Below are 114,171 nucleotides of genomic sequence, written 5' to 3'. Positions count from 1 at the left end.
GAAGATGAGTCTTTTCTTGAATCCTACCGGACGGCTGTTTCTGAAATAGCTGAGTTTTTCAAACCGGACGTTATTTTGTCGCAAAACGGAGCTGACGCGCATTACTACGATCCTCTGACACACTTGTGCACGACGATGAAGATTTACGAAGAGATTCCAAAGCTCGCTCACGAACTTGCACACACCTATTGCAACGGAAGATGGATTGCTGTCGGGGGAGGAGGGTACGACATTTGGCGCGTCGTACCGAGGGCATGGGCAAGAATCTGGCTTGAAATGAAAGGGATGAAACCTGAGGATAAGATGCCTGAAAAATGGCTGAAAAAGTGGGGGAAGCAGGCATCTGTCCGGCTTCCTGCCAACTGGTCCGACCCGGCAGATTTGTATCCTTCGATCCCAAGAAAATCCGAAATAACGGAGAAAAACGCCCAAACCGTTGCCAAAGCTCTTTATCCGATTCGCTCTGCCAAGCGCGCCACTTAATACGAAAAATCCCGGCGTACAGAAAAGGCCTTGCTTTTATGCAAGACCTTGCTTTCTTCTCACTTATTTTTTTGCGATGACAATTTCGACGCGCCTGTTTTCCTTCATATGGCTCTCTGTGCGGTTGTCCTTGACCGGTTTTGTATCGGCATAACCGATGGCAAGAAAACGTGAAGAGTCGAGCTTTTCTTTCGACGTAAAGTAGCCGATCACAGTGCTCGCCCTTGCCGCAGAAAGCTCCCAATTGGATGGAAAACGGTAAGTCGAAATCGGGCGGCTGTCCGTATGCCCCTCCACACGGATCGGGTTGGACACTGATTTGAGAAGGACGGCGATTTTATGCAAAAGCGGGTGAGCCTGGTCTTTCAGATCCGCTTTTCCCGAATCAAACAAAACCGCTTCCTGAAGGACGAGGATGATGCCCCGTTCATCACGCTTGGCCGCTATCAAACTTGACAGTTCATTTTTTTCAATATAGTCGTTGATTTTCTTTAATAAATCTTCTTGGCTTTTAGCCGTTTTTTCAGCCTTCTGATCGTCCGCGTTTTCTTTTTTCAGCTCTGCGGCGGATTTGCCGTCGGCCCTGTCTTGAAATGAACCGACTGCTGCTTTAAATTTGTTTAAATCGATTTGCGACATCGAAAACAGTAAAATAAAGAACACGAGGATAAGCGTAATCAAATCCGAAAACGTGATGATCCAGTTTGACGATTTGCGACCCTGCTCGCGCTTTCTTCGTTCATGTCTAAGCTTCATGAGCCCTGTCCTTTTGTTTTATATGATCCGCCCGCTTTTTTGCCCATTCTTCTTTTGAACTGAAAACGACAAGCTGGCTTTCCAGATTTCGCGGATTTCTTCCCGACTGGATGCCGATGATGCCTTCGATCATGACCTGCTTCTTAAAGATTTCATTCTCAGTCTTTTCTTCAAGCTTTGCGGCGATCGGTATAAACAGCATGTTGGCTAAAAGGGATCCGTAAAGCGTCGTCAAAAGGGCGATCGCCATATTCGGACCGAGCGTTTCCGGCTTGTTCAGGTTTTTGAGCATCATGACGAGTCCGACAAGGGTTCCGATCATTCCCCATGCAGGGGCAAATTCCCCCGCTTTTTCAAAGATTCTTCTTCCCTTTCTGTGCCTTTCTTCCATCGCGGCGATTTCCGAGTTCATCACATTGCGGATCGTCTCCTCGTCCCATCCGTCGATGGCAAGAAGCAGACCTTTTTTCAAAAACGGGTCTTTCATTTCATTGATATTGGCGTCCAATGATAAAATTCCTTGTTTGCGCGCCTGTTCAGACAGGCTGACAAAGGTTTTGACCAAGTCGCGTACATCGTCTTCTTCCGAAATAAAGACCTGCTTCAGCACAGCCGGCGCTCTTTTTAAATCTTTCGGGGAAAAGCTGATGAAAACAGCTGCACACAATCCGCCCGTCACGATAAAGAAAGACGTCAAATCGATAAACGAATAAAAACCGGAAAGCCCCGCTCCAGAGACAACGCCGATTACTAAAATGAAAATACCCAAAATCAAACCGACCGGTGTCAGATAATCAAATCGTTTCATTTTTTCATAATCTCTCCAGCTCAAGGAAAAGAAAGCAAGCAATTCACGAAAAAAGCTGTGAACACTTGCTTTCTTTCTCGTTTATTTAATCATGATCATTTTGTTGATTGTCTGAGTTCAATGCGATGCGGCAGCTGGACAATATGCTCTTCGACTTCCTCTTTGTTCATCAGCTTTGTCAGAAGTCTCATCGCTACGGCACCGATATCATACGTCGGCTGGACGACAGTCGACAGCTGCGGTCGAACCATTAATGAAAGCCTTGTATTGTCAAAGCCGATCACTTCAAGGTCATCCGGAATAGCCAGTCCTTTATCCTGTGCTGCGTGAATAACGCCGAGTGCCATTTCGTCTGTCGCTGACAGGACGGCCGTCGGTTTTTCATCCAGCTTCATTAGCGCCTCCAGCGCTTCCATTCCTGAATCGTACGTATAATCGCCTTCTGCGACATACTCTTCTTTAAATGTCAGCCCCTTATCCTCAAGCGCTCTTTTAAAGCCTTGAAGTTTTTTCGCTTGATTGACCGGCTCAGTCATAGGTCCTGATACAAACGCAAGGCGCTTATGGCCTTTTTCAATCAGCATGGTAGCCGCATCATAAATCGCCTGTTCATAATCGATCGCAACCGACGGCGTTTCCCCTTTTTCTTCAACAGATGCCGCAAGCACGATCGGAACTGGTGACCGCTTAAACTCCTCCACATGCTCTTCAGTGACATTTCCGCTCATAAAGACGATACCGTCAACTTGTTTTCCCAGCATCGTATTCAAAAGATGAAGTTCTTTGTCCATATTCTGGTCGGAGTTGCTCAAAATAATATTGTACTTGTACATCGTTGCGATATCTTCGATTCCCCTCGCCAGCTCTGAATAAAAGATGCTGGAAATATCGGGAATGATCACGCCGACAGTCGTCGTCTTTTTGCTTGCAAGGCCCCTTGCCACGGCATTTGGACGATAGCCAAGACGCTCGATGGCTTCAAGCACCTTCTTTCTCGTCGTCGGCTTGACGTTCGGATTTCCGTTCACAACCCTGGAAACGGTTGCCATACTTACATTTGCTTCGCGTGCTACATCATATATTGTCACATTACTCATTTTTACCACTCCTTCAACTGGGTACACTTTTCTTTTCCTATAGCATAAACATTTTCATGTAGAGAAATGTCAAAATGTAAAACTTTATGTAAAATAAACAGAACTCAAGTTTACATTATTTTTCATAACCTGCCAAAACATAAAGGGGCTCTCTGAAATTATACACGGTTTTACCTAATATGAAAACGTTCCCTTTATTTTTATAATTAATTTAAATAAGAATAAACAGCTTTTTAATTAAAAATAAGACATTTTTTCGACAATTTTTGATGACAACTAAAAAAAGGACCGCTCGAAAGCGGTCCATAAACGAATCTTATGCTTTTACTTGAACGAGCGGCTTCAGTTCATTTAACCATTTTTCAAATGTCGGGATATCCATTTGCTGAGCAGAGTCGGAAAGCGCGACAGAAGGATCAGGGTGAACTTCGGCCATGACGCCGTCAGCTCCGATCGCAAGCGCTGCTTTTGCTGTCGGAAGCAGCAAGTCGCGGCGTCCGGTAGAATGAGTGACATCCACGAATACAGGAAGGTGAGTTTCCTGCTTCAGGATCGGCACAGCTGAGATATCAAGCGTATTTCTAGTCGCTGTCTCATACGTTCTGATTCCGCGTTCGCAAAGGATGATTTGATCATTGCCCTGTGACATGATGTACTCCGCTGCATTGATGAATTCCTTCAGCGTTGCGGCAAGTCCGCGCTTTAGCAGAACCGGCTTCTTCACTGAACCGGCGGCTTTTAAGAGCTCGAAGTTTTGCATGTTGCGGGCGCCGATTTGGATAACATCAATGTAATCAATGGCTTCTTCAATATGCTGCGGATTCACGATCTCACTGATGACGGCAAGATCATACTCATCAGCAACACGCTTTAAGATTTGCAGGCCTTCAACACCGAGGCCTTGGAAGTCGTACGGGCTTGTACGGGGTTTGAAGGCTCCGCCGCGAAGCAGTTTCAAGCCTTGCTTTTTAGCTGCGGCTGCAACTTCGGCTACTTGCTCATAGCTTTCAACTGCACACGGACCGACGATAAATCTTTGTTCTCCGTCGCCGATCTTTTCGCCTTTCAAATCAACGATCGTATTTTCAGGCTTTTTCTTGCGGGAAACGAGCAGTGCTTTGCTGTGATCGTCTTCCTGAAGCTCAAGTCCAGCTTTGAAAATCTCTTTGAAAATATGCTGGATCGTCGAGTTTTCAAACGGTCCGTCATTATTTTCAATAATTTCGTTCAGCATCGCTCTTTCTCTGACTGGATCGTAGCGGTTGATGCCTTGCGCTTCCTTCGCTTTTCCAATCTCCTGAACGATTCTTCCTCGCTCATTAATCAGCTTTAATATTTGCAAGTTTAATTCATTCGCCTGCTGCCTCAGCAAATCAAGTTCAGTGTTGCTCATGTTATCCATCCTTTCTTTTTAACTTCACCCTCTATGAGAATAAGAATGATTCAATTGATTAGGGTTTATTATAAACAATGTTTCTTAAAATGTCACGAAAAAATTCTTTATTACCAAAACGCTTTTAAGCGATAAAGCATTATATGCGGTTTATCCCTTGCTGTGCGGGTGTTTGTCGGAAGAATAAAAAAAAAGAATCCTGTTTGATTCTTTAACTTGATAACCTGTATATTCTCTGTATTGCGGTTTCGACGCTAAAAACCCTGTCATTCAAGGCAGCCGCCTTATCATCGGCATGTTCGACAATGTTCTCCGTAAATTGTCCGATGTTCTCGATGATCGTTTTCGGGAGCCTCTCCTGTCCTCTTTTCAGTTCATCTATATCTGTTTCAAGCCGATTCAGCCGCTTGTCCATTGCGTTTAAGCGGTTTTCTACTTTGTTTAAGCGCCCGTCTATTTCTTTGAAGCGCTTGTCGATTGCGTTAAAGCGCTTATCTACTTCAACGAAATGTGCGTCCACTTCATCGAAGCGCTTATCTACTTCAACGAAACGTGCGTCCACTTCATCGAAGCGCTTGTCGATCTCAACGAAGCGTGCGTCAACTTCATCGAAGCGCTTGTCGATCTCAGCGAAACGTGCGTCCACTTCATCGAAGCGCTTGTCGATCTCAGCGAAGCGTGCATCCACTTCATCGAAGCGCTTGTCGACCTCAACGAAGCGTGCGTCGATTTTGTCTAAGCGCTTGTCGATTCCATCAAGACGCTGATTGATCGGACTCAATTCTTCTTTTAGAACGGATTGAAGCATGTCCTTTAATTCAGTGTTCAACTCATCACCTCCTGTTTTATTAATTATAACGTACAACCATGGATCAAACGATACATTATCCTAAAAAGGCATTTCCATGAGGCAAAAGCATCATAACAACATAGAAAACGGCCAAAACGCTATACGTCTTGGCCGTTTTTACCTGCGGATTATCTGCTGTTTTCCGCAAGTGCTTGAGCTGTAATTTGCGAATGGGAGGCGTGCCATTTCACGTTCCCGTTTGTAAAAATGAAGGCTTGAGGACTTTCGTGTTTAATTCCGTACTGCTCAGCGATATAGTTTGACAGCGGTCGGCTTTCCTGCACTTTTAAATAATAAGCCGGTATGTCTTCATGCTGATTGGCGAATGATTCAAATTCTTCAAACGCGCGCCTGCTGATCGGGCATGTCACACTATGTTTCAAAAAGATAAATGTATCGTTGTTTTCTGCAAGCTTTTTAAATTCATCCTCTGTTTGAATGAGCTGTTTCGACACGGTGATCTCCCTTTCCTCCATTATTTCTGGACGGTATCCGCTGTTTCCCTTGCTTCATCTTCTATTTCATTTTTGGCTTCTTCAGCCTGTTCTTCGATTTTAGTCGATGCTTCTTCCTTTAGTTCATCAGCTTTTTCAGCACCTTTGTTTCGCAAGTCTTTGACTTTATCCATGATCTGTGAAGACTGGTCGGCAACAAGCTGTGAAATCGAAGATGTCTTCTCTTTGGCGATGCTGACGTACTCAGAACCTCTCTCCCTCGCTTCGCTTGTGAGCTTTCCGGTCTTATCTTTTAAAACGACAGCCTGATTTCCGAGGTCATCGCGAAGCTCTTTCCCTGACTTCGGTGCTAAAAATAAAGCTGCGGCTGCCCCGATGATTCCGCCTACAAATGTGCCGATTAAAAAATCTTTAGTATTCATTCCATCTTTACTCATAAATTATTCCTCCTTCATCTTCTTTTGTTTCCATCTATTCCAAATTTCCAAAGCTGCATTGCTCCAGCTGACAACTTGAGAAATTTTTTCACGGTTTTGCTCTGCGGCTGATGTGACGGACTCTGAAACCTGCTGAATGGAGCTGTTAAACTGCCTGACCGATGTGCCGACTTCCTGAACGGCATCCACGACCGTATTCAGCTTCAAAGATTTTTCCTGAATATCATCAGCGAGCCGGTTCGTCTTATTCAGGAGCTCCGTTGTTTCAGCTGTGATGCCTTTCATTTGTCCTTCAACACCTTCCAGCGTTGCGGCAACATGATTGAGTGTGACTTGAAGCGATTTTAATGTTTTTGATAAATAGATAACCAGAATAAGAAAGCTGACAGCAATGAGTGCGGCGCTTAAATATAGAATAATAATCATCTTATCCTCCTCGAGCTAAGGTCTTACAATTGATGTATACCCAATTGTTTAAATCGTAAACCTTTATATTTACTTTTTCTACACGCACAGGAGAATTCCTTTAACAGAAACTCCCGGCTCCATATGTACAAAAAAGCAGCGGATTGACTCACACTGCCTTTTTCTCATTATGCTAATACATTTTCATATGCTTTTAAATACTTTTGAATGTCACCTGCGCCCATGAAAATTAACACTGCATTTTCATGCTCCTTTAAAATCGATGTGTCATTTTCATCGATCAGCTTCGCCTGCGGGATTTTCTCCTGCAAATCGCCGATCGTCAGCTTTCCTGCATTTTCTCGGGCAGATCCGAATATATCGCAAAGATATACGTAATCGGCTTTCTTGAGGCTTTCGGCAAACTCATTCAGGAACGACTGCGTACGCGTAAATGTATGCGGTTGAAATACTGCGACAACGTCCCGTTCCGGATACTTCTGTCTGGCTGCTTCAATCGTCACCGTGATTTCAGTCGGATGATGGGCATAATCGTCAATCAACACTTGGCTGCCGGCATGTTTTTCGTTAAATCTGCGTTTAACGCCGCCAAAGGTTTGCAATCCTTCTTTAATGATATCGACATCGACCTGTTCATAATGGCAGAGTGCAATAACGGCCAAAGCGTTCAGAACGTTATGGCTGCCGTATGCCGGTATATAGAAGGTATCGTAGAATGTGTTCCTGACGAAAACATCGAACGTTGTGCCCTCGGTATTTTTGATGACATTTCTCGCCTGAAAATCGTTTTCCTCGGCAAAGCCGTAGTATACGACTGGAACGTTCGCATGGATTTTCATCAAATATTCGTCGTCGCCGCATGCGATAATTCCCTTGTTCACCTGTAATGCCATCGTTTGAAATGCGTCAAATACATCATCGATATTCGCGAAATAATCGGGATGATCAAAATCAATATTTGTCATGATCGCATAATCAGGCTGATAGCTCAGAAAATGCCTTCTGTATTCGCAGGCTTCAAGCACAAAGTACTCGCTGTTTTCGCAGCCTTTTCCAGTCCCGTCTCCAATCAGATAAGATGTCGGTTTTGCTTTCTGGATGACATGGGATAAAAGACCCGTCGTTGACGTTTTGCCATGTGCCCCTGTCACGGCAATACTCGTAAATTTCTTCAGATAGTCACCGAGGAATTTATGATACCGCACGACTTGCAGGCCTTCGGCTCGCGCTTTTTCAATTTCAGGATGGGTGTCGGGAAAAGCATTTCCGGCAATAACAGTCATTCCCGGCTTGATATTTTCCGGATCAAACGGATATATCGGGATATTTCTCTCCTCTAAAGCGGTTTGTGTAAAAATGTACTTTTCGATATCCGATCCTTGGACATTATATCCATTATCATGGAGAATTTGGGCAAGCGGACTCATACCTGTCCCTTTTATTCCGACAAAATGATAAACAGTCATAATTGTACCTCCAACAAACGTCTATCTGCTTCCCAGTATATGACGCTTATTTCAATTTGCAACCTAAGCTCGGCCGCATCGTTTTCTTCAAAGTCATCATTATATTCAGTATCAGACATTTTCAAGAGTGAATAAACCTCCTGCGTAAAGGATTTTTTTGAACCCTTTCACGGAAGTGCTCTTAAAAACGGATTAAAACGCCGCTGCCGGCGCTTTAATATGCGGCGCTCTAAAAAAAACACGCCCATCTGCTATCATACCATGTTTAGCCGAAAAGTGAACTACTTTCTATTAACTGTTCAAGCTCGGCCTTTGTAATCAGGACTTCTCTCGGCTTACTTCCTTTCGCCTCAGAAATCATGCCTTCCCTTTCCATCATATCGATTAATCTGGCAGCTCTGTTATAGCCGATGCGAAAGCGCCGCTGCAGGCTTGAAGTGCTGGCGCTGTTTTGTTCCACGGCAAATTCGCACGCTTCCAGAAACAGTTCATCCTGATCAAATCCGGCCGGATTTTGTCTGACCAATTGTTCTTGTTCAAATAAATAGTTCGGCTCCTGCTGCCGTCTGACATGTGAAACGACACGGTCAATCTCCCGGTCGGAAACAAAGTTGCCCTGCAGGCGGACCGGTTTGCCTGAACCGTTCTCCAGGAACAGCATATCCCCTTTTCCAAGCAGCTTTTCAGCTCCCGCCATATCGATAATCGTTCTTGAATCGACGGCGCTTGATACAGAAAACGCTATTCTTGTTGGTATATTGGCTTTAATCAAGCCGGTAATGACATCAACTGAAGGCCGCTGCGTCGCGATCAGAAGATGGATGCCGCACGCTCTTGCTTTTTGTGCGATTCGGCAGATGCTTTCTTCCACTTCATTCGGAGCGACCATCATTAAGTCGGCAAGTTCATCAATCACGACAACAAGATAAGGAAGTTTTTCACCCATGTTCTGTTCCCGGACTTTTTCATTAAATCGTTCAATTTCCCGAACACCGGAATGGGCAAATAATTCATAGCGCCGCTCCATTTCTTCGACAACCCATTTTAATGCAGCAGTTGCCGCTTTGGCATCTGTGATGACAGGACTGACGAGATGAGGAATTTTATTATACGGAGCAAGCTCCACCATCTTAGGATCGATAAGCAGAAGCTTGACATCCCTCGGCGCCGATTTGAATAGCAGACTGACTAAGATCGTGTTGATGCATACGCTTTTCCCTGATCCTGTAGCCCCGGCAATCAACCCGTGGGGCATTTTTTTCAGATCTGCCACGACGGGCTTTCCGGAAATGTCGAGTCCGAGGGCTGCGGTCAGAGGGGACGGATTCGTTCTGAATTCCGAACTTCTGATCATTTCGCGCAAATAAACCATTTTACTATGCAGATTCGGCACTTCAATTCCGATCGTATTTTTTCCCGGAATCGGCGCTTCGATCCGAATATCTTTCGCTGACAGGCTGAGTTTAATATCATCTGACAGATTTGTAATTTTGTTTACTTTCACTCCGGGTTCAGGATGCACCTCAAATCTTGTCACAGAAGGCCCCTGGGTGACATGAACGACATTTGCTTTGACATTGAAGTTCTCAAGCGTGACGTCCAACAGCTCGCGCTGCTCGTGTATCCAGGCCTGATCATCCGGCTTTTGCGCCGGAGGCACATCAAGCAAAGACATATTCGGGAACTGATATCCTTGAGGCGCTTTTTCTTTTTGTTTATCTGATGAAAGCATCATGACATTAAACGGAACAGAGCCTTTCTTCGATCCCGGAGCAGCTCCTGTTTCCCGTTTCCGCGGAGCCTCGGGCCGCCCCTCAACTGTCCCTGTACTCTCCCGGTCCTGTTCGCTGTTTTCGGGTTCACCCGCGCTTGACGCTGTCTCTTCCGGTTCCGGTGAAAATGATGCATGCTCATGTCTCCAGCCAGCCTGGCTGCTTCCGCTTGTTTCTTCACGAGCGTCAGCCGGCGTGTTGGAATCTGTCCGGTTTTTGTTATCGGAAGGACCATCGCTCTGGTCGGATACTTCAGAACTGCGGCCAGTGTACTGCTTTTCTGGAAAAGCTTCCGGGTCAGGCAGCATTTCGTCCGAGCCGTTAGTCTCCCCATGTTCTTCTACGATGGTTTCTGCATCCTCTGCAGTTTCCTTCTCTTCTCCGGTTTCCTCGATCTGATCCAAAAGCTTTTCGATTTGTTCCGGCGTTTGCTCGGCGGGAATTGCTTCTTCTTCCGTTATGTTCCATGATGCGGTGGCTGTCTCTTCTTCAGCTTCATACCGCAGCGCTTTCTCTTCGGCAAGCCCGCCGCCTTCTGTCATTCGCTCTTGGCGGATTTCCGTTTCTTCCGGAGTATGTGTTGAGACAGGGGTTTCCGTTCGTTCGGATTCATACCGCAGCGCTTTCTCTTCGGCGAGCCCAGAGTCTTCTGTCATTCGCTCTTGGCGGATTTCCGTTTCTTCCGGAGTACGTGTTGAGACAGGGGTTTCCGTTCGTTCGGATTCATGCCGCAGCACTTTTTCTTCAGCGGCTTCGCCACCTTCTGTGATTTGCTCTCGGCGGAAATCCGTTTCCTCCGACATATGCGGGACATCTTCAAATTCGGCTCGCCATGTCGGATTGCGACTCTCGCTTTTAGTCAGCGGACGGCCGTTCTTTTCAGTTTGCAAGGAAGGTTCTTCTCGTACCGGCTGCTTATTTCCGGCAACCTTCTGCTCTTTTTCAATTTCTTCGTTAAACAGCGTGACACGCGCTTCCATTTGTTTGTTTGCACGATATGTATAATTTTCCGGTTTGGCTCTTTTCTGTTCATGAAAGCCGTAAACCGGTGACGGGATGACGGACGGCCTAAAGGGTTTTTTCGCCGCTTTCTCTTCATGATGATAGGAATTTCCGGGTTTCGGCTGAGAAGCTGTGTGCCGGCCTGCCGGGCGGCGGGTCCTTTGTTCGCGGCTGTCATCCTTTTCCCGCGGCCGCGAGTTTTGATCAGGTATAACCGGGAAGCGGAATTTCCCTTTTGGATATTCATATACGACTTTTGCGTCGGAAATTTGCGGCATTTCTTCTTCTTTCTCTATAAATGAATCCGCCTCAAACTCTTCTATGTGCTTTTTTTGTTTTTCATTATCTTCATCATCGCCTAAAAACAGGCTGAACATTTTATTAAACCAGCTCATGAATCATCACTCTCTAACTCCCTTAAATTTTTCGGGGACGGTTTTAAGTATACCACTGCTTCCCCACCCAGAAAAGGACAAGTCCTTCTCATGTGTCCGCCCTCCGAATAAAAAAGCCGCCAAGTTTGTCTACCCAGCGGCTTCTTTTTTACATCTATTCGAAAGTTTTGTTCATTTTATGCCGTTAAAATGTAAAAGCTTCTCCTGCTTTACGGCTGTCATCAAGGACAAGAATGCCTTTTTCCTTCGGCGCGTCTGGGAGGTTCAGTTCCTTGGCAGAACAAATCATACCGCTTGACGCCACTCCGCGAAGTTCCGCATCTTTAATAATCATACCGCTCGGCATCACGGCTCCAACTTTGGCTACGACGACTTTTTGGCCGGCTTCAACATTAGGAGCTCCGCAGACGATTTGCAGCGTCTCGCTCCCTGCATTCACTTTGCAGACACTCAGTTTATCGGCATTCGGATGCTTTTCTTTTTCTTCGACATATCCGACTACAAACTTCGGAGAAAGATCGACGGTCAGCTCATCTTTCAAACCGTTGCGGACCAGAATTTCATTCACATCCTGGACAAAGGATTCGGAAAGCGCAACAGCTCCGCTTTCCTCAATGCTTAAATATGAGGAGACATTAAAAATGTTATAGCCTCCTGTTTCCTTTGTGTCTTTATGAAAAATTTTCACGACGTCTCCGCAGCGCTCAAAAGCGATCTCTTCGCGCGGAATATCGTTCAATGAGATGAGCAGCGTATCGCCTACGCCTTCTGGATTATAAAATGCGTTCATGAGAAAAATTCCTTTCTATCATTTCTTTTTAGGGCGGTTTTTAGCCAGAATAAAGATCGGTTCAAGCTTTCCATCCTCATAAAGGAAAGAAAGCGCAGTGATCGGCACTGTTCCGTTTGCAAAAAAGCTCATCGACATTTGCCCGAGAATATCGTATCCAGCATTGTTGCGGATGTCGGCAATAATCAGCACATCCTGGTGCGGGATTGACACCGCCAGTGTCCCTTCCGCGCTTTTCTCATACTCTGCGAGAATCGATTCGTTCAACACCCTGCTGGCGTCATAGCCGTCATTTGCTCTGAAAAAGTAGAAGTGATTGCCGGCGACTGCGTCTTCTTTGACAACGGTTTGGAGCGAGCGAAGGTTAAAGGAAGCCGTTTCCCGAATCCTTTCCTTTGTCCAGCCCTCTTTTTCCAGCATTTTTTCGTCGATCAGCCGGTATGTGTTTCCAAGGTCGAGCGCGTAGTATATTCGTGTTTCAGCCGTGTGGCCGTCAAAAATCAAGGGAACGCCTGCGCTGGATTTCTCGGGAAAGGAAGTCGAGCGGATGACGGGATAGATGAGACTTTCCCGCCCTTCCATTTCCTGCGACTGGCCTTTCATGGCATTGAGTGCTTCCTCAGTATAATAGACGACTTCGTCAATCGCATCATCTTTTTTCTGCTCCCATTTGGCGATGATCCCCGGGAGTTCGAGTGTAATGCCTTTTCCTGTATTTTTATCCTCGATTCTCAAGGTGTCTTTTTCCCTATCGAAATGAAAGGACCAGTTGTCATTTTGCAAACGTTTTTTTAATATATCGGAAAGTTTCCTTGACGTCATTTTCATAGAGGAACTCTCCTTTCGGCTACTTATTCAGGGAATCTGTCAAAAATTGCTCGATTTCCTCTTTCGTTTTTCGGTCTTTGCTGACAAAGCGGCTGATTTCGTTTCCTTCTTTAAATACGAGGAAGCTCGGGATTCCGAAAATGTCCCACTCCGCGCACGTATCAATAAATTTGTCACGGTCAACATAATAGAATGTAAATTCCGGATAGTTCGCCTCAAGCTCGGGCAAAAACGGTTCTACAAAACGGCAGTCCGGGCACCAGTCAGCCGAAAACATCAACAAGGATAAATCGTCTTTCACAACTTTTTGCAGTTCTTCATTCGTCTCGATCGTTTTCATCACTCAACGCCTCCAATATATGTTCTTATCATCCATTCGGATCATACCAGACAACCGGCTCCATATCCAGCCTTTTGCTGTCCACCTGCTTTTTTAAAAGATGAACGATTCTTTATGTATCTTACCCGTTTTAAAAAGGGAAAATCTTAACGATCCGATCCTCTTTCATATCATAAGCATAATTTTTTTGCTTTATCAAGCCATTCTCGTTTAACATGGTAAGTAATAGGGTAAAAATATCCGTTAAGGCGCCTTGCGCCGTGATCCCATGACAGTCAGGAGGAGTATGTATGGAATTTATCGTTTATCTTGCCGGAGAAATACATAGCAATTGGCGTGAAGAAGTGAAGGAAAAAGCAAAATCGCTCAAGCTGCCGATCACGTTTGTCGGACCGATGGAAAATCACGACCGCTCCGACAACATCGGTGAAGAAATTATGGGCAAGCAGGCTGATTCGATCGCGAAAGATGATGCAGCCTCGGATTTGAATAATTTTCGAACTTCCGTTTTAATGAACAAAGCGGATGTGGTCATCGCTCTTTTCGGGGAAAAATACAAGCAATGGAACACGGCGATGGATGCTTCATACGCGATTGCCAAAGGCAAGCCGCTGATCATCATCCGTCCTGAGTCACTCCATCATCCGTTAAAAGAACTGTCAAACAAAGCGAACATTACCGTAGAAACTGTCAATCAGGCGATTAAATCGTTGTCGTACGTATTTGAAAGCCGGTAGCTGTATCATCAAAAAGAGACCCTGTGCGTAAAGCGGCACAGGGTCTCTTTGTTCAATCATTTCGCAAAATCGATTGTACGGCAGAACTGTCGCAAGCTTTGACAAGCTTGAGCAGCAATTCTTTTGCAGCAAGGTAGTCATCAACGTGGATAATGGAAGCAGATGTATGGATATATCTTGAACAAATGCCGATCACGGCCGAAGGAACGCCTTCATTTGAGATGTGAACACGACCGGCATCGGTTCCTCCAGGGGAAACAAAATATTGATACGGGATGTCATGAGTCTCTGCCGTATCCAGCACAAAATTTCTCATTTCGCTGTGCGTCACCATCGTCCGGTCGAAAATCCTTAACAACACCCCTTTGCCGAGCTGGCCAAATTGATTTTTGTCGCCGCTCGCATCGTTTGCCGGACTTGCGTCAAGCGCGAAAAACAAGTCAGGCTGTATCATATTGGCCGCAGTTTGCGCACCTCTTGTGCCGAGCTCTTCCTGAACGGTCGCGCCTGAGTAAAGCGTGTTCGGAAGTTCTGCTCCTTGCAGTTCTTTCAGCAACTCAATGCTGAGTCCGCAGCCGTAGCGGTTATCCCATGCTTTCGCCATGATCTTCTTTTCATTTGCCATCGGGGTAAACGGACAGATCGGCACGATTTGCTGGCCTGGTTTGACACCGATGCGTTCGGCATCTTCCCTGTCATCCGCACCAATATCAATCATCATGTTTTTGATATCCATTGGACGTCTCCTCTGCTCATCTGTTAAAAGATGAGGAGGCGTGCTCGCGATGACGCCGGGGATCGGCCCGTTGTCCGTATGGATTTCCACCCGCTGAGCCAATAAAACCTGGCTCCACCAGCCGCCCAGTGTTTGAAACCGAAGCAGTCCGTTGTCAGTGATTGATGTCACCATAAATCCCACTTCATCCATATGGCCGGCCACCATAATTTTCGGACTGTCTTCAGGTCCATGTTTAACGCCGAACACGCTTCCCAGTCTGTCCTGGAGGATCTCATCAGCATATTTTTCAAGCTCTTTTTTCATGAAACGGCGGACTAGATGTTCATTTCCCGGGGCGCCGGGGAGCTCCGTCAACGTTTGAAAAAGCGTTCTCGTTTCCTGATTCATCTGTTTCCCTCTTTTCTTATGTATCTCTCTACATTTTACATAAGTGTGCGATGTGTTTCCAGAAGAGAGCCCATCCTTAACACGGACGGACATGTTCTGTATAATGAAAAAAACAAGCTTTGGAGGTGCTGAAAAGATGAAACTGCGCCATTTTCTTCTTGGGGCCGGCATCGGCATTGCCGCGGCCGTTGTTGTCAAACAATATGTCATGCAGCCTTACATTTCTTCTGAAAAAGCGCTGCGCATCGTCAAGTCCGCTTTTAAACAGAGAGGCCCGATCGACGGTTCATGGATATATACCGTTCCGGAAGCCTATACCGTAAACGGCGAAACCGTCATGGTGTACAAAACAGGCATTACACGTTCTGCTTTCGGAGAGCTTGAACAGTACGAAGTCATGGTTGATGCGAAGACAGGCATGATCGTAGATGTGATTGATACCGCAGCATAGCATCAAAAAAATGCGGCCTGAAATGGCCGCATTTTTTAAATGGCGCGAATCGGCCGGTAGACCGGATGCCACATCGCATCCTGTACAGCTTGAATCACATCGCCCGGCTCATTTTCTGCAACTCCGTCTTTTATGGCTGCTTTAATGACAGCCGTTGCCACTGTTGCGGAAACCGTGCGCAAATCCTCAACCTCCGGAAGGAGCGCTGCGCCGGGCCGTCCGATGTCAACCATACCCGCGATCGCAGCTGCGCTGGCGTAAAACATGTTGTCCGTAATCAGCCTTGCTTTTGATACGAGCGTTCCGAGACCGAGACCGGGGAATACAAAGGCATTGTTCGCCTGGCCGATCGCATAACGGGTGCCGTTGTAATCGACAGGCGCAAACGGGCTTCCTGTGGCGACGAGCGCCCGCCCTTCCGTCCATTTGATCAAATCTTCTGGTCTTGCTTCAGATAACGGCGTCGGATTGGACATCGGAAATATAGCCGGCCGTTTCACATGCTTTGCCATTTCTTTTACGATTTCTTCTGTAAATGCGCCCGATACAGTAGAGGTTCCAATCAAAATGGTAGGCTGCACTTGTTTTACCACCTCAAGCAGATCGATTGTATCCCCCGGGCCGTTCCGGCTAAAGTCTTTGACCTCGTCGGCAGGCCGTGCATACGGCTTTTGAATGTCCTGCAAGTCGTTCATATCATCTGTCAGCAAACCGTTCCGGTCAACACACCAAAAACGGCGGTATGATTCCTCTTCCGACACCCCCTCTTGAACAAGAGCGGCGCGAATTTGCTCTGCGTTGCCGATCCCGGCCGTCCCCGCTCCGAATATGACCACTTTATGATCTTTTAGGGGCATTTTCGATATTTTGACGGCCGCAAGCACCGCTGCAAGGGTGACTGCTCCTGTGCCTTGAATGTCGTCGTTAAAGGTGCAAATTTTGTCTTTGTATTTTTTTAAAATCTGACGTGCATTTTGCGTTCCGAAATCTTCCCAATGCAGCAAAACGCCCGGAAACGTCTCGGTTGCGATTTGAACGTATTGATCAATAAACGATTCATAACGCTCGCCTCTGATTCTTGAATGCTGATTCCCGACATAAAGCGGATCATTGAGAAGCCTTTCCTGGTTCGTCCCCGCATCAATGACAACGGGAAGGACCTTGTTAGGATCGATGCCCGCAGCCGCAGTATAAACGGCAAGCTTTCCGATCGAAATGGCGATGCCTCCGACTCCCCAATCCCCGATTCCGAGAATCCCTTCAGCATCAGTGGCCACAATCAAATCGATCCGGCTTTTTTTAGCGGCCAGATTTTCAAATGCCGTTTTCATGCCTTCAGGGTCATTAACCGACAAAAACAGCCCCCGCGGCTTTCTGTATTCATGGCTGTATTGCTGGATTGCCGTTCCGACAGTCGGGGTATAAACAATCGGCAGCATTTCTGTCATATGGTCGTTCAGAAGCCTGTAGAACAGCACTTCATTTCGGTCATGAAGCGCCGTTAAATAGACGTTTTTGCTCAAGTCATCAGGTTGTGATTGGAACTGTTTATACGCCCGTTTTGCCTGTTCTTCAAGCGTCAGCACCTTGGGAGGAAGCAATCCTGTCAAGCCGAGAGCTTCCCTTTCCTCCGGAGGGAAGGCAACCCCTTTGTTCAGCAGGGGCGTTGCAAGGACTTCAAATCCTCTTAATTGCGTCTCGATCACTTGTTCATTCAGATTATTGTGGCTCACCCGTCGTCTTCCTTTCAAAAGTTAGTTATCCTTAGGATGGATAACTACAAAGCAAACCATTCACCAAAATAGCTTAGCGCCTTTCTCTCTTTACTGACTCTGCAATTTCGCCGTTTTCATCCCATTTTAATGCCCTATAAATGGCGTCATGGTAAAAAATGTACCAGGCGTTTTTCTCGGCGGCTTTCGCCTGCCATGCTTGCTTCGCCGCAATCGATGTCATCGGATAATCGTCGTACGCCAACACCCAGAGAGGATTCTGATGGGCATGCGTCGGCATAATATCAGCCATATGAAGGGCCGTTTCGCCGGCATCCTCAAGAACGATCACGGAATGACCGTCGCTGTGGCCGCCTGTATGATGCATCGTAATTCCCGGCAAAACTTCGAGCTTCTCATCGAAGGTCCTCACTTGATGCTGAACTGCTTCCCAGTTTTCTTTCCAATATGTATTTTTCGAGCGGATATTCGGATTTCTCATCTCTTCCCATTCGATCGCAGACGTGTAAATCGCTGCATTCGGAAACACGGAAACAAGGCTTTCTCCCTCATAGCGCGTCAATCCGCATGCATGGTCAAAATGGAGATGTGTCATCAGAACGGCGTTGATATCTTCCGTTGAGAGCCCGAGTGCTTTTAACGAGTCAGCAATTGACGATTCTTCGGTGACCCCGTAATTTCGTTTCTGCTTATCCGTCAGTTTGCCGCGTCCGATACCGGAATCGATCAGCAAATTTGTGCCGTCTTTCTGAACAAGTATAGGGTCTGTTCTCAGTTCGATCTGATTTTTCTCATTGACGTCATACTTTTTAGACCAAAGCGGCTTGGGCACAACGCCGAACATGGCGCCTCCGTCCATGTGTGTGACGCCTCCGTTCAGCCATGTCAGCTTGATTCGTCCGATTGTTAAAGTTTCCATGATCATCCCTCCTTCTCCTATCGTAGCAAAAAACGCAACCCGAAGCTTCATTTGAAAGCAAAAAAACAGACCGCCGGAAGCAGTCTGTTTTTTTTATGTTCGCCATTCAGCTTCTACTCTGTAGATCGGCTGGCCTTTAGCGGCGAACTTTTCTTCGTATTCGGTCATCACGTTTCCTTGAAAATCGCTTTGATGCAGGTCAAGGCTGACGAACGTCAAAACGAGTCCGTATTCGGAAAAACTGGTAAGGGAGTACTCAAATAACCCGCGGTTATCGGTTTTGAAATGAATCGCTCCCTCGCCTCCGAGCACCTGCTCATACTTTTTCAAGAACGCTTGATTGGTCAGACGGCGCTTTGCATGGCGTTTTTTCGGCCACGGGTCGGAAAAATTCAAATAGACCCGGTCGACCTCCCCATCTGCAAAAACGTCTGAAAGCATATTGGCATTAATGTTCAAAAGCTTTACATTCGGCGCCTCTGTCTGCTTTACTTTATCAACAGCGGTTACGATGACGCTTTTAAATAATTCGATTCCGATATAGTTTACATCCGGATTTTGCAGGGCCATTCCTGAAATAAATTGCCCTTTTCCGGTTCCTACTTCGATGTGGATCGGGTTGTCATTTCCAAAAATGGAATGCCATTTCCCTTTACATTGAGACGGCTCGCTGATCACAATATGAGAGTTTTCAGCCAGGTAGTCATCCGCCCAAGGCTTGTGACGCATTCGCATGTACTTACACCTCTATTTGTTATATCGTCTTACAACATACCATGAAATCCCGGAATCCCGCAAGGCCTCTTCCAAAGCAAAAAAGACCGAAGATCGGCCTCCGGGTCTTTCGCGTATAAATTACAGCTTTCTGAACATTTTAATCCATATACTCCGAGAATGAAGGGAAGTGCCAATATTATGGGCTTAAATCAGCAAAATCAGATTCATCTATTAAAAGATATTCTCTCAGACCATCAGGCAGACTGCACCGGAACCGTCGCTGAGTGCGAACAGATGGAGCGGATTATCAAGTCTTTAATGGCAAATACGAATCTTGACGCCGGCCTGAAAGGCGTTCTCGAAGACATTTATTTGTACAGCCAGAGGGGAAAATCGTCCGCTTCAATCAACAGCCACATTCAGGAACACCAGGATCATCTCACACAATGGGTGGAAGATATCGGCTCATTTTCATGAAGCTCCGGCGAGACGCTTCATTAATGCGTGAAGCTGTTCCAGCCCTTGGTGAAAGCCTTCCTGATTGCCTTTCGCTTCTTGCCAGAGTGTTGTCATTGCTTTTTCCGCCAATACGTACCAGGCCATTCTCAGCCTGAGATTGTCCGTTAACGAAGAGCCGTAGCGTTCGAGCCAGCTTCCCCATTCCCGCTCTTCAACGTAATGATAAAGAAGCGGCCCCAGATCGATCGCGGGGTCTGCAATCATCGCTCCATCCCAATCGATTAAATAAAGCTGGTTCTGATCTGTAAGAAGCCAATTGTTATGATTCACATCGCAGTGACAGACGACCTTTTCTCCGGACTGTACATCATCGAGATGGTGCTCCAGATACAAAAGGGCTTGGTCAAGCTGCGGTATCGGATATTGCCGGGCCTGGATAAACTGCTTCAATTGAGTGATTACAGAGCTTGGCTGAAAAGGCTGCTTGCCGAGTCTCTTCAGCATGTCTAAAAGCTCTTTGGAGCTGTGAATTTTCCGAAGCATCTCAGCCACCGCCTGGCTGTTCATATCCTTCGGCTTCAGTTCTCTTCCCTTGAGCCAGTGCTGTGCTGTAATCACATCCCCGTTTTCCATTCGTTTTGTCCAAACGAGCTTAGGAACAATTCCTTCCGCGGACAGGACAGCCAAAAAAGGAGAGCTGTTGCGCTTTAAAAAAAGCTGCTGTCCATTATGTTCTGCATAATATGCGTCTCCTGTAGCTCCTCCTGCGGGGGAAATCTCCCATTCGCTACCTAGTAATTGTCCCAACCAGTTCATATCGATTTTCAACCCATCATTTCATTAAAAGATTTTAAAAAGCATCTGCTCCCTAGAGCGGGCAGCAAACCGCTTGTATTGTCGTCTCTTTATATTAAATAAAAAGACGGCTATTGAGAGTCATTTGTGCTAAACAATAGCCGTCTTTTAAATTTTAGCGCTAGACGCCAAACTTCGTCAAGCAAAACTAAAAAATCCCTTTTGGTTCGTATAGAACATAGGTTCCGATGCCGTTCAGCCGAAGCCTTTTTTCCGCTTGAACCTTCCCATTGAAGAACGTAAAAGGATCGCAGTGCAGCAAGTACTGTTTCTGGGCGGGCAGCTCAAGCGTTTCCTTTTTTGCAGACGGACAATGCACCACTATGATTTCGTTCCAGGGATCAAATGCTGCAATGTTCTTCAGCTTGTAGGCCGTCACTTCTCCTGTACCGCTCATAAAAGAAAGATGTTCCTTGACTTCCTCCTCTTTTTGCAGACGAAAAGCGGGATGGCTTCTCCGCAGCCTGATCAGCTGGCGCACATATTCGACGTCCTCGCAAAGCTCCGCCCGCTTTTCCCAATCGAGCCTGTTGATGCCATCTCCCGACCTGTAGCTGTTGCTGTCCCCATTCTTTGTTCGGCAAAATTCCTGCCCGGCATGAAGAAATGGAACGCCTTGCGAAAGCAGGACGATCGACAGCGCGAGCCTTTGTCTGAGCCGTTTTGTGCAGGCATCTTCTTCCGAACAGAAGGCCATCTTATCCCAAAACGTATGATTGTCATGGCACTCCGCATAATTGATTGACTGTGGCGGCAGCAAGAATCCCGGTGAGCCGGCAATTCCATGTTGAAGCTCAGCTTTTTTTCCAGTGTCCCCTAAAGCATATCCGCGGTCACCGAGCTCAAATGTACTCCCTTTGACTGCGTTTCTGAACCGATCATTAAAAAAACCGACCGCCGGAACTTTCCCGGCATTTTGCAATGTTGCTTTTTGCCCGCTTTCAAGCGGGGTATTTAAATCCCAGCCTTCTCCGAACAGGAGCGCGTCCGGCTTCACATTCTCGGCAAGCTTACTAATTTGGCGGACGGTTTCAATATCAAGAATGCCCATTAAATCAAAACGAATTCCGTCGACATCATATTCTTCAAGCCAATAGCGGACAGAATCGAGAATATATTTTCGCACCATCAGCCGCTCAGATGCAATGTCATTTCCGACGCCTGTTCCGTCGGCTGGAAAACCGTATTCATTATGTCTGAAAAAATACCCGGGAACCGTTTTTTCAAAAGGGGATGTTTCCCTCTTGTACACATGATTATATACGGCATCCATGATCACGGAGAAGCCGTGTTTGTGCAGCGTCTGAATCATCTTTTTCAGCTCGGTGATTCTGCTTTTGGGGTTCTGCGGATCGAGCGAATAGCTTCCTTCAGGCGCATTAAAATGAAGGGGGTTATAGCCCCAATTATAGGATTGGTCCGGAGACAGCTCGTCAACTCCGGCAAAATCGTGAAAGGGCAGAACCTCGATATGGGTAACGCCGAGCTCTTTCAAATAGGCAATTCCCGTTGAGAAGCCGCCGGACGTTTCAGTTCCGTCCTCTGTAAAAGCAAGATATTTGCCTTTATGGCGCATACCGCTGTCTTCATGAATCGAAAAATCGCGGATGTGAACCTCATATATAATCGCATCACAGGGACTGTGAAGGCTTGGCGCACGGTATTTTTTCACTTTGACTTCCTCAGGATCTATTACAACGCCCTTTTCCCCGTTTACCGTAACAGCTTTCGCATAAGGATCGACTGTAAATAACGGCGTCCCGTTTACATAAAGCTTATATAAATAGGACCAGCCGTTCAGATCGCCTTCGACCGTTACCTCAAAAACCCCCTTTTCTCTGCGCATCATTTGAAAAGTATTTGTTTGAAGCGAATCAGGGCTCTCCAGCTTGATCGCTGCCGTACTCGCGGTCGGCGCCCATACCTTAAATAAAGTACACTCTTTTGAATAAAAAGCACCGAGACGGCCGTCATAAAAAAAAGCCTTGTCAAACGCCGCACTTCGCGTAACAGAACCAATTTGCAGGTCTGTCCAGACGCTTTCTTCACAGCATACTTTATGAACTCTTCCGAATGGAACGGGGCGGCTGCTTTCGAGAACATACTTGAATTTCTCCTCAAGCTCCTCCGTCGCTTTTACCGAAAGCTCTATCTTCCCTCCTTGATCATCTTCAAGCAGAAAAGGGGGGCTGCAGCTTGACGCGCGGCTCTTCGGAACTAAAACAGTGATCGTTCTCATTTCATCGAGATAAGCTTCAAACGGGCGGCTGATACCCGGCATCTCAGTCTCTCCTTCATTCGAAAGATTTATGCTCTTAACCGAAGAGATTCGGTCCCTGTTTTGATGAAAACGGGCGCCCAGCCGATCACCTCTCCATCCGCTTGAAAGAGCACCCGCTCATTCGTATGAAAATAAATTTCTTTCGTCTTAAACGCCGTAACACCGTTTTTACCGATGTGTTTGCCGAATATCATTGCAAACAAGAGGCCGGCTTTTTTCAATAAGGAGCGGTCTTCAATAATGATCACGTCTAAAAACTCATCCCGCGGATTCGCGTTCGGTGCAATCTTCATGTCTCCGCCATAGTAGGGGTGATTTGAAACCGACGCAAACCAGATTTTTTTAAACGTACGCTTGTCATCCCCATTCTCATACGAAAGAACAAACGGTTTAAACGTAAACGCCGTAACAAAGAAAATCAGTGGCTGAATCAAATGATTCAGCCTGAGAGCAGCCGTCCATTTCGGCAAAGCAGTCATCTTTTTGACGGCGCAGGCATCAAATCCTAGGCTGAGATGATTGGCAAAATAAAGTTCGTTTTCACTGTCTTTCGTATGAAAGCTTCCGAGGGCATAGGTCCGGGTCAGCGATTGCCCTTTTCGCTTCATTTCTTTAATGACATTCGATTTTTTCACGGCAAAGCCGCGTTTAAAATCATTATTTAAGCCCGACGGGATGACGCTCAGCTGAATATCCCGCAAGCTGACTAAGCCGTTGAGCACTTCATGGACGGTTCCGTCCCCGCCGATCACCAGCAGACGCTTCAGCCTGTCATCCTGCATCGTTGATATTTGCCTTGCCAACACTTCAGCATGCCCGGGATGCTGGGTCATAAATGAGCGGTACGATATATTTGCCTTTTGAAGGTCTTTCTGCAATGATTTCCATACTCTGAAGGCCGTCGCATTTCCCGCCTTTGGATTTATGATGATATACCAATCGCTCATGATTCCATTCTCCATTTTATAGTATGAAAAAGCCGGGATAACGTTCTGGCGGTCAGCTCAGCCATTCCTGTCTCCGCATCGAGTCGGAGACGCCGTGCGACAACAGAATTTTCGCCGTTTTCAGCTGCTGGCTTTTAATCGGGGCGAAGTTCTTTTGCTGCTTCTCCAGCCACTCTTTCCAGTGTCTTTTGTCGCAAATGCCGATTCCGTAAGGAGGTTCCGGATAATCGATATACGATGTCCGGCTGACAACAACTTTGCGCACAGGCAGTTCAATTCCCGATCCCTTTAACAAGCCGGAAAGAACCGTGCCTGTCCTGAGAAGCTCAACAGCCGGATTTAACAGTGACCGTTCCCTTCCCCTTACCGTTTTTTCTTTCCAAAAACGATCTTTGGAACCGATAAATGCGCTGTCCTTCTCGCCTTCGAGAAATGATATACAGTAGATCTCAAGAGGTGTGAGAATCAAGACGCTGAGCTCTACCGCAGCCTGATTTACCTGCAGCACCGGCCGATACATGATGAAATATGAATCCGGCAGCTGCTGTGCCAAAATGTGCAGGATTTTATCGCTTTTTATTTCCCGGGAAAGCCTGGATATGTCAGAGATTGTCGAGCTTGCCCATTTCAGCTGAAACTCGTACACGTATTCTTTGAAAAACGACACGAGTTCCTCCCGTGCCGCAGGAATTCTTGCAATCAAGCTTTCATCCGTTTCTCCGTCCAGTCCGTTAAACCATTCATCGGCTTCTTTTCCTTTATTAATATCGGATGCTTCTTTTTTTCTCTTTAATGTAAATGTCTTCTTTCTTTTTCCGACCGTTTCATCATCGGCGGCTTCTTTATCGTAATGAAGGCTGTCTTTCTTTTTCTCAGCCATCTCTTTAATTGACTGCCAGCGCTGCTTTTTCAAGCGGATAAACTGGTTGATATAATGATAAGGATCCTGTTCATACCTTGAAATGCAATCCTGTATTTTAATAATCTGTGCCATCTGCGTTCATCTCCGAATCTTGCTTTTCTGCAGCCGGCCGTTCACCGAAATGGAAAACGGCTTGATGCTCATATTTGGGAAGCCTGTCTAAATGAGTTTGAAAGATGGTGAAATGCCCGGCCATAAAAGACACCGCGTCTTCAAGAGGCTCCAGGCGGCCGTTAAAAGAAGCCGATCCATTCCACTTTCTAGCAACCGTCATATGTGGATGAAAAGGCCGTTTTTCAATTTCAAATCCCGCCGCATCTGCAGCATGCTTCACCCGTTCCCTCACGTGAAAGAGAGCGTCTGAGTATTCCGGTTCCGCATGAAGAATTCTCGGCTCCGACGGCTTGCCGAAGGTTCCGAAACGTTTCAAGGCAATCTGAAACGGAGCCGTCTCAGCGGAGATCAGCTTGAGGCTGTCAGCAAGCATAGCCAGCTGCTCTTCTTCAGCGGAGCCGAGGAACACGAGGGTGATGTGATAGTCCAAAGGATGCACCCATCTATGAAAAGAAAATTCCGGACGGCTGCTGACTGTTCGATAAAGCGGCTCACTAAGCTCCGCCGGAATTGGAATTCCAATAAAGTAATGCGGTTTGACTGACATATGTATGGCTTCCTCCTCATTCGTCTTCTCTATATTTTAACAAAAAATATAAGGACTTATAACCTCTCTATTTTCCACTTTCCGAGGCCTTATGATAGGATAATGACAGAATCATGTTTTTTGGAAAGGGTGCACAGCCGTGAAAGCCGTTCACAATATTGCAGAATTAATCGGGGAAACGCCCCTTGTCAAGTTGAACCGCGTTCAGCCCGAAAACGCAGCCCAAGTTTATATCAAGCTTGAATCTTTTAATCCGAGCGGAAGCGTGAAAGACCGCGCGGCCTACCAAATGATTGTGGATGCCGAAGAAAAAGGCCTGCTGAAACCGGGTTCAACCATCATCGAACCGACGAGCGGAAACACCGGCATCGGCCTTGCGATGAACGCTGCGGCAAGAGGCTACAAAGCCATTCTTGTTATGCCTGATACGATGACAAAAGAGCGGATCAACCTTCTGAAAGCGTACGGAGCTGAGGTCGTCCTGACGCCGGGGGATGAAAGGATGCCGGGCAGCATCAAAAAAGCGCAGGAGCTTGCTCGGGAAATTCCGGGCAGCTTTATTCCGATGCAGTTTGATAATGAAGCCAATCCGGAGGCTCACCGGAGATCAACCGCTCTGGAAATTGCCCGGGCAATAGAAGAAATCGGCAAACCACTTGCCGCATTTGTTGCAACAGCAGGAACAGGGGGAACGATTACCGGAACAGGCGAAAAGCTGAAAGCGTTATTTCCGGGGATAACCGTTCATGTGGCAGAACCTGCAGGGTCGCCTGTTTTATCCGGGGGCAAACCGGGAAAGCACAAGCTTGTCGGGACAAGTCCGGGATTTATTCCAAACATTTTAAACGAAAACGTCTATGACGAAATCTTAAAGATCAAGGACGAAGAAGCCTATGAGATGACGCGCAGATTGGCGCGGGAAGAAGGAATCCTTGTCGGCCCTTCTTCTGGGGCCGCTTGCTTCGCCGCTGTTGAAACAGCTAAGAAGCTCCCTCCCGACAAAGTGGTCGTCTGTATGACAGCCGATACAGGAGAACGCTATTTATCAAGCGATTTATTTCAATTTGATTAAGAGAGAAAAGCCTGGTTTCTGTTGTGAAATCAGGCTCAGATTGTTGAAAAAATCCCAAAGCTAAGAGACGTTTTGGGATTTTTTCATCTTTTTAGCGTGAACCGCAACCCTTGCAGTCTAGGAAGGCCGAGCATTGGAGCTGGTTTTCACAGGATTGTGATGACGGCAGTGTTCAGGCAGGACGACGCCTGCTCCGTTAGCCGCCGTTTCTCTTTTGTTCGTGAGCACCGACTTAGCAGGCCTGACAACGAATGCGAGGGTCTGACGACACGGAAAGAAGCGGATAAAACGCCCGTAACCGAAAAAGAACAAAAAATAAAATGAATAAAACCGTTTCCTCACATGCAGCAATTCCTTTTCCTGCTTCAAAAAGCCCCTCTCCTGAAAACAGCAATGTTTAACAGCAAAAAAGCCGCTCTAGAGAGCGGCCGTCTTCGTTATGCTACACATACATTCCTGTCCTGGCATCGTTGTGATCCGTTATATATTCAATCCGCTTGAAACCGCAGTCCTTTGCATTTTGATATAGAAGCTCCAGTTTTTTTTGATCTTTGCAGTATATCGTGACAAAACTCGAATCGGCTGTAAGCACAATCAGCTCGCAGCTGCTTTTCATATATGATTCATATGTGCTGACATCTTCAGGATGGCCATCCTTCGGAAAAGCCTTCAGATCGGCGAAGATGAGATAGTACCTTGCGTCTTCCAGCCTTTTTTTAAATGCTTCTCCTGTCATCACCTGCGGATCTTGAGGAAAAAGATTTTCATCTGACAATTCACCGTTTTCCACGAGATAGCATTCGCCATCGGCAAGCAGCCAATTGAAATCGGCCGGTTCAACCGGCTTCAGCATATCGAGAAGAAAGCGCCCGTACCCGTTCGGGATTTCAAATAAAACGCCTCGCTTATGACTCATGTCATCACTCTCTTTGCTACTTCGCCAATTCATAAATGGCCTGTGCATATATCGATACAGCCTTCAGCAGATCATCAATTTCCATATACTCGTCTTTCTGATGGGCAACGTCGGGACGGCCTGGAAACAGCGGTCCAAATGCCACGCCGGCTTCCAGTGACCGTGCATATGTCGCCCCTCCGATCGAAATTAATTGTGCCGTTTCCCCTGTCTGCTCCTCATAGACCCGCTGCAGCGTTTGGATCAGCTTATGGTCTTTTGCTACATGATGGGGCTTGCTGTCTTTAAAGCTCACCAGCCGGGCGCCCTTTATTTGCGAAAGCCCGGATTTCACCCGATCGCTCTCTTCAGTCACAGGATAGCGGATGTTAATATGGGCTTCTCCGCCTTTTTCCTGTTCATACTGCAGCCGGCCGACATTCAACGTCAACTCTCCACTGATGTCATCGCGGCAGCCGATGCCGATTTTTTTCCCTCTCGTATCTCCGGCAAAAGCCCCGCTAACCGTTTGAACAAACTGGAGCCCGGCTCTGTCAAGGGATTGGGTATGTAAAAACTCGGACAAAATGAGGCCGGCATTGACACCGTTATTAGGCTCCATGGCGTGAGCTGATTTGCCGTACACGGTTAATGTCAGTCTGCCGTCTTCTTGAAAAATACGCCCTTCTGCACGCTTTTCTTTTACAAACCGGACAAATGACTCTTCAAAACCTGATGGGGCAGACCCCTCTAGGACGGCTTCGGCGTCATCAGGCACCATGTTCAGACGCCGGCCGGACCGGAAAGTCTCCAATGTTAAGTCCGCACCTGTTTCCGCTTGATCAGTTTCAATTTTTAAAGCCGCGTCAATCAGGCCTTTTTCCGCATAGATAATCGGAAAATCAGCATCAGGCGCAAAACCGGCCGAAGGCATCTCTTCGTGTTTAAAATAATGCTCCACACAGCGCCAGTCGCTTTCTTCATCAGTGCCGATAATCATTCTGATTCGCTTTGATAATGGGAGGCCGGAGTCTTTGACAATTTTTAATGCATGATACGCGGCCATTGTCGGCCCTTTATCATCAAGCGCTCCTCTTGCATAGATGCGGCCGTCTCTAATTTCTGCAGCAAACGGATCACTCGTCCAGCCATCTCCGGGCGGAACGACATCAATATGGCAAAGCACGCCGATGATCTCCTCGCCTTTCCCCCATTCGATATGGCCTGCATACCCGTCAAGATTTTTGACCGTAAATCCGCTTTCTTCCCCTTTATTCAAAAGCGCTGTCAGGCATTCTTGAATTCCTTTTCCAAACGGCCGACCCGGACCCGCCGTCTCTTCATCAAGGACGCTGTTGATTTTTAAAAAACCTTGAATATCCTCTACGATCTCATTCCGTCTTTTTGACACTTCCTGTTCCCAGTTCATAATTTCGCCCCTTCTTTTTTCAGTTTAGCCAAAAACCCTTGCAAAAACACCCGATAACGAATAATATAGATATTGTTTTGCTATAATGTTCGTTATTGGAGGAAATGATGTTTAACATAAAAGAAAACCAAACCACAGTCAAAAAAGAAATCCTCGCCGGTATTACAACCTTCTTTACAATGGTTTATATCGTCGTGGTCAACCCTAGTATCCTATCCGGTACAGGCGTCCCGTTTGATCAAGTGTTCACTGCCACAATCATTGCTGCCGTCGTCGGAACGCTTTGGATGGCGCTTTCCGCCAACTTTCCGATCGCGATTGCACCCGGGATGGGGTTGAATGCGTATTTTGCAGTGTCAGTCGTCGGCTCGTCCAACGGCGAAATTTCTTACCAGACAGCGTTCAGCGCTGTTTTCGCGGCCGGTATCCTCTTTATTATCTTATCGCTAACACCTCTTAGAAAACAACTGATCGAAGCCATTCCGGCTAACCTAAAATACGGGATTACCGCCGGAATCGGCTTGTTTATCGCTTTTGTCGGTCTGAGAGGAGCCGGAATCATTACCGCCAATGAATCCAATTTGGTCGGACTCGGCAATCTGCACTCGGCCGGAGTGATCCTGGCACTAATCGGCTTGGCTTTCTCCGTCGTTTTGATGGTCATGAATGTGAACGGCGCTCTATTTTTCGGTATGATCTTAACCGGCCTGATCGCCTTTTTTACCGGCCAGCTTGAGTTTACCAAAGGGATTCTGTCAATGCCTCATCTGCCGGAAAAACTGATCGTCACAAACCCTTTCGCCGCTTTTGGAGATGTCGTCCACTACGGCCTTTATTCGGTTGTCTTCTCGTTCCTGCTCGTCACGATTTTTGATACGACAGGAACGATGATCGGTGTCGCCGAACAAGCCGGACTCATGAAAAACAACAAACTGCCGAATGCAAGAAAAGCCCTTCTTGCCGATTCGACAGCGACGACGATCGGCGCAATGTTCGGGACAAGCCCGACGACCGCTTATATCGAATCATCCGCAGGGGTGGCCGCAGGCGGAAGAACAGGGCTTACGTCTTTAACAGTCGCTGTGCTTTTCGGAGCGGCGCTGTTTTTCAGCCCGCTTGTGAGCGCGGTCTCCGGGATCTCGGCGATTACGTCGCCGGCATTGATCATTGTAGGAAGCATGATGATCGGCGCTGTCACCAACATTCGCTGGAAAGAGCTTGACGAAGCATTCCCGGCCTTTCTCGTCATTTTGACAATGCCGCTGACATCATCTATTGCGACAGGCATTTCCCTCGGGTTTATTTCTTATCCGATTGTCAAAGCCGCGAAAGGCAAATGGCGCGAAATTCATCCGCTTGTCTTCGTGTTTGCCGTTCTCTTTTTCATACACCTCTTCTTTTTGGAAGGGCATTAAACGACTGAACCCCGTCTTTTTTAAAAAGACGGGGTTTTCAGCATCAGGCTGAGCGCGATGACGAGGCAGCACCAGATCAACCCCGGATAGAAAAACCAGTCAATGGAATTCCGCCTGGCTTCATAAAAAGCGTTGCTTTCTTTGTCTGCCCCCAGCAAAAAAACGCGTTCCATCACCTTGTCAAAATGGACGGACAACAGACTTCGATAAGCGAAGGCAAAAACCAGGAGAGCGCCCGCTTTCATCCAGATCGGTCCAACCATGATCAGCGCCGTAAAAATGCCGATCATTTGCATAACCTGTCTTTTATAGTCCGGATGGCGCAGCATCACTTTAAAAAAGATTTCCTTAAGGCCATTTTGCACTGTACGGGCTTTAAAGATGTTCCGAGATTTTTTAAAGAACAGCCGCGGCCCTTTTGCCCCTCGTTTCCCCTGCTTCGGCACGCTTCCATCCAGGTTCAGCGACAGGAAAAATTTTGCGAGTCTCAGCTTTCTTCTGTTATCAAATTCAACCTCTTCATAAAATAGATACATGTTGCCGAGAGTGCCGCCGGCGGTCTTCAGCGCGGCCACAGACAGCACCATGCCGCTCAAGATTACAACCGGCCAGGAAAACAACAAAACAACTGCACAAGCCGACAGCCACACGAAAAAGATCAGTCCGGCGTTCAGCACCCGGTGTTTCAGCTTGTACTGCCATCCGATGTTCCGCCTCTTCAAGACGGTGATCAAGGAATTGAGACAGAAATAAAAAAAGAATACGGCGAGACAAGCGGGCAGTTCAATCCCAAATTGTCTGACGAACAGAGGAGTAAACACGGCCGCCGCCAACAGCCATTTGCAAAACTGGATAAACAGACAATATAAATAGCCGCACCTTTTCATGTCCAGCACGAGTGTCTTTTTTTGCAACAAATAAAGCTGATCAGCTTCCATTAAAAATGTCCTCACAGACCCAAACAGCGTAAAAACGGCCGGAGCAAGCACAATCAATCCGGCCTGCCATCCGTTATCAAACGACCCTCCATTCAGCCATTTGATATATTGATAAACGCCGATTCCAGCCGCAGGCAGTACAATATACAGCGCAACCGTCCAATCGATGACCAGTTTGATGATCCGGAGCTGATAAAGACAGTCCGCTTTCAGCCTGCTGATAAACAGAGCCCGGCCGCTCATGCGGGAGCACCTTTTACAGCAAAGTAAAAGCAGTCAAGCAGCGAGCCACCCGAAAGGCCGGTTTTCTCCTGCAGCTCTTCGAGCGTACCTTCCAGCATCAGACGGCCATTTGAAATCAGCAAAAAACGGTCACAGATCTTCTCGGCGGTATCCAGCACATGCGTACAAAGCAAAATACCCGCTCCCCGCTTCTGCTCTTCTTTCAGCATATCCAAAAAGAGGCGGCTTGCGATCGGGTCGAGCCCGATAAACGGTTCATCGATAATATATAGATCAGGCTGCATGAGAAAAGCATGGATCAGCATCAGCTTTTGCTGCATCCCTTTCGAAAAGCTCCCCGGATAATCATGAAGCGCATGCTCCAGCGAGAATCGCTCGATGAGCCGATTCGCCCTCGGCAAAAACGAGGACTCGTCCTCCTGCAAAAACGTCCCTAAAGCCGTGATATGCTCCCATAAAGTCAATTCGTCGTAAAAACTGGGCTGTTCAGGTATGTATGCATAGTTTGACGTTTCAGCCCATTCAACCTGCCCGGCCATATGCCTTGTTAAACCGAGTATCGTTTTAATTGTCGTGCTTTTCCCCGCTCCATTCGGTCCGATTAATCCGACAAGCTCGCCTTCCCCCACAGTAAACGATATATTTTCGATCGCCGATTCCTTTTCTTCATAACCGGATTTTTCAATATGCACTTTTAATTTCATTATCTTTACCACCTCTCTTTTACTACGTATGAAGCTAGAAAAAGTTTAAAATTTTTTTGGCAAAAAAACGTGATCGTACTGCATGTTCTGCTCACGATTTTCATTTTTTCATTAATTTGGCTCCGGCTTTTTTCTGGATATTTGGCAAAGAGATCGTGTATAATATTTATTGATCATTTTCAAGAAATGGTCGCTAACCGTCCATGCTGCATTTTGGAGTCGTAAGTTGTGGTAGTCAAGTCCATTCGATCATACGATAGGGAGTGGTTGTTTGAAACCTTCAACAAACCGAATGCTAACCAGGATCAAATCAGTATACATGTTCATTCAAGAAAAAGGACTCGTTACAACCCAGGAACTGGTTGATGAATTTGGCACTACACCGAGAACAATCCAGCGTGATCTGAATGTGTTGGCATACAACGATCTAGTACACAGCCCCAGCAGAGGCAAATGGGAGACTACAAGAAAAAAAGTGAAAATCTCCTCATAGTAATATTCTGAAAAATTGAACTTTAGCGCTGAATATCATATAGGACAGCCATCAAACATAAAAAGCATCAAACCCGATGAAGTTTGATGCCCCATAAACCAGCTCTACAGGCACTCGACGAATCAGAGTGTCTTTTTGTTTTGCAATGCGGCAAGCTCGTGCTCAGAGAGCTCTCTGTATTCCCCCGGCAAAAGCTCTCCATCAAGATCGACATCCCCCATTTTCAGTCGCTTTAAATAGATGACGTCACGGCCGACCGCCTTCAGCATTCTTTTAACCTGATGAAATTTTCCTTCCGTTATTGTCAAAAGCAGACGTTCCACGCCGTTTTCGCTTGCCAAAAGCGACACTTCAGCCGGTTTTGTGACATATCCTTCACCGATATCGACCCCTTTTTCAAGCTGATCGAGAGCCGCCTGATCAATCGGCTTATCGACATGTACTTCATACGTTTTAGGCACGTGTTTTTTCGGCGATAAAAGCTGGTGTGCCAACTGGCCGTCATTCGTTAAAAGCAGCAGCCCCTCGGTATCCTTGTCAAGCCTTCCGACCGGAAACGGCTCAAACCTCAGCAGCTCCGGATCGAGCAAATCAACAACCGTTTCCTGGCGGCTGTCTTCTGTCGCTGACAGCACGCCTTGCGGCTTGTTCATCATCAAGTAAATAAATTCCTGATAAACGACGGGTTCGCCGTAAACCGTGATGTCGTCTGATTCCGGGTCTACATGCTCTTTTGCGTCTTTGATCAGTTGATCATTCACGCGTACCGCCCCGTTTTTCAGCATTTTTTTGACTTCTTTTCTCGAACCGTAGCCGCTGTTTGACAACAGTTTATCCAATCTCATGAAGACACTCCCTTTTTTTACATAAAAAGAAAAGCCCTTTTTAGGAGGCCTTTCTTTTGAAAAAGCGATTCAACCGCTGACCGAACATTTTTTCGAGCAGTTTCACACGGTAAGCCAAGTACAGATAAACCGATCCGCCGACCGCGGTTGTGATGAAAATGACGACAGCAGATTTGATCTGCCCGCCTTCATATGAAATAAACAGACTGAGTAGCGCCTGAACAAGCAGCAACATGATGCCCATGACCGCCGTCAGGATCAGCATCAGCAAAAACCGTTTAAACAGTTTGCGATACGAATAGCCGGCATGGCGTTTAATCATAATAAATCCGTACAGGAGTGACGCTGAATAGCCGAGCGCCGTTGCCAAAATCGATCCGCTTCCTTGAAACAGCTTGATGAGCGGAACGTTAAGCCCGATTTTGATTACAATCCCGATCATCAGGCTGACAACCGCAAATTTCTGCTTGTTCACCCCCTGCAAAATCGCAGCGTTGACGGTGAAGAGCGAGAATAACAGCGCCACGGGCGCGTACCAGAACAAAATATCTCGTCCCATTTCAGGGAGCAGGCTTTCCGAGCCGTAAAAGAACGTGTAAACCGGACCCGATAAAAGAGCCATACCGACTGATGCAGGAAGAACGATAAAAAGAATGATCTGCATCGCCTGATCAATCTGTTTATTTAAAGCAGGGAAATCTTTGTTGGTAAAGTTTTCAGTCACCGCCGGGATCAATGTCAGGCCGAATGCCGTCGCGAGAGATACCGGTATCATCACAAGCTTTGGCACGTACAGCGTCACGATCGCCATCAAATCCTGGCTGATGTTTTGATAGCCGGCTGCAATCATCGCTTTATTAAACGTATTCGTATCAATGTACTGGTAAAGCGGTATCGCCAATCCGACAAAGATGTATGGGGCGGCATAGCTGAACAGCTCCTTAAACATTTGCCGATACGTAATATTGGCGGAAGGAACCAGGTTCGGCTTCAGCGCCAAAAGCGCCCCTTTTCTTTTCTGCCAGGAAAAATAAAGCGTGAACAGCCCCGCGAATGCGCCGATCAAAGCCGCAAAAGTCGCATAGCCGACAGCTACGACAAGCCCTCCGTCTAATACTTTGATCACCAAATAAGTAGCCGTTAATAGAAAGACGATTCTGGCAATTTGTTCAACGACCTGTGAAACGGCTGTCGGCCCCATCATCTGGTGACCTTGGAAAAAGCCTCTGATCAGCGCCAGGATCGGCACAACAAGTAAAGCGAGACTGACCATGCGAATGACATACACGACATGTTCAATCGTCAGCCCGTTGTTTTCTGTTCCGCCGAGGGCCATCTCCGCAAAAAACGGGGCAGACAAATATAGAATGGAGAAAGCAATGATGCCTGTGACGAGCATCATCGACATTCCGGCGCGCAGCATCCTTCTCGTTGTTTCATAATCGCCCATCGAGTTATATTTTGAAACAAATTTGGACACGGCCGCCGGAAATCCCATGGTCGCAATGCTTAAAAAAATCGTATATTGATTATAACCGTACTGGAACAGGGCACCGCCGGTGGCACCGACCATGGCTCCGAACGGAATCAAGTAAATCATTCCGAGGATCCTTGAAATATAGGTACCAAGCGTTAATACAAAGGTGCCTCTTAACAGTTTGCTTGACATGTTCCCAATCACCATTTTTCTTCAATAGATTCAACTTTTCTATTTTAACATACAGGCGCATTACTCAGGTAATAATAACATGGCTAAATTTTAACATCCCCATGTTTTAACGTTTTTTCATCCAGCCGATCTTTCGTTATAATAAGAAGATGGAGCGCGGATATTATCTGATGAAATCCCTCCCGCCTGCACAGAATGCAGGCTCTACAAGACAGGAAAGTTGAGGATATTGGTATGAAGTATTTTGATGTCATCGTCATCGGCGGAGGCCCCTCCGGGCTGATGGCCGCCATCGCGGCCGGTGAACAGGGGGCGGACGTACTTTTGATTGACAAAGGAAACAAACTCGGCCGCAAGCTGGCCATTTCGGGAGGCGGACGGTGCAATGTGACGAACCGCTTGCCGGTTGATGAGATCATCCGGCATATTCCCGGAAACGGACGCTTTTTGTACAGCGCTTTTTCTGAATTTAACAACGAGGACATCATCAAATTTTTTGAGCGCCTTGGCGTCAAGCTGAAAGAGGAAGATCACGGAAGAATGTTTCCTGTCTCCGACAAGGCGCAGAGCGTAGTGGATGCACTTTTAACAAGGCTTGAACAGCTTCATGTAAGCGTGCGGACAAACGAAAAAGTGAAAACAGTCCTATACAATGAAGAAAAAGCGTGCGGGATCGTGACAGGCAGCGGCGAAGAAATTGGAGCGGGCTCTGTCGTTATCGCTGTCGGCGGGAAAAGCGTCCCGCATACAGGATCGACCGGAGACGGCTATGAATGGGCGGAAAAAGCCGGACATACGATTACGGAACTGTTCCCGACAGAAGTTCCGGTTACGTCTGACGAGCCTTTTATCAAGCAGAAAACATTGCAAGGCCTATCATTGAGAAACGTCGCTCTCAGCGTATTGAACAAAAAAGGAAAACCGGTCATCACCCACCAAATGGATATGATTTTTACCCATTTTGGACTTTCTGGGCCCGCTGTCCTCAGGTGCAGCCAATTTGTCGTTAAAGAGTTGAAAAAGCAGGAAAAAGTCAGGCTGAAAATCGACTTGTTCCCTGACATTCATGAAGAACAGCTTTTTCAAAACATGCATAAAGAATTAAAGGACGCTCCGAAAAAATCACTCAAAAACATGCTGAAGCCTTGGATGCAGGAAAGGTATCTGCTGTTTCTTCTCGAGCGCAACAAGATTGATCCTTCTGAAACGTTTTCATCCCTTTCCAAAGACCGTTTCAGAGCTTTCGTCAAAGACTGTAAAGAGTTTACCGTCAACGTGAACGGCACTCTTTCGCTTGACAAAGCCTTTGTGACCGGCGGAGGGGTTTCCGTAAAAGAAATCGATCCAAAAAAAATGGCGTCCAAAAAAAAGGAGGGGCTTTATTTCTGCGGGGAAATCCTCGATATTCACGGCTATACGGGCGGGTACAATATCACATCCGCGCTTGTCACAGGCAGACTTGCAGGCATGAATGCAGGCGAATTTTCACTTTGCCGAAGAAAAAAATAAAATTGCTCCAAACCCTTGACAAATGTGGAATGGCAGAGTTTCAGCGCAGTGCTGAGACTTGTGCCTTTTTTGAAAAGTATGTTACGGTTAAAGAGTTTTGTTTCACCTGATTGTGGGGTAATAGGGGAAGCTAGGTCAAACTTCCTGAGAGAGAATGAATTTTATATGTGCAACTCATACTAAACATAATGATGGGAGTAAGGACGAAAAATGATTAGAGGGTGAGGATGATTTTGAAAAATATTTCAAGCGTTTTTTGGATTGTGATTGTTATCACAGCAGCAGCTGTATTATGGGGAATCGTTGCTCCTGATAACCTTCAGGCGTTAACGACTTCGATTCAAGGTTATGTTACGAACACACTCGGATGGTATTATTTATTGGTGGTTTCTCTGTTTGTCGCATTCAGCATCTTTTTGATCTTCAGTCCGATCGGAAAGATCAAATTAGGGAAACCTGAAGAAAAACCTGAATTCTCTCGATTATCTTGGTTTGCCATGCTTTTTAGCGCAGGTATGGGCATTGGTCTCGTATTTTATGGCGCGGCTGAACCGATCAGCCATTTTGCCATTAGCTCTCCATCAGGTGAAACAGAAACAGCCCAGGCCTTCAGAGATTCTCTGAGGTATACATTTTTCCACTGGGGATTGCATGCATGGGCGATCTATGCGATCGTTGCTCTTTGCATCGCGTACTTTAAATTCAGAAAAGACGCGCCTGGCTTGATCAGCGCGACGCTGTTTCCGGTCTTCGGCGACAAAGTCAACGGACCGCTTGGAAAAGGGATTGACTGCATCGCTGTCTTTGCAACCGTCGTCGGTGTAGCAACAAGCCTCGGAATCGGCGCCACGCAGATCAACGGCGGACTCCATTATCTATTCGGAGTGCCGAACAGCTTTCAAGTGCAGCTGGCAATTATTGCAGTCGTTACCGTGCTGTTCTTAATTTCCGCATGGAGCGGTATCGGAAAAGGCATCAAGTACTTGAGCAATACGAACATGGTGCTGGCCGGCATCCTGATGATCTTTATGCTGTTCGTGGGACCGACAGTGTTGATTATGAACTCGTTTACGGACACGATCGGAACGTATATCTCCAACGTGGTGCAAATGAGCTTCCGCCTTGCGCCTAATGATCCGGACAGCCGTGAATGGATCAATTCATGGACGATTTTCTACTGGGCTTGGTGGATCTCCTGGTCGCCGTTTGTCGGTATTTTCATCGCCCGCGTATCAAGGGGGCGCACAATCAGGGAATTTTTGATTGCCGTATTGTTTGCCCCTACTGTGCTGGCGTTTCTATGGTTTTCAATTTTCGGGGTTTCAGCGATGGATCTTCAGCAAAAAGGGACTTTTAACGTTGCAAAACTGTCTACAGACACGATGCTGTTTGGCATGTTTGACCACTATCCGCTGGCGATGATTACATCTATCATTGCCTTGGTGCTCATTGCCGTATTCTTTATCACTTCCGCAGACTCGGCAACATTTGTTCTCGGCATGCAAACGACTTACGGTTCACTGAATCCTGCGAATTCGGTCAAGGTATCATGGGGCATCATCCAGTCAGCAATGGCTGCGGCGCTTCTGTATTCAGGCGGACTATCGGCCCTGCAAAACACCGCCATCCTGGCCGCATTGCCGTTCTCAGTCGTCGTGATTTTCATGCTTGTATCGTTGTATAAATCTCTGTCACAAGAGCGGAAAGAAATTAAACAGGCTGAGAAATTCCAGAAGCCAAGAAGCCCGAGGGTGAAAAAAGCATAAACGAAAACAGCTCTTCCTTTGAAGAGCTGTTTTTTTATGTCCTGTATAAAATTAACGCAGAAAAACAGTAAAGCTGTTCGCCTTGAGGATCGCATGCGGCTGATACGTCATATTTTATATCGACCAGCTGGTCTTCCGACAGCTTTTTTAAGAATTCATTGATCTCATGCTGCAAATCTTTTTCGTGTTCTTCATCAAATACGGCTACCTTCAGCATACGCTCTCTCCTTTCTATAATGAAAGGTATTCGCACACAGCCGAAGTTATGCTTAAAATCCTGATCGAAAGAACCTTGAAGGTCGCCGGCAGGAGGCTCCGAGCGTTTCCTGACATGTGATAAATAAAAAACTTCTTATCTGTACAGATAAGAAGCCGGACCCGCTTATTTTGTTTTCGGCTTTGTGTTTCCGGTCCATTCGAGCATGCCGCCGACCATATTGGTGACATCAAAGCCTTTATCCTGCAAATAGAGGCAGACATTTTCGCTGCGCTTGCCTGATCGGCAGACAAAAATATAAGGCTGCTCCTTTTGGAAGACATCGAGTTTTTCAGGAATATCCCCCATTTTAATGTGAACGGCTTCAGGGATCATTCCTTCAGCCACTTCTTCATCTTCTCTGACGTCAATAATGTTCAGCGTTTCTCCTTTTGCAAGCCTGTCTTTCAGCTCATCAGCCGAAATCTCTTTTATCGTCATCGTTACTGCTCCCTTCAATTGCCTTTAGGTGAGACTATTATAGCAAAAGTCGGGAGGCAATTTCTATTTCAGCAGGTTTTCTCTATCGTCCACTGTCAGGAAACACTGATTTCCCCAATGTCTGGAACGATCCGTCCTGTGCTGCAGAATCGGCTGTGAAGCTTCCCCCTATCAGACAAACAAGCATGACGGTGAAAAAACAAATGGATTTTTTCATATGAGCCCCTCCTTCATTTTATATATTTGATTCTTGGCATGCTGCGATTTTTCCAGGTAAAGCGCGCTTTTTTCATAGTCGCCGGACTTCATGTAGTAATCGGCTATATCTTTTGTCAGTTCGGCAACATGAGGCCATAGCCGTTTATCGCTCATGTATTCAAGCGAAAGTTCAATATCGAGCGGATGGCCCGCGTCATACAGGGCGAAAATCAGCCTGAATTTCGCCGCGTATTCATCCTCTCCTTGTTCCGCCGCTCTGGTAAATCCCTCTTTGCAGAGACGTCTCGCTTCTTCGGGAGAACCGTTTTTGTACATGAGGTGGGACAGCTCAAAAAGGGTGTTAATGCCAAAGACCGATTGCTCATGGACACCGATTGAAAGAGCTTTTCTAAAGTGCTCCTCCGCCAAAAGCGGCATGCTGCATTTGGCGTAGTTCAGACCCATATTATGATAGATCAGCCCGATGATTCGCCGGTTTTGGAGGGAAACGGCCTGATCAAGCGCCCGGCCGTAGTGTTCCTCGGCTTGTTTGATGCGGAACAGTTCAAACTGAACCGACCCGAGAATCATTTCGCACCCGATCGTTTTGTCTATGTATTCTTTATGCTTGCTGAAAAGTGAGAGCGCTTTTTCGGAGTAGTTCAACGATCTGAAATGATCATCTATTTGGTAGTAGGCAGTTGCGATCTTATAGTAAAATTCCGCTTTTTCAATTTCATCGGTCAGTTTATGCAGCTTCATTTCCGCTTTTTTGTAACAGCTGATCGCCTCAAGATAGTTTTTCTCATAAAACTCATACATGCCTGAAAAAAAGAAAAAATAGTACTGAATGATGTCATCCGCGATCTTAACCGTTTCCTTCTGCCTTTTAATCTTCCGGAAGAGCTCGGCTGATTCTGCAAACTGCTCCATCATCAATTTGCAGCGGTAGTCCAAAAGCTGAAAATAGAGCTCCAAATCTCTGTTTTTCTCCATTTTAGAGAGCAGGTTTCGGATCTCGTATCTCAAAGATACAGCCTGGAGCGCTTCATGGCGCTTGATCATGGTGTACCACTGATTCAAGAGCCCGGCCGCTTTTTCGTATGCCGCTTTCGCTTTCGCTTCCACTTCTTCATTCATCCTTTCTTCTTTTTAAAAACATAAAAATTACATTTATTAACTTTATTTTACAGAAGATAATTGTTATTGGCAATTATTTTTATGAATAAGTGCAAGGAATGGCGTCAGCTCCAATATTTGAGCTGACTTTCGAGGTTTTTGGCTGAAACAAGGCCTTTTTGGAATTGGTTCGGACAGGTGAGGTTGTATTTTTTAATTTTTAGGTTGATGGCATCGATCAGCGCTTCGCGCTGATTCGATTTGATCGCTTTTTCAATCTCTTGTTTAATTTCCTTTTGCAGCTTCAGCCACTCCGGCAGATAACGGGCGTTTTTTAGAGTTGACGAAAGCGCATCCCCCTCGAGCGCCTCTTTGCTGAGCGGTCTTCCAAAACCGGGGAGGGACTTGAAGTCGTCTTTCTTTTCGCTCTCCTTTACGGCTTGATCAATCCAGTGAAGATATCGTTTTTCAAATTCTTCACTCATATGAGCCATCTCCTCTCATCACACCTGAAGCAAAGGGTCAGGTGTGTCTTGTCGTTCTGACGGTTTCCCTCTGTTCTACGGCCTCCGCTTTTTTCAATACTTGATATGCCAGCCACATGACCGCATAGCTGAGCAGGCTGGCGCTGAAAAAAGGAACGATTCCTGGCAGAAAGGCAAAAGCGATATAAAGCACGGCAGTGACCGCCATCATCGTTAATGTATACTGTAAATACGATATGCCCAGAATCAGCGAAAACTTAAAATACATCCGCTTCTTCCAATCGAAATGGGCGAGCAGCGGAAACATATAAAACAGCATAATCAAAAACAAAAATCCAAAAATCATAATGACGAACCGGAGAACGTGCAATAGGAAATGCTCCGGATAAATAAAAGCAAGGTCAACATAAATGATGATGCCAACTGCCGCCAGAATAAGACCGATGACGTTGGAACGAAAAAACTCGCCGCGGTACGCCTGCCAAAACGTTTTACATATTGGAATATCGGTTTTGCCCATAATCCATTTTCTCATCACGGAAAACAATGCAGTCGTCGCCGGCATAAACCCGAAGACGCCAAGGCCGAGCATCGTAAAAACAAACCACAGCAGATTGGCGTAAAAAAACTTCAGCACCCAATCACAAAAGCTCAGCACCCTTCCCATGGAGACACTTTGTTCCACGAATTCCCCCCCCCTTTATGTATATTGCCGGGTATACAGAAGTTCACTGATTCCTATCGGCTTTTTTTCTTTGATGGAGCGCCATAATGCCTCGCCGGCTGCAATTGAATAGGCGCCTGCTTCGGCACCGGCCAGAATGTCGTAATTCCTCAACGGGTCTCCTCCGCCAAACAGCTCTTCCAAAAGCAGCGGATCTCCTCCGCCATGCCCGCCGGGCTGCCTGACGACGCGAATCGTTTCTTTCGATTCAAACAGCGGATAATAATCGATGGTCTGTTCGGGAACTTCAAAGGGAACCCTTGCCGGTGCATGATATTCCTGGGTTTCAAGCCTTCCCTTTGTCCCGTTGATTGCAAGCCGGTAGCCTTCATACGGGGCTGAAAAATGAACGGAGTAATTCAGCAGCGCCCCTTTGTCGTATTTCAAAACGGCTGCATACGTATCCTCGATATCGATTTCTTCATCGAAAATACACGCGTCAGGCCTGTAATCGGTATAGAGCAGATGCTGGCTTTCGTTGGTTTTAACATGGTCGTCCTGCGGGTCGCCTGCCTGCCACCTCATATAATAGCGGCATTTCTTCTTGACATGGCATGTTCCGCAATAGCGTTTTTCCCCTTTTTCAGGATTCATTTCGCCGCCGGGTCCGTAGTAGTACAGGCCGCCATAGGCAAAAACCTCGCTAGGCGTTTGATCAAGCCACCAATTGACAAGGTCGAAATGATGAGTTGACTTATGGACGGAAAGCCCGCCGGAGTATGCTCTCATCCTGTTCCAGCGTTTAAAATAGCTTGCGCCGTGATACGTATCGATGTACCAGTTCAAGTCAACCGACGTAATCGTGCCGAGCTTTCCTTCAAGTATCAGCTCTTTGATCTTGCGGTGGTACGGATTGCAGCGGTAATTAAACGTAACGGTCACTTTTCCTTTGCTCGCGGCTTCGGCTTTTAACACGGCTGCCGCATCCCGTGCCGTTGTCACCATCGGCTTTTCAGTGACCACATCGATATCCGCCCGTAAAGCGCCCAATATATAGCGGACATGCGTATCATCACGGCCTGCTACAATAATGGCGTCCGGCTTGATTTTGTCAAGCATTTCGGTAAACGCTTTCTCCTCGAAAAACGGGACAGGACGAAGCGCCGGAAACCTGTCTTTGCAGACTTTTTCCCTTAGCGGATCGCTGTCCAGGAGCGCAGCGATGCGGTGTTCTTCCCCGTATTTTCCCACTAGAGGCTCGATAAACATGTTAAAAGCGCGGCCGCTCAGACCGCATATCGCATATGTTTTCATCGGTTCCTCCCCCTTTCATTTTCAGCGAAGCGCTTCGATGAGTTCCGTCGCTTCAGGGGTTTTCTTCGCATAGACCGGTATGAAAGCTGCCATGTCTTTATTCAGCTGAAACGTATAGCCGTTCAAACGTTTTTCTCCTTTTTCGATGACAGCCGCATACAGCTGTACGTCCCCGTTTTTACCCGGAGCGCTGTACGGCTCTTTTTCTTCCGAGGCAACATTCAATGGCTGAAGTCCTTCAGGATCGTAAAAAGGTTTAAACATGTCTTCTGGAACGATAAACAGATCTCCTTCTTTCGCCGCAATTTCAACTAGAAGCTTTTCCGGTGCAGCCGGGAAAACGGTGATGTTGAGCTGTTCTTTCCCGGCAGCGCGCTGGACGTTTTCCTTTATTTCAGCCGGTGCATCCGAAAAGATCAATACGTCTGTTCCCCGGCCTCCATCCTTTCCGCATGAGGAAAAAAGAAGCACTGCTGCAAATAGAAGGACGGAGAAAGCGAAGTTCTTCACTTCGCTGCCTCGCGGGAAAAGCGGCCGGTCTTTTCAAGTTCTACAAGAGCCATGATCAATGCGCCGACACCGTGAAGATCGTTGGTGCTTTTTTCCCGCCCGGCATAATAATCGTATGTCCCTGCAGAAGTTCCGACGCAAATATCTTTTAAAAGCAAGCCTTCTTTTGCGCTCAGCTCGATTTTCTCTTCGACGAGTCCTTTGAAAGCCTTTGCGGCTCTATCAATATATGATGAATCGATATAGCCCATGCGAGCTCCTTTCGTCATCGCGTACATATACAAACACGAGCAGGAGCTTTCAAGCCAATTGTCCGGAAGTCCGCCTTTATCGACAACCTGGTGCCATAACCCTGTGCGTTCATCTTGAAAATCGGCAATGCTTTTGACCATCTCTTGAAGCGCCCGGGTCCACTCCTGTCTTGTGTCATGCCCCTGCGGGAGCAGTTCGATCATATCGCTCAGTGCAAGCGCGTACCAGCCGATTGACCTTCCCCAAAATTCGGGAGAACAGCCTGAAACGGGGTCGGCCCAGGGCATTTCCCTCTTTTCATCCCACGCATGATAATATAATCCCGTCCTGCAGTCTTTCGTATGTTTTCTCATCAGTTTTTCTTCGAGGATGACCATATCGTACAGTTCAGGCTCATTGAACGCTCTTGCATACTTGAGTGCGAAAGGCCCTCCCATGTACAACCCGTCAAGCCACATTTGGTAAGGATATTTATCTTTATGCCAAAACCCGCCTTCTTCTGTTTGATTCAGCGTATCAAAAAGGCCCTTCAGCTTTTTGGCGGCTTTACGGTAGCGTTCATCGCCCGTTTCATCATACAAAGGATAAAGGATAAGTCCGGCTTGTATGGCGTCCAGTTCATCCCTCCTGAAATAAAAATTCCCGCAGCCGTCAATGAGCTCATCGGCGTATTCTTTTACATATTTGAAGTATGCTTCTTTCCCCGTTTCTTCCCAGAGGCGAATCAGTCCGCACAGAAATACGCCCTGATGGTAGTGCCAGCGTCCGGCCGGCGGCAGCTCCTTTGGTGTATACGCTTTCATTATTGTTTTGGCCGCTTCTTCGGCAATGTAAAGAGGCGTTTTTGTGATGAGAGATTGATTCATGTCATTCAATTCCTTTCATCAAAAAATATTAATATATTCCTTCTTCTCCAAATTTCTTCGCCATCCTGTTTGCAAATATGACAAGAATGAGACCGACAGCTGCTTTAAATAAACCGACGGCTGTACTGTAGCTGAACTGCCCCTGCTTTAATCCGGCCGTGTATACATACGTATCAAAGATCTCGGCCACTTCGCGGTTCGTTGCATTCAAAAGCAGATACACATGCTCAAAGCCGAGCTCGAGCGTATCGCCGATTTTCAAGATCAGCAAAACAACGATGACGCTTCTGATCGCAGGTAGTGTGACATGCCACATCCTCCTCAGGCGATTGGCCCCATCCATTTTCGCCGCTTCGTAAAGCTGCGGATCGACAGCGGTAATCGCCGCCAAATAAATGATCGTTGACCAGCCGGCTTCCCTCCATATGACCTGGAGAATGTACATCGGCCTGAACCAGCTTTCATTCAGCAAAAAGTTGATCTTTTCTCCGCCGAAGTAGGCGATAATCTCATTGATCAATCCTCCGTCAACCGTCAACAGGACGAATGAAAGCGATACCACAATAACCCATGACATAAAATGCGGAATATAGATCAGCGTCTGGACAAACTTTTTGAACAATGCGACTCTGACTTCATTCAATAAAAGCGCCAAAATAATCGGTATCGGAAAGAATACAACAAGGTTGAGGAAAAACAAAATCAATGTATTCTTCAGAAGCATAAAAAATGTCGGTTCGGTAAACAGCCTTTCAAAATGCTTAAAACCAACCCATTCGCTCCCCGTTATGCCGAGAAACGGCTGGTAATCCTGAAACGCTATGACAATCCCCCACATCGGCACATACTTAAAAAGCAAAAAATAAATCAGTCCCGGCAGAATCATCAAATATAAATACTTTTGCTGGAGAAGCTTTTCCCAAAAACGCGTCTTTCGTTTTTTTTCAACAATATGGGCCGGATTTTTTCCGGTCTGGACATCGGCTGCTTTCATAAACGGCCTCCCTTCGTGATGTTTGCTTTCACTTTATCCCACCATGAAAAAATAAATCTACAATCATATCATCACATCGGCCCCACCTCGCCCGGCAGCCGGCAAAACCTAATAAAATGAAACGATGGTTAGAAAATGATTATTGACAAATTCACACAAAAGTCGGATTAATTATATATGAACATCTCAAACGAAGATTTGTTGGGGGGGAATTTATGAAGAGAAAACAATATAAGTTTTACTATAAGCTGGTGACCTTCTTTCTCGTTCTGAGCACCATTCCGGTCATCATCGTCGGCTTTTTTTCCTATCAGAGATCAGCGGAAACGATTGAACAAAACGTTACAAACGAAAAGCTCCAAACCGTTGGCCAGACACAGCTAAATATCGAGCATATTTTAAAAACGGTTGACCATTCCTTCACCAATTACGTCCGTTCCTATCCTTTAATTCAGACACTCAGCCGCACCATTACACCAGAACGCTTTCAGCTGTATAACCAAATCAACAAGGAATTAAACGAACTGCAGACATTCGATACCGATCTGTCGGATATCACGCTGATCAGCCAAGAAAAAAAGTGGTATATCAACAATTCCGGTTTATATCCTTTAGATCAAGGAAAACAAGCCATCACAATCTCGCTTTACAACGCTTTAAAAAGCCGTTCCAGCTGGGTGCTTGAAAAAAACAACGACCTTGTCGCCACAAAAGAAGGGGCTTCGGGCAACTGCCTGTACAACGTCAATCTGGTCAAACAGCTTCCCCTGAACAGCATGGAAAACAGAGGCCTTGCGATCGCAAGCATTCCTTCTTGTTCGCTTGTCAAGCGCATGCCTCATCATTCAAAAACAAACAGTATGATGGTCCTTGATGACAACGGACGGATCATCCTTCACTCAGACCCGTCAATGATTGGGCAATCGATCAAACAAGAGGATTATTTCAAAACGATCCGCCGGCATCAGGAAAAAAACGGCCAGTTTGATACAACAGTCAGCGACACCGCCTATAACATTACATACCAGAAATCAGATTACAATAATTGGATATATATTTCGTTAACGACCATTCCGGAACTTTATCAACAGACGGCATCAATCGGCTGGTTCACATTTACGACCTGCGTCATTTTGTTAGCGCTTTCATATCTATTTTCCTGGTTTGGTTCACGTCATTTTTACAGGCCGATCAAGGTTTTGTACGAATCAGTCTCAGGCTTTTCTGCGGGGGCCGCTTCCGGCCAAGAGAATCCGAAAAACGAATTTGAACTGATTGAACGGAATATTAAAGAGATGAAAAATAAAAACCATGATCTGAAGGTGCGCGTCGAACAGCAGGTCACCCAGCTGAAGCAGTATTTTTTAACAAGGCTTTTGCTCGGCAAGCTGAGCGAAGAAGAAATTAAAGACCGTTTTACAGGGCTCGGCTTCCCTGAAGATTGGAGCCACCTGTCCGTTTTTGCACTGCAAATTGATACATTGAAAGACACATCATATGAAAAAAAGGATCTTGATGTCCTGCTGTTTGCGATCAACAGCCTTGTCGAACGATCTGTGCCCAAGAATAAGCGCCTCCCGCCGGTTGTCATTGATAAAACGCAGACCATCATCATGCTGAACCGCGGACAGCCGCTGGACAGGTTTCAGGAGGACTTGGAGCGTACCGCATCATCCATCAGGGATAAAATTCATGAAGAGCTTGGATTGTTTGTCAGCATCGGCATCAGCCAGCCGTTTACAAGCCTTGCAATGTCGAAGCGCGCTTATTTGGAAGGGCTTGAAGCGCTGACATACCGTCTGAAATCAGGAAAACACGCGGTGATTTTCTATGAGCATCTTGACCGCAACAAAGCGTTTTTAACCCAGTTTCCAAAGCAGATCCAAAATGAACTGTTTGAAGCTATTAAAACGTGCAACCGTAAACAAGCGGCCGAACAGCTTCATCTTCTCCTTGAATCGATTTGTTCTGAAAACATGAATCCGCATCACTGCCAGGTGGCGATTGCAAGGCTCTTGAACAACTTGATTGAATTTATGCATTTGCTCGGAATCGAGATTTTTGAACCGAACGAAAATACGATGCTGTACGACGACGTCTTTGAGCTGACGACCATCGAGGAAATCGAAAGCTGGCTGAACGCGCAGATTATCGTCAAGATGATCGATACACTCAGCATCAGAGAAGAATCGCAATACAAAAACATCTCAGAAAAAATCGTCCATATTATCCAGCAGGAATTCGACACGGACTTGACGCTCGAATCGATCGCAGGAAGGCTTCATTACAACCCCAACTATTTAAGCAGCATCTTCAGGAAAGAAATGAAAATATCGTTCAGCGAATACTTGTCATCCTACAGGCATCATATCGCGAAGAACTGGCTGACGGAAACGACGCTGTCCGTAAAAGAAATTTCTGAAAAACTGAAATACAAAAATCCGCAGAATTTCATCCGCTCATTTAAAAAACTGGAAGGAATCACGCCCGGCAAATACCGCGAGCTGAAAAATCATTCGGCATAAAAAGACAATCCCGGTTTCCCGGGATTGTCTTCTATTTTTCTGCTTTTTTAAATGACTCCTCATATTCTTCTATTACTTGATCTCCGCCGTTCGTCCGCCATTTTTCAACCGCTTTCTCGAACTGGCTTTCATTGATTTTGCCGAGGATGAATTGATATGTGGCATCATCAATGATCTTTTGCAGTTCATCGCCTCTTTCAGATGCGGCCGGTGAGTACAAGCTTTCGGCCGGATTTGAGACGATGATCTCATTATTGTCCTCTGTCAGCTCTTCATATTTTGTACGGAGCGGATCGCCCGTATTTTTCAAATATTGTTTATCAATGCCGACGAGAGAGACGAGCGGCTGGATTTCCGCCTGCCAGTCTTTCAGTTTCTCGTCGATCCGTTTGAATTGTTTATTCCCTTCTTTTTTATAGTGAACCCCTTCGATCCCGTAAGTCATCAGGCTGTAAACATCCTCTTCGGCGATCCGGTCGAAAAAGGCCAGAATCCTCTTCAGCTCTTTTTCTGTTTTGACGCTTGTTTTCGGGAAGGCAAAGATTCCGTTATGCCCGCCTGATGCCCAGACGCGTTCCTTTCCGTCCGGCCCTTTGATCCGATTGATGATCTCAAGCTCCATTTTATCATCGACAGACTGGTCTCTTAAATTGACGGCATCGACCATATTTCCGACATAAATGCCGGCTTTCCCTTGTGAAAACATCTCCTGCTGCTGCGTTTTGCTCGTAACCGGGAAGTCTTTGTTGATCAGCCCTTCATCATAGAGTTTTTTCATATATTTCATCGTATCCATGTACTCTTTTGTCATGAAGTCAGGCGTGAACTTGCCGTCTTTTTCCTCCCAGTCAGTCGGCATGCCCATATAGGACCCCAATGTTTTAAAGGCGCCGTAGATCAAATCGTTTCTGTCGGCAAAGCCGATCGTATCGTTCTTTCCGTTTTGGTCAGGATCTTTTTCTGTAAATGCCTTCGCTGTTTCGTAAAGTTCATCAACCGTCTTCGGCATTTCGAGCCCAAGGTTGTCAAGCCAGTCTTTACGGATGACAACCCCCTGTCTTGATAACGGGCGCTCCCTGTAGATGCCGTAAAGCTTTCCGTCGATCGAAGCGTTTTTATTGATCAGCTTGTTCATCTTGCTTAAATTCGGATAATCCTTTAAATAAGGGCCGACCTCCCAAAACATCCCCGACCTGAACGCATTCATGACAGATGAATTTTTAATGTCCTGAATGGTGACGACTTTCGGCAGGTTTCCGGCGGCGAGCGCTGAGTTTAAGCGGTCTTCTTTTACCGCATCAGGCACCCACATTAAATCGAGCTTTGTATTGGTGAGCTCCTCGATTTTTTTAATCGCCGTATCTTTCGGCGGCTGCTGATGATAAAGGATTACCATCCAGCTCAAGTCCAAAGGCGAGTTCAGGTCGATTTTCTCATCCTTTGTAGAAGCCTGATCTGCTCCGCTGTTCGAACAGCCAAGCAGCCCGCCGGCCAAAAGCGCGAACGCAAAAATCGCGATCAGCCATTTTTTCCCCATATTGTCCCCTCCGTTTTTATCCTTTAATTGACCCTAAAAGAGCGCCTTTTGCAAAGTGCTTTTGAATAAACGGATACACGAGCAACACCGGTATGGTTGCAACGACAATGACCGCCATTTTGATCGTTTGTTCCGGCGGCGCCGCGGCTGCTCCCATTTCCGTCATATCCCCTTGCATACCGCTTGATACGATGACAATCTGGCGAAGCAAAACTTGTATCGGCCATTTTGTCGCATCGCTCAAGTACAGAATCGCCTGCATGTACGTATTCCAATAGGTGACGGCGTAAAACAGCGAAATTGTCGCAATCGCCGGCAAAGACAACGGAAGAATGATGCGGAAGAAGATGCCGATGTCATTGCAGCCGTCGATTTTGGCGGATTCCTCGAGGCTTGACGGTATGTTTTGAAAAAAGTTCTTTAAAATTATCAAGTTAAACGCATTGATGGCCGTCGGAAGAATCAGAGACCAATAGGTATCGAGCAATCCGAGCGATTTTACAACGAGAAAGGTCGGGATCATCCCTCCGCTGAACAGCATCGTGAACACGACCAAGAACATGAGGACGCGCCTTCCCATCAGCTCCTTTCTCGACAACCCGTATGCCATTAAAGAGGATAGAAACATGCTGACCGCTGTCCCTGCGGCTGTGACAAGAATAGAAATGATTAAGCTTCTGTACACAATGTCAGTTGAAAAAATATACCTGTACGCATCCAGCGAAAAAGTCGTCGGTATTAAGATAAACTTTTTCGAAATGACCTCCTCAACTGTCGCGAAAGAGGCTGCAATAACGTGAATGAACGGCAGCACACAAACCAATCCGAACCCTGTTAAAAATGAATAATTCAATATGTCAAACACGCGGCTTCCAGCAGAATGCCTGATCGTCATTTCCCCCTCCTTGTAAGCGCTGTCAAAATATTACGATATCGTGTCTAAAATGTAGCAAACAGAAAGAAGAGCGTCTATAATCATTTTTTAAGCAGGATCAGAAAAGCGGAGAAAAAGATCATCACCTTAGAAGATGATACGTCAGTCTTCATCAAGGATGTCTGAGGCGCTTACTTTCGGCTTGAACCCCAGTTCCCGAATGGCGGAATCGATCGACCACGGCCGCCCCTTATTGTCGCTGACAGCATAATATGTACCATATGTTTTGCCGGATTCGATTGCGGCTTTAAAAATCCCGATAAGGTCGGGGTGGGATAACAGCGTTTTTTTGCTCCTCGGTTTTGCGCGCAGCGTTTCTTGCTCATTTTCAGCGGCTGTCCCGATCCGCAGATTGATCACGGAAACCTTGGCGTCTAATTGGTGCGAGAAAAGGTAGCCGAGATTTTCGGACGCCAATTTTAGCAAGCCGTACAAGCTTTTCGACTGCGGGTAGTCATCAGTGTTGATCTGCCTCCCCAGCAGAGAATCTCCGTCCTTTTCATACACATCTGTCACATGGTTGCTGCTTGCAAAAACCACCTTCGGCACCCCGAGCTCCGCCGCCGCCCGCAAAATCGTATATGTTGCTTTAAAAAAGATATCCGTCATTTTCTCAAACTCCTGCCGGTCAAGCAAATCGCCCGTCGGCTTTACAGCTAAAAGGTTGATCACCGCATCCGTATTCAGAGGAATGTTTTTCACGACTTCATTGTAATCTGCCGCATCCACCCGGACAAAGCGGACAGCCGGCTTTTCATCCGGTTCTTTTAAATCCAGCACTGTCACCTCGTATCCTTCGCCTGCCAATCCGCCCGCTAATACGCGGCCGACCGTGCCGTTCCCTCCGATGATCGTCACCTTTTTCACAGTGATTCACCTCCTGTTTTACAGCCATGTTTTTAAGAAACCGATCGCTTTATGCCTCATTCCGGCTGTCTCGAAGTGCCCTGAATGAGAGCGAAACACTTCATAGCGTTCACCGGCGCCTTTTTCTTTATACACATCGGACAGCTTTTCTTCAATGAGGTCAATCCCTTGAACTGGCGTTAGTTTATCTGCGGTTCCGACCAGGCTTAAATGAGGCCTTGGAGCGATCAGGCTTTCGATTTGAGCGGTTGAAAAGTGCTTGACCAGCCCTGGAACATACGAATAGAGATTGTGACGGTCCAAATTCTGCGTCTTGATTAATGTTTCGCTGTCCACCTGCGCGCATATATCAACGCATACGCTGACCCGCTCATCCAATGCAGCAGTCCACCAGGCCATCAGACCTCCCATCGACATGCCGAGTGAAGCGATGCGGCTTTCGTCTGTGTCCTCCCGCATGCTCAGGTAATCGATGGCTCTGATGCTGTCGAAGACCATCATTCCCCACATCACCCGCCCTGTCCAAAGCATTTCTTTAAATATCTCACTCTCCGTTTTGCCCCGCCTGTCTCCGAAAGCCCAATGGTCAATCGCAAGCACGGAAAATCCCAAGGCCGTCAATTCCTCGGCGAACGGCGGTGTTTGCAAGTAATCCGCTCCTTCAATCAGCTCCTCCTTTCCCCTTTCGTAACGTCCTCCGTGTGAATGACAGTAAAGCACGGCCGGCCGCTTGCCGTTCATCTGTTTCGGTTTTGCAAAATAGGCCGGCACCGCTTCAATTCCGTTTAACTCAAGCAAAAGCGTTTCGAGAATAAAAGATGACTTTTCTTCAATTTTAAGAGTGCTCACACCAATGCTTTTTTTCCCCGGCAAATCGCCGAGCAGTTTGAAAAGTTGACTGCGCATCGTGTTCCCCTTTCTTTTTCCGTTTGATTGATTAATACGATTTGAAAGGGCGTTTTACCTTTTTCCAGATGATAAGTTGACGGAAGTTCACCACAAACAAGGCGCTGGCAAGCATGATAAACAGTAAGACCCAGGGTGATGAAAACAAAAGAAGCAGCGAGAAGCACCCCATGAGAAAGAGGCAGCCTATTTTGTAAACCCGGCCGGATAGCAGCTTGTAAGCAGCGGCAAGACCGCACAGCGAGTTGCAGATGAAAAAGGCGTTTGCGATCAGAACCAGTGTCTCAACATTAAGAAAGTGAAACATCAGGCAGACGAAAACGACGGTATGGATGAAAAATATAAGCCCCAGCGCTGCCATCGGCTGATTTCCCCTTGATCTGCGGGCAAACAGCCCGCCGGCCTGCGATGCCACCAGCCTGGCTGCTCCGCCTGTCACCTGAAAATAAGCGCACATGCAGAGGACAGCAGTGAGGACTGCGATCACAGGCAATGCAAAAGATCCGAACAACGGCGTCAGCATCATCGCCAGCTTCAATTGTCCGTTTGCGAAGAACCCCGGATCAATCCATTGAACAGCTGCCGCAGTCGCCACATATATGAGCGTTACCGTCAGGCTGCTGATCACGACGGCCCGGGGAATCGTTTTCCCGCGGTTTTTCACTTCCATGCTGTAGTTGCCGACGATTTCCCATCCAACTAATGCCCAGAACAGCAGCAGCAATCCGCGGCCAAAATCGGCAAACTGAAATGTTCCGTCTACGAGCGGCCCCTCACGAAAGTAAGGCACAGAAGCTGCGCTGCTTCCAAACAGAATGAGGGCCGCGGCAGTGGAAAAAATGAGTGCAACCATGCCGACAAATGAAAGGTTAAAGCAAAGAACTACCATACAAAAGATAAAAAAAATGAAGCCGTACAGTTCAGCAGGAAATGCCGTGCCGGCCGCAAGAGAATGAATATATTCGCCGGCCGTCATTAATACGGCGGCGGGGCCGAAGCTCGCAGCCATGATAAAATAAAAGACTGCCAACTTTTTAACACGGGAACCGAACGCTTTTTCAGCCGCATAAGCAATCCCGGCATCATTCGGATACTCGACGCTCAATCTGGCAAAAATCCAGGCAAATAAAAAACCGATTCCCAACATCAACAGCCATGCAAAAATCGCATAGTCCCCCGCTGTCTGATGAATCATCGGCGGCAGCAGAATGATTCCCGACCCTAAAATAGGCCCCGTCATCAGCCCGCTTAATAATAAAGGGCCAAGCTTTTTTTCTCTCATACTGATACAATCCTTTCGCAAAGTCGTTTAAAATGATTGTAATCTTGTTTAATTCATCAGTAAAATAGATATTATCGATCTGCAACTTCGAATTTTTCGATATAAAATAAAAGGGAGATGGACGAGATGGAGATCCGACATTTGAAAACATTCAAAACCATCGTGGATATCGGCGGTTTTACCCGTGCTGCCGATTATTTGGGATATGCGCAGTCAACTGTGACTTCGCACGTTCAAGCAATCGAACAAGAATTAAGAAAGCCGCTGTTCTACAGGCTGGGGAAAAAAATGATGCTGACAGAAGCAGGAAAACACCTTCTCCCTTATGCCGCAGAAATGGTCGAACTGTATGAAAAAGCGAGGCACATTCCGGAAAACGACCAGGAGCCGTCGGGAAACTTGATCATCGGCGCCTCGGAATCTTTAACGGTTTACAGATTGCCTGCCATTCTTCACGAATTTACTAACAAATATCCGCAGGTCACGGTCACATTAAAGTCTTCCACGTGCTGGCAGCTGAGAGATGAATTGAAGCAGGGAAAAATCGATGTCGCTTTTCTTTTGGACAACGATCGGAAAGAAAACGACCTTCATGTTGAAAAGCTGGTCAATGAGCCAATGGTGTTCATCTTTCCAAAGGAACACCCGGCAGGACAAAAGGCCCTTGATGATTTGACTTTTACCGCAAATGAAACGTTTTTATATACGGAGCACGGCTGCAGCTACCGTGATTTTTTTGAGGAGTATTTACGTCAAAGGGGAGTCATTGCCGACCATACGATGGAGTTTTGGAGTGTCGAAGCAATTAAACAGTGCGTGATGTGCGGTTTGGGCGTATCCCTTCTTCCTTTGATCACAACGCGCACTGATATCGAAGAAGGAAAGCTTCAGGGCACGCTTGTCCGCGACGCCCTGTTTTCCACTCAAATGGCTTATCATAAAAACAAATGGCTTTCTCCTGCAATGGCGGCTTTTACAGATATCGTCCGCACGAAAGCAAGAGACTGGGCACAGGCATAACGTTCCTATATCTAAATGCCTTCGGTATTCATCAGCACGATCCGCCAGCCGTCCGGATCTTCCACTGTTGCCCCTTTGTCCTTCCAATACGGATTTTCTGGCGGCACTTCGTGATGGCCCATGTCAGCGAGCCTTTTTAAAATACTCTTGATTTCCTTCTGATCAGGAATATAAAAAACGAGCAGATTGTCTTTGGTCGGTGCCGGACAAGGGCTGCCTCCGATATGGGAGGTGAATTCAAGGTGATATTGGACATTCGGCAAGCCGAACATGACGCCATGATACCCTTGATGTCCTGAAAAACCGCCAAGCTTTTTCAGGCCCAGCCCCTTTTCGTAAAACGCAACGATTTCGTCAAAACGGTCTGTAGGCCGGGCGATTCTGACCTGTACGGCGGAAAAATCGGAAAAATGCATCTTAATCATCTCCTTTTTTCCCATTTTAAGCGGTCATGGATCATTTGAAACGAAGCGAACGGCTGAAATATTTTCATCCTTTCGGCGGAATGACAGAGCTTTCAGATTATTAACAAAATCCCAAAACGGCTTATAGTTTTGGGATTTTGTCATCCTTTGTCCCGCAATCCTTGCAGTCTGGGAAAGCCGAGCATCGGAGCGGTCTTCCACAGGATGTGGTGACGGCGGTGTTAGGCGGTTAGCCGCCTGATCTTTTCTCCTATCGTAAGCACCGGCTTAGCAGGCCTGCCAACGAATGCGCGGGTTTGTCGGCACGCTGAAAAGCCCCTTCGGATTGAAGGGGCTTTTCCATTAATTTGCGACAATATTTACAAGCTTTCCAGGTACAGCAATCACTTTTCTGATCGTTTTTCCTTCGAGCTGTTCTTTTACTTTTTCATTGTTTTTCGCCAGCTCTTCAAGCTGTTCTTTGTCGGCGTCGGCTGGAACGTTCAGCTTCGCTTTCACCTTTCCGTTCAGCTGAACGACGATTTCGACTTCGTCATCAACGAGCTTTGCTTCATCATAGACAGGCCATGCTTCATACGTGATCGTTTCCTCATGTCCAAGTCGGCTCCACAGCTCTTCAGCCAAGTGAGGCGCGACAGGAGACAGCAATTTCACGAAGCCTTCCATGTATTCTTTCGGAAGCTGATCAGCTTTATATGCTTCATTGATGAAGACCATCAGCTGAGAAATACCTGTATTGAAGCGCAGACCTTCGAAATGGTCTGTTACTTTCATGACCGTTTCGTGGTAGACGCGCTCAAGCGTTTCGCCGGCTCCTTCAACGATCTTCTCGTTTAACCCGCCATTGTCATCGATGAACAGACGCCATACGCGGTCAAGGAAGCGGCGGGCGCCGTCAAGTCCTGTCGTTGACCAGGCGATCGATGCATCCAAAGGCCCCATGAACATTTCGTACAGCCGGAGCGTGTCCGCACCATGAGTCTCCACTATTTCGTCCGGATTGACGACATTGCCTTTGGATTTGCTCATTTTTTCGTTGTTTTCACCAAGAATCATTCCTTGGTTATAAAGCTGTTTGAACGGCTCTTTCGTCGGAACGACCCCGATGTCATAAAGGAATTTATGCCAGAAGCGCGCATACAATAAGTGAAGAACGGCGTGTTCCGCACCTCCGATATACATATCGACAGGAAGCCATTCCTGTAATTTTTCAGGGGAAGCCAGTTCGTTCGGGTTTTTCGGATCGATGTAGCGCAGGAAGTACCAGCAGCTTCCCGCCCATTGCGGCATCGTATTCGTTTCGCGTCTTCCCTTTTTGCCTGTTTCAGGGTCTGTCACTTCCACCCATTCTTTAATGTTCGCAAGAGGGGACTCACCCGTTCCGCTCGGTTTGATTTCCGACGTTTTCGGCAAGATCAGCGGCAGCTCTTCTTCAGGAACCGGAGTCGATGTGCCGTCTTCCCAATGGATGACCGGGATCGGCTCGCCCCAGTAGCGCTGACGGCTGAACAGCCAGTCGCGGAGGCGGTATGTTACCTTTTTCTCGCCCTTCCCGTTTTCCTCAAGCCACTGAATCATTTTTTCGATCGCAGCCGCTTTATCAAGGCCGTTCAGAAAATCTGAATGGATGTGTTCGCCGTCGCCTGTATAAGCTTCTTTCTCAACATCTCCGCCTTTGACGACTTCTTTGATCGGCAGCCCGAATGCTGATGCGAATTCGTGGTCCCGCTCATCATGGGCAGGGACGGCCATGACCGCTCCGGTTCCGTATGTAGCCAAGACATAGTCCGCGATCCATACCGGAATTTTTTCCCCGTTTGCCGGATTGACGGCATAAGCACCTGTGAAGACGCCTGTCTTTGTTTTGGCAAGGTCTGTCCGCTCCAAGTCGCTCTTTGATTGAACTTCTTCGATATAGGCGTCGACCGCGTCTTGCTGTTCAGGCGTCGTGATTTTTTGAACCAAATCGTGCTCCGGAGCCAAAACGGCATATGTGGCACCGAATAATGTATCAGGCCGCGTTGTGAAAACCGTAAACATTTCGTCTGTGCCGTCGACCGCAAAATGAACATGCGCCCCTTCGGAACGGCCGATCCAGTTGCGCTGCATCTCTTTGATGCTTTCCGGCCAGTCGAGTTCTTCCAGATCTTCAAGGAGACGGTCGGCATAAGCGGTAATCTTCAGCATCCACTGCTTCATTGGACGGCGTTCTACAGGATGGCCGCCGCGTTCGCTTTTGCCGTCGATGACTTCTTCATTGGCAAGAACGGTTCCAAGCGCAGGACACCAGTTTACAGGGACTTCATCTACATAAGCGAGACCTTTTTCGTAAAGCTTTAAGAAAATCCACTGCGTCCATTTATAGTAGTCCGGATCTGTTGTATTGACTTCTCTGTCCCAGTCATACGAAAAGCCGAGCGCTCTGATCTGGCGGCGGAAGTTGTCAATGTTCTGTTCGGTAAAGACGGCAGGATCGTTTCCCGTATCCAGCGCATATTGTTCCGCAGGAAGCCCGAATGCATCCCAGCCCATCGGATGGAGGACATTGTACCCTTGCATCCGTTTCATGCGGGACAAAATGTCAGTTGCCGTATAGCCTTCAGGGTGTCCGACGTGAAGGCCTGCGCCTGACGGATACGGAAACATGTCCAATGCATAAAATTTCGGTTTGGATTTATCTTCACGCGTGGCGAACGTTTTATTTTTAAGCCAATAGTCCTGCCACTTTTTCTCGATTGTTTGATGGTCAAAACTCAATTGTAAAAACCTCCTTTGAATATGAGTACGGCTTCTTTGTATTCAAGTATGGACGGGACTGGCAGCGTTATATTCAGATTATTCTAAAATCAAAAAAACTCTCCCATCCCTAAGAAGGGACGAGAGATTTCCCGCGGTACCACCCTTGTTAGTGTGCATGCGGCACACTCACTTGATATCTGTAACGCAGATACGCGGCAGCAGCTCATCACTGCTGCAACTCTGAGGCGAGTTCGGAAGCTCATTTGATTGACTTTCACCAGCCGTCAACTCTCTGAAACAAAATGGGCTTCTTACTGCTCCTCTTCACTGTTCTTGCCGTAACCGTAATCTTATCTGTATTTTATAGAATTCTGTTCATAAGTGCAAGCAGGTTTGTATACAATGGGAATGTGCTGAAAAAAGGGTAAGAGTGAGGATCTTAATCGTGTGGAGATTTGTTTTGCCGTTCGGAGTTCTGTACATTTGCCTGCTGTTCTCTGACAAAGTCAAAGCTTCTCAATACAGCTTCACCGCCGTAGCCGGCAATGATCGATAACACGACAAGCTGAATTCCAGAATCAGGTTCCGCAGATAAAACAAGCAAAATAGAAGCAACCATTCCGACAAGAATATCTTCAAAAAATCCAAGGTAAATGAATCGTTTCGTTGTTCTCGGTTTCTCGAGGCGCCCTCTTTTTTTAACGTGCCCGAGAACCCCCATAATCCCTCCAATCAAACAAGCAACCAAAACTTGATGCAGCATCTTCATCACCTTCCTAAAGCCCTTAGTTTAGTCAAGCGACTTCAGGCCATCGAGCAGCCCCCCTAGACCCCTTGCGATGATATTCGATACTACCATACAGAAAATGTGTTCTGTCTGAGAAGAAAAAAAGCTTGTTTCTTCCATTATATGTGAAGATTTGGTTGATAATCTTGATTCCTTCGATTCATTTTCATATAATTACAATTACCTATTTTTTCTATACCACTTATGCATCTGATTGAGCGGAGAGCTGCTTTTCCTTCCTGTCGTATAAAAACGCCGTTCCTATTGCGAACAGCAGCAATACGAGCAAAACCGCGAGCAAAAGCTGCATATTGAAATAATCAACCAGCATTCCGCCAAAAAGCGGCCCGATCATTCTTCCGCCGGTCGCCATACTGTTGACAAACCCTTGATAAAACCCTTCTTTTCCCCTCGGAGCGAGACGGTTGGCGATTGTCGGCACAGCCGGCCATACAAGCATTTCGCCAATGGTCAGCACAACCATCGCGGCAAGAAACGCCGGAAACCGTTCAGCGCCAAACAAAATTCCGTATGCCATCATAAAAATGACAAATCCGATCACGATTTGGTTTTTCAGCGATTCGGCAAACCGTTTCACAAAAAAACCGATCAGCGGCTGACCGAAAACAATGAGCGCCCCGTTCACTGTCCAAAGTACGCTGTACTGCCCAAGAGATATCCCCAGCTCCTGGGTGTGTGAAGCGATGGTCGAGGACCATTGCGAATAAGCGACCCAGCCGAGCAGGTAGCCCGTACATATAACCAAAAGCGCGGAGAATCTAGATTTCCCGCTGACTGAATCGGCATGATCCAAAACAGAAGACTGCATGGCTTTTTCAGACCGAATGCGTCTAAATCCGAAAATCGCAATCATGAAAAAGACGGCATACAGCATTGCATTCGCCAGAAAAACATACGTAAATGAAAAAGACGCGACAATTCCGCCGAGCGCTGAACCAACTGCCACCCCTGCATTTTGCGCCACGTATACAGCATTGAACGGCTTTCTGCCGCCTTCCGGCCAAACCGAGCCGGCCATTGCATAGCATGCCGGAAACACGATCCCTGATCCAAAACCGGCCAGTGTTAAGAAAAGAATGTATTGGAACCACTCGTGAAAAAAGACGAGGCCTGAAAGGCTCGCAAACGTGATCACAATTCCAAGTACGACGGTTTTAAATCCGCCGATTTTATCGAATAGATATCCCCCGAACAGGTTGCCCAGCACATTTGCCCCTGAGTTCAGCATCAGCACAAATCCGGCCGCTGTCAGCGACTTTCCCAAATGCTGATGGATATAGATGGTATTCAGCGGCCATAAAAAAGATGCCCCTGTGACATTGATAAACATTCCGATGACCAATAGCCATAATGTGCGCGGCATAGCGTTTCCTTCTTTCTCTTTAGCATTCCCTCTAGATTCTATTCGTTTTGCCCATTTTTTTCAATTGACACGATTTCGATTTTCAACATAAAAAACCCCCTTTTTAAAGGGGGAATTTTTTTATGATTGCGTCATCCATTTTGGCTTTCCGAAACCGGCGAATTCCCGATCGATCGCATCTTCGAAAGCTTTGGATTTTACCGCTTCTTTGAGATCTTTGGCGAATGGCTTGTCTTTGTTTTTTTCATCCACTACCACTTGATTGCGGTAGCGGTCAGGCATGTTCTCAAGCGCCAGCGCGTCCTGCAACTTCATATTAGCGGAGAGAGCGAAATTACCCGGGACAGCCGCGATATCCAGGTCATCGACCGCTCTTGGAAGATTGGCAGATTCAAGCTGTTTAAATGTCAGCTTTTTCGGATTTTCCGCAATATCCTGCACAGAGGCTTTCAATGTGTCGACATCGCTTTTCAGCCGAATCAGCCCCTGATCCTGGAGCGTTAAAAATGCCCTGGCGGCATTGGCCGGATCGTTTGGAACAGCCACTTCCGCCCCGTTTTTGACATCGTTCAAGTCGTTATATTTGGCAGAATAGAGACCCATCGGAGCGGTCGGCACAGAAATGAGTGCAGCAAGATGTTTATTGTTTTCTTGATTGTATGATTTCATAAAAACCTCATGTTGAAACAAATTGGCGTCGAGTTCGCCTTCGCTTAACGCCGTGTTCGGCTGTACATAGTCGGTGAATTCGACCACTTCAACTTTGTAGCCTTTTTTCTCAAGTTCAGGCTGAATCGCTTTTTTGACCATATCGTAATACGGTCCTGCAGTAGCGCCTATTTTGATCGTTTTACCATCGCTTTCGGCATTGTTTCCGCATGCGGTCAGAAGCGCCATGCTCAAGGCCAGTCCCAGCACGGAAGTCCATTTTAATATCTTGTTCATGTACATCTCCTCCTCCAAAATAAAAAAAACTCTTTCAGCGCCTGAAAGAGTTGTTCAACTTATCTTTCAGAATGCGCCTGACATTCTGCTGGATTTAGCACCTTGCTCTGCTGCAGGTTGCTGAGATTTCGCCGGGCCAGTCCCTCCATCTCTCTTTATAAGCTGCATATTCAGTTTTTTAAATGATTTCTTTATTTTACGTTTGAATATTTAGATTTGCAAGAAGTTTTTTGGTATAAACATTTTTTTCTTTTTAAGCTAAAATATAGTTATCAAACACGAAAGGAGACGAATCATGGAATCTATCATGCTGATCGGGTTTTTATCCTTTATTTTTTCCATCTGCTACCTTGTATTTCATTTGATCAGAAGAATCTTTTCTCCAGGCAAAAGGTTTTCCAGAAAACTCTTTTATCCTTGTTTTGCAGGCGGACTTCTCCTCCTGATCATCTCTGCGCCTTATTACAGTGAGGAAACATATGCCGTCGATGAGACAAAAACAGAGGACCTGACAACCGAGCTTCAGGAACTGAAAACTGAACACAGCGCTGTACAAAAGGAGCAAACCGCATTAAAGCAGCAGCTCAATCAAGCAAACGAAAAACTGAAGGCAGCCAAAACGGAGAATGACACATTAAAAAAAGAAAACGAAAAACTGACAAAAGAAAAAGACTCGCTTACGAAAAAAACAAAATCGCTGTCAGAAAAACTGGCTAAGGCTGAAGAAAAAAGCGGCAGTACCGAAGCCACTGTAAAAGAAAAGAACGCCACCGCTCAGGCCGGAACGTCACACAGCGCGCCCTCCCCTAAGAAAAACAGCGGTGAAAGCAAACAGGAGTGCAAAATCAAAGGAAGCGTCAACCATATTTATCATACACCAGGAAGTACATATTATGACCGCACGAAAAACGTCGCCCGCTGGTTCTGCACAGAACAGGAGGCGCGTGATGCGGGGTACAGACCTCCGAAACGTTAAAAAAGCCGGCATACCGCCGGCTTTCAGATTGTTGACAAAATCCCAAAACGGCTCTTAGTTTTGGGATTTTGTCATCCTTTCAGCGTGACCCCCAACCCTTGCAGTCTAGGAAGGCCGAGCATCGGAAGCTGACTTTCACAGGATGTGATGACGGCGGCGTTCAGGCAGGACGCCTGGGCGGTTAGCCGACGATCCTTCTCCTATTCGTGAGCACCGACGCGCAGGCCTGACAACGAATGCGAGGGTTTGTCGACACGCTGAAAGCCGGCATACCGCCGGCTTTTTTCTTAAAGCTCTCTTCTTAATGCTGTCAGCACGTTCGTTCTTGTCGCTTTAATGGCCGGGTTCAGGCCTGAAAGAATGGCGACGCCTGCACTGATCAAGGTCGCGATAAGGACAAGACTGACCGGAATGTACGAGAAGGTGATGCTGAAGTCTGCCGCACTCGCTCCTCCTTCTGAAACCGATGATAAAATAGGTGGTATAATCTTGTTCACTAAAAAGCTGACACCGTATGAAATGATAACACCTAAAACAGATCCTAAGATACCGATATAGGCGCTTTCCAGCAGAAACATTTTCCTGATCACGTTCGGGCTTGCCCCGATCGCTTTCATAATGCCGATCTCCTGCGTCCGCTCTGTAACCGCCATTGTCATCGTGTTGAAAATGCCGATCGCTGAAATCAAGACGGCAATGACTCCGACGAAGATCAGACCGATTTTAAAAGCCATGAAAAAAAGATTAATGCTTTCGAGTTTTTTCGTTATTGAATCGACGTAGTAGCCTTCATCCTCCAAATCTGTTGTCAGCTGTCCGACATGTTCAAAGTTATCCGCGTAAACCGAAAGCTTTTTTTCGATCGTGCCGCTGTCTTTGTCCGCCTTCAGAAATCCGGTGATGTCTTTTTGCATGTCGTTGCTGACATAGACTGTTGAATCGCTTGCCCATTCATAAGAAGGTTTTTTCGTAACTCCGACAACTTTCAGATCATATGTTTTCGCTTTCCCTTCTTCTCCTGTTTTTTCATCCATTTTTGAGATCTTTAATTCAATTGTTTTGCCGAGAATATCTTCTGCGTATCCTTTTGGTTCTTTTACTTCCTCAGCATTATTTTCCATCTGCTTTTCATAATCTTGGGCTTCTTTTTTCGTCCAGAGATTCTTCCCGAAATGGTAGCCGACGACGATTTCATTCGGTGTTTTCGCTACGCGGCCGCGATCGAGTTTGATATTGGCTTTTTGTTCAGCGGCCATGTCAGTAATCGTGATATTCGACATTTGATTGTTTGTCCTGTTGCCCAACTTTGCTTCAGCAGGTGCGAACACCTGCGTGCGCTCGATAATCGCGGACACATCTTTGCGATTTTCGAATTCTTTCAAGTCTTTCTTTTGAACTTTCTGATCGCTTTGCCCTTCTTTTCCGACAACATTTATCTCAGTCACGATTTGCTCTTTCATCAGCTGTTCAGTCAGCGATTTTTGCAGGCCGAACCCGACCGATGCGAGCACGATTAAGAATGCGCAGGCCACCGTTGTTGCGAGAATGGTCATGAATACACGCAGGCGGTTTTTCTTCATATTTCTTCTAATAAACTTCAACTGATCCTTAAACTTCAACAGTCTCTTCCCCTTTCTCTAACACGCCGTCAGATAACTGAAATTTCGTATTGGCGATCGATGCCACTTCGTCATCGTGCGTGATGATGACAAATGTAATCCCGCGTTCCCTGTTCAGCTGCCGAATGAATTCGAGAATTTCCTGTTCTGTTTCGGAGTCCAGGCTTCCTGTCGGTTCGTCGGCTAAAATGATTGACGGATTCAAAATCAAAGCGCGGGCGATGCTGACGCGCTGCTGCTGTCCGCCTGAAAGCTCATTCGGATAGTGGCCGGCGTGGTTTTCAAGGCCGACGCGGTGAAGCATCTCATTGACGCGTTGCTTCCGCTCAGACGGATGAACACCTTTTAAAGTCAGAGGCAGCTCGATATTTTCGAAAGTCGTCAGGCTCGGAATCAGCTGAAAACTTTGAAAGATGAAGCCGAAATGTTCAAGCCTGAATGCCGCCCATTCTTTTTCGCCGTAATTCGTGACATTCGTGCCGTCAATGACGATCTTACCTTCTGTCGGGGCGATATAGCCGGAAATCAAGTTCAACAGCGTCGATTTTCCGGAACCGCTCCGTCCGACAATGCAGGCGATTTCGCCTTTTTCGACGGTAAGCGAGACATCCTTTAACACTTTAATTTCATTTTCCCTCCCCTTTTTGCCGACTTTAAACGAGTGGTGAATATGCTCTACACTGATCATTTGTAAATCTCCTCTCCATTATGGGTTACAGCTGTTTTATTTTTTTAAAAATCAAGAAGTAACTGATTAAAAACCCGACTGCCGAACCGATCAACATACCGAAGATATAGCTGGACAGGCTTGAGCCAGAGGCTGTCCCGAATCCCCCGATGCCGAATAAAATCACGAGAATTTGGATCGGCCGGTCCATTTTTCCCCAAAGGAAAAAATGTCCGTTCCGTTCAATCTGCTGTCTGATAAAGCAGAAGTAGCCGATCATATAAAACAAAATCCCCATGGCGAGCGGAATAAGCGTAAAGGCCAGGCTGCCGTATTGAATGCCGAAATGGTTGAGGTACATGATCGGCGTTATATAATCCAATAGTTCTGTTTCACCATAAAAGAAAGCAGAGTGACCTCCAAAGAAACTCCGAATGATTCGAAGGTTGGCCAACGGAAGCCCGATCAGCAAATACGGCAGGATCGACGTTGAAAATGCAACGACCAGCTGGGCCAGCGGATTGCCGGTCATCGCGCCCGCCGCCATGACAAGCGAGTAGACCATAAAGCAGAAAATGACCGACCCGATAAAATACTCATGAAAATGAATGACATCAACCTTATACAAAATAATCAAAGCGTAAGATAATAAGTAAGATAATAGCTGAGCTGTTAAAAGAATTGAAAGGCCGAAGACATATTTCGTATTGAAAATGATGCCGCGCCTATAAGGGAGGCCGAGTGTGAAATCAAGCGTTCCTCTGCTACGTTCAAACCCGATCTGGCTGAGTGCAAGCGCGACTCCTCCAACCCAGAACATTCTCATAGCCCCGCCTATCTCATAATCTTTATATAAAACACACTCCATATCGGGAAATTTTTTCAGTTCTGCAAGGCATCCTTGGTACTGGAAATAATCATTCAAAAGCGTAAGCGGTTCACTCAGCATCACCGCTGCAAACACAACTAAAAAAATCCAGAAATGCTGTTTCCACTCTTTATATAAAAGTCCGCGGTCTACCATCTTCGCTTACCTCCATACTTCGCGATGAATACTTCCTCAAGACTGACCGGAAGCTCGTTCCAAACTTTCGGAGACAAACTTTTAAGAAATTGTTTGCTCACATCGTCTTCTTTCGGAATCAACACCGTATAAAAGACGCCGGTGTGATCCAAAACAGGGATTTCCCTTTCTCTGATTTTCAAATTGACATCTTCTTCAAATGCCATTTGGATTTTAATAAAATCGCCTTTCAGTTCATCAAGATCCATGATGTTCGACAATGTATTGTCTTCGAGAAAACCGATTCGGTTGCACATTCTTTCAATATCCTCAAGCCGGTGGGATGTGATGAGAATCGTCGTGTTGTTTTCAGCCACTTCATCGACCATCAGCTGGAGAACATCTTGTCTTGTGACGGCATCAATGCCGTCTGTCGGTTCATCGAGCAGGATGACCGCCGGCCGGATCGCAAATGACAAGATCAGCGACATTTGCTTTTTCAATCCTGTAGACAATTCCCTGTACTTTTTTGTTTCAGGAATATCGTAGCGGTTCATTAATTCATTAGCGTATGTAACATCAAAGTCAGGATAAATGTTTCGCAAAATATTGACGAGCTGTTTGTAATTGTATTTTTCGAAATAGGTGTTTTGAACGGGCATATAGACGATATTGCGCTTGACGAGCGGATGGTCCTTCACCTTGACGCTGCCGAAGTAGATATCTCCCTCATCAGGCAGCAGGATTTGCTGAATCAGGCGGAGAAGCGTTGTTTTCCCTGAGCCGTTTCTGCCGAGCAGTCCGAAAATCTCTCCTTCCTCAAGCTTAAAGGAGATGTTTTTGAGTATTTGTTTTCCGTCAATCGTTTTTGATACAGATTTGAGCTCAATCATTCACTTCCCCTCCTCTCACTTCTTCGTCGATTTCCGCCATCCACTCCTGCAGCTTTTTAGTGTCGATCCCAGCGTAATGCGCATCGATGATCAGCTGCTTTAACTGCTCTTTAATCATCGCAATCTTCCCTTCATCAAGCGTAACTTTCGCGTTTTCTGAAATATACGTTCCTCTCCCCCTCAACGTTTCAATTATTCCTTCCCGTTCAAGTTCTTTATAGGCTTTGCTGACAGTATTCGGGTTTGCAATGATAATGGTTGCAAGCTCTCTGACAGAAGGAAGTTTATCTCCAGGCTTGATTATCCCTTTTAAGCAAAGCTCTTTCATCTGCTGGATAATCTGCTCATAGATCGGGGTAGAGCTTCTCGGATCGATTTGAATCATCTATCTCCCTTCTTTCTCGTTCAATCTCAGGTCATTCACTTTTAAAAAAACACGTATCCCAAATTTTCTTGAATTATAAAGCCCAGCTTCGCAAGAACAAACAAGAACGAACAGGCAATGATAAACGCCACGACCACCATCGGCGTTATTTTTTTATGTTTATCACTCATGAGAGTTGCTCCTTTACATGTGTGTGTTAATTGTATTACTCGATATAGTACACCTAATACATTAAATACATCGTCCTTTTTTGTCAATCACTTTTTTCAAAAAAATGAACCCTTTCAAAAAGGGTTCATCTTTCATACGATCTCTGCAGAATCATATTGTTTTGAAGGGTTTGCAGCTGAAGCCTTTTGCGGTGAATTTCCTCCCTTTGTTGCTCATTGGCAAACAGCGAAAGCTTGTTTAATTCATTGACCGCGTTTTCAAGCATCAGCTGCGCATCGCTGTACTCTGTCTCATTGTAATGTTCCTGCCTGCTTGCAGTTTCAAATTGAGATAAAGCATAATCATAAGCATCTTCGCTTCTTTGGATGTGCTCTCCGACGGATTGTCTTGTAGCCAAAGAAAACCCCTCCTTAATGGAAAAATCCATCGTGATTAGTTTGGCCATCACAGCCGTGATCATTGAAGAAAATAATTGGGAATCGGTTTGTTCTTATCGTGTTTATTTGCTACAATTTTAGGATGCGTAATACTAAAAGGAGGTCCTTTTGTTTGCATCAGAACAACCCTTTTCCATATACGAACAGTGAAAAACGATATCATACATGGAATTATCATTTACGAAATCATTTCGGTCATAAAGTGTTTAAAGTCGCCCTTGACGGAGGCTTTGACTGCCCGAATCGCGACGGCACGGTCGCACACGGCGGATGCACATTTTGCAGCGCCGCAGGGAGCGGAGACTTTGCGGGAAACCGAGCCGACGATCTGCTGACCCAATTTAATGAAGTCCGCGACAGAATGCATGAAAAATGGAAAGACGGCAAATACATGGCGTACTTTCAAGCATTTACGAATACGCACGCTCCTGTCAGCGTTCTTCGCGAAAAATACGAAACGGTCCTCGGCCTCGACGGCGTAGTCGGCCTTTCAATCGCAACCCGGCCGGACTGTCTTCCTGACGATGTTGTCGAATATCTTGCCGAGCTTCATGAACGAACATACCTCTGGGTGGAACTCGGCCTTCAAACCGTTCATGAACGGACGGCTGATTTGATCAACCGCGCACATGATTTCGACTGCTATGTAGAAGGCGTGAACAAGCTGAGGAAACACGGTATCCGCGTCTGCTCTCACATCATTAACGGGCTGCCTCTCGAAGACCGCGGCATGATGATGGAAACCGCAAAAGCGGTCGCCGATTTGGATGTGCAGGGGATTAAAATCCATCTGCTTCACCTGTTAAAGGGAACGCCAATGGTGAAGCAGTATGAAAAAGGAAAATTAACGTTCCTTTCGCAAGATGATTATGTCCAGCTTGTTTGCGATCAGCTTGAAATTCTTCCGCCGGAAATGATCATTCACCGGATTACGGGTGACGGACCGATCGAATTGATGGTCGGACCGATGTGGAGCGTCAATAAATGGGAAGTCTTAAATGCCATCAATGGAGAACTGGAAAGGCGCGGCAGCTATCAGGGGAAATGGTTCAACAAAGAGAAAGAAGGCATCGCCACATGAAGCTCAAAAAGATCCTCCCGTATGCGAAAGAACTGCTGAAAACAGCCGCAGGCGAAGGAGACATCGTCATTGATGCGACAATGGGAAACGGACATGATACGTATTTTTTAGCAGAACTTGTCGGTGAAAACGGACATGTCTATGCCTTTGATATCCAGGAAGAGGCGCTGATCCATACTGCGGAAAGGCTTGGAGAAAAGCACCGCGGCAACGTCACTCTGATTCAAAAAAGCCACGATCAGCTGATTGAATCGCTTCCGCCTGAAGCGATCGGCCATGTATCGGCAGCCGTCTTCAATCTCGGATATTTGCCGGGCGGAGACAAAGCAGTGACAACAAGAAGCGTGTCCACCATTTCGAGCATCGAACAGCTGCTGCACATCTTGAAAGACGAAGGGCTAATCGTGCTTGTCGTCTATCACGGCCATCCAGAAGGAAAAAGAGAGAAGGAAGACCTTCTCGAATTTTGCTCAAATCTTGACCAGGATAAAGCGCGCGTCCTCTGTTATCAATACCTAAACCAGCGGAATGATCCTCCGTTTATTATCGCCATTGAAAAAAAAGCTCAAATCAGCAAATGATTTGAGCTTTCCTTTATGAACTTTTCATCCACGGCATTTTTTGAATTTTGCGGTAGGCCCTTCCGTTGATATAGAAGAAGTAGGAAGTTTTTCCGCTCGCTTTAATAAGGCGCTTCGCCAGCCGGCCGATTTCCTTTTGACCCGCGACCTTATCGTCTGATAAATAAACACCCAGAAGACCTCTGTTGATCAAACGGTGAAAGTTTTCGTGCGGAATCCCGCGCAAATGTTCATCCGCCATTTCGATGAAATATTCGAGCCTTTCCATCATATCTGAATGTGATGGGTAATACGTGCAGAAATTCAAATCTCCTCCGATTAAGTCTTCCTCCTGGTCAATTAAATAATCGAGCAGGATGTGCAGTCCCTGTATGTACGGAAAATAGCTGTCGCGGATCTTTCCGGCCATCGATTCAGTAAAATCGGAACGGACGGAATACGATACGAGGCAGAAGATGCCGAGCGTTGAACCCGCACAGGCTGAGAACTCGTACCATTCCATTTTCGGCAAGGCCGATCTATAATTCTCAAACCACGCTTCGAGCCGGGGGACACGCTCATGCTCCACAACGTGTTTATGAACTTGCAGATCGCAGTAATAGCTGCAAAGCTCAAGCAGGTGCTGCTTGATCAGATCATAGTTCTCAATTTCCGCAAGCACGTCTTGGCACGTTTTCACTAAGTCGTGCAAATAGCCTTGATCATCCTGGTCTTCCCTGAACCGGTAATAGTTCTTCAATTCAGCCCCGACGGTCAGCGCGTCTTTCATTGACTGATGAAGCATGGAAAAATCATCAGGGTCAAGCGAGGTGCTCCGGTCGCATAGATTGTCGAGATAGTCGCTTATCGTCTGATACGCCGTAATAAACCGGATCGACTGCTCGATTTTGTCGCCTGAAAGGAGGGCCATAATGCCGCCGCCTTCACAGTGAAAGGTTTTATCCCTAATGCTGGCTTTCGCCTGCGTTTTCAGCTCGGGATTTTGAATCGTTTCAGCTTTTCGTTTCCACTTGTCCAACTCTTGATGAACAAGGGGAAAAACTTCTCTGTATACTTTAGCCATTAATCCAAAAGGATGCTCCGGTACTGCCAAAGAATGCACCTCCATTATGTCATATACTGTTCCGCAAACGCTCTGGCCGCTTTAAAAACGTCTTCCCGTTCAGGCTCATTAAAAATTTCGTGGTATAAGCCCTCCCATTCCCTGTACGTCTTATTGTGAGAAGCAAGCTCGTTAAACCACTTGACGACCATTTTTTTGTCGACAAGCCAGTCTGTGCCCGCCTGCATGACAAAGAGCGGGATGTTGAGAAAGGCGTCCGTCGGCTCCATCGCGCTTTTCAACGCTTTTAACATTTCTTGATACCATCTGACAGAAACTTTTGTGATATATAATGAATCGTTGATGTCCATTTCGATGACTTCTTTGTTTCTCGTCGCTTTATCAGGCGTGATCCCGGATTCAAACCGCATGGACGGAGCCAAAACGTTGAGCCCTTTGGAAATCCAGTCCAAAAATTTGTTCGGCTTTAATTGCAGCCCGAGACAAGGGGATGATAAAATGAGACCGGCAATGCCGCTTTGCTGCTGCTTAAACCACTCGATCGCGATCAGGCCGCCCATGCTGTGCCCGAGCATAAATACAGGCAGTTCAAATGCTTTCGCCCTGGCGACCCATTTGTCCACTTCATCAATATATTCTTGAAACGAGCGTATATGTCCTCTTTCTCTTGTCGAAGTTCCCTGTCCGGGCAAATCCCCCATGACGACATTAAACCCGGATGAACGCCACATTTCGGACAGCCATTTATACCGCCCGTGATGCTCACATGCACCGTGAATGATTACGATTGAAGCAACAGGTCTTTCCGCTTCCATGCACCACATGCTGACCACCTCACACAATTTTATAAATGAAAGGATGAAACCAATGATCTACCCTTATAAAAAAACGGAACCCGTTATTCATGAAACGGCGTTTATCGCCGACAACGCGGTCATCACCGGAGATGTAACAATCGGAGAGCAATCAAGCATCTGGTTCTCTTCGGTTATCCGCGGCGATGTCGCCCCGGTCAGGATCGGAAAAGGCGTGAACATTCAAGACCTTTCCTGCCTGCACCAAAGCCCTGAGCGCCCTCTTGTGATTGAAGACGGTGTGACGGTAGGCCATCAGGTTACACTGCACAGCTCCGTGATACGAAAGCATGCCCTTATCGGAATGGGGTCGGTTATTCTTGACGAAGCGGAAGTCGGGGAAGGCGCTTTTATCGGGGCAGGCAGTCTTGTCCCGCCTGGCAAAAAGATCCCGGCCGGGCACCTCGCATTCGGCAGGCCCGCTAAAGTCATCCGCCCGTTAACCGACAAGGATAAACAGGAAATGGAAAGAATTCGCAAAGAATATATTGAAAAAGGACAATACTACAAATCCTTGCAAAAAAAAGATTAGCTTTGCTACAACTTTACCATTTTTCCACCGATAATTTAAGCAATAACCTTTTCGGCCGCACGCGTCTGCGGCTTTTTTCTTTTCCGAAATCTTTACAAATACTTATCATTTGCTAAACATTCATTTTTTACAATAAACATGAAGCAGCCATTCATGTAAAGGGGGTTATGACATTTGAATAAACTGATGGTCGGCATCTACAACTTTGAATGCCGGGTCTTCCTCGGTATGAACAGCTTATTTCACCAAAAAGCACTAAACCGTTACTTTCGTTCCTCAACACATCTGGGAGGGGCATTCTGCACGATTTCCGCTAGCCTGTCTCTCTTGCTGTTCGGATCCGGAAGTGTTCGTACAGCGGGGATCGCCAGCGCCATTGCACTTTTGGTCAGCCACCTTCAAGTCATGCTGATCAAAAAGCTGTATCCAAGAAAGCGGCCGTATTTAACGCTAAAGGAAACACAGGTTTTGCAAAATCCGCTCAAGGATCATTCTTTTCCATCCGGCCATACGACCGCGGCATTTTCCGTCATTACACCGCTAATGATATTCTTTCCGATACTCACGCTTTTATTAATTCCGGTAGGCATCAGTGTGGGACTCTCCAGAATTTATCTCGGGCTCCATTATCCTTCGGATGTTCTGGCAGGCACGGCCCTCGGGATATCAGTCGGAACTTTGTCGGCGATGGTCTTCTAAGCCGGCCGTTTCTTCCAAAGCGTCACTGATTTTTCACATCACAAACAGGAGGGGAAACGATGAAAATTGCGATATTTACGGACACTTTTACACCGGATGTGAACGGATGCGCCAGAACGCTGAAAAGGTATACGGATTATCTTGAAAAAAACGGGATGCCCTATAAAGTATTTGCGCCGGAAAGCACGCATGAAACACAATTTTCGAGCCGCATCCGCCGTTTTACGAGCATGCCGTTCTTCTTATACCCCGAGTGCAGAGTCGCTCTTCCTAATCTCATCAAAATGAAATCAGAACTCCGCGAATTCAATCCCGATCTCATTCACATCGCGACTCCTTTTAATATCGGCCTGGCAGGGCTCAAGCTTGCGAAGAAATGGAACATCCCTGTCGTAGGCTCTTACCATACCGATTTTGACCAGTACCTCTCATATTATGATCTTCAAATGTTTTCCAAACTATTATGGAAATATATGCACTGGTTTCATAAAGATTTTCGAAAAATTTTTGTCCCTTCGCGCGAAACGTTTATGCAGCTCAAAGCCAAACAATTCAGGAACCTCTCCATCTGGAAGCGCGGCGTGGACTGCTCGCTGTTCAGTCCGGCGCATCAAACCGAACACATCCGCAAGCGATACGGCATAAAGGAAACCTATATCCTCAGCTATGTCGGAAGGCTTGCACCTGAGAAAGATTTGGAGACGCTGCTCAAGATCGCAAGTCACCCCAATTTGAAAGATGGCGTCCACTGGCTGATCGCGGGAGACGGCCCGTTAAAAAAAGAGCTTGAGAAGCGGGCTCCCCTCAATATGACTTTTGCCGGCTATGTCAAAGGAGAAGAGCTGGCAAGCATTTATGCAAGCTCAGATTTGTTCGTCTTTCCTTCTCCGACGGAAACCTTCGGAAATTCCGCGCTTGAAGCGCTCGCCTGCGGGACGCCTGTTATCGGGGCAGATTCCGGCGGCCTGAAAGACTTTATACAAAACGGAAGAAACGGTTTTCTTTCCGAACCTGGAAATCCGGATGCATTCACCGAAAATATATTGCGCGTCCTCTCCAATGTGCCGTTAAAAAAACGGATGTCATACGATGCGAGAAGCTATGCCCTTACCCAGTCGTGGGAAGTGATTTTTGACAATCTCTTCTCCGAATGTGAACGTGTGCTAGCAGATTTATCAGCTGAAAAACCGGCATAAAAAAAGAAGGTTTTCGATTAACGAAAACCTTCTTTTTTGACTTAAACGATAATGACTTCTTTTGGCTGATGGTTCAGTTCTTCCGGTACAAAGCGCTTTTCAACGAAAATGCTGTGCCAGATCATAAAGATGAGAACCGTCCAGATTTTGCGGCTGTTATCCGCTTTGTTGGCGCAGTGGTCTTCAAGAAGCTGAAGCACGTAATCTTTATGGATATATGCGTCTGTCTCGCTCTCTTTAATGATGTTCACGGCCCAGTCATGCATTTCGTTTTTCAGCCAGTGGCGGATCGGCACAGGGAACCCTAGCTTTTTGCGGTTTAAGACATGATCTGGAACGATGCCTTCCGCCGCTTTTCTAAGCAGATATTTTGTCGTGCCGTTTTTCGTTTTCAGCTCTTCCGGAATTTTGGAAGCCGCTTCAAATACGACTTTGTCCAAAAACGGAACGCGGAGTTCCAGTGAATTGGCCATCGTCATTTTGTCGGCTTTCAGCAAAATGTCACCGCGCATCCATGTGTGGATATCGACATACTGCATTTTGTTAATTTCGCTGTAGGACTTGCTTTCTTCAAAATATGGCTTTGTCACGTCACAGTAAGAGAGGTTGCTGTCATACTGGCGAAGAAGTTTTGATTTCATGCCTTCTTCAAAAATCTTTGCGTTGCCGATATATCTCTCTTCAAGAGGTGTACAGCCCCTCATTAAAAAGCTTTTCCCTTTCATTCCTTCCGGCATCGCTGAAGCTACGTACAGAAGCATCTTTTTCAGCGGGGACGGAATTCGTTCAAACGGCTTTAATGAAAGCGGCTCCCGGTAAATATTATAACCGCCGAACAACTCATCTGCTCCTTCTCCGGACAAAACAACCGTAACTTGCTTCTTCGCTTCCTTCGCGACAAAATACAAAGGAATTGCAGCAGGGTCTGCCAACGGATCATCCAGATGCCAGACGATCTTTGGAAGCTCGTTCATATATTCTTCAGGGGAAATGATCGCGCTGAAGTTCTCCACGCCGACCCTATCAGCGGTTTCTTTCGCAACGTCAACTTCGCTGAAGCCTTCATGTTCAAAGCCGACAGAGAACGTTTTTAAGTTGGGATGAAATTGCTTTGCCACCGACACGATAAAAGAAGAGTCGATGCCTCCGGAAAGGAAGGAACCTACAGGTACATCGCTTCGCATATGGACTTTTACGGAATCAAAGATCGCGTCTCTTACTTCCTGAACAAGCTTGTCTTCTTCGGTCTGAACAGGCTTGAATTGAACTTTCCAGTATGTTTTAAATTGAATATCCTCGCCCGGGCGGACAGTAAACTGATGGCCCGGTTCTACTTTTTGCACCTTTTTGTCAAGCGTCTCAGGCTCTGGTACAAATTGGAATGACGTATACTGCTGAAGCGCTTTTTCATTCAATTCCAAATCGGCATCAACAGCCATCAGGCTCTTTCTTTCTGACGCAAAATAAACATGGCCGTCCGTTTTCGTAAAATAGAGCGGCTTAATGCCGAACGGATCGCGCGCTCCGTATAGGAGCTGTTCTTTTTTATCCCAGATTAAAAAAGCAAACATTCCGCGCAGCTTGGAAGCAGCTTCCTGTTTGTAGTGGCGGTAAGTCGCAAGCAAAACTTCCGTATCTGAATCGGTTTTGAACTCGTATCCTTTTGAAATAAGTTCGTCTTTCAGTTCTATATAGTTATAGATTTCTCCATTAAAAATAATCCAATAGGAATCATCTTCATAAGACAGAGGCTGTCCTCCGTTTTCCACATCGATGATGCTGAGCCTTCTAAATCCGAAGCCTACATGCTCATCATGATAGTACCCATCATCGTCCGGACCGCGGTGTACAATCATTTCATTCATTTGTTTAATCAGTTCTTCCTGGGCTGCTGTCTCGGATGATGGGCGATGATTGAATACCCCTACAAATCCACACATAGTATTGCCTCCGATTTTTTAAATTTCGTGCAGAAATCAAAGTCTGCTTCTTGATTAGACAAGTGTTTAAAGAAAAACGTTTCACATCCGCCCGCTTTTTGCCATCGAAAAACAAAGCCGCTTATGAAAGCGGCTATGCGGTTGTTATTCTCCTAATGCATCTTTCTTCAGCTGATCTGCTTTGTCTGTGCGCTCCCAAGGCAGATCGAGGTCGAGGCGGCCGAAATGTCCGTAAGCTGCCGTTTGTTTGTAAATCGGACGGCGAAGATCGAGCATTTTAATAATGCCGGCAGGTCTTAGATCAAAGTTTTTGCGAACCACTTCGATCAATGTTTCTTCACTGGCTTTGCCTGTACCGAATGTATCGATTGAAATGGATACCGGCTGTGCGACACCGATCGCGTAGGCAAGCTGCACTTCACAGGAATCAGCAAGGCCTGCGGCGACGATATTTTTCGCTACATATCTCGCAGCATAAGCTGCAGATCTATCAACCTTTGTCGCATCCTTACCGGAAAACGCTCCGCCGCCGTGACGGGCATATCCGCCATAGGTGTCAACGATGATTTTGCGTCCTGTTAAACCGGCATCCCCCTGCGGTCCTCCGATAACAAAACGGCCCGTAGGATTAATGAAGTACTTCGTGTTTTCATCGATCAGCTCTTTTGGCACTACCGGGTTGATGACGTGCTCTTTCAGATTGCGCTGAATTTGTTCAAGCGAAATCTCAGGGTGATGCTGAGTCGAAATGACAATTGTATCGATGCGAATCGGCTTGTTGTTCTCATCATACTCAACAGTTACCTGTGTCTTTCCGTCCGGACGAAGATACGGCAGAATTTCCTCTTTGCGGACTTCTGTCAAACGGCGAGACAATTTATGAGCAAGCGAAATCGGCAGAGGCATAAGTTCCTTTGTTTCGTTGCAGGCAAAACCGAACATTAAACCTTGGTCTCCGGCTCCGATCGCTTCAATTTCAGCGTCGCTCATTGCTCCTTCACGCGCTTCAAGCGCCTGGTCGACTCCCATTGCAATATCTGGCGACTGTTCATCTATAGACGTTAAGACCGCGCAAGTTTCGGCATCAAAACCGTATTTTGCACGTGTGTAGCCAATTTCTTTAATCGTTTCGCGGACTGTTTTCGGAATATCGACGTAAGTGGACGTCGTGATTTCACCGCTTACCAGCACCAATCCGGTTGTCACAGATGTTTCACAGGCAACGCGGGCATTCGGATCTTTCTTTAAAATTTCGTCTAATATACTATCCGAAATCTGGTCGCAAATTTTGTCCGGATGTCCCTCCGTAACTGACTCTGATGTAAATAACCGACGGTTTTTGCTCATTTATGTTTCCTCCTGTATATGAAGATCAGCCGTGATCTTAAGTATGATACGGATCTCGTCCCTCTTGATTATATGACGATACTCGGGCTTCATACGCTCTCGTTTTGAAACAATTTCCATATGCTATTCTTGACGAGATTCTAAGTCAAAATTCCTCTTAATAGAATTTTTCCTGACTGGCTGCCCGGCTAGACCTTTCACGTCCTGTGAAAAACGCCCAGTACCTTCCTCCTGCTTGATACTCGGCTAAAACCTTTCACGTCCTGTGAAAAACGCCCAGTACCTTCCTCCTGAAGGCAGTTTTTTTAGCAATTTTTGGATCTCGATTTATGCAATAAAAAAACCTTTTCCTATTCGCTGAGGAAAGGGTCTGGTATTGCGTGCCTTTCACTCTTATCGCTCAAGGTATTGAACACCTTGCATCAGGTTAGCACCGTAGTTGTCTCAGAAACTGTTTTTTTCCATTAATAAGAGAAACCGGTTGCTGGGTTTCATTGGGCCTGTCCCTCCACCAGCTCGGGATAAGAGTATCCGCTCAATGAAATATCTTATCTTAAAATGGCTTGTTATGTCAATATCGGCCGCAATAAATTTAAACTTGTCTTTCGAGAAAAAACCCGAACGAAAAATGAAGAAACGGTATAGACTATAAGAGTAAATGTGTTATACTAATTCTACATTAATGTTATACACATTAAAAAACACGCAAAGGAAGGTTTTTTATGAATTCTGTAGATTTAACAACTGACTTACAAACGTTATTAATGGGCGAAAACGTTCAGCTGAACTTATCCGTTCCCCTTTTGGTTGAAAAAGTCCTTGAACGCAAAGAAGGAGTCTTAACATCTTCCGGAGCCGTGCGGGCTACAACCGGTACATACACCGGCCGCTCGCCAAAAGACAAATTCATTGTGGAAGAAGCGAGCACAAAGGACAAAATCGATTGGGGCGCAGTAAACCAGCCGATTTCAGAAGCCGCCTTTGACCGGCTGTACACAAAAGTGCTCAGCTATTTAAAGGAACGCGATGAATTGTATGTATTTGAAGGGTTTGCAGGAGCAGACGAAAAATACCGGCTTCCGATTACAGTTGTCAACGAGTTCGCCTGGCACAACCTGTTTGCAAGACAGTTGTTCATCAGACCTGAAGAACATGATAAAAAACCTGAAGAACAGCCGTTTACGATTCTTTCCGCTCCGCATTTCAAAGCCGATCCGCTCATTGACGGGACCAGATCTGAAACATTTATCATCGTGTCGTTTGAAAAGCGTACGATTTTAATCGGAGGCACCGAATATGCCGGAGAGATGAAAAAATCGATTTTTTCTATTATGAATTATCTTCTTCCTGAACAAAACATTTTACCGATGCACTGTTCGGCAAACATTGGCGAGGAAGGCGGAACAGCTCTCTTCTTCGGATTGTCAGGCACAGGCAAAACGACGCTTTCCGCCGATCCGAAACGGAAGCTGATCGGTGACGACGAACACGGCTGGTCCAGCACAGGCGTTTTCAACATTGAAGGAGGCTGCTACGCCAAGTGCATTAACTTAAGCAAAGAAAAAGAACCGCAGATTTACAATGCGATCCGCTTCGGTTCCGTTCTTGAAAATGTCGTGGTTGAAGGCAAAACCGGGGAGCCGGACTATTCCGACGCATTCTATACGGAAAACACGAGAGCGGCTTACCCGATTGATGCGATTGACAACATCGTCAAGCCGAGCATCGCAGCACACCCGCAGACCATTGTATTTCTGACGGCAGATGCTTTCGGCGTGCTTCCTCCGATCAGCAAGTTAACGAAAGAACAAGCCATGTATCATTTCCTGAGCGGATATACAAGCAAGCTCGCCGGCACCGAACGCGGGATCACCGCTCCTGAAGCCACATTCTCGACCTGCTTCGGTTCCCCGTTCCTTCCGCTCCCTGCACATGTGTACGCTGAAATGCTCGGAAGAAAAATCGATGAACACGGCGTCAGTGTCTTTCTCGTCAATACAGGCTGGACCGGCGGCGGATACGGAACAGGGGAAAGAATGAGCCTCGCTTATACGAGAGCGATGGTTCAGGCTGCGATAGAAGGAGAACTGGATAACGCCGAAATGAAGACTGACCGCATTTTCGGACTTCATTCACCGGTCCATGTTCCGGGTGTGCCTGATCAAGTGCTTGACCCGGCTAAAACTTGGACAGATGAAAACGAATACGAGGAAAAAGCGATCCACTTGGCGAATGCATTCAAAAAGAATTTCAAAAAATTCTCTAATACCGAAAACATTGAAAAAGCCGGAGGACCGCTCGTATAACTCAACCCGCTTGCAGCAGCGCAGGTATTCTGCGCTGCTGCAGTTTATTAAAAATCCGCTTCGCCTGTCAGCGGCCGATGCCATTTTCTGGACAATGATTAAAACGACAATCAAGCACGGCCTGTGATAAAACGCTTCCAATTCGCGGCTGTTATTATTTGAAAATACAGACTTTTTTTATTTTTAACAAAAGAAATCTTTCATATGATAATATGATAAAAACATTTGTATATATCAGGAGGACACATCTATGAAATTTGGATTACTGCCGAGAATTATGACGGCAATTGTTCTTGGTGTTATCGTCGGAAGCTTTGCTCCGCTTTGGTTTGTCAAAACAGCCGCTACTTTCAATGATATTTTTGGAAACTTCATTAAATTCGTCATTCCTTTTATTATTATCGCTTTTATTATTCCCGGCATCGGACAAATCGGCCGCGGCGCCGGAAAAATCCTTGGCATTACAGCAGGTATCGCCTACACGTCAACCATTTTTGCCGGCCTCCTGGCGTACCTTGTCGGATCAAATCTTCTCCCCGCGATCATTTCCGGCCATCAGCTGCAGGAATTTAAAAATCCGGAAGAAGTTTTGCAAGCAGGATTTTTCACCATTGAAATGACGCCGTTTATGAGCGTGATGAGCGCACTGATTTTTGCTTTCATCATGGGAATCGGAATCGCTTATCTGCCCGGAAAAACATTAAAAAACGCATTCGATGAATTTCAAACGATCGTTGAAAAGCTGATATCATATATTATTATTCCGTTACTGCCTGTTCATATTTTCGGTATTTTCACCAATATGACGTTCGGCGGTCAGGTGCAGACAATCTTATCCGTATTTGCTAAAGTTTTCGTGATGATTATCGTGCTTCACCTCGTCATACTTTTGATTCAGTACTCCGTTGCGGGCGCTGCAAACGGCAGAAATCCGCTGTCGCTGTTGAAAATCGTGGCGCCGGCATACTTCACTGCGCTCGGCACACAATCGTCAGCGGCAACGATTCCCGTCACGTTGAGACAAGTCAGAAAAACGGGAGCAAGCCAAAAAGTGGCTGACTTCGCCGTTCCGCTCCTGGCCAATATTCATTTGTCAGGTAGCACGATTACACTGACGAGCTGTGCAATGGGCGTAATGATTCTAAACGGTCAAACACCGACTTTTTCGATCATGATGCCGTTCATTTTAATGCTTGGCGTCACAATGGTCGCAGCGCCCGGTGCCCCGGGGGGTGCCGTTATGGCCGCGGCCGGACTGCTGCAGTCGATGCTCGGCTTTAATGAAACCAGCGTATCATTGATGATCGCACTTTACCTTGCTCAGGACAGCTTGGGTACAGCAACGAACGTGACAGGAGACGGCGCTCTCACCATGCTGATTCACAGGCTGACTTCCAAAAAAGGAATCGGAAAAGAGGAAGATGTGCCTGCATAATACAGAAAAGCCAAGGACGCTATCCGCGCCTTGGCTTTTTTTAATTCGTCGAATTTAATGATACGAGCCTGTATGTTAAATGAGTCCGTCCGTCTGACCATTCAAGGCGCTCCGCCTGCGCGGTGCCGGTAATGTCGCCCCGCTTAGTCTTTCTGACTTCAAGCGGCACATGAAGAGGGTAAACCCGATAACCTTCTTTTTCAAGTGTAAACACATTTTCCTCAACCCGTGTTTCTTTTCCTTTTGTCACAATCATTGTATTAAATTCAACTGGCATTCCCACCTAAAGTCCCCCTCCTTTTCTCTTTTCTTTTAGTTTACCATAACTTGTCCAAGGCCGGCTTTTCATCCATTGAGACAATTCTCTTACAATCCGCCTATTTTCCCGCGGAGGAAAATAGTGGGTATATCGACTGAAATACCACGTATCCACAGACTTGTTTCTTTGCAGAAGTTCGCGTTCTAGACGCCGCGCATGCTCGATGGAGACATTTTCATCGTTTGCTCCGTGGATCAAAAGCACGGGCGCTTCGATCTTCTCCAGCTCGTCAAAAGGCGTCCTCCATTCGTACGCTTCAGGAACCTTTTCAGGCGTCCCGCCGATGACCCGCTTCATCATCCGCCGCAAATCTTTGCGTTCGCGATAGGTCATAACCATATCGCTGACACCGCCCCAAGACACAAACGAAGCTGCAGCTTCTTTCATTTCGATTGCCGTTAAGATACCCATGATCCCGCCGCGGGAAAAGCCAAAAATGTGTACGCGTCCATCTTTTACCAGGTCATGCTTCTGCAGAAGACGAAAAGCGGCAAAAGCATCTTCCCGGTCATCACCCGCAAAGTCTTCATCGCCTTCTCCTCCTTGATTGCCTCTGTAAAACGGAGCAAGAACGACAAAGCCCTGTGAAGCGAACTGGACGATTCGGCCCGGTCTGACCATCCCGACGTTTTTAATTCCGCCGCGCAAATACAAAAATCCGTCATAATGTCCGGGAGCGGCCGGTTCCGCCAAGAGCCCCTTAACCTTGAGTCCTTGTGAAAGGTATGTGACGGAAAACAGACGCACCTTTTTGTTCGGCGATGGAAACCTTCTTTTTTCTAACCACATTCGTCACGTCACCTCTTTTTTAATCCGCAGCTGCCCCTCACACCTGTTTAGTATATAACATAAACTATTTTATGCCGAAAATAACCGAAATCAAAGGAGGGAAATCGGTTTGAAGCGTTTCTTTTTTACCATATTATCCTTCATTATGATGCTGTTTATCCTCGCTTCATGCGGCGGTCAAAAGCCCGAAAAGATCCGTCTCGCGGAAGTGACCCGTTCCGTTTTCTATACGCCTTTATATATCGCCTTGTCTGAAGGTTTGTTTAAAGAAGAAGGCCTTGATGTTGAACTGAAAACGACATGGGGTGGAGATAAAACGATGACTGCCCTTCTGTCAAACGGTGCCGATATTGCGCTTGTCGGCTCGGAAACGTCAATATACGTGAATGCCCAGGGCGCAAGCGATCCGGTGATTAATTTTGCACAGCTTACCCAGACGGACGGAACATTCCTCGTCGCCAGGAACGATGCGGGGCATTTCAGCTGGGATGATTTGAAAAACAAAACGTTCCTTGGCCAGCGCAAAGGCGGAATGCCGCAGATGGCGGGCGAATTTGTCCTGAAACAGAAAGGCATTGATCCCAAAAAGGATGTGGACCTGATCCAAACGATTGATTTCGCGAATATCGCAAACAGCTTTGCATCTGGTACAGGCGATTATGTTCAATTATTTGAACCCCAGGCCTCCATTTTTGAAAGAGAAGGCATCGGCCGCATTGTCGCCTCCTTCGGAAAAGAATCGGGCCGAATTCCATATACGACATTCATGGCTAAACAAAGCTACTTAACAAAAAACGAAGAAGCGGTCGAAAAGTTCACCCGCGCGGTTTACAAAGCGCAGCAGTGGGTAGAGACGCACTCTGCAAAAGAAGCTGCCGAAAGCATTCAAGATTATTTTAAAGATACCGAGCTTTCAATCATTGAATCTTCAATCGAACGGTATAAACAACAACGGTCTTTTGCCCTTGAGCCTGTTTTGGCTGAAAAAGAATGGAACCAGCTTCAAACCATCATGGATGAAGCCGGCGAGCTGCCGAAGCGCACCCCTCATCAAGAGCTGGTCAATACAAGGATCGCCGAAAAGGTCACAAAAAATCACTAGGAGGTGGCCGCAGTGTCTTTTTTGCAAGTTCAGGATGTCACACATACTTACTTTTCATTAAAGGAAAAAACAGCAGCGCTGGAAAACGTCAGCATTGAAGTCGAAAAGGGCGAATTTGTTTCGTTTCTCGGCCCAAGCGGATGCGGCAAAACAACACTTTTATCGATCATCGCCGGCATCGTTTCCCCCACGGAAGGACGCATCTTGGTGGAAGGGCGCACGCCTGACGAAGAGGATCGGCACATCGGTTATATGCTCCAGCAGGATTATTTATTTCCCTGGAAAACCATTGAGGAAAACGTCTTAATCGGTTTGCATATTTCCAAAAAATTCGGACCGGAAACAAAGGAGACCGCTCTCGGCCTGCTGAAAAAATTCGGGCTTTACGAGGTTGAAAAAAAGTATCCAAAAGAGCTCTCAGGCGGTATGAGACAAAGGGCGGCGCTTGCCCGCACACTCGCTGTCGATCCCGATATCCTCCTGCTTGATGAACCTTTTTCAGCCCTTGACTATCAGACAAAACTAAACCTCGAAGATTTGGTGTTCAACACGTTAAAGACGTATCAAAAAACAGCGGTGCTCGTGACTCATGATATCGGTGAAGCGATCGCGATGAGCGATCGGATATTGCTATTTTCAAAGCAGCCGGGCACCATCCATAAAACATTTGCCGTTCCTGAAGCGATCAGGAAGCTGACACCGTTTGAAGCGAGACAGGAACCGGAATTTCAGCCCCTCTTTCAGAACATATGGAAGGAGCTCAATGACCTTGAATAACAAACATCTGAAATCAAAAATTGGCTTCCTTCATGAGGATTTTTTAAAGGAGCAGCAAGCCGAAAAAAGGCGGGTCCGCTTTTATCAAATCGTGATTTTCATCGTTTTCTTTTCACTGTGGGAAACCGCAAGCCGTCTGGCGTGGATCGATCCGCTGATCTTCAGCTCTCCTTCAGCCGTCTGGGCGCTTTTCCTCGAAAAGATGGGAGACGGATCATTGCCGGGGCATATCGGTGTCACCGTATTTGAAACCATCCTCGGCTTTCTGGCCGGAACATTGCTTGGAACTTTTCTGGCCGCCCTCCTATGGTGGTTCCCGAGGCTCTCCAAAATATTGGATCCGTATCTTGTCGTCTTAAATGCGATGCCGAAAGTGGCGCTAGGCCCCATTCTCATCGTGGCGATCGGCCCCAGCTTGACGAGTATTATTGCAATGGGCGCCATCATCAGCGTTATCATTACGACAATCGTCGTCTACACGTCCTTTCAAGAAATCGATGAAAATTATTTAAAAGTCATGAAAACATTCGGTGCAACGAAACGCGAGATTTTCAAAGAAGTCATTCTGCCCGCTTCCATTCCGACAATCATATCTACACTGAAGGTCAATGTCGGCTTAAGCTGGGTCGGCGTCATCGTAGGAGAATTTTTAGTGTCGGCTCAAGGCCTCGGCTATATGATCATCTACGGCTTTCAAGTCTTTAATTTCAACCTCGTCATGCTGAGCCTCCTGATCATCGCCGTCTTTGCAACATTGATGTATCAGGGTGTCGAGCTGTTGGAAAGAAAGTGGATGAAAGGCAGAGTATAACATGAAAAAACCCTGCAAATGCAGGGCTTTTTATTTGATGATGCCGGCCTTTTTCAGCTTTTCAAGACTGATCGTCAGGACGGAATCTTTCATTATAAAACTGTAATTTCTGTTTTTAGCGATATCTTTCGGGAGACTCTTCAGCAAAACAGGGCCATTTGTCTCATAGTATGTCTGCTGTTTTTCGATCTTTTCGATATCGGCAAAATAAATATTTTTGACGATCACTTTCTCTCTGCCAAGAACTTTATATTGTCCGAGATAGGTCAGCTTTCTTACGACAGCGCCTGTTTCTTCCTTTACTTCCCGCAAAGCCGCTTCCTCAGCATTTTCGCTTGGTTCGACTTTGCCGCCTGGGAATTCACGGCCCCTGTCTTTATGATTTGTCAACAGCCATTGATCTTCGTAACGGCAGATCACCCATACATGCTTTGGTTCTTTTGAAAAAGGTTCCTTTTCAAAAGAAAGCTGAACCGTATTACGGTAAAAATCTTTAAATTCGTACATCCTAATCCCTCTTATCCGTTTCCTTGCTTCTTCCACTCATCATATCATATATTGGTTCTTTCGGTAGAGTTTTTGTCCAGTTCAGCTCAGTAATTTTATCGTTCCCTCGGGAACTTCAGTGTCCATTTCTGAGTGAGAAGGCGGCAAGGCTGGGTAACTCCGTGCTTGATGGTGCTTCGTTTAATCTGCTGAATTGAGTTCGGCAAGGCCGTTTTCACTGATAAACGACTTCGTTTCTTCATTGCCCAGACGGTAAAGCATCGAGTAAATGTCTTTGCGCAGTTCGTCCATTTTGTCATTTGCACTGTCATAATGGTATTCGACTGCCGGCACGTGAGCTCTGAAAAAGTTTATCCAGTCTTCTGAATACAGCTGATCAAAATATTCCCTTAATATAATGATGTCATCATCTGTCGCTGAAATTTGAAATTCCCACGGGGAAGCGTCTGAGCTCTGTGAAATCATTCCATCTTGCACCGAAACATAGTATGTCCTTTTTTCCAAGGCCAATCATCCTTTTTCGTGTTAGTATGACCAGTTGTGTTAAAATGTTACGGCTTTCCCCGGAGTTTTTCCTTTATGGTATTTAAAATATCCAATAACATCTGCGGCACGGGGATTCCTAACGAATGAGCCGTGCTTATGATTTGAAACGCTTCATATAAAATATAAAACATAATAGAAAAATCGCGGATCGAACTGCCTGTTTGCAGCATCTGATCAAAAAGGTGGGCAACGGATATAAGAAAGAGCGTCACCAATTTTTTCGCCAGCCTTGTAAACAGCCTCTTCATTGTAAAGCGATCTTCCACACATTCGTTCAAGCTTTTGCTGACAAATTCAATTCCCATGAGCGTTATTAAGATCATAAATAAATATTCGATTCGGCCAAACAAAAATCCGATGGCTGATAAACCGATTGTAAAGAGCGAAAAGATGCTTAAGTCCTTAAACATATGCTTCAACATCCTTTCAAAAAAGACTTTTCATAGCTTATCCTATGAAAAAAGACTTTGAAAGGCTTGGATGAATTGTTTGACAATTTCTAAAAAAGGCTTTAAAAAGAACGAAAATAAAAAAAGCTCAGGCATTGCCCGAGCTATTCTTACCCTAAGTAGGCTTTCAGCATCCAGTTGTGTTTTTCGATCGATTGATGAATCGCGAGCAGCATGTCTCCCGTCGTTTCATCATTGACTTCATCGGCAAGCTCCATTCCGCTTTTCAGCTCCTCAGCCACCGTTAAAAAGTCATTATAAATATTTTGCATCATTTGTTCAGCAGACTCGCTTCCGTCCGCTTCTTTAATCGCGGACATTTCCAGGCATTCCTTCATCGTTCCGACCGGGGAGCCCTGTATAGCCAAAAGGCGTTCAGCCAAATCATCGATATGCTCTGCAGCTTCTGTGTAAAGTTCCTCAAATTTTTCATGCAGCGTAAAGAAATCTTTCCCTTTCACATACCAATGATAATTATGTAGCTTTACATATAGAACGGTCCAGTTTGCGACTTGTTTGTTGACGGTTGCTTTCAATTTTTCAGACATAAGGTCGTCCTCCTTTTCGTTTACTTTTGATTTACCCGTTTAGCTTGTGCAGGAAACATTTCTTTTACTCTTTATCATGATTTTCTTTGCCTGATATGGTAAACTGTTGGAAAAAGCTATTCGGAGGTAAGTGATGATCCTCTTTTGGATTATTGTAGGAATTCTGATTACAGGCGCCGTTCTGGCCGTATCGCTTGTCACAACATCAAAAGCTTATGACTACAAGCATGAAGTCGATCCCCTTCCGTCGCGGGAAGAAGAACAGCCTCATCAGTGATGGTGGGCTTCTTCTTTTTCATCTTCTTCAGTCACATCCGTTGCTTTCCCTACCTTAATGTCTGCAACCGGCATTGTATGCTGTTTTTTCGCCGTGACATGGACTTGAACTTTGTAATGGCCATCTTCAGGAAACGCTTTTTCAATGCTGTATACGCCTTTTCCTTCATTCTTCGCTTTGATTAGCTCGCTATCTTCCTTGCTCCCGGCCTTCCAGCATTCAAACTCCACATCATCGGCATCTGCAACAGGCTCGTCCCCATAGCGCACGGTCGCTTTTATGACAGCCTTTTCATTTTTGGCCGCCGCTTCTGGAGCCGCCAGTTTTGCCGTCAGCACTTTGGGCTCCTCATCCGATGCCGCCTGCTTGTCCCCCTGGCTGCAGGCTGAAAGACCGACTGCTAAACATAAGAGAATAAACCATTTTCCCAAACGCATCCTATCACCCTTCTTCTATGATATGTATTACAATATAAAGTGTAGCAAAGTTCAGGGATATATGGCATTATTTTCTTTGTGAACAAAAAATGAAAACCGGCTCTTTTCTGAGCCGGTTTTTTTCAAACGTTTTATCCAAACACTTTGAGCAGATCTTCTTTATTTTGCGAAAGCCAAAAACGCATCATGCGCTTTGCGCCCTCTAGATCGTGAAGCTTTGCCTGGCCGCACTGTTTTTCGTTAGCCGCCGGAATTTCAGTCACTTCAACGGCTTCTTTGAACGTATCCTCAAGCAAATCAACGATTTCTTCCACTTTCGGTTCACCGCTCACCACCAGGTAATAGCCTGTTTGGCAGCCCATCGGCGAAATGTCGATAATATCAAAGTGGTCATATTTTTCCGCATACGTGCGGATCGTAAATGCAAGAAGATGCTCCAAAGTATGAATTGTATCAGGTTTCATCGCCTGTTTATTCGGCTGGCAAAAACGGATGTCAAACTTGTTGACGACGCCGTCCGATCCCACTTTATGGACGCCGCAGTGTCTGACGTAAGGCGCTTTTACTGCATTATGGTCAAGTTCAAAACTTTCAACTGAAGGCATGGTTCCTCTCTCCCCTCTAATCGGTCTTTTTGTATTATATCATACTTTACCGATAAGTTTTCAGGTCAATGCTTTTCCTTTTTATGAGTTTTTTGCTTATATTATAATAAGATCAAAACAAAAAAGGTGCGAAAAACATGAAAACCTTATTCCTGCTGCTCATCCGCTTTTATCAAAAATGGATATCACCGGCTCTTCCGCCGACATGCCGTTTTTATCCGACATGCTCCAATTACGGCCGTGAAGCGATCGAAAAGCACGGCGCATGTAAAGGCGGATGGCTCACCATTAAGCGGATTCTGAAATGCCATCCGTTCCATCCCGGCGGGATAGATCCCGTTCCGGAAAAAAAGCAAAAGGATTAACGCTCTTCCGGATATCCGTTGACAATAAGATCCAGTCTGCCTGTTTCCGGATTGATGACAAGTCCGTGAACAGGTACTTCCTCCGGCATCAGCGGATGGTTTCGAATCACGCTTACACTATCCCTGACGCTGTCCTCTACAGAATCAAAGCTTTTCAGCCATTGTTCAAAATCGACGCCGGAGTACTCAAGCGTCTCAATCCGTTCTTTTGGAATGCCTCGCTTAACGACTTTATCCAAAAAGCTGTCGCAGCTCAGCTTGCTCATTCCGCAGTCATGGTGGCCGATCACGCATACTTCATCAGCGTTCAGTTCGTATACCGCAACGAGAATGCTCCGCATAATACTCCCGAAAGGATGAGCCACGAGTGCACCCGCGCTCTTAACGATCTTCACGTCCCCGTTCCGCATATTCATGGCATGAGGAAGCAGCTCGACAAGCCTTGTGTCCATGCAAGACAGAATCACCATTCTCTTATCGGGAAACTTGCTTGTTTGGTATTTTTGATAGTCCTGCCGCTCAACAAACTGTTGATTGAACTGTAGAATGTTCTCCAAAAGTTTCATGGCTCATTTCCTTTCTAAACGCTTTTTATATCTAAATATAACATATTTCTTGTATTTTTTTCATAAGTCAAGTAAGATTTCCATTGTGCAAATCGAAATAATTACGTTTTAAAGGAAGTGAAAACATGATGCAAAACCTGATTCCTGTCACTGTTTTAAGCGGCTATCTCGGGTCCGGGAAAACGACGCTGCTGCAGCATGTCCTGCATGAAGCGCACGGCATGAAAATCGCCGTGATCGTCAATGACATGAGTGAAATTAATATCGACGGCTCCCTCGTGAAAAAAGGGGATCTTATCCGCACGGATGAAAAGCTTGTCGAAATGCAGAACGGCTGCATTTGCTGTACGCTGAGAGACGATCTGCTCATCGAAGTCCAAAAGCTGGCGGAGAACGGCGGAATCGATTATATTCTCATCGAATCTTCCGGTATCAGCGAGCCGATTCCCGTTGCCCAAACCTTTACTTACAAAGATGAGGAGCTGGATATTGATTTAAGCAAATATTGCAGGCTTGATACAATGGTCACCGTCGTCGACGGCAGCCGTTTTTTTGAGGACTTCGCTTCGGGGGAAAGCCTTTTGGAACGGAAACAAGCGGCAGATGAAACAGACAGCCGTGAAGTGGCCGATCTTTTAATTGAGCAAATCGAATTTGCCGATGTCCTCATTTTGAATAAAACTGATTTACTCAATAAAGAAGAGCAAGAAAAGCTTTTCTGGTCTCTGACAAAACTGAATCCGGATTGCAGAGTCATTTCCTCGACATTCGCAAAAGTACCGATTTCGGCCATCATGAATACGAAATCGTTCGATTTTGAAAAATCGAGTCAATCAGCGGGGTGGATCAAAGAACTGAATGAAGAGCACACACCTGAAACAGAGGAATTCGGAATTTCTTCCTTCGTCTATCAAAAACAAAGGCCTTTCCATCCTGAAAGACTGAAGCGCTGGCTTGAAAACTGGCCGCCTCATATTATCAGAGCAAAAGGCTTCTTCTGGCTTGCTTCTCGAAATGACACAGCAGGCCTTCTGTCCCAGGCAGGCTCTTCTCTGATGATCCAAAGCGCAGGCCCCTGGATTGCAGCGTCTCCCGAGGAAGAACAAAAGCTCGCGTTTGAAGAGGATCCCCATTTAAAAACGGACTGGGATGAAACATACGGAGACCGGAAAACGGAAATCGTTTTTATCGGCATTGACATGAATCAGGAAGACGTGATCCGCTCCCTGGATCAGACCCTTCTTACAGATAAAGAAATGAATTCAGACTGGTCGGCCTTCCATGATTCACTGCCTGAGTATATTTAACTATCATTTCCTCTTTTCAAATCGTAATTATTACGATACAATGATACAGGACCATTAAATCGGAACCATTACAGTTTTTCATTGAGAGGAGAAATACCATGAAAAAAACATTCGGATTAGCATCTGCATTCATTCTTGCTGCCGGATTAGCAGCCGGTTGTTCAAGCAACGGCACTTCCAGTGAACAAAAAGAAAATAAAGACACGCTGGATATCTATACAACCATTTATCCGCTTGAAGACTTCACCAAAAAGATCGGCGGAGAATATGTGAACGTCAAAAGTGTTTACCCGCCAAACGTTGAAGCGCACACTTACGAGCCAAGCTCAAAAACGATGGCGGAAATTTCCGACTCGGATGCCTTTATATACTCTGGAGTCGGTGTAGAAGGATTCGCAGACAAAGCTGTAAACACATTAAAAAACAGCAACGTCAAAATCGTCAAAGCCGGAGAGGGCATTGACCTTCTGTCACGTGAAGAAGAAGGCGAACACGATGACCATGCACATGAAGAAGAACATGGTGACCACGATGAGCATGCTCACGAAGAAGAACATGAACACGGAGAAGCCGAAGGCCATGATCATCATCACGACCATGGAGATCATGACCCGCACGTATGGCTTGATCCTGTCCTTGCTGAAAAAATGGCCGAAAACATTAAAGACCAACTCGTAAAATTAGATCCGGAACACGAAAAAACGTTTACGAAAAACTATGAGTCTCTAAAAAAAGATTTGGAGCAGCTTGACAAAGACTTTAAACAAACCGTTGACAAAGCTGATAAAAAAGAAATTCTCGTCTCACATGCCGCCTACGGCTACTGGGAAAAACGCTACGGCATTAAACAAATAAGCGTTCTCGGCCTTTCGCCTACTGAGGAACCTTCACAAAAGCAGCTTGAAAACATTGTTAAAACAGCGAAAGAACATAATATTAAATACGTCATTTTTGAAAGCAATGTCAGCAGCAAAATCTCCGAGATCATCAAAAAAGAAATCGGAGCCGAAAGTCTGACGATGAAAAACCTTGAATCTGTAACAAAAGAAGACATTGAAAGCGGCAAAGATTATACTACCATCATGAAAGAAAACCTGACCGTCTTGAAAAAAGCTTTATCAAACAAATAACAAAGATCAAGCGCATGAGACCTCATGCGCTTGTTTTTTTTATATGGACGAAAAAAGACCGGAAACATCCGGTCTTTTTCATTTAATCCATATTAAATCTTTTCTTGAACTGTTCGACCCTTCCGCCTCTTTCGTTGAATTTCTGTCTTCCGGTATAAAACGGATGGGTGTCTGAGCTTACCTCAACTTTTATAACGGGATACGTCTTGCCGTCTTCCCACTCGGCCGTCTCATCGGAAGTTTTAGTTGAGCGGCTTAAAAAACGGTACCCGCTGTTTACATCCTGAAAGATCACTTGATAAGTTTTCGGATGAATATTTGGTTTCATATGCCATTCCTCCTAACAAAACGTAATAATTACGTTTTATTATATACTTTTCATATGCTTGTGTCAAAAATGAATGTTCATTTGCCATGTTTTGATCACCTTATCCATTTTAACCGCTCACAGGAAGAATAATCTAAAAAAGGCGGTAAACAATAAAAAGCAAAATGGTGTAAATGAAAGGTGGTTTTCCGGATGAATGACTTGATTTTTGCAAGAAGCCTTTTCGGAACAACGATGGGGTTCCATATTATTTTCGCCTCGCTCGGTGTCGGAATTCCTTTAATGATTTTGCTGGCCGAGCTGATCTATCAAAGAACGAAAGATCCCCACTACGCCATTATGGCCAAAAGATGGACGAAGGCACAGGCCGTGTTGCTCGGGGTCGCCATACCGACAGGAACCATTGCCGGAACGCAGCTCGCCTTGCTTTGGCCGGGATTCATGGAAGTGATCGGGAAAGTCATGTCCCTCCCATTTCAAATTGAAATCTACGCTTTTTTTATTGAGGCATTATTTATGTCCATTTATGTTTACGCAGCCGATCGGCTGACTCCCCTTATGAGAATTACAGCTGTCATTTTTATCGTTATCGGAGCAGCCGCATCAGCCATCTTAATTACAAATGTGCACGCTTTCCAGGGAACGCCTGAAGGCTTCAAAATCGTAAACGGCGAAATTACAGATGTTCAGCCGTGGACGGCGTTCTTCAACAAAAGCTTTGTGGCTACAGCAGGACACGTTGTCGTCTCCGCTTTTATGACGGGCGCGTTTATTATTGCGACGATAGCCGCCTACAAAATGCTCCGAAACCGCGGTGATGAAAAAGTCTACGCCCTTCATAGAAAAGCGCTGCTGCTCGGGCTGATTGTCGGAGGAGCGTTTTCTCTGGTCACGGCTCTGAGCGGACACGAATCCGCACAGCTTCTTCACCGCTACCAGCCTGAAAAACTGGCGGGCGCAGAAGGGCTTTTTGAAACTCAGTCCCACGCTCCACTTGCGATCGGCGGATTTACTGATGAAAAGACGCAATCGGTCAAATGGGCGATTGAGATTCCTTGGGCTTTAAGCTTTTTGGCCGACAACCGCTTTGACACCGTTGTAAAAGGACTGAATGACTTTCCAAGGGATGAGTGGCCTCCTCTGTTCATTCATACTTTGTTCAACGGCATGGTTTTTATCGGCAGCCTTTTGATTGTTTATGCCGCTGTCGGTTTTATTTGGAGAAAAGTCATGAAAAAAGACCGCTTTCCCCGCTGGATGCTGGCCGTGTTTATAACCGGCGGCCCGCTCGCTTTGCTTGCAATCGAATTGGGCTGGGTGTTCGCTTGCACCGGAAGGCAGCCTTGGGTTATTTACCATATGCAGAAAACGTCCGAAGTAGTGACATCCTCCGGCTCGATCGGCATATTGTTTCTTTTGTTCTTTATCGTCTACATCATTTTAGGAGCAGCGGTGGTGTTCGTATTGCAATATTACTTTAAACGCCACCCTGTCGAAGAAGATTTAAAAAGCAGCTGAATGCACAAAAAAACAGAAGGGAAGTCATATGATGCAACTGGATGGAACAACAGATGCCCTGCTGGCTATTTCGATCGTCTGGGGATTTATATTTATCTACGCTGTGATGGCGTCAATGGATTTTGGAGCGGGATTTTGGTCGATGATCTATATGAACAAAAAACAGCTGAAAGCAACCAATATTGCAAACCGCTACCTTTCCCCGACCTGGGAAGTGACCAATGTTTTCATCGTCGGAATCGTCGTGGCCCTTTTCAGCTTTTTCCCGGTCGGCACTTTTGTGCTGGGAACGGTGCTTTTGCTTCCCGGCAGCATTATTTTATTGCTTTTGGCGATTCGAAGCGGATTTTTGGTCTTTTCGCACGCTGCAAAAGATTATGAAAGGGCGTTGACTTACGTTTCAGGGATCAGCGGCTTTATCATTCCGGCTGTTTTAATCCTTGTCTTGCCCGTGACACACGGCAACTTCGTATATCAGGTAGACGGAAACCACAAATTGGATTTTATTAATTTGTTTTTAAGCCCTCATGCCTATTCTTTTATGGGCTTTGCCATTTTCAGCACGCTGTTTCTGTCTTCATTGCTGCTGGCTGATTTTTCAAATGTAGCCGGAGAAAAAGACGCGTATCAGGTCTACCGCCGAAACGCTTTAATCACCGGCCCGCTCGCTTTGCTTATGTCATTCAGCATCATGATGACCATGAGGACGGAAGCCCGCTGGCTTTATACAAAAATGATGGACGGGCTTCCGTGGCTGATTTTATCGTTTTTGCTGTTTCTCGTCGCATTTGCGGCTTTGTTTCTGCCAAACAGACATAACAGCGACCGGCAGGGAAAGCCTCGCCTCGCCGTCATCGCCATTACGCTGCAGTATTTTACGGCGAGCTATGTGTACGGGAGAGCGCACCTTCCTTACATGGTCTATCCTGATGTCACGATTCAATCAGGCTTCACCGCGCCGGAGACATTCAGGGCGCTGTTCATCTCCTATATCGTCGGTTTTATTATTTTATTCCCCGGCTTTTATTATTTCTGGAAATTGTTCATGAAGGACAAGAGGTACATCAAACAGCATGAATAAGGTTAAGCTAAATGTGTACAACTTTTAAAGGGGGCCAAAATGATATGGAACAAAAAATACTGTGTGAAGTCAGCAACTGCACCTATTGGGGCCAGGGAAACAAGTGTACAGCCGACGCCATTTATGTCGTCAGCCATGCTGAAGGTGAAAAAGCTTCTAATAGCAAAGAAACGGATTGTAAAACATTTAAACCTGAACATCATTAAAGCGGATGAATGAAGGAGGGGCAGTCATGAATAAAGAGTCGCTGCTACAGGCTTTTTATCAGGAAATCCACGGGGCGGACGAAACCGCATTTCAAAAAGCCGCCTGCTCCTTCATGAACTTATGGGATTATGAATACGGATGTCTGGACGGGCTGCCGGATCAAGCGGACCGGCTGATTGGACAGATCGTACACGAAGATTTGCTTTTGGGCGATTAAAGGAAAGGGCTGTCATAAAGGCAGCTCTTTTCATATTTTTAAAAAAACCGGCTTGAAAGCCGGTCCAAACGAGAAGGGAATAATGTACAGCTTTACTATACATGAGAGGCCGTCCATTTAACAAAGCTTGAAAATCTGGAAATCAGCGTTTAAAACAGCCTTTACTGTTTGAAAACATCTATTTTAGATGAATTCTTTCTTAAAACATGAGTATCCACTTCAAAGCCCATTCCCGGTTGGCTTGGAACCTGAATATAGCCGCCTTCGATGCGGATTTCCGGTTTTACGATATCCTCTTCCCAATACCTTGAGGATGAAGAAAGATCCCCGGGAATCAAAAACTGCGGAAGAGAACTCAGCGCAAGATTGTGTGCTCTTGAAATACCGGTTTCAAACATGCCGCCGCACCAGACAGGCATTTGATGTTCTTTGCAGATGTCATGGATTTTCAGAGCTTCTGTCAAACCGCCGACTCGGGACGGCTTAATATTGATAATTTTGCAGCTGCCGAGCTCGATTGCCTTTCGCGCATCATCAGCAGAACGGATGCTTTCGTCAAGACAAATTGAAGTTTTGATATGTTTTTGCAGATGGCGGTGGTCTACGATATCATCATCCGCCAAAGGCTGTTCGATCATCATTAATTTAAATGCGTCAAGCTCTTTAATCCGGCTGATGTCTTTTAATTCATAAGAAGAGTTGGCATCCGCCATCAGCGGCACCTTCGGAAAATGCCGGCGTATTTCCTTTAAAAGCTCTATATCCTGCCCCGGCTGAATTTTGATTTTTATTCTTTGATAACCTTCTTTTACATATTGTTCAATTTCCCCAAGCATATCATCCAATGGAGCAAGACCGACGACGACCCCGGCAGGAACTTCTGTTTTTACTCCGCCCAGCGCCTCTCTTAAAGAGATTCCTTTTTTCCTGGCGTAAATGTCCCAAAAGGCGGCTTCAAGGCCGGCCTTTGCCATTCTGTTGCCTTTGAATCCGCGAAGCGTCTCGGGCACTTCTGAAGGGTGTGTGAATGATTCGCGCAGCACAGCCGGAATCAAAAAATCTTTTAGCATGTGGTAACATGTCTCCGTTGTTTCTTCTGTGTACCACGGAGATGAAAAAGCGGATACTTCCCCCCAGCCTGTCACCCCTTCCCGGTCAGCAGCTTCTATGATGATAAACTTGCGATCCTGAAAGGTTTCCAAGCTTGATTTAAAAGGCTTTTTCAGCCGCATGCTGAGATGGTACAATGTCAGCTGTTTGATTTGAATCATGGCGCTCTCCTTCTACAATTGATGTCTCATCAGTTTATTCGAAGCATTTCTCGGCAGCTTGCCGACAAAATGAAAGGCTTTAGGCACTTTATAGGAAGCAAGCCGTTCTTTGCAAAAGTCGCTCAGCTCCTCTTCATCAACAGGGCTGGCGGCGACAAGATAGGCGTGGGGAACCTTTCCCCAAGTTTTGTCATCGACCCCTTTTACCCCCGCTTCCGCAACTTTGGGGTGTGACAGAAGAACGGCCTCGACTTCAGCCGGATAGATGTTTTCTCCCCCTGATATGATTAAGTCTGAACGCCTGTCCAGCACGTATAAAAATCCGTCAACGTCAAGATACCCGATATCACCGGTTTTAAACCAGCCATCATTGAATGAGGCTTTGTCTGCCGCCTCATTTTTTAAGTAGCCCTTCATAACGGTCGGCCCTTTTACGGTTATTTCTCCATGTTCTCCGGGTTGGCATTCCGTGCCGTTCTTTTCGATTTTAATGCTTGATGCAAACAGCGGCTTGCCGGCTGAACCGAGCTTTTCAATCGAGTATTCTGGGGCGAGGGTGGCAATCTGTGAGCACGTTTCAGTCATCCCGTATGACTGTACGACAGGCAGCCTCTTTCTTTTGCATTCCTCAAGGAGAGAAAGCGGAGCAGGCCCTCCGCCCAGTAACAGGCACCTTAATGATTCGGGGCAGCTGTCGACTTTTGCCGCAAGCCTTGACAGCATCGTCTGAACGACCGATGCAATCGTTACTTGATTGTCTTTGATCGAACGGAGAACTTCTTCCGCGTCAAACCTTTGATGTAAAACAACTGTCATTCCGTAAATGACCGATTTAAAAAGAGCCGATAAGCCGCTGATGTGGAAAAGCGGCAAGGCGATCAGCCAGCGATCGTGTTCTTGGAGCCCCAAATTCAAAGCGGATGAAACCGCGCTGAAATAATGGTTGGCAAATGTCTGCATAACCCCTTTCGGCCGTCCTGTCGTTCCGGACGTATACATAATTGTGGCTGCATCGTCCAAATGAATGCTCTCGATTTCCGTAACCGGAGGGCCGGCGGCGTTTTGAACGTCTTCAATGTCAACAGCGCGGGCCGGCTTGCCCTCTCTATGCTCTTCCAGGAAAGGCTGTTCTGTAAGCAATAGCTTTGCTTCCGAGTGTTCAATTTGATATGTTCGTTCGGCCATTGACAGCTTCGTATTCAGCAAAACGATGCGAACTCCGAGAATAAAACAGGCATGGACGGCGATAACCATCTCCAGCCGGTTGGTGAGAAGTACAGCCGCTGTATCCCCTTTCCTCAGACCAAAGCTCTTCAGCTGCCCGGCCGTTTTTTTTGCTTCATGAAACAATTGATTAAAAGTCAGCTTGTGATCCCCCTGAATCACAGCCATCCTGTCAGGAGTCAGCTCTGCTCGCTGATTAAGCCAATTCGGATGGTCCATCAGCATATCATCATCTCCAAAAAATATCTTGAATGATAAAAGAAACAGCTCAGTCGCACTAAGCTGTTTCTCTCTTCCGTCTTTTAAGGAAAACGCGGGAACTGTCCGAAATCTGGACGGCGTTTTTCTTTAAACGCATCGCGGCCTTCTTTCGCTTCATCTGTTGTGTAATAAAGCAGTGTCGCATCTCCGGCAAACTGCTGGATGCCTGCAAGCCCGTCCGTGTCGGCATTAAAGGCCGCTTTAAGAAATCTGAGTGCTGTCGGGCTTTTCTCAAGCATTTCTTCACACCATTGAATCGTTTCTTCTTCAAGCTTTTCAAGCGGTACAACCGTATTGACAAGGCCCATTTCCTTAGCTTCCTGAGCGTTGTATTGACGGCACAGATACCAGATTTCACGCGCTTTTTTATGACCGACGATACGAGCCAGATAGCCTGATCCGTAGCCTGCATCAAAGCTGCCGACTTTCGGCCCTGTTTGTCCGAAAATTGCGTTGTCTGCAGCAATCGTCAAATCGCATACGATGTGGAGCACATGGCCGCCGCCGATCGCATAGCCTGACACCATCGCAACAACAGGCTTCGGAATGACGCGGATCAGCCGCTGAAGATCAAGAACGTTCAGACGTGGAATCTCGTCTTCGCCAACATAGCCGCCGTGTCCTCTTACCTTCTGGTCTCCTCCTGAACAAAACGCTTTATCGCCGGCCCCTGCAAGGATAATGACACCGATATTGGCATCATCCCGCGCATATGCAAACGCATCGATCAGTTCCGAAACCGTTTTTGGACGAAATGCGTTATGTACCTCAGGGCGATTGATCGTGATTTTGGCGATGCCGTTATATGTTTCATATAATACATCTTCGTATTGACGTTCGCTTTTCCATTCTACAGTCATAGATGTGTACCTCCTATTTTAAAATAAATTCACTTACTATTTTACCAAAAAAATCGGGCTCTTCCACATGAACCGCATGACCGGTATGTTCAACAATCTCGAGGCGGGCAGTTGGAATTCGCTTTGCCATGCTTTCATTGATCGCGATAAATTTCCGATCCAGGCTCCCCGCAATGAGAAGCACCGGATCATCGATTCCGCTCAATCTGTTCCACCAGGACGGCTGTGATCCGGTTCCCATTCCGATTAAGCTGCCTCGAAGCCCGACCGGATTGTTGTTCAGACGTTCTTCACGCACTTTTTTTCTTTTCGAAGGGTCCATTGACAGCTGGGATGCAAACAGCGGAATGCCTTCCCAATAATCTACGAAAGACTCGATTCCTTCTTCAAGTATCCGTCTGCTGAGCCGGCTGTCCTGCTCCCTGCGCATTTTTCTTTCTTCCGGCGAATCAAGCCCCGGAGAACTGCTTTCCAGCACAAGACCGGACACACGCTCCGGATGAATCATCGCCACTGATAAGGCAAGCCGGCCGCCCATTGAATAACCGATGAGGTAAGCCTGTTTCACATTTAACTGATCAAAAATCTCGATCAGATCGGCTGCCTGCTTCTCTGTTGTGTAGCGGCTGCTGTCTGCCGGCGAGTCTGTTCCGCCGTGTCCGAGCAGGTTCAGCTTGATCAGACGCAGCCCCTGAAAATAGCCGTCTATCCCGTCCCATGTTGCCGCACTTCCTGTAAAGCCATGCAAAAACACCGCCGTTTTTTCCGCAGACAGGCCATTGTCTTCTATTTTATAGGAAACGCCGTCTTTCAGTGTTAATTTCAAAACGGCCACTCTTTTCTTATTTCATACATTGCGGAATCAAGCATTCGGCGATGCTGCTCTACACGATCATCGCGCTTCGTTTTCACCTCAATGATATCCAAGCCGCGGCGGTTGACGGAGGACAAATACGCATCGGCAAAATGAGCGGATGACTCAGGGCATACATAGCGTCCCCCATACAGCTTGGCGGCATGCTCGAATTCGAGCCCCGTCGGCGTTCCGAACAAGAGCTCGAAGTACCTTTCTTCAGCAGATTGGGGAAGAAATGAGAAAATGCCGCCGCCGTCATTGTTGACGAGAACGACAGTCAGCGGAATGTCGAGCGTTTTGCTGACAAGAAGGCCGTTTAAATCGTGATAAAAAGACAGATCGCCGATGACAAGAGTTACCGGTTCTTTCGTTGCGGCATATATGCCCAGCGCAGTCGAGACAACGCCGTCAATCCCGTTTGCCCCTCTATTGGCGAAAATCCGGAATGATCGCTCCTGATTTTCAAAAAATGTATCCGCATCGCGGATCGGCATGCTGTTTCCGACAAACAGGGAACTGTTTTCCGGAATCAAATGCTGCAGGTTCCGGTAGATATTTCCTTCAAAGGTAAGATCCTCAGCTTCAAGATTTCTTAAAAGAGCTCGGAAGCGGCTGTTGGCAAACCGCCATTTCTCCAGCCAGCTGTCTGATCTTTTTTCTGAATGGACAGCGGAAGCCACAGCAGCCGCAATCTCTTCTTCCGCGCAATGCAGCATATGTGCACTGAGCTGAGTCGGATCGCGCCACCCTCCATCTGGGTCAACAACGATTTGCCTGATGCTCGGATTTTGCTTTAGCAGCTGAAAAAGCGGCTTTGAAACCGGCATCGCGCCGAAGCGGATGACTAGCTCAGGCATGAGCTCCCGTTTCAGCTGTTCTTCTTTCAATAATGAATCGTATCCATCGATGATGGTTTCTTTTGAATGGCTGCCGTTTCTCAAGTTTGAAAGCGGGTCAGCCAAAATCGGATATCCCGCTGCCTGAGAGAGAGATACAATATGTGCTTTGGCGTTATCATCTTGCAGCTCTCCGCAGACGATCATGCCTTTTTCCGTCTCTTTGATCAGAGCGCTCAGCGCTTCAAGCTGATGCCGGTCAGCACGAAAGCGGCCGCTTTCAACCGCCACATGACTGCCGTTTCTCAACCTTTGAAACGGTTCATCCTCAAGGTTCGGCATGAGCGGCTCTCTCAGCGGAAAGTTGATATGCACGGGTCCGCGCGGCGCTTTTTTGGCTTCTCCGGCTGCGCGTGCTGCCAAAGAACGGATGTACGCCAGCATTTCGGGATGACTGTCAGGCAAAGCCGAGTCTGTGAAAAACTTAACAAAGTTTCCGAATAAGAATTGCTGATCAATCGCCTGAGGTGCTCCTACTTCTCTCAGTTCATGCGGCCGATCAGCCGTTAAGATGATAAGCGGTATTCTTGAATAATGAGCTTCGATCACAGCCGGGTAGAAATTCGCCGCAGCTGTTCCGGATGTACAGATCAATGCGACAGGCTTCCGCATAGCTTTTGCCATGCCCATTGCAAAAAACGCAGCGGATCTTTCATCCACATGAATATGAACATTGATGTCCGGATGACTCGCGGCCAAAATCGCAAGGGGCGTCGATCTTGATCCCGGGCAGATAACCGCTTCTGTCACGCCTGCAAGAGAAAGCTCATCAATAAAATTCCCTATATATTTTGTAATTGGATTTTCAGTCAACGGATATCGCCTCCAAGTGCAGACAGCATCGGCTTCATCTTAATTTGCGTTTCTTCGTATTCCATATGAGGATCGGAATCAGCCACAACCCCGCAGCCGGCAAAAATTCTGGCCTCTTTTGAATCGATAAGTCCTGACCTGATCGCCACCGCAAATTCCCCATTGCCGGACATGTCGATCCAGCCCGCCGGTGCCGCATACCAGCCCCTTGACATCGGCTCCAACACTCTGATGACCTCAATCGCTTTTTGCTGAGGCGCTCCTCCAAGTGCAGGAGTTGGATGAAGCTTCTCGATTAAATCAAAAAGCGAGGACTCCGCATTCATTTTGCCGACAATCGGCGTATACAAATGCTGCACATTTTTTGTTTTGTACAGTCCCGGCTTGGCCGGCTTTTTGATATTGCTGCAATTTGACAATAGCGCCTGATGAATCATATTGACGACAATGTCGTGTTCGATAAGGTTTTTTTCATCGTTTAACAGCTCAAGACCGAGCATCCGGTCCTCCTGCTCACTTTCGCCTCTCTTGATTGAACCGGCAAGGCAGGTCGACAGCACGTTGTCTCCGTCTTTTTTGACCAGTCGTTCAGGTGACGCGCCGACAAAACTTTTGCCGTTTTCTTCAATAGCGAATATATAGCTCGTTTTTTGTTCAGACATCAGATTGAATAATACTCTGTGAAGTTCGACTGGCTGGTCGAACGTTAAAAGGATCTCTCTGGCGAGCACAACTTTATCGTACTTCCCGTTTTTAATGTCGTCAGTCGCCCGCCGGACCGCTTCAAGCCATTCAGGAACATCAAGCTCCTCCTTGGCGGTAAATCGCGCATGACCGTTTTCGGGATAACGGGAAGCGTCCGCCTTGATCAGCTGTGAAGCAGCGCCCTTTATTTCTTCAAGTACTTTGCGCACATTCTCTTCAGGAGCCTTCCATCTATTGACCGTAATGAACGTTTCCTCTCCGTCCTGTGTCAGCATAGCGGTAGGAATAAAAAAAGCGCCTTCCTGGTAGCCGTTCCAATGCTGCTTGCGATCTTCCAGCGGATCAAATGAAAAACCGCCAAACAGCAATGGCCCCACCGCTGCCTGACTCGTGCATTGATCTTCGTGGAAGTGAAAGGTTTTCTCTTTTAAGCGCTCCCATTTTTCATGTACAGCCTGATAACGTCCGGCATCCTTCAGGTCTGTGGAAACCGAAATTTCCTTTCCCAATCCGACAAGCGTCAGTCCGCCGTCAGGATCAGACCAGAAGAACCGTTTCCCGGCAAATTGTTCTTCCCCATTTATGAAAAAGGAAAGAGCATCTATGCTCTCAATTTTTCTGGAATAACTTATTAAAACAGCATGGTTGACTTTTTTGACGATGTTTAATGCTTCAGGCGCTTCCCTTAGGAAAGTGCGCTGCACTGTTGTCACCATGATACATTCCTCCAAAATCCGTAAAATGCTTTTATAACCATACACCTGTGAACGGTATGTGTCAACAAAACGACACTTTATTAACAACTGCCCTTACCTATTATAAACGTAATCGGCCGATTGAAAAAGACAAGGTCATTTAATATTTTTGAATTGCTGGACGGCCGCTTTTTTTCTAACAATATCACCCATTATATTGACACCTTTTTTAACTTTTTCTAAACTTAGTATGGACGTGTACGTATTAAAACTAAAGGAGTCATACTATATGCAGCATCAATCACTTTCAGGGAGTGTTTCTGAAATAAAGCCGGAAAAATGGCGCGTATGGTGGATGTTAACAAGACCCCATACACTGACAGCAGCCTTTGTCCCTGTAACGCTCGGGACCGTAATGTCCCTTGAATCGGGAAAAATTGATATCTGGCTGTTTTTAGCTATGCTGGCCGCATCAATATTAATTCAAATCGGAACGAACTTATTCAATGAGTATTTTGATTTTGTACGAGGACTTGATAATGAAAACTCGGTCGGCATCGGCGGTGCTATCGTCCGCTATGGAATGAAGCCAAAGACGGTATTATACCTGGCATACGGACTTTTTGGAGCAGCCGTTTTACTCGGCCTGTACATCTGCGCTTCTTCAAGCTGGTGGCTTGCGTTGATCGGATTGGTATGCATGGCCGTCGGCTATCTTTATACGGGCGGACCGTTTCCAATCTCCTATACGCCGTTCGGTGAAATTATGTCGGGCGTTTTTATGGGAATGGTCATCATTCTGATTTCATATTATATTCAGACTGGCGGGTTGACTTGGAACGTCTTTCTGATCTCCCTTCCGATTACGATTTTAGTCGGAGGCATCAATCTTTCCAATAATATCCGCGATATGGTCGGAGATAAAGAAAACGGAAGGAAGACGCTGCCGATTTTGGCTGGAAGAAAAAATGCCGTGCAGATTTTGAGCTGGGTTTTTGCTGTTTCCTATATATTGATCGGTATATACATCGGCTTTGAGATCGTTTCTCTGTGGAGCTGCATTGTTCTATTAAGCCTGCCGAAACCGATTAAAGCCATCCAGGAGTTCAAGGAAAAAGAAAAACCGGCGGATCTGATGGTCGCCATGAAATCAACGGCGCAGACGAACACCTTTTTCGGCCTTTTGCTCGCCATTGCCCTGCTCATTCAGTATATTTTTTAAAAAAGGAGCCTTTATGGCTCTTTTTTTTGCTTTTATTTACAAGAAAGTTCTGTTTGAATTCGTTCATACTAAAAACGCGAGCACTTTAAAGAAACGAGGCGATGCATGTGCTAACAAAAGAACAGTTGACAAAACTCGAAAATGAACTGAAAGCCGGGAAAGAACAGATCGTCAGCCGCTTTAAAGAAAACGGACATTTTGGCATCGATGTGACGCATCCGTTCAACTCGACGGGCGATCTTTCGGCTTATGACAACCATCCAGGAGATGAAGGTACAGAACTGTACGAACGCGAAAAAGATCTTGCTCTTTTTGAACATGAAAGAGAGCATTTGCACTATATCGAACATGCTCTGGCTTTGATCGAAAAAGGAACATACGGCCGCTGTGAGGTATGCGGAAAGGATATCCCGTATGAAAGGCTGTCCGTACTGCCAACCGCAACGACATGCAGCGAACATTCGTCAACCGTCTCCGTTTCAAAAGACCGTCCGATTGAAGAAGAAGTGCTGAACCCCCCGTTCGGACATTTTGAAAAAGACGAAGACGACGAAAACGTCGCATACGATTCAGAAGACGCTTACCAGGACGTCGAACGCTACGGCAATTCTGAAACACCTCAGGATCTGGCCGTTCCGCCGCTTTCATACAGCCAGATGTACATGGAATATGAAGAGCCGCTCGGATATGTCGAAGATTACGAAAACTATGCCGCAACAGACATTACCGGAAAAGAAGTAACCGTCTACCCGACGAAAGAACACGAAAAATATGAAGACCTTCTTGATGAAGAAGGCATCATGACCTCTTTCGGTGATCTCCCGGCTTATGAAAAGGATCCTTATACTGAAGAAGACTAAGCCCCGCGGGTCAGGGGCTTAGCGTTTTTAAATTCGGCGGTGATACGGCTCAATTTTCCAAATGTCTTCCGCATACTCCCTGATCGTGCGGTCACTTGAAAAATATCCGGCATGCGCGATGTTTGTGACGGCTTTTTCGGCCCAAAGACGCTTATTCAAGTAGTCTTTTTGAATCCGTTCCTGCGCTTCAATATAAGAAGCAAAATCTTTTAAAACAAAGTATTCATCATTATAAGCGATCAGCGAGTCATAAATCGGCTCAAATTCGCCGGCTTCCCCTTCGAAAAAACCATTGATCAGCTGATCGGCCGTCTGTCTGATCCTTGCATCATGCTGATAGTATTCCCTTGACAGATAGCCGCCTTTTTCAGTGTAGTTCAGCACTTCATCCGCCTTTAAACCGAACGTGTAAATACACTCGGGCCCCACCCTCTCAAGCATTTCAATATTGGCGCCGTCATGCGTGCCGATCGTCAAAGCCCCATTGATCATGAACTTCATGTTTCCTGTACCGGAGGCTTCTTTGCTTGCCGCAGATATTTGCTCGCTGACATCTGACGCCGGAAAGATACGCTCGGCGATTGATACCCGGTAATTTTCCAGAAAGATGACATTGATCGATTGTCTGACATCCGGATCATGATTGATTTTATCTGCGACTGAATGGATCAGCTTGATCACCTTTTTGGCATAATGATAAGTCGGCGATGCTTTTGCCCCGAAAATAAATGTTTGCGGATAAATGGCAAAGCCTTTGTCTTCCTTCAGCCTGTTGTACAAATACATGATATGGAGCACATTTAAAAGCTGGCGCTTATAAGCGTGGAGACGCTTGACTTGAACATCGAAGATGCTGTCAGGATTAATGGCGAATCCGATGCTGCCTTTCATCATGTCTGCCAAAAGCTGCTTTCGTTCCCTTTTGATGCGCTGAAATGCTTCAAGAAACGCGGAATCGTGCACAAACGGACGAAGATCCAAGAGGCTTTCCGGTTCTTTCAGCCACCTGTCTCCTATCGCTTCAGTTATCAGGTTCGCCAGCGGCGGATTTGCCTTTAACAGCCACCTTCTATGTGAGATGCCATTCGTTTTATTATTGAATTTAAAAGGGAATACAGAATAAAAGTCGTTCATTTCCCGCTCTTTTAATATGGTTGAATGAATGTTGGCTACGCCGTTAACACTGTAGCTTCCGACGATCGCCAGATGGGCCATTTTCACTTCGCCGTGGGCGATGACGGCTAGCTTTTCGATCCTTCCCCATTCACCCGGGTATTTTTCCCACAGCCAGCCGCAAAACTGCTCATTGATCTCCTCAATGATCATAAAAATTCTCGGCAGAAGCGGTTGAATTAAATCGATCCTCCATTTTTCCAGCGCTTCGGCAAGCGTCGTATGATTCGTATATGAAATCGTATGTACGGTAACATGCCACGCTTCATCCCACGTCATTTTTTCTTCATCAAGCAAAATTCTCATCAATTCCGGCACAGCCAGAGCGGGGTGGGTGTCATTGATATGGATCGCAACTTTTTGATGAAAATCATGGAGTGACGGGTGATTTTTCTTATAGCATTTCACAATGCTTTGCAGGCTTGCCGATACTAAAAAATATTGCTGTTTCAAACGGAGAATCTTGCCTTCGTCATGCGTGTCATCCGGATACAGGCATTCAGATACAGCTTCTGTCTCGCGCTTATACTTCAAAATATTCGGTTCATGATGGAGCGAGCAAGGCTCCGCATTCCACAGCCGGAGGGTATTGACCGTCTCGGTCTCATAGCCGATGATCGGAATGTCGTAAGGCACGGCTGTCATCACTTCCGCTTCTTCCTGCCAAAAGCGGAGGCGCCCTCCTTCCTGCGCCATCTTGACACGCCCGCCGAAACGAACACAAACAGCCTGATCGGCGTTGCGGATTTCCCAGACGTACCCATGTTTGAGCCATTGTTCAGGCAGTTCGACTTGATGACCGTCAACGATTTTTTGTTCGAAAAAGCCATGCTTGTAGCGAATCCCCATCCCATGCCCGGGAAGGTCGAGCGAAGCCAGTGAATCCAAAAAGCACGCCGCGAGCCTGCCCAATCCGCCATTGCCAAGGCCTGCATCCATTTCGGCCTCTTCGATGTCTTCAAGACAAATGCCAAGCTCGGAAAGACCTTCTTGGACAACTTCACGGACGCCGAGGTTGAGCAGGTTTTGGCCGAGCAGTCTGCCCAGAAGAAATTCAATCGATAAATAATAGGTCTGTTTATTTTGGTTGGAGCGGCTCCTTTCATTGGTCCTGATCCAGTTTGCGCTGATATGTTCCCTGACCATGATGCCGAGCGTCTGATACTGGTCAAGCGTAGAAGAGTCCCGAAAGCTTTTTCCGCACAACCGTTCAAGACGCTTCAAAAAGCATTGTTTAAAGCCTTCTTTACACGAGAACATGGCGCTTCCCCCTTTATCTCCCGGCTGTATAACTGCTGATACTGACGGGCTGACAAAGCCCAGCTGACATCATGTGTCATGGCTTTTTGAACGATGCTGCCCCATTCTTCTTTCCGGTGATATATAGACAGTGCTCTTTTAATCGTATACTTCATATCATGGGCGTTAAAATGGGCGAACGTAAAACCGTTGCCTTCACCGTTTGTTTCCTGGTAAGCGGTCACTGTATCGTGAAGCCCGCCTGTTTCCCTGACAACCGGAACCGCTCCGTATCTAAGGGCAATCAGCTGCCCAAGACCGCACGGCTCGAATTTTGAAGGCATCAGGAAAAGATCGCTGCCGGCATAAATCTTGCGGCTGAGCGGTTCATGAAAACCGATATACGCCTTGCACCGCTCCGGAAAAGCCTGCTCCATATAGCGAAAATAATTTTCATATTCCGCTTCTCCGGTTCCTAAAACGAGCAGCTGCATGTCTTCTTCTTGAAACAGTTCGTGCAATACCCGCTTGATCAAATCGATGCCTTTTTGCTTCGTCAGCCTTGTCACCATGCTGATGAGCGGAATGTCTTCATTCACCGGCAGACCGAATGTCTTCTGGATCACAGCTTTATTTTTCCGTTTTCCGTCACGGTTGACGGCATCGTAATGATAATCGATGTGAGGATCATTTAAAGGGTCGTACAGCTCATCATCAATCCCGTTTAAAATGCCGGTCAGCACATCCTTCTTGTCTGCCAGCACCCCTTCAAGCCGCTCGCCGTAGTATGGAGTCAAAATTTCATTGCTGTACGTCGGACTGACCGTTGTCACCTGATCAGCGGCAATAATGCCGCCTTTCATATAATTGATGTGTCCATAAAACTCGAGCTTTTCCGTTGTGAAGTGGGAAATGTCAAGGCCGAGCAAGTCATGGACCGCTTCCTTCGGAAAAATTCCCTGAAATTGAAGGTTATGAATGGTGAATACGCTTTTCATGCGCTGATAGAACGGTTTTTTTTGATATTCCTCTTTTAATAAATAATTGATCATCCCTGCGTGCCAATCATGGGTATGGATGACATCAGCATCAAAATTCAGCGCGTATAATGCTTCCAAAACGGCCCGCGAGAAAAAAGCAAACCGTTCTCCATCATCATAATGGCCGTAGAGGGAATCCCGGTTAAAATAATACTCATGATCTAGAAAATAATAAGAAATTCCGTCATGTTCAAGGTGTTCAATGCCGCAAAACTGCCTGCGCCACCCGACGCGAACTTCGCATTCAGCCGTTTTAACCATCCTTCTTCTGAAATCTTCCGCAATCAAGCTGTATTTCGGCATCATGACAGCCGTTTCTATTCCTAAAAGGGCGAGTTCTTTCGGGAGCGCACCGGCGACATCGGCGAGCCCGCCTGATTTAACAAACGGCACACATTCAGAGACAGCGAATAAGACTTTCAAGAGTTCATCAGCGCTCCTTGTACGGCTCCTTTTTTTATGATGAAAGGGAGGCTCATAGTGCCGGACATTTCGATATGATGGCCGATTTTGACATCCTTGTCGCAAATGACGTGCTCCAGCCGGCAGTTTTCTCCAATCCTTGTTTTTTGCATAATCACGCTGTTTTTAATGATCGTTCCTTTTCCTACGTGAACTCCTCTGAACAAGACCGAATTCTCAACTTCACCTTCGATGACGCAGCCGTTAGCGATAATCGATTGCTTTACCCTGCTGTTTTTAGCGTATTTTACAGGAGGATCGTTTTTTATTTTTGTGTAGACAGGCTGGCCCATATGAAAGATTTGCTCCCGAAACACGGGCTGAATGAGGTTCAAACTATGAAAGAGATAGCTTTCCGGGGAATCGATCACGGCGGTATACCCCGAATGCTCATAGCTGTTGACGGATAGCGAACCACGCTCTTTCCGGCAGACTTCCTCAAAAGATTGCGCTCCTCCGGCGCAATGCCCTTCAACCATCTCTCTCAACAGACTTTTTTTCGTGACATACAAACCTAAAGGTTTTCCTTCTTGACAAACTTCAGTCAGATCACACCCGGATTCAAGGTGCTGTTTGAGCACTTCTTGAAAAGGAATGTGGCAGACCGTATAGCTGTTTGCCACAGCAGCATATGGCTGAGTACTTCTTTGAAAATAATCGAGATGCTCGGCAAATTGCCGAAACGAACCAAGCCCGACATGCTCGTCATGGGGAATCGAAGACGGAAGAAAGAAAAGACCGTCCCTTTTCCTGTTTAAATCCCACTCTTTTCCCGATCCTAAATGATCCATCAAGGAACGGTACGGAGACTTGGAAAATACAGCGACACTCCGAATGCCTGCATGAACCATTCCTGACAATGCAAAATCGATCAGCCGGTACCTTCCTGCAAATGGAACGGCTCCGATCGAACGTCCGGCCGTTAAATCCTGAAGAGAGTGCTGGTTGACAGCTGCATCAATAATTCCCAGCATTTGTTTATTCATTGGCACCATCCGCCTCTCCGTGTTGTTTAAACAACCTTATGTTTTTTGACATATTCCTCTGTGATCAGCAGGACTTCGCCATCTTCCGCCTTCGCGTGAAAACCGTCCGGAATTCGAATTCCTGCCGATACAATAGCATTTTCGATCTCAACATGCTCTCCAATAGAAACGTCATGCATCACGACTGAACGTTTGATTGCGGAATGTCTGCCGATTGCAACGCGCTGAAAGATAACCGAACGGGTGACAGCCCCATATACGGCGCACCCTTCGCTAATGAGCGATTCTTTGATGTCCGCCTGCTCGGCAACAAACTGCGGCGGTAGGTTCGGAGCGACGGAATAAATCCGCCAGTTCCGTTCGAACAGGTCAAGTGGAGGATGATCTCCAAGCAGATCCATATTAGCTTCCCATAAACTTCTGACCGTACCGACATCCTTCCAGTACCCTTTAAACGGATAAGCGTTCAGCTGCTTCTTTTCCTCGAGAAGAGCCGGTATGATATCTTTACCGAAATCGTGGCTTGAGCCGGATTTTTTTTCATCGCGTTCAAGCGCCTCTTCAAGCACGCTCCATTTGAAAACGTAGACACCCATCGATGCCAAGTTGCTCTTCGGGTATTTCGGCTTTTCCTCAAAGCTTGTAATCTCCATCTTGTCATTCGTATGAAGGATACCGAAACGGCCGGCTTCTGCCCAGCTCACTTCGATGACGGCAATGGTGGCGTCAGCCTGTTTCTCCACGTGGTATTCGAGCATTTTTCCGTAATCCATTTTGTAGATATGATCTCCTGATAGGATGAGTACATGTTCAGGCTGAAGCTCTTTTAAAAAATGGCGGTTTTCATAAATCGCGCTTGCCGTTCCTTTGTACCACTTCACTTCTGACGCTTCTGCATAAGGGGACAAAATGGAGACCCCGCCGTCATTGCGGTCAAGATCCCATGGCTCGCCGATGCCGATATATGAGTTTAATAAAAGCGGTTGGTATTGAGTCAGCACACCGACATGATGAATTCCCGAGTTGGCGCAGTTGCTGAGGGCAAAATCGATGATTCTGTACTTGCCGCCAAATGGAACGGCCGGTTTTGCGAGGTTTTTCGTTAAGGCATTCAGCCTGCTTCCCTTGCCGCCAGCCAAAAGCATAGCCACACATTGTTCTTTCATCCCTTTTTCGCTCCTCTCTTTTTGACTGCTCTGAAAACCGCAGCTCCCAGCGGAGGGACTGTCATGCTGATGCTGTATGGTTTGCCATGCAGAACGCCTGCTTTTGCTTGAAGGCGTTTCGGGTTGATTTGGTGTGAACCTCCGTATTTTGCATCATCGCTGTTAAGCACTTCGATATATCCGGTTTGAAAAGGGACGCCGACCTGATATTCGTGATAAACGGAAGGCGTAAAATTGCAGACGATAATCAACGCTTCACCGGGCTGTTTTCCATAGCGGATAAACGATACAATCGACTGTTCCGCATTGTTGACGTCAATCCACTCGAATCCTTGCTGCCGATGATCATTTTCATACAGAATACGGCTTTTTTTGTAGAGGTGAAGAGCCTCCTTTGTAAACATCCGGGCCTTGCGGTGCATGTCAAAATCGTCCAAGAACCAATCGAGCTCTTCTTCGTCTTTCCATTCATCAAATTGAGCAAACTCACCGCCCATAAAGAGAAGTTTTTTTCCCGGGTGCAGCGTAAAATAACTGATCAGCAGGCGGTACTGGGCGAATTTCTGCCAGTAATCGCCGGGCATCTTATGAAGCAGAGACTTTTTGCCGTATACCACTTCATCATGGGAGAACGGCAGGATGTAATTTTCTGAGTAGGCATACATTAAGGAGAATGAAACAAGATGATGCAGGTGTTTTCTTTGTTCTGGGGAAGCTTCCATATAGGTTAATACATCGTTCATCCAACCCATATTCCACTTATAATTAAACCCGAGACCGCCTGCATAGGTCGGATGCGTCACAAGCGGCCAGTCTGTGGAGTCCTCAGCAATCATTAAAAAGTGGGGATCTTTTGCAAAAACCTGTTCATTTAAAGTTTGAATAAATTCGACGGCAAAGCCGTTCGCTTCAGCCTGAGGACGGTTTGGCCAATACAGGAGGTTTGCAACTGCATCGACTCGAAATCCATCTATGTGATACATCTCGATCCAATACAACGCATTCGAGATTAAAAAACTGCGAACTTCTCGTTTTCCGAGGTCAAAATTGGCGGTCCCCCATTCCCAATTTTCCCTGTCATGCTCATGTGAATATTCATACAGCGGCATACCGTCAAACAAATACAAGCCGTGGTCATCTTTGCAGAAATGGCCGGGAACCCAATCCATAATGACGCCGATTTCATGCTGATGGCACTGGTCGATAAAATACATCAAGTCATGCGGTTCGCCATATCTGCTCGTCGGACTGTAGTACCCCGTTGTCTGATAGCCCCATGAACGGTCAAACGGGTGCTCTGTCAACGGCATCAGCTCGATATGTGTGAATCCGTGTTCTTTAACGTAAGGAATGACTGTTTCGCTCAGTTCCCGGTATGTGAAAAAACGCCCATCCGCTTTCTTTTTCCACGAACCGACATGAAGCTCGTAGATGGAAATCGGTTTTTCATATACGTTTTTTTGTTTCTTTTTCTTTTGCCACTTTCGGTCGCCCCATGGGTATCCGGCCAATTGATAAGTGATCGATGCCGTTTTCGGCCTGACTTCAGAAAAAAAAGCATAGGGATCGGCCTTCAATTTTGTTTCATTTGCGGCTGTGATCATTTCATATTTATACAGCTCCCCTTCTCCGATGCCGGGGATAAACAGTTCCCATATGCCTTCCTGATGACGCTTCTCCATTTGATGCCGGGCACCGGACCAGCCGTTAAACGTTCCGGCGATTCGAACTTCCTTCGCATGAGGGGCCCAAACACAGAAGCGAAAACCTTGGCGACCGTCCTGTTCCATTTGATGAGCGCCGAAAAATCTGTAGCATTCATAAAGCCGACCGTCATGAAAGAGATGCGCTTTAATATCCGAGGCACTCACACCAGCCATTGATTTCATCCTTTCTGCCACTATATTTAAAGATTACTCTTTTATTCGCATAATATGGCTTGATCCCTTTCATGAAAGCGCTTCTTTTTATTGACAAAGTTCAACAATATCCTTTTTGAACATTGACTGAAGTCATACAGGCATAAAAAAACTCCGCATCATAATGATGCAGAGTTTAACATGATGACCCGTACGGGATTCGAACCCGTGTTACCGCCGTGAAAGGGCGGTGTCTTAACCACTTGACCAACGGGCCTTATTAAAAAAATGGCGGAGAAGGAGGGATTTGAACCCTCGCGCCGCTTACGCGACCTACACCCTTAGCAGGGGCGCCTCTTCAGCCACTTGAGTACTTCTCCATGGCTCCGCAGGCAGGATTCGAACCTGCGACCGATCGGTTAACAGCCGATAGCTCTACCACTGAGCTACTGCGGAATATCATGGTGGGCCTGAATGGACTCGAACCATCGACCTCACGCTTATCAGGCGTGCGCTCTAACCAGCTGAGCTACAGGCCCATGATATGCAAATGGAGCGGGTGATGGGAATCGAACCCACGACATCAGCTTGGAAGGCTGAGGTTTTACCACTAAACTACACCCGCATTTCGCATGGGGCGGTTGATGGGAATCGAACCCACGAATGCCAGAGCCACAATCTGGTGCGTTAACCACTTCGCCACAACCGCCGCAATATATAAAATTGTAAAATGGTGGCTCGGGACGGAATCGAACCGCCGACACACGGATTTTCAGTCCGTTGCTCTACCAACTGAGCTACCGAGCCTTTATTAAATGGCGGTCCGGACGGGACTCGAACCCGCGACCTCCTGCGTGACAGGCAGGCATTCTAACCAACTGAACTACCGGACCATTTTGGCAATGAATTTAAATTTGGTTGCGGGGGCAGGATTTGAACCTGCGACCTTCGGGTTATGAGCCCGACGAGCTACCGAACTGCTCCACCCCGCGATGATCAAAACAATAATAGATATATGGCGGAGGAAGAGGGATTCGAACCCCCGCGGGCTTTGACACCCCTGTCGGTTTTCAAGACCGATCCCTTCAGCCAGACTTGGGTATTCCTCCGTAACAATGGTGGACCTTGTAGGACTCGAACCTACGACCGGACGGTTATGAGCCGTCTGCTCTAACCAACTGAGCTAAAGGTCCTTTAATAGCGGCGGAGGGAATCGAACCCCCGACCTCACGGGTATGAACCGTACGCTCTAGCCAGCTGAGCTACACCGCCATGGTGAATATTAAAGATAACAAAGTGGAGCCTAGCGGGATCGAACCGCTGACCTCCTGCGTGCAAAGCAGGCGCTCTCCCAGCTGAGCTAAGGCCCCAAATAATGGTCGGGAAGACAGGATTCGAACCTGCGACCCCATGGTCCCAAACCATGTGCTCTACCAAGCTGAGCTACTTCCCGTTATATAATGGCGCGCCCGAGAGGAGTCGAACCCCTAACCTTTTGATCCGTAGTCAAACGCTCTATCCAATTGAGCTACGGGCGCATAGATGATCAAGCGGAAGACGGGATTCGAACCCGCGACCCCCACCTTGGCAAGGTGGTGTTCTACCACTGAACTACTTCCGCAAAATAGATTGGCAATGCGGATGAAGGGACTTGAACCCCCACGTCTTTAAAAGACACTAGAGCCTGATTCTAGCGCGTCTGCCAATTCCGCCACATCCGCATGAAAATGGTGAGCCATGAAGGACTCGAACCTTCGACCCTCTGATTAAAAGTCAGATGCTCTACCAACTGAGCTAATGGCTCCAATACTGCAATGAAAACTGAAGACTTTTTCGAAAGCTATCTGTCTTTTTTCAGCAACTTTTATATTGTATCATAAAATCGTGGTGCCGGCAAGAGGACTTGAACCCCCAACCTACTGATTACGATTCAGTTGCTCTACCAATTGAGCTACACCGGCCCATTCCAAAATGAATGGTGGAGGATGACGGGATCGAACCGCCGACCCTCTGCTTGTAAGGCAGATGCTCTCCCAGCTGAGCTAATCCTCCTCGTCAGTTGTTGGAGTAACTCTCGATCTGACAAGGACTATTATATACGGGAATACACCCATTTGTAAAGGCTATATTAAAAAAATTTTATTTTCAGTTTATTCTATCATAACAAGACGAATGTGCACACATCGTTCCGCTTAATCCGTATATTGCATCAAAAGCTTCAGAGCAACATTTATCCCTATGTACTGCTTATAATAGGTTCTTCAGACGCTCCGTGAATTCCTGTCTTTTCCCCATAGCAAATTTGTATTCGAATTGATTTTTTCAAAACAATTTTAAGTCCTTTTCGAGCGATAAGCAATGTATTTGGCTTCTCGACTCTCTCTATCCCAACTCTTAATACCAAGCGGCGTGTTTTGAAAATGAGTGTTGTACGGCTCAAAATATATGCCTTCATTTGTCAATTTTAAAACTGTTCAATACCTCAAAATCCCTTTTCCGGAACATCCATCTTTTGCTCCTCTATTTGCATGAGTTTCACTGCCTTACATCACTGATCTTATACATGCCGATGTGTTGATTGACTCCATATTTCCCTATGGAATTCGCACTGAACCGCCAGATCGCGAGCCTGAAGAGGTGAAAGCAAGCCTATTGTTTCGAAGTTTCGCGGATCACTGAAGGGTTAAAAGCGCTATATCAATGATTGAACGTCAACAAAAAAGACCAGCTGATATCAGCTGGTCTTTTTAAGTGCTTGGCGGCGTCCTACTCTCACAGGGGGAAGCCCCCAACTACCATCGGCGCTGAAGAGCTTAACTTCCGTGTTCGGCATGGGAACGGGTGTGACCTCTTCGCTATCGCCACCAAACTATTGCCTTCAGGACGAAGGTACTGGGCGTTCCTCACAGGATGTGAGGGCCTTTAGCCGAGTTTCCTTGCCTTTGGCTTTCTGAGAGGTGTTCTCTCAAAACTAGATA

Annotated in this window: 113 protein-coding genes, 20 tRNA genes, 1 rRNA gene, 2 riboswitches and 1 other annotated feature (1 of these 137 only partly in view); of the genes, 32 read left to right on the top strand and 102 right to left on the bottom strand. The window is 46.5% G+C overall.

The window, feature by feature from the left end; genetic code table 11:
- Positions 1–483 carry the 3' end of an acetoin utilization protein AcuC gene (locus tag ACH97_RS14355; RefSeq protein WP_025810994.1) on the top strand. The gene continues 678 nt to the left of window position 1, outside the view, so the window shows 483 of its 1,161 coding nt (coding positions 679–1,161); its start codon lies beyond the left edge, outside the window; its stop codon occupies positions 481–483.
- A gap of 63 nt (positions 484–546) precedes the next feature.
- Here the strand turns inward: ACH97_RS14355 and motS are convergent, their stop codons facing one another.
- The 13 genes from motS to ACH97_RS14290 all read right to left on the bottom strand — a co-directional run bounded on the left by motS (position 547) and on the right by ACH97_RS14290 (position 13,298).
- The gene (gene motS / locus ACH97_RS14350; RefSeq protein WP_020452603.1) at positions 547–1,239 is read right to left on the bottom strand and encodes a flagellar motor protein MotS; all 693 of its coding nucleotides are present in this window, start codon (positions 1,237–1,239) and stop codon (positions 547–549) included.
- Positions 1,229–2,047 (bottom strand): flagellar motor protein MotP, encoded by an 819-nt coding sequence (gene motP, locus ACH97_RS14345; protein ID WP_020452604.1) that lies wholly within the window; start codon positions 2,045–2,047, stop codon positions 1,229–1,231. The genes motS and motP overlap by 11 nt, the downstream gene beginning before the upstream one ends.
- Before the next feature lie 95 nt (positions 2,048–2,142).
- Positions 2,143–3,144 (bottom strand): catabolite control protein A, encoded by a 1,002-nt coding sequence (gene ccpA / locus ACH97_RS14340; RefSeq protein ID WP_020452605.1) that lies wholly within the window; start codon positions 3,142–3,144, stop codon positions 2,143–2,145.
- 316 nt (positions 3,145–3,460) lie between these two features.
- Positions 3,461–4,537, bottom strand: a complete 1,077-nt coding sequence (locus ACH97_RS14335; protein ID WP_003184447.1) for a bifunctional 3-deoxy-7-phosphoheptulonate synthase/chorismate mutase — start codon at positions 4,535–4,537, stop codon at positions 3,461–3,463.
- A 211-nt stretch (positions 4,538–4,748) separates the two neighbouring features.
- The gene (locus tag ACH97_RS24055; RefSeq protein ID WP_020452606.1) at positions 4,749–5,366 is read right to left on the bottom strand and encodes a hypothetical protein; all 618 of its coding nucleotides are present in this window, start codon (positions 5,364–5,366) and stop codon (positions 4,749–4,751) included.
- Positions 5,367–5,515: 149 nt separating this feature from the next.
- Positions 5,516–5,842, bottom strand: a complete 327-nt coding sequence (gene ytxJ / locus ACH97_RS14325) for a bacillithiol system redox-active protein YtxJ (RefSeq protein ID WP_020452607.1) — start codon at positions 5,840–5,842, stop codon at positions 5,516–5,518.
- A 20-nt stretch (positions 5,843–5,862) separates the two neighbouring features.
- A complete protein-coding gene (locus tag ACH97_RS14320; protein WP_020452608.1) occupies positions 5,863–6,279 on the bottom strand; it encodes a YtxH domain-containing protein in 417 nt (138 codons plus the stop codon).
- Positions 6,280–6,282: 3 nt separating this feature from the next.
- Entirely contained in the window at positions 6,283–6,705 is a 423-nt protein-coding gene (locus tag ACH97_RS14315) for a DUF948 domain-containing protein (protein ID WP_020452609.1), read from the bottom strand.
- A 167-nt stretch (positions 6,706–6,872) separates the two neighbouring features.
- The gene (gene murC / locus ACH97_RS14310) at positions 6,873–8,171 is read right to left on the bottom strand and encodes a UDP-N-acetylmuramate--L-alanine ligase (RefSeq protein ID WP_020452610.1); all 1,299 of its coding nucleotides are present in this window, start codon (positions 8,169–8,171) and stop codon (positions 6,873–6,875) included.
- Between the two features lie 265 nt (positions 8,172–8,436).
- The gene (locus tag ACH97_RS14305) at positions 8,437–11,340 is read right to left on the bottom strand and encodes a DNA translocase FtsK (protein WP_020452611.1); all 2,904 of its coding nucleotides are present in this window, start codon (positions 11,338–11,340) and stop codon (positions 8,437–8,439) included.
- Positions 11,341–11,524: 184 nt separating this feature from the next.
- On the bottom strand, positions 11,525–12,130 hold the full coding sequence (ytpR, locus tag ACH97_RS14300; RefSeq protein WP_020452612.1) for a YtpR family tRNA-binding protein: 606 nt from the start codon (positions 12,128–12,130) through the stop codon (positions 11,525–11,527).
- Between the two features lie 18 nt (positions 12,131–12,148).
- Complete coding sequence (locus tag ACH97_RS14295) at positions 12,149–12,958, bottom strand: DUF1444 domain-containing protein (RefSeq protein ID WP_020452613.1); 810 nt, start codon at positions 12,956–12,958, stop codon at positions 12,149–12,151.
- Positions 12,959–12,977: 19 nt separating this feature from the next.
- Positions 12,978–13,298, bottom strand: coding sequence for a thioredoxin family protein (locus ACH97_RS14290; protein ID WP_003184462.1), 321 nt, complete (start codon positions 13,296–13,298; stop codon positions 12,978–12,980).
- 290 nt (positions 13,299–13,588) lie between these two features.
- On the opposite strand from ACH97_RS14290, the gene ACH97_RS14285 reads away from it, so the two are divergent.
- Entirely contained in the window at positions 13,589–14,035 is a 447-nt protein-coding gene (locus ACH97_RS14285) for a YtoQ family protein (protein ID WP_020452614.1), read from the top strand.
- Positions 14,036–14,087: 52 nt separating this feature from the next.
- Here ACH97_RS14285 and ACH97_RS14280 read toward each other — a convergent pair whose 3' ends face one another.
- Positions 14,088–15,161, bottom strand: coding sequence for a M42 family metallopeptidase (locus ACH97_RS14280; protein WP_020452615.1), 1,074 nt, complete (start codon positions 15,159–15,161; stop codon positions 14,088–14,090).
- 136 nt (positions 15,162–15,297) lie between these two features.
- Between ACH97_RS14280 and ACH97_RS14275 the strand changes: the two genes are divergently transcribed.
- Positions 15,298–15,612: a PepSY domain-containing protein gene (locus ACH97_RS14275; protein ID WP_020452616.1), complete on the top strand. Its 315-nt coding sequence runs from the start codon at positions 15,298–15,300 to the stop codon at positions 15,610–15,612.
- Between the two features lie 35 nt (positions 15,613–15,647).
- Here ACH97_RS14275 and ACH97_RS14270 read toward each other — a convergent pair whose 3' ends face one another.
- The 3 genes from ACH97_RS14270 to trmB all read right to left on the bottom strand — a co-directional run bounded on the left by ACH97_RS14270 (position 15,648) and on the right by trmB (position 18,999).
- The gene (locus ACH97_RS14270; protein ID WP_020452617.1) at positions 15,648–17,345 is read right to left on the bottom strand and encodes an NAD-dependent malic enzyme; all 1,698 of its coding nucleotides are present in this window, start codon (positions 17,343–17,345) and stop codon (positions 15,648–15,650) included.
- Positions 17,346–17,418: 73 nt separating this feature from the next.
- Complete coding sequence (locus ACH97_RS14265) at positions 17,419–18,264, bottom strand: YtnP family quorum-quenching lactonase (protein ID WP_023855520.1); 846 nt, start codon at positions 18,262–18,264, stop codon at positions 17,419–17,421.
- Positions 18,265–18,357: 93 nt separating this feature from the next.
- Positions 18,358–18,999 carry a tRNA (guanosine(46)-N7)-methyltransferase TrmB gene (trmB, locus tag ACH97_RS14260; protein WP_020452619.1) on the bottom strand — a complete coding sequence of 214 codons (642 nt, stop codon included), beginning with the start codon at positions 18,997–18,999 and terminating at the stop codon, positions 18,358–18,360.
- A gap of 180 nt (positions 19,000–19,179) precedes the next feature.
- Between trmB and ACH97_RS14255 the strand changes: the two genes are divergently transcribed.
- Positions 19,180–19,458 carry a YtzH-like family protein gene (locus tag ACH97_RS14255; RefSeq protein ID WP_020452620.1) on the top strand — a complete coding sequence of 93 codons (279 nt, stop codon included), beginning with the start codon at positions 19,180–19,182 and terminating at the stop codon, positions 19,456–19,458.
- On the opposite strand, the gene ACH97_RS14250 is transcribed toward ACH97_RS14255, so the two are convergent.
- From ACH97_RS14250 to thpR, 5 genes are all read right to left on the bottom strand, one after another.
- On the bottom strand, positions 19,453–20,256 hold the full coding sequence (locus tag ACH97_RS14250; RefSeq protein WP_020452621.1) for a phosphotransferase family protein: 804 nt from the start codon (positions 20,254–20,256) through the stop codon (positions 19,453–19,455). The two genes, ACH97_RS14255 and ACH97_RS14250, sit on opposite strands and share 6 nt — an antisense overlap.
- A 187-nt stretch (positions 20,257–20,443) precedes the next feature.
- Positions 20,444–22,576 (bottom strand): type I pullulanase, encoded by a 2,133-nt coding sequence (gene pulA, locus ACH97_RS14245; RefSeq protein ID WP_048350558.1) that lies wholly within the window; start codon positions 22,574–22,576, stop codon positions 20,444–20,446.
- Between the two features lie 26 nt (positions 22,577–22,602).
- Complete coding sequence (locus ACH97_RS14240; RefSeq protein ID WP_039072921.1) at positions 22,603–23,523, bottom strand: YegS/Rv2252/BmrU family lipid kinase; 921 nt, start codon at positions 23,521–23,523, stop codon at positions 22,603–22,605.
- Positions 23,524–23,575: 52 nt separating this feature from the next.
- On the bottom strand, positions 23,576–24,517 hold the full coding sequence (locus tag ACH97_RS14235; protein WP_025810987.1) for a hypothetical protein: 942 nt from the start codon (positions 24,515–24,517) through the stop codon (positions 23,576–23,578).
- Positions 24,501–25,106, bottom strand: coding sequence for an RNA 2',3'-cyclic phosphodiesterase (gene thpR, locus ACH97_RS14230; protein WP_025810986.1), 606 nt, complete (start codon positions 25,104–25,106; stop codon positions 24,501–24,503). Before thpR ends, ACH97_RS14235 begins: the two co-directional genes overlap by 17 nt.
- 139 nt (positions 25,107–25,245) lie before the next feature.
- Between thpR and cysK the strand changes: the two genes are divergently transcribed.
- On the top strand, positions 25,246–26,178 hold the full coding sequence (cysK, locus tag ACH97_RS14225) for a cysteine synthase A (protein ID WP_020452626.1): 933 nt from the start codon (positions 25,246–25,248) through the stop codon (positions 26,176–26,178).
- Positions 26,179–26,295: 117 nt separating this feature from the next.
- Here the strand turns inward: cysK and ACH97_RS14220 are convergent, their stop codons facing one another.
- The 3 genes from ACH97_RS14220 to pepV all read right to left on the bottom strand — a co-directional run bounded on the left by ACH97_RS14220 (position 26,296) and on the right by pepV (position 28,502).
- Positions 26,296–26,547, bottom strand: coding sequence for a hypothetical protein (locus ACH97_RS14220; protein ID WP_025810985.1), 252 nt, complete (start codon positions 26,545–26,547; stop codon positions 26,296–26,298).
- A 73-nt stretch (positions 26,548–26,620) separates the two neighbouring features.
- The gene (locus tag ACH97_RS14215) at positions 26,621–27,094 is read right to left on the bottom strand and encodes a DUF2691 family protein (protein WP_025810984.1); all 474 of its coding nucleotides are present in this window, start codon (positions 27,092–27,094) and stop codon (positions 26,621–26,623) included.
- 16 nt (positions 27,095–27,110) lie between these two features.
- On the bottom strand, positions 27,111–28,502 hold the full coding sequence (gene pepV / locus ACH97_RS14210) for a dipeptidase PepV (protein WP_020452629.1): 1,392 nt from the start codon (positions 28,500–28,502) through the stop codon (positions 27,111–27,113).
- 107 nt (positions 28,503–28,609) lie between these two features.
- Here pepV and ACH97_RS14205 point away from each other — a divergent pair, with 107 nt between their 5' ends.
- A complete protein-coding gene (locus ACH97_RS14205) occupies positions 28,610–29,917 on the top strand; it encodes an NCS2 family permease (RefSeq protein WP_025810983.1) in 1,308 nt (435 codons plus the stop codon).
- Positions 29,918–29,937: 20 nt separating this feature from the next.
- Here the strand turns inward: ACH97_RS14205 and ACH97_RS14200 are convergent, their stop codons facing one another.
- Both ACH97_RS14200 and ACH97_RS14195 read right to left on the bottom strand, forming a co-directional pair.
- Positions 29,938–31,098, bottom strand: a complete 1,161-nt coding sequence (locus tag ACH97_RS14200) for an ABC transporter permease (protein ID WP_025810982.1) — start codon at positions 31,096–31,098, stop codon at positions 29,938–29,940.
- Positions 31,095–31,802: an ABC transporter ATP-binding protein gene (locus ACH97_RS14195; RefSeq protein WP_020452632.1), complete on the bottom strand. Its 708-nt coding sequence runs from the start codon at positions 31,800–31,802 to the stop codon at positions 31,095–31,097. Before ACH97_RS14195 ends, ACH97_RS14200 begins: the two co-directional genes overlap by 4 nt.
- Positions 31,803–32,073: 271 nt before the next feature.
- Here ACH97_RS14195 and ACH97_RS14190 point away from each other — a divergent pair, with 271 nt between their 5' ends.
- Positions 32,074–32,295 carry a DeoR family transcriptional regulator gene (locus tag ACH97_RS14190; protein ID WP_003184500.1) on the top strand — a complete coding sequence of 74 codons (222 nt, stop codon included), beginning with the start codon at positions 32,074–32,076 and terminating at the stop codon, positions 32,293–32,295.
- Between the two features lie 122 nt (positions 32,296–32,417).
- Here the strand turns inward: ACH97_RS14190 and ACH97_RS14185 are convergent, their stop codons facing one another.
- Both ACH97_RS14185 and ACH97_RS14180 read right to left on the bottom strand, forming a co-directional pair.
- On the bottom strand, positions 32,418–33,140 hold the full coding sequence (locus ACH97_RS14185) for a pseudouridine synthase (RefSeq protein WP_025810981.1): 723 nt from the start codon (positions 33,138–33,140) through the stop codon (positions 32,418–32,420).
- Positions 33,141–33,180: 40 nt separating this feature from the next.
- Complete coding sequence (locus tag ACH97_RS14180) at positions 33,181–34,809, bottom strand: putative polysaccharide biosynthesis protein (protein WP_020452634.1); 1,629 nt, start codon at positions 34,807–34,809, stop codon at positions 33,181–33,183.
- A gap of 234 nt (positions 34,810–35,043) precedes the next feature.
- Between ACH97_RS14180 and ACH97_RS14175 the strand changes: the two genes are divergently transcribed.
- Positions 35,044–36,318: a BaiN/RdsA family NAD(P)/FAD-dependent oxidoreductase gene (locus tag ACH97_RS14175; protein ID WP_025810980.1), complete on the top strand. Its 1,275-nt coding sequence runs from the start codon at positions 35,044–35,046 to the stop codon at positions 36,316–36,318.
- Between the two features lie 230 nt (positions 36,319–36,548).
- Positions 36,549–38,084 (top strand): glycine betaine transporter OpuD, encoded by a 1,536-nt coding sequence (gene opuD / locus ACH97_RS14170; RefSeq protein ID WP_025810979.1) that lies wholly within the window; start codon positions 36,549–36,551, stop codon positions 38,082–38,084.
- A 34-nt stretch (positions 38,085–38,118) separates the two neighbouring features.
- Here the strand turns inward: opuD and ACH97_RS14165 are convergent, their stop codons facing one another.
- The 10 genes from ACH97_RS14165 to ACH97_RS14125 form a co-directional block, all read right to left on the bottom strand.
- Positions 38,119–38,301: a sporulation protein Cse60 gene (locus tag ACH97_RS14165; protein WP_003184510.1), complete on the bottom strand. Its 183-nt coding sequence runs from the start codon at positions 38,299–38,301 to the stop codon at positions 38,119–38,121.
- Positions 38,302–38,466: 165 nt separating this feature from the next.
- Entirely contained in the window at positions 38,467–38,781 is a 315-nt protein-coding gene (locus ACH97_RS14160) for a rhodanese-like domain-containing protein (protein ID WP_020452637.1), read from the bottom strand.
- 82 nt (positions 38,782–38,863) lie between these two features.
- Positions 38,864–38,998 carry a hypothetical protein gene (locus tag ACH97_RS24270; RefSeq protein WP_023855526.1) on the bottom strand — a complete coding sequence of 45 codons (135 nt, stop codon included), beginning with the start codon at positions 38,996–38,998 and terminating at the stop codon, positions 38,864–38,866.
- On the bottom strand, positions 38,995–40,119 hold the full coding sequence (locus ACH97_RS14155; RefSeq protein WP_020452638.1) for a response regulator aspartate phosphatase: 1,125 nt from the start codon (positions 40,117–40,119) through the stop codon (positions 38,995–38,997). Before ACH97_RS14155 ends, ACH97_RS24270 begins: the two co-directional genes overlap by 4 nt.
- Before the next feature lie 104 nt (positions 40,120–40,223).
- On the bottom strand, positions 40,224–40,583 hold the full coding sequence (locus ACH97_RS14150; RefSeq protein ID WP_023855528.1) for a DnaJ family domain-containing protein: 360 nt from the start codon (positions 40,581–40,583) through the stop codon (positions 40,224–40,226).
- Between the two features lie 37 nt (positions 40,584–40,620).
- Positions 40,621–41,268 carry a YesL family protein gene (locus ACH97_RS14145; RefSeq protein WP_020452640.1) on the bottom strand — a complete coding sequence of 216 codons (648 nt, stop codon included), beginning with the start codon at positions 41,266–41,268 and terminating at the stop codon, positions 40,621–40,623.
- A gap of 15 nt (positions 41,269–41,283) precedes the next feature.
- On the bottom strand, positions 41,284–42,561 hold the full coding sequence (locus ACH97_RS14140; RefSeq protein ID WP_020452641.1) for a Gfo/Idh/MocA family oxidoreductase: 1,278 nt from the start codon (positions 42,559–42,561) through the stop codon (positions 41,284–41,286).
- 21 nt (positions 42,562–42,582) lie between these two features.
- A complete protein-coding gene (locus tag ACH97_RS14135; RefSeq protein WP_020452642.1) occupies positions 42,583–43,071 on the bottom strand; it encodes a hypothetical protein in 489 nt (162 codons plus the stop codon).
- Positions 43,068–44,189, bottom strand: coding sequence for a glycoside hydrolase family 88/105 protein (locus ACH97_RS14130; protein WP_020452643.1), 1,122 nt, complete (start codon positions 44,187–44,189; stop codon positions 43,068–43,070). The genes ACH97_RS14135 and ACH97_RS14130 overlap by 4 nt, the downstream gene beginning before the upstream one ends.
- A 28-nt stretch (positions 44,190–44,217) precedes the next feature.
- On the bottom strand, positions 44,218–45,183 hold the full coding sequence (locus ACH97_RS14125) for an ABC transporter permease (RefSeq protein ID WP_020452644.1): 966 nt from the start codon (positions 45,181–45,183) through the stop codon (positions 44,218–44,220).
- 215 nt (positions 45,184–45,398) lie between these two features.
- Here ACH97_RS14125 and ACH97_RS14120 point away from each other — a divergent pair, with 215 nt between their 5' ends.
- The gene (locus ACH97_RS14120; RefSeq protein ID WP_020452645.1) at positions 45,399–47,708 is read left to right on the top strand and encodes a helix-turn-helix domain-containing protein; all 2,310 of its coding nucleotides are present in this window, start codon (positions 45,399–45,401) and stop codon (positions 47,706–47,708) included.
- A 31-nt stretch (positions 47,709–47,739) separates the two neighbouring features.
- On the opposite strand, the gene ACH97_RS14115 is transcribed toward ACH97_RS14120, so the two are convergent.
- From ACH97_RS14115 to ACH97_RS14095, 5 genes are all read right to left on the bottom strand, one after another.
- The gene (locus tag ACH97_RS14115; RefSeq protein WP_020452646.1) at positions 47,740–49,245 is read right to left on the bottom strand and encodes an extracellular solute-binding protein; all 1,506 of its coding nucleotides are present in this window, start codon (positions 49,243–49,245) and stop codon (positions 47,740–47,742) included.
- Positions 49,246–49,261: 16 nt separating this feature from the next.
- Positions 49,262–50,140 carry a carbohydrate ABC transporter permease gene (locus ACH97_RS14110; protein WP_020452647.1) on the bottom strand — a complete coding sequence of 293 codons (879 nt, stop codon included), beginning with the start codon at positions 50,138–50,140 and terminating at the stop codon, positions 49,262–49,264.
- 141 nt (positions 50,141–50,281) lie between these two features.
- Positions 50,282–51,046: an NAD-dependent epimerase/dehydratase family protein gene (locus ACH97_RS14105; protein ID WP_020452648.1), complete on the bottom strand. Its 765-nt coding sequence runs from the start codon at positions 51,044–51,046 to the stop codon at positions 50,282–50,284.
- An 18-nt stretch (positions 51,047–51,064) separates the two neighbouring features.
- Positions 51,065–51,952 (bottom strand): dienelactone hydrolase family protein, encoded by an 888-nt coding sequence (locus tag ACH97_RS14100; RefSeq protein ID WP_020452649.1) that lies wholly within the window; start codon positions 51,950–51,952, stop codon positions 51,065–51,067.
- Positions 51,953–51,983: 31 nt separating this feature from the next.
- Positions 51,984–53,234 (bottom strand): APC family permease, encoded by a 1,251-nt coding sequence (locus ACH97_RS14095; RefSeq protein ID WP_020452650.1) that lies wholly within the window; start codon positions 53,232–53,234, stop codon positions 51,984–51,986.
- A 126-nt stretch (positions 53,235–53,360) separates the two neighbouring features.
- Between ACH97_RS14095 and ACH97_RS14090 the strand changes: the two genes are divergently transcribed.
- A complete protein-coding gene (locus ACH97_RS14090; RefSeq protein ID WP_020452651.1) occupies positions 53,361–54,254 on the top strand; it encodes a LysR family transcriptional regulator in 894 nt (297 codons plus the stop codon).
- 11 nt (positions 54,255–54,265) lie between these two features.
- On the opposite strand, the gene ACH97_RS14085 is transcribed toward ACH97_RS14090, so the two are convergent.
- The 5 genes from ACH97_RS14085 to ACH97_RS14065 form a co-directional block, all read right to left on the bottom strand.
- Positions 54,266–54,670 (bottom strand): VOC family protein, encoded by a 405-nt coding sequence (locus tag ACH97_RS14085; protein WP_020452652.1) that lies wholly within the window; start codon positions 54,668–54,670, stop codon positions 54,266–54,268.
- A gap of 351 nt (positions 54,671–55,021) precedes the next feature.
- Positions 55,022–57,436 carry a leucine--tRNA ligase gene (gene leuS / locus ACH97_RS14080; RefSeq protein WP_020452653.1) on the bottom strand — a complete coding sequence of 805 codons (2,415 nt, stop codon included), beginning with the start codon at positions 57,434–57,436 and terminating at the stop codon, positions 55,022–55,024.
- Between the two features lie 112 nt (positions 57,437–57,548).
- Positions 57,549–57,755: a binding site (T-box leader), on the bottom strand.
- 102 nt (positions 57,756–57,857) lie between these two features.
- Positions 57,858–58,187: a DUF4257 domain-containing protein gene (locus tag ACH97_RS14075; protein ID WP_016885609.1), complete on the bottom strand. Its 330-nt coding sequence runs from the start codon at positions 58,185–58,187 to the stop codon at positions 57,858–57,860.
- Positions 58,188–58,407: 220 nt separating this feature from the next.
- Complete coding sequence (locus ACH97_RS14070; RefSeq protein WP_020452654.1) at positions 58,408–59,589, bottom strand: MDR family MFS transporter; 1,182 nt, start codon at positions 59,587–59,589, stop codon at positions 58,408–58,410.
- Positions 59,590–59,709: 120 nt separating this feature from the next.
- On the bottom strand, positions 59,710–60,534 hold the full coding sequence (locus ACH97_RS14065; RefSeq protein WP_020452655.1) for a MetQ/NlpA family ABC transporter substrate-binding protein: 825 nt from the start codon (positions 60,532–60,534) through the stop codon (positions 59,710–59,712).
- 56 nt (positions 60,535–60,590) lie between these two features.
- A riboswitch (SAM riboswitch) is annotated at positions 60,591–60,698 on the bottom strand.
- Positions 60,699–60,829: 131 nt separating this feature from the next.
- On the opposite strand from ACH97_RS14065, the gene ACH97_RS14060 reads away from it, so the two are divergent.
- Positions 60,830–61,510, top strand: a complete 681-nt coding sequence (locus tag ACH97_RS14060; RefSeq protein ID WP_020452656.1) for a sunset domain-containing protein — start codon at positions 60,830–60,832, stop codon at positions 61,508–61,510.
- A gap of 287 nt (positions 61,511–61,797) precedes the next feature.
- Here the strand turns inward: ACH97_RS14060 and ACH97_RS14055 are convergent, their stop codons facing one another.
- The 7 genes from ACH97_RS14055 to ACH97_RS14030 all read right to left on the bottom strand — a co-directional run bounded on the left by ACH97_RS14055 (position 61,798) and on the right by ACH97_RS14030 (position 66,645).
- Entirely contained in the window at positions 61,798–63,129 is a 1,332-nt protein-coding gene (locus tag ACH97_RS14055; protein WP_020452657.1) for an ABC transporter permease, read from the bottom strand.
- On the bottom strand, positions 63,119–63,817 hold the full coding sequence (locus ACH97_RS14050; RefSeq protein ID WP_020452658.1) for an ABC transporter ATP-binding protein: 699 nt from the start codon (positions 63,815–63,817) through the stop codon (positions 63,119–63,121). Before ACH97_RS14050 ends, ACH97_RS14055 begins: the two co-directional genes overlap by 11 nt.
- Before the next feature lie 25 nt (positions 63,818–63,842).
- Complete coding sequence (locus ACH97_RS14045; protein ID WP_020452659.1) at positions 63,843–64,820, bottom strand: ABC transporter permease; 978 nt, start codon at positions 64,818–64,820, stop codon at positions 63,843–63,845.
- A complete protein-coding gene (locus ACH97_RS14040) occupies positions 64,814–65,692 on the bottom strand; it encodes an ATP-binding cassette domain-containing protein (RefSeq protein ID WP_020452660.1) in 879 nt (292 codons plus the stop codon). The genes ACH97_RS14045 and ACH97_RS14040 overlap by 7 nt, the downstream gene beginning before the upstream one ends.
- Positions 65,685–66,077 (bottom strand): GntR family transcriptional regulator, encoded by a 393-nt coding sequence (locus tag ACH97_RS14035; RefSeq protein WP_003184565.1) that lies wholly within the window; start codon positions 66,075–66,077, stop codon positions 65,685–65,687. Before ACH97_RS14035 ends, ACH97_RS14040 begins: the two co-directional genes overlap by 8 nt.
- Positions 66,078–66,118: 41 nt before the next feature.
- On the bottom strand, positions 66,119–66,247 hold the full coding sequence (locus tag ACH97_RS24265) for a hypothetical protein (RefSeq protein WP_020452661.1): 129 nt from the start codon (positions 66,245–66,247) through the stop codon (positions 66,119–66,121).
- A 125-nt stretch (positions 66,248–66,372) separates the two neighbouring features.
- Positions 66,373–66,645, bottom strand: coding sequence for a YtzC family protein (locus ACH97_RS14030; protein ID WP_003184568.1), 273 nt, complete (start codon positions 66,643–66,645; stop codon positions 66,373–66,375).
- Positions 66,646–66,797: 152 nt separating this feature from the next.
- On the opposite strand from ACH97_RS14030, the gene mnmL reads away from it, so the two are divergent.
- Together mnmL and mnmM are read left to right on the top strand one after the other, a co-directional pair.
- Complete coding sequence (mnmL, locus tag ACH97_RS14025; protein ID WP_020452662.1) at positions 66,798–67,766, top strand: tRNA modification radical SAM protein MnmL/YtqA; 969 nt, start codon at positions 66,798–66,800, stop codon at positions 67,764–67,766.
- The gene (gene mnmM, locus ACH97_RS14020) at positions 67,763–68,347 is read left to right on the top strand and encodes a tRNA 5-(aminomethyl)-2-thiouridylate-methyltransferase MnmM (RefSeq protein ID WP_020452663.1); all 585 of its coding nucleotides are present in this window, start codon (positions 67,763–67,765) and stop codon (positions 68,345–68,347) included. The genes mnmL and mnmM overlap by 4 nt, the downstream gene beginning before the upstream one ends.
- Before the next feature lie 13 nt (positions 68,348–68,360).
- Here the strand turns inward: mnmM and ACH97_RS14015 are convergent, their stop codons facing one another.
- Positions 68,361–69,440 (bottom strand): tetraprenyl-beta-curcumene synthase family protein, encoded by a 1,080-nt coding sequence (locus ACH97_RS14015; protein WP_020452664.1) that lies wholly within the window; start codon positions 69,438–69,440, stop codon positions 68,361–68,363.
- 14 nt (positions 69,441–69,454) lie between these two features.
- Positions 69,455–70,234, bottom strand: a complete 780-nt coding sequence (locus tag ACH97_RS14010; protein ID WP_020452665.1) for an alpha/beta hydrolase — start codon at positions 70,232–70,234, stop codon at positions 69,455–69,457.
- Positions 70,235–70,277: 43 nt separating this feature from the next.
- Between ACH97_RS14010 and ACH97_RS14005 the strand changes: the two genes are divergently transcribed.
- The 3 genes from ACH97_RS14005 to ACH97_RS13995 all read left to right on the top strand — a co-directional run bounded on the left by ACH97_RS14005 (position 70,278) and on the right by ACH97_RS13995 (position 72,691).
- Positions 70,278–70,796 (top strand): gamma carbonic anhydrase, encoded by a 519-nt coding sequence (locus tag ACH97_RS14005; RefSeq protein ID WP_020452666.1) that lies wholly within the window; start codon positions 70,278–70,280, stop codon positions 70,794–70,796.
- Positions 70,797–70,982: 186 nt separating this feature from the next.
- Positions 70,983–71,495: a phosphatase PAP2 family protein gene (locus tag ACH97_RS14000; protein ID WP_373370873.1), complete on the top strand. Its 513-nt coding sequence runs from the start codon at positions 70,983–70,985 to the stop codon at positions 71,493–71,495.
- A gap of 59 nt (positions 71,496–71,554) precedes the next feature.
- The gene (locus ACH97_RS13995; RefSeq protein ID WP_020452668.1) at positions 71,555–72,691 is read left to right on the top strand and encodes a glycosyltransferase family 4 protein; all 1,137 of its coding nucleotides are present in this window, start codon (positions 71,555–71,557) and stop codon (positions 72,689–72,691) included.
- Between the two features lie 41 nt (positions 72,692–72,732).
- Here the strand turns inward: ACH97_RS13995 and asnB are convergent, their stop codons facing one another.
- Together asnB and metK are read right to left on the bottom strand one after the other, a co-directional pair.
- Complete coding sequence (asnB, locus tag ACH97_RS13990; protein WP_020452669.1) at positions 72,733–74,631, bottom strand: asparagine synthase (glutamine-hydrolyzing); 1,899 nt, start codon at positions 74,629–74,631, stop codon at positions 72,733–72,735.
- A 144-nt stretch (positions 74,632–74,775) separates the two neighbouring features.
- Positions 74,776–75,978: a methionine adenosyltransferase gene (gene metK, locus ACH97_RS13985; protein WP_003184586.1), complete on the bottom strand. Its 1,203-nt coding sequence runs from the start codon at positions 75,976–75,978 to the stop codon at positions 74,776–74,778.
- Between the two features lie 390 nt (positions 75,979–76,368).
- Positions 76,369–76,506, bottom strand: a riboswitch (SAM riboswitch).
- Positions 76,507–76,700: 194 nt separating this feature from the next.
- On the opposite strand from metK, the gene pckA reads away from it, so the two are divergent.
- Complete coding sequence (pckA, locus tag ACH97_RS13980; protein WP_020452670.1) at positions 76,701–78,284, top strand: phosphoenolpyruvate carboxykinase (ATP); 1,584 nt, start codon at positions 76,701–76,703, stop codon at positions 78,282–78,284.
- A 250-nt stretch (positions 78,285–78,534) separates the two neighbouring features.
- Positions 78,535–79,719 (top strand): dicarboxylate/amino acid:cation symporter, encoded by a 1,185-nt coding sequence (locus tag ACH97_RS13975; protein ID WP_020452671.1) that lies wholly within the window; start codon positions 78,535–78,537, stop codon positions 79,717–79,719.
- A gap of 40 nt (positions 79,720–79,759) precedes the next feature.
- On the opposite strand, the gene ACH97_RS13970 is transcribed toward ACH97_RS13975, so the two are convergent.
- Together ACH97_RS13970 and ACH97_RS13965 are read right to left on the bottom strand one after the other, a co-directional pair.
- Entirely contained in the window at positions 79,760–80,002 is a 243-nt protein-coding gene (locus tag ACH97_RS13970) for a DUF2584 domain-containing protein (protein WP_009329422.1), read from the bottom strand.
- Positions 80,003–80,827, bottom strand: coding sequence for an alpha/beta hydrolase family protein (locus ACH97_RS13965; protein WP_020452673.1), 825 nt, complete (start codon positions 80,825–80,827; stop codon positions 80,003–80,005).
- 145 nt (positions 80,828–80,972) lie between these two features.
- Here ACH97_RS13965 and ACH97_RS13960 point away from each other — a divergent pair, with 145 nt between their 5' ends.
- Genes ACH97_RS13960 through ACH97_RS13950 form a run of 3 tightly spaced genes read left to right on the top strand, consistent with a single transcriptional unit; the run spans position 80,973 to position 83,517 of the window.
- Complete coding sequence (locus tag ACH97_RS13960) at positions 80,973–81,929, top strand: ABC transporter substrate-binding protein (protein ID WP_043054601.1); 957 nt, start codon at positions 80,973–80,975, stop codon at positions 81,927–81,929.
- Between the two features lie 12 nt (positions 81,930–81,941).
- Entirely contained in the window at positions 81,942–82,706 is a 765-nt protein-coding gene (locus ACH97_RS13955) for an ABC transporter ATP-binding protein (RefSeq protein ID WP_020452675.1), read from the top strand.
- Positions 82,693–83,517, top strand: a complete 825-nt coding sequence (locus ACH97_RS13950; protein ID WP_020452676.1) for an ABC transporter permease — start codon at positions 82,693–82,695, stop codon at positions 83,515–83,517. The genes ACH97_RS13955 and ACH97_RS13950 overlap by 14 nt, the downstream gene beginning before the upstream one ends.
- Before the next feature lie 30 nt (positions 83,518–83,547).
- On the opposite strand, the gene ytkD is transcribed toward ACH97_RS13950, so the two are convergent.
- From ytkD to ACH97_RS13930, 4 genes are all read right to left on the bottom strand, one after another.
- Complete coding sequence (gene ytkD, locus ACH97_RS13945; protein ID WP_020452677.1) at positions 83,548–84,024, bottom strand: RNA deprotection pyrophosphohydrolase; 477 nt, start codon at positions 84,022–84,024, stop codon at positions 83,548–83,550.
- 180 nt (positions 84,025–84,204) lie between these two features.
- A complete protein-coding gene (locus ACH97_RS13940) occupies positions 84,205–84,528 on the bottom strand; it encodes a hypothetical protein (protein WP_020452678.1) in 324 nt (107 codons plus the stop codon).
- 47 nt (positions 84,529–84,575) lie between these two features.
- Positions 84,576–84,980, bottom strand: coding sequence for a phage holin family protein (locus tag ACH97_RS13935; protein WP_020452679.1), 405 nt, complete (start codon positions 84,978–84,980; stop codon positions 84,576–84,578).
- Positions 84,981–85,129: 149 nt separating this feature from the next.
- Entirely contained in the window at positions 85,130–85,567 is a 438-nt protein-coding gene (locus ACH97_RS13930; RefSeq protein ID WP_048350570.1) for a Dps family protein, read from the bottom strand.
- A gap of 133 nt (positions 85,568–85,700) precedes the next feature.
- Here ACH97_RS13930 and ytzI point away from each other — a divergent pair, with 133 nt between their 5' ends.
- A complete protein-coding gene (ytzI, locus tag ACH97_RS22985) occupies positions 85,701–85,844 on the top strand; it encodes a YtzI protein (protein ID WP_020452680.1) in 144 nt (47 codons plus the stop codon).
- Here the strand turns inward: ytzI and ACH97_RS13925 are convergent.
- Positions 85,838–86,281 (bottom strand): FixH family protein, encoded by a 444-nt coding sequence (locus tag ACH97_RS13925; protein WP_020452681.1) that lies wholly within the window; start codon positions 86,279–86,281, stop codon positions 85,838–85,840. The genes ytzI and ACH97_RS13925 overlap by 7 nt on opposite strands.
- 131 nt (positions 86,282–86,412) lie before the next feature.
- Positions 86,413–86,886: an S-ribosylhomocysteine lyase gene (locus ACH97_RS13920; protein WP_020452682.1), complete on the bottom strand. Its 474-nt coding sequence runs from the start codon at positions 86,884–86,886 to the stop codon at positions 86,413–86,415.
- A 137-nt stretch (positions 86,887–87,023) separates the two neighbouring features.
- Between ACH97_RS13920 and yidD the strand changes: the two genes are divergently transcribed.
- Positions 87,024–87,251: a membrane protein insertion efficiency factor YidD gene (gene yidD / locus ACH97_RS13915; protein ID WP_020452683.1), complete on the top strand. Its 228-nt coding sequence runs from the start codon at positions 87,024–87,026 to the stop codon at positions 87,249–87,251.
- Here the strand turns inward: yidD and ACH97_RS13910 are convergent.
- The gene (locus ACH97_RS13910; protein WP_020452684.1) at positions 87,248–87,817 is read right to left on the bottom strand and encodes a beta-class carbonic anhydrase; all 570 of its coding nucleotides are present in this window, start codon (positions 87,815–87,817) and stop codon (positions 87,248–87,250) included. The two genes, yidD and ACH97_RS13910, sit on opposite strands and share 4 nt — an antisense overlap.
- Before the next feature lie 125 nt (positions 87,818–87,942).
- Between ACH97_RS13910 and ACH97_RS13905 the strand changes: the two genes are divergently transcribed.
- Together ACH97_RS13905 and ACH97_RS13900 are read left to right on the top strand one after the other, a co-directional pair.
- The gene (locus ACH97_RS13905) at positions 87,943–89,124 is read left to right on the top strand and encodes a GTP-binding protein (RefSeq protein ID WP_057957846.1); all 1,182 of its coding nucleotides are present in this window, start codon (positions 87,943–87,945) and stop codon (positions 89,122–89,124) included.
- Positions 89,125–89,222: 98 nt separating this feature from the next.
- Positions 89,223–90,254 (top strand): metal ABC transporter substrate-binding protein, encoded by a 1,032-nt coding sequence (locus tag ACH97_RS13900; RefSeq protein WP_020452686.1) that lies wholly within the window; start codon positions 89,223–89,225, stop codon positions 90,252–90,254.
- Between the two features lie 82 nt (positions 90,255–90,336).
- Here the strand turns inward: ACH97_RS13900 and ACH97_RS13895 are convergent, their stop codons facing one another.
- On the bottom strand, positions 90,337–90,582 hold the full coding sequence (locus tag ACH97_RS13895; protein WP_003184624.1) for a type B 50S ribosomal protein L31: 246 nt from the start codon (positions 90,580–90,582) through the stop codon (positions 90,337–90,339).
- Positions 90,583–90,774: 192 nt separating this feature from the next.
- Here ACH97_RS13895 and ACH97_RS13890 point away from each other — a divergent pair, with 192 nt between their 5' ends.
- Genes ACH97_RS13890 through ACH97_RS13875 form a run of 4 tightly spaced genes read left to right on the top strand, consistent with a single transcriptional unit; the run spans position 90,775 to position 93,605 of the window.
- Positions 90,775–92,100 carry a cytochrome ubiquinol oxidase subunit I gene (locus ACH97_RS13890; RefSeq protein WP_023855818.1) on the top strand — a complete coding sequence of 442 codons (1,326 nt, stop codon included), beginning with the start codon at positions 90,775–90,777 and terminating at the stop codon, positions 92,098–92,100.
- Positions 92,101–92,137: 37 nt separating this feature from the next.
- On the top strand, positions 92,138–93,181 hold the full coding sequence (locus tag ACH97_RS13885) for a cytochrome d ubiquinol oxidase subunit II (protein ID WP_173636682.1): 1,044 nt from the start codon (positions 92,138–92,140) through the stop codon (positions 93,179–93,181).
- A gap of 44 nt (positions 93,182–93,225) precedes the next feature.
- Positions 93,226–93,387, top strand: coding sequence for a DUF1540 domain-containing protein (locus ACH97_RS13880; protein WP_075212789.1), 162 nt, complete (start codon positions 93,226–93,228; stop codon positions 93,385–93,387).
- 26 nt (positions 93,388–93,413) lie between these two features.
- The gene (locus ACH97_RS13875) at positions 93,414–93,605 is read left to right on the top strand and encodes a hypothetical protein (RefSeq protein ID WP_020452690.1); all 192 of its coding nucleotides are present in this window, start codon (positions 93,414–93,416) and stop codon (positions 93,603–93,605) included.
- 161 nt (positions 93,606–93,766) lie between these two features.
- Here the strand turns inward: ACH97_RS13875 and menC are convergent, their stop codons facing one another.
- The 6 genes from menC to ACH97_RS13845 form a co-directional block, all read right to left on the bottom strand.
- Entirely contained in the window at positions 93,767–94,876 is a 1,110-nt protein-coding gene (gene menC / locus ACH97_RS13870) for an o-succinylbenzoate synthase (protein ID WP_057957845.1), read from the bottom strand.
- Between the two features lie 12 nt (positions 94,877–94,888).
- On the bottom strand, positions 94,889–96,325 hold the full coding sequence (locus tag ACH97_RS13865) for an o-succinylbenzoate--CoA ligase (RefSeq protein WP_020452692.1): 1,437 nt from the start codon (positions 96,323–96,325) through the stop codon (positions 94,889–94,891).
- Between the two features lie 77 nt (positions 96,326–96,402).
- Positions 96,403–97,221: a 1,4-dihydroxy-2-naphthoyl-CoA synthase gene (gene menB, locus ACH97_RS13860; protein ID WP_020452693.1), complete on the bottom strand. Its 819-nt coding sequence runs from the start codon at positions 97,219–97,221 to the stop codon at positions 96,403–96,405.
- Positions 97,222–97,234: 13 nt separating this feature from the next.
- Positions 97,235–98,056, bottom strand: a complete 822-nt coding sequence (gene menH / locus ACH97_RS13855; RefSeq protein ID WP_025810960.1) for a 2-succinyl-6-hydroxy-2,4-cyclohexadiene-1-carboxylate synthase — start codon at positions 98,054–98,056, stop codon at positions 97,235–97,237.
- Positions 98,044–99,786, bottom strand: a complete 1,743-nt coding sequence (gene menD / locus ACH97_RS13850; RefSeq protein ID WP_020452695.1) for a 2-succinyl-5-enolpyruvyl-6-hydroxy-3-cyclohexene-1-carboxylic-acid synthase — start codon at positions 99,784–99,786, stop codon at positions 98,044–98,046. The genes menH and menD overlap by 13 nt, the downstream gene beginning before the upstream one ends.
- Positions 99,783–101,207, bottom strand: coding sequence for an isochorismate synthase (locus tag ACH97_RS13845; protein WP_020452696.1), 1,425 nt, complete (start codon positions 101,205–101,207; stop codon positions 99,783–99,785). Before ACH97_RS13845 ends, menD begins: the two co-directional genes overlap by 4 nt.
- Positions 101,208–101,475: 268 nt before the next feature.
- Between ACH97_RS13845 and ACH97_RS13840 the strand changes: the two genes are divergently transcribed.
- Both ACH97_RS13840 and ACH97_RS13835 read left to right on the top strand, forming a co-directional pair.
- Positions 101,476–102,408, top strand: a complete 933-nt coding sequence (locus tag ACH97_RS13840; RefSeq protein WP_020452697.1) for a 1,4-dihydroxy-2-naphthoate polyprenyltransferase — start codon at positions 101,476–101,478, stop codon at positions 102,406–102,408.
- Between the two features lie 107 nt (positions 102,409–102,515).
- Positions 102,516–103,268: a TraR/DksA C4-type zinc finger protein gene (locus tag ACH97_RS13835; protein ID WP_020452698.1), complete on the top strand. Its 753-nt coding sequence runs from the start codon at positions 102,516–102,518 to the stop codon at positions 103,266–103,268.
- Positions 103,269–103,295: 27 nt separating this feature from the next.
- Here ACH97_RS13835 and ACH97_RS13830 read toward each other — a convergent pair whose 3' ends face one another.
- The 26 genes from ACH97_RS13830 to rrf all read right to left on the bottom strand — a co-directional run bounded on the left by ACH97_RS13830 (position 103,296) and on the right by rrf (position 114,062).
- On the bottom strand, positions 103,296–105,701 hold the full coding sequence (locus ACH97_RS13830) for a glycogen/starch/alpha-glucan phosphorylase (protein WP_020452699.1): 2,406 nt from the start codon (positions 105,699–105,701) through the stop codon (positions 103,296–103,298).
- Entirely contained in the window at positions 105,662–107,143 is a 1,482-nt protein-coding gene (glgA, locus tag ACH97_RS13825; RefSeq protein WP_020452700.1) for a glycogen synthase GlgA, read from the bottom strand. Before glgA ends, ACH97_RS13830 begins: the two co-directional genes overlap by 40 nt.
- Positions 107,140–108,168 (bottom strand): GlgC family sugar phosphate nucleotidyltransferase, encoded by a 1,029-nt coding sequence (locus ACH97_RS13820; protein WP_025810959.1) that lies wholly within the window; start codon positions 108,166–108,168, stop codon positions 107,140–107,142. Before ACH97_RS13820 ends, glgA begins: the two co-directional genes overlap by 4 nt.
- A gap of 26 nt (positions 108,169–108,194) precedes the next feature.
- Positions 108,195–109,334: a glucose-1-phosphate adenylyltransferase gene (locus ACH97_RS13815; protein ID WP_020452702.1), complete on the bottom strand. Its 1,140-nt coding sequence runs from the start codon at positions 109,332–109,334 to the stop codon at positions 108,195–108,197.
- Positions 109,331–111,214 (bottom strand): 1,4-alpha-glucan branching enzyme, encoded by a 1,884-nt coding sequence (gene glgB / locus ACH97_RS13810; protein WP_020452703.1) that lies wholly within the window; start codon positions 111,212–111,214, stop codon positions 109,331–109,333. Before glgB ends, ACH97_RS13815 begins: the two co-directional genes overlap by 4 nt.
- Positions 111,215–111,398: 184 nt before the next feature.
- Positions 111,399–111,470, bottom strand: a tRNA-Glu gene (locus tag ACH97_RS13805).
- Between the two features lie 12 nt (positions 111,471–111,482).
- Positions 111,483–111,573, bottom strand: a tRNA-Ser gene (locus tag ACH97_RS13800).
- Position 111,574: 1 nt separating this feature from the next.
- Positions 111,575–111,649: transfer RNA gene (locus ACH97_RS13795), tRNA-Asn, on the bottom strand.
- Between the two features lie 6 nt (positions 111,650–111,655).
- Positions 111,656–111,732: transfer RNA gene (locus tag ACH97_RS13790), tRNA-Ile, on the bottom strand.
- Between the two features lie 12 nt (positions 111,733–111,744).
- Positions 111,745–111,818: transfer RNA gene (locus ACH97_RS13785), tRNA-Gly, on the bottom strand.
- A gap of 8 nt (positions 111,819–111,826) precedes the next feature.
- Positions 111,827–111,902, bottom strand: a tRNA-His gene (locus ACH97_RS13780).
- A gap of 22 nt (positions 111,903–111,924) precedes the next feature.
- Positions 111,925–112,000 (bottom strand) — tRNA-Phe (locus ACH97_RS13775).
- Positions 112,001–112,009: 9 nt separating this feature from the next.
- Positions 112,010–112,086: transfer RNA gene (locus ACH97_RS13770), tRNA-Asp, on the bottom strand.
- Between the two features lie 22 nt (positions 112,087–112,108).
- Positions 112,109–112,185: transfer RNA gene (locus ACH97_RS13765), tRNA-Met, on the bottom strand.
- Positions 112,186–112,209: 24 nt separating this feature from the next.
- A tRNA-Ser gene (locus ACH97_RS13760) sits at positions 112,210–112,302 on the bottom strand.
- Between the two features lie 7 nt (positions 112,303–112,309).
- Positions 112,310–112,386: transfer RNA gene (locus ACH97_RS13755), tRNA-Ile, on the bottom strand.
- Positions 112,387–112,391: 5 nt separating this feature from the next.
- Positions 112,392–112,465, bottom strand: a tRNA-Met gene (locus ACH97_RS13750).
- A gap of 25 nt (positions 112,466–112,490) precedes the next feature.
- A tRNA-Ala gene (locus ACH97_RS13745) sits at positions 112,491–112,563 on the bottom strand.
- 6 nt (positions 112,564–112,569) lie between these two features.
- A tRNA-Pro gene (locus ACH97_RS13740) sits at positions 112,570–112,646 on the bottom strand.
- A gap of 8 nt (positions 112,647–112,654) precedes the next feature.
- Positions 112,655–112,731, bottom strand: a tRNA-Arg gene (locus tag ACH97_RS13735).
- An 11-nt stretch (positions 112,732–112,742) separates the two neighbouring features.
- Positions 112,743–112,814: transfer RNA gene (locus ACH97_RS13730), tRNA-Gly, on the bottom strand.
- A 15-nt stretch (positions 112,815–112,829) separates the two neighbouring features.
- Positions 112,830–112,914: transfer RNA gene (locus ACH97_RS13725), tRNA-Leu, on the bottom strand.
- Between the two features lie 7 nt (positions 112,915–112,921).
- A tRNA-Lys gene (locus ACH97_RS13720) sits at positions 112,922–112,997 on the bottom strand.
- An 81-nt stretch (positions 112,998–113,078) separates the two neighbouring features.
- Positions 113,079–113,154, bottom strand: a tRNA-Thr gene (locus ACH97_RS13715).
- A 15-nt stretch (positions 113,155–113,169) separates the two neighbouring features.
- Positions 113,170–113,245, bottom strand: a tRNA-Val gene (locus tag ACH97_RS13710).
- 701 nt (positions 113,246–113,946) lie between these two features.
- Positions 113,947–114,062: ribosomal RNA gene (rrf, locus tag ACH97_RS13705) — 5S ribosomal RNA — on the bottom strand.
- Positions 114,063–114,171 lie beyond the last annotated feature (109 nt).

The organism is Bacillus paralicheniformis, from assembly GCF_001042485.2.
GTDB classification, from domain to species: domain Bacteria; phylum Bacillota; class Bacilli; order Bacillales; family Bacillaceae; genus Bacillus; species Bacillus paralicheniformis.
The sequence above is the reverse complement of the archived record's forward strand: the minus strand, read 5'-3'. Positions and strand labels throughout refer to the sequence as shown.

Bases quoted from the DNA above. Each gene is read 5' to 3' on its own strand.
- motS (WP_020452603.1), bottom strand. From the start codon at position 1,239: ATGAAGCTTAGACATGAACGAAGAAAGCGCGAGCAGGGTCGCAAATCG.
- motP (WP_020452604.1), bottom strand. From the start codon at position 2,047: ATGAAACGATTTGATTATCTGACACCGGTCGGTTTGATTTTGGGTATT.
- ccpA (WP_020452605.1), bottom strand. From the start codon at position 3,144: ATGAGTAATGTGACAATATATGATGTAGCACGCGAAGCAAATGTAAGT.
- ACH97_RS14335 (WP_003184447.1), bottom strand. From the start codon at position 4,537: ATGAGCAACACTGAACTTGATTTGCTGAGGCAGCAGGCGAATGAATTA.
- ACH97_RS14320 (WP_020452608.1), bottom strand. From the start codon at position 6,279: ATGAGTAAAGATGGAATGAATACTAAAGATTTTTTAATCGGCACATTT.
- ACH97_RS14315 (WP_020452609.1), bottom strand. From the start codon at position 6,705: ATGATTATTATTCTATATTTAAGCGCCGCACTCATTGCTGTCAGCTTT.
- murC (WP_020452610.1), bottom strand. From the start codon at position 8,171: ATGACTGTTTATCATTTTGTCGGAATAAAAGGGACAGGTATGAGTCCG.
- ACH97_RS14305 (WP_020452611.1), bottom strand. From the start codon at position 11,340: ATGAGCTGGTTTAATAAAATGTTCAGCCTGTTTTTAGGCGATGATGAA.
- ytpR (WP_020452612.1), bottom strand. From the start codon at position 12,130: ATGAACGCATTTTATAATCCAGAAGGCGTAGGCGATACGCTGCTCATC.
- ACH97_RS14295 (WP_020452613.1), bottom strand. From the start codon at position 12,958: ATGAAAATGACGTCAAGGAAACTTTCCGATATATTAAAAAAACGTTTG.
- ACH97_RS14290 (WP_003184462.1), bottom strand. From the start codon at position 13,298: ATGAAAACGATCGAGACGAATGAAGAACTGCAAAAAGTTGTGAAAGAC.
- ACH97_RS14285 (WP_020452614.1), top strand. From the start codon at position 13,589: ATGGAATTTATCGTTTATCTTGCCGGAGAAATACATAGCAATTGGCGT.
- ACH97_RS14280 (WP_020452615.1), bottom strand. From the start codon at position 15,161: ATGAATCAGGAAACGAGAACGCTTTTTCAAACGTTGACGGAGCTCCCC.
- ACH97_RS14275 (WP_020452616.1), top strand. From the start codon at position 15,298: ATGAAACTGCGCCATTTTCTTCTTGGGGCCGGCATCGGCATTGCCGCG.
- ACH97_RS14265 (WP_023855520.1), bottom strand. From the start codon at position 18,264: ATGGAAACTTTAACAATCGGACGAATCAAGCTGACATGGCTGAACGGA.
- trmB (WP_020452619.1), bottom strand. From the start codon at position 18,999: ATGCGAATGCGTCACAAGCCTTGGGCGGATGACTACCTGGCTGAAAAC.
- ACH97_RS14255 (WP_020452620.1), top strand. From the start codon at position 19,180: ATGGGCTTAAATCAGCAAAATCAGATTCATCTATTAAAAGATATTCTC.
- ACH97_RS14250 (WP_020452621.1), bottom strand. From the start codon at position 20,256: ATGAACTGGTTGGGACAATTACTAGGTAGCGAATGGGAGATTTCCCCC.
- pulA (WP_048350558.1), bottom strand. From the start codon at position 22,576: ATGCCGGGTATCAGCCGCCCGTTTGAAGCTTATCTCGATGAAATGAGA.
- ACH97_RS14240 (WP_039072921.1), bottom strand. From the start codon at position 23,523: ATGAGCGATTGGTATATCATCATAAATCCAAAGGCGGGAAATGCGACG.
- ACH97_RS14235 (WP_025810987.1), bottom strand. From the start codon at position 24,517: ATGGCACAGATTATTAAAATACAGGATTGCATTTCAAGGTATGAACAG.
- thpR (WP_025810986.1), bottom strand. From the start codon at position 25,106: ATGTCAGTCAAACCGCATTACTTTATTGGAATTCCAATTCCGGCGGAG.
- ACH97_RS14215 (WP_025810984.1), bottom strand. From the start codon at position 27,094: ATGAGTCATAAGCGAGGCGTTTTATTTGAAATCCCGAACGGGTACGGG.
- pepV (WP_020452629.1), bottom strand. From the start codon at position 28,502: ATGAACTGGGAACAGGAAGTGTCAAAAAGACGGAATGAGATCGTAGAG.
- ACH97_RS14205 (WP_025810983.1), top strand. From the start codon at position 28,610: ATGTTTAACATAAAAGAAAACCAAACCACAGTCAAAAAAGAAATCCTC.
- ACH97_RS14200 (WP_025810982.1), bottom strand. From the start codon at position 31,098: ATGAGCGGCCGGGCTCTGTTTATCAGCAGGCTGAAAGCGGACTGTCTT.
- ACH97_RS14195 (WP_020452632.1), bottom strand. From the start codon at position 31,802: ATGAAATTAAAAGTGCATATTGAAAAATCCGGTTATGAAGAAAAGGAA.
- ACH97_RS14185 (WP_025810981.1), bottom strand. From the start codon at position 33,140: ATGAGATTGGATAAACTGTTGTCAAACAGCGGCTACGGTTCGAGAAAA.
- ACH97_RS14180 (WP_020452634.1), bottom strand. From the start codon at position 34,809: ATGTCAAGCAAACTGTTAAGAGGCACCTTTGTATTAACGCTTGGTACC.
- ACH97_RS14175 (WP_025810980.1), top strand. From the start codon at position 35,044: ATGAAGTATTTTGATGTCATCGTCATCGGCGGAGGCCCCTCCGGGCTG.
- ACH97_RS14165 (WP_003184510.1), bottom strand. From the start codon at position 38,301: ATGCTGAAGGTAGCCGTATTTGATGAAGAACACGAAAAAGATTTGCAG.
- ACH97_RS14160 (WP_020452637.1), bottom strand. From the start codon at position 38,781: ATGACGATAAAAGAGATTTCGGCTGATGAGCTGAAAGACAGGCTTGCA.
- ACH97_RS24270 (WP_023855526.1), bottom strand. From the start codon at position 38,998: ATGAAAAAATCCATTTGTTTTTTCACCGTCATGCTTGTTTGTCTGATA.
- ACH97_RS14155 (WP_020452638.1), bottom strand. From the start codon at position 40,119: ATGAATGAAGAAGTGGAAGCGAAAGCGAAAGCGGCATACGAAAAAGCG.
- ACH97_RS14150 (WP_023855528.1), bottom strand. From the start codon at position 40,583: ATGAGTGAAGAATTTGAAAAACGATATCTTCACTGGATTGATCAAGCC.
- ACH97_RS14140 (WP_020452641.1), bottom strand. From the start codon at position 42,561: ATGAAAACATATGCGATATGCGGTCTGAGCGGCCGCGCTTTTAACATG.
- ACH97_RS14130 (WP_020452643.1), bottom strand. From the start codon at position 44,189: ATGAATCAATCTCTCATCACAAAAACGCCTCTTTACATTGCCGAAGAA.
- ACH97_RS14125 (WP_020452644.1), bottom strand. From the start codon at position 45,183: ATGAAAGCAGCCGATGTCCAGACCGGAAAAAATCCGGCCCATATTGTT.
- ACH97_RS14120 (WP_020452645.1), top strand. From the start codon at position 45,399: ATGAAGAGAAAACAATATAAGTTTTACTATAAGCTGGTGACCTTCTTT.
- ACH97_RS14115 (WP_020452646.1), bottom strand. From the start codon at position 49,245: ATGGGGAAAAAATGGCTGATCGCGATTTTTGCGTTCGCGCTTTTGGCC.
- ACH97_RS14110 (WP_020452647.1), bottom strand. From the start codon at position 50,140: ATGACGATCAGGCATTCTGCTGGAAGCCGCGTGTTTGACATATTGAAT.
- ACH97_RS14100 (WP_020452649.1), bottom strand. From the start codon at position 51,952: ATGCGCAGTCAACTTTTCAAACTGCTCGGCGATTTGCCGGGGAAAAAA.
- ACH97_RS14095 (WP_020452650.1), bottom strand. From the start codon at position 53,234: ATGAGAGAAAAAAAGCTTGGCCCTTTATTATTAAGCGGGCTGATGACG.
- ACH97_RS14090 (WP_020452651.1), top strand. From the start codon at position 53,361: ATGGAGATCCGACATTTGAAAACATTCAAAACCATCGTGGATATCGGC.
- ACH97_RS14085 (WP_020452652.1), bottom strand. From the start codon at position 54,670: ATGCATTTTTCCGATTTTTCCGCCGTACAGGTCAGAATCGCCCGGCCT.
- ACH97_RS14075 (WP_016885609.1), bottom strand. From the start codon at position 58,187: ATGAAGATGCTGCATCAAGTTTTGGTTGCTTGTTTGATTGGAGGGATT.
- ACH97_RS14070 (WP_020452654.1), bottom strand. From the start codon at position 59,589: ATGCCGCGCACATTATGGCTATTGGTCATCGGAATGTTTATCAATGTC.
- ACH97_RS14065 (WP_020452655.1), bottom strand. From the start codon at position 60,534: ATGAACAAGATATTAAAATGGACTTCCGTGCTGGGACTGGCCTTGAGC.
- ACH97_RS14060 (WP_020452656.1), top strand. From the start codon at position 60,830: ATGGAATCTATCATGCTGATCGGGTTTTTATCCTTTATTTTTTCCATC.
- ACH97_RS14050 (WP_020452658.1), bottom strand. From the start codon at position 63,817: ATGATCAGTGTAGAGCATATTCACCACTCGTTTAAAGTCGGCAAAAAG.
- ACH97_RS14045 (WP_020452659.1), bottom strand. From the start codon at position 64,820: ATGGTAGACCGCGGACTTTTATATAAAGAGTGGAAACAGCATTTCTGG.
- ACH97_RS14040 (WP_020452660.1), bottom strand. From the start codon at position 65,692: ATGATTGAGCTCAAATCTGTATCAAAAACGATTGACGGAAAACAAATA.
- ACH97_RS14035 (WP_003184565.1), bottom strand. From the start codon at position 66,077: ATGATTCAAATCGATCCGAGAAGCTCTACCCCGATCTATGAGCAGATT.
- ACH97_RS24265 (WP_020452661.1), bottom strand. From the start codon at position 66,247: ATGAGTGATAAACATAAAAAAATAACGCCGATGGTGGTCGTGGCGTTT.
- mnmM (WP_020452663.1), top strand. From the start codon at position 67,763: ATGAAGCTCAAAAAGATCCTCCCGTATGCGAAAGAACTGCTGAAAACA.
- ACH97_RS14010 (WP_020452665.1), bottom strand. From the start codon at position 70,234: ATGTGGTGCATGGAAGCGGAAAGACCTGTTGCTTCAATCGTAATCATT.
- ACH97_RS14005 (WP_020452666.1), top strand. From the start codon at position 70,278: ATGATCTACCCTTATAAAAAAACGGAACCCGTTATTCATGAAACGGCG.
- ACH97_RS14000 (WP_373370873.1), top strand. From the start codon at position 70,983: ATGGTCGGCATCTACAACTTTGAATGCCGGGTCTTCCTCGGTATGAAC.
- ACH97_RS13995 (WP_020452668.1), top strand. From the start codon at position 71,555: ATGAAAATTGCGATATTTACGGACACTTTTACACCGGATGTGAACGGA.
- asnB (WP_020452669.1), bottom strand. From the start codon at position 74,631: ATGTGTGGATTTGTAGGGGTATTCAATCATCGCCCATCATCCGAGACA.
- metK (WP_003184586.1), bottom strand. From the start codon at position 75,978: ATGAGCAAAAACCGTCGGTTATTTACATCAGAGTCAGTTACGGAGGGA.
- pckA (WP_020452670.1), top strand. From the start codon at position 76,701: ATGAATTCTGTAGATTTAACAACTGACTTACAAACGTTATTAATGGGC.
- ACH97_RS13975 (WP_020452671.1), top strand. From the start codon at position 78,535: ATGAAATTTGGATTACTGCCGAGAATTATGACGGCAATTGTTCTTGGT.
- ACH97_RS13965 (WP_020452673.1), bottom strand. From the start codon at position 80,827: ATGTGGTTAGAAAAAAGAAGGTTTCCATCGCCGAACAAAAAGGTGCGT.
- ACH97_RS13960 (WP_043054601.1), top strand. From the start codon at position 80,973: ATGATGCTGTTTATCCTCGCTTCATGCGGCGGTCAAAAGCCCGAAAAG.
- ACH97_RS13950 (WP_020452676.1), top strand. From the start codon at position 82,693: ATGACCTTGAATAACAAACATCTGAAATCAAAAATTGGCTTCCTTCAT.
- ytkD (WP_020452677.1), bottom strand. From the start codon at position 84,024: ATGTACGAATTTAAAGATTTTTACCGTAATACGGTTCAGCTTTCTTTT.
- ACH97_RS13935 (WP_020452679.1), bottom strand. From the start codon at position 84,980: ATGTTTAAGGACTTAAGCATCTTTTCGCTCTTTACAATCGGTTTATCA.
- ACH97_RS13930 (WP_048350570.1), bottom strand. From the start codon at position 85,567: ATGTCTGAAAAATTGAAAGCAACCGTCAACAAACAAGTCGCAAACTGG.
- ytzI (WP_020452680.1), top strand. From the start codon at position 85,701: ATGATCCTCTTTTGGATTATTGTAGGAATTCTGATTACAGGCGCCGTT.
- ACH97_RS13925 (WP_020452681.1), bottom strand. From the start codon at position 86,281: ATGCGTTTGGGAAAATGGTTTATTCTCTTATGTTTAGCAGTCGGTCTT.
- ACH97_RS13920 (WP_020452682.1), bottom strand. From the start codon at position 86,886: ATGCCTTCAGTTGAAAGTTTTGAACTTGACCATAATGCAGTAAAAGCG.
- yidD (WP_020452683.1), top strand. From the start codon at position 87,024: ATGAAAACCTTATTCCTGCTGCTCATCCGCTTTTATCAAAAATGGATA.
- ACH97_RS13910 (WP_020452684.1), bottom strand. From the start codon at position 87,817: ATGAAACTTTTGGAGAACATTCTACAGTTCAATCAACAGTTTGTTGAG.
- ACH97_RS13905 (WP_057957846.1), top strand. From the start codon at position 87,943: ATGATGCAAAACCTGATTCCTGTCACTGTTTTAAGCGGCTATCTCGGG.
- ACH97_RS13900 (WP_020452686.1), top strand. From the start codon at position 89,223: ATGAAAAAAACATTCGGATTAGCATCTGCATTCATTCTTGCTGCCGGA.
- ACH97_RS13895 (WP_003184624.1), bottom strand. From the start codon at position 90,582: ATGAAACCAAATATTCATCCGAAAACTTATCAAGTGATCTTTCAGGAT.
- ACH97_RS13890 (WP_023855818.1), top strand. From the start codon at position 90,775: ATGAATGACTTGATTTTTGCAAGAAGCCTTTTCGGAACAACGATGGGG.
- ACH97_RS13880 (WP_075212789.1), top strand. From the start codon at position 93,226: ATGGAACAAAAAATACTGTGTGAAGTCAGCAACTGCACCTATTGGGGC.
- ACH97_RS13875 (WP_020452690.1), top strand. From the start codon at position 93,414: ATGAATAAAGAGTCGCTGCTACAGGCTTTTTATCAGGAAATCCACGGG.
- menC (WP_057957845.1), bottom strand. From the start codon at position 94,876: ATGATTCAAATCAAACAGCTGACATTGTACCATCTCAGCATGCGGCTG.
- ACH97_RS13865 (WP_020452692.1), bottom strand. From the start codon at position 96,325: ATGCTGATGGACCATCCGAATTGGCTTAATCAGCGAGCAGAGCTGACT.
- menB (WP_020452693.1), bottom strand. From the start codon at position 97,221: ATGACTGTAGAATGGAAAAGCGAACGTCAATACGAAGATGTATTATAT.
- ACH97_RS13845 (WP_020452696.1), bottom strand. From the start codon at position 101,207: ATGGTGACAACAGTGCAGCGCACTTTCCTAAGGGAAGCGCCTGAAGCA.
- ACH97_RS13840 (WP_020452697.1), top strand. From the start codon at position 101,476: ATGCAGCATCAATCACTTTCAGGGAGTGTTTCTGAAATAAAGCCGGAA.
- ACH97_RS13830 (WP_020452699.1), bottom strand. From the start codon at position 105,701: ATGTTCTCGTGTAAAGAAGGCTTTAAACAATGCTTTTTGAAGCGTCTT.
- ACH97_RS13820 (WP_025810959.1), bottom strand. From the start codon at position 108,168: ATGAATAAACAAATGCTGGGAATTATTGATGCAGCTGTCAACCAGCAC.
- ACH97_RS13815 (WP_020452702.1), bottom strand. From the start codon at position 109,334: ATGAAAGAACAATGTGTGGCTATGCTTTTGGCTGGCGGCAAGGGAAGC.
- glgB (WP_020452703.1), bottom strand. From the start codon at position 111,214: ATGGCTGGTGTGAGTGCCTCGGATATTAAAGCGCATCTCTTTCATGAC.